The sequence below is a fragment of the Haloarcula sp. K1 genome (assembly GCF_001647155.1).
In the GTDB taxonomy this organism is placed as follows: domain Archaea; phylum Halobacteriota; class Halobacteria; order Halobacteriales; family Haloarculaceae; genus Haloarcula; species Haloarcula hispanica.
Map to the genome: position 1 here is coordinate 279,845 of NZ_LRHL01000043.1, position 109,485 is coordinate 389,329.

The following is a 109,485-nucleotide window of genomic DNA, read 5'->3' on the forward strand; positions in this document are numbered from 1 at the left end:
CGAAACTACTCGACCCGGACCAGTAAGTTAGCTCAGAACGGCCCGAACAGCGAACAGCGCGTTCTCTTTGCGTTCACGGACGCGCCGGTAGAAGTAGGAGAACCACTTGTCGCCGTAGGGGATATACTGCCACATCGGGACGCCCTCCGCGGCGAGGTCGCGCTGGGCGTCGTCGCGGACGCCCATTAGCATCTGCACTTCGTAGTCAGTGCCGTACTCGTCGTGGAGGTCCTTCGCGTAGTCTATCATCGCCGGATCGTGGCTACCGACGCCGATACCGCCATCGAACTCCTCGAACATCAGTTCGAGACAGTCGCGGTAGGCTTCGTTGACGCGCTCTTTTTTCTTGTAGGAGACACTCTCCGGCTCGGAGTAGGCCCCCTTGACCAGCCGGACCTTCCCGGGAAGAGGAGCGAGCCGTTCGAGGTCCTCGGGCGTCCGCTTGAGGTTTGCCTGTGTACAGACGCCGACGCCGCCCTCGTGGTCCGTGACGAGTCGTTCGTACGCGTCGAGGGTCACATCGGTCGTCGTGTAATCCTCCATGTCGACCCAGACGAAGACGCCGTGGTCGTCGCCCGCCGCAACGATCCGTTCGAGGTTCTCGACGAACACGTCGTCCCCAACGTCGAGGCCGATCTGCGAGGGCTTGACCGAGATAGCGCAGTCGAGGCCGCTCCTGTCGATTTCTTTGACTAACTCGGTGTACTGGTCTGCGTCCTCGTCGGCGGGCTGGCGCTCATCGTAGTGTTCGCCTAACAGATTTAGGATGCCCTTGACGCCGTCGTCGTTGAGCGAAGCGACGTGGTCGAGCGCCCCCGGGGCTGTCTCCCCGGCGACGAAGTTATTCGCTATCGGCGGAATCATTATCGAAACTACGCCACTATATGAGCCTAAACGCACCCCCTACCAAAAAAGTCCTCTTCCATGGCCTGAAATTAAGTGAGTGTGAAACTGCCGAGCGTATCGTCGTCGTCCCGGTAAAACGTGTGATCGCCCGTGATATGCGCTGTACCCGAAACGACCGGGCTGGTCACGGTGACACCGTCGTCGACGTTTGTCTCGCTGATATACCCCTCGAACGCCGACCCCACCGGGCCGGTCACTTCGATACGCTCGCCAACAGCGAGGTCACCGTCGACGTGGTGAAGCGTCAACCGCGCACACGTCCCCGTCCCACAGGGAGAGCGGTCGATAGATCCGTCGGCGAACACCACACAGCTCCGGTCGCTGTCGCTGCCGGCGGTGAGTTCAATTGCGGAAACGGTCACCGGCGCACCGGTGATTGGGTCGTCGGGTGCGACGTCGTTGACTGCTCGGCGGAGTGCCAGTGCGGGCTCGATACACTGCGTGGCTTCCTCGCCGTCGAGCGTGACGCCCAGGCTCTCAGCGTCGACGACGGCGAAGTAGTTCCCGGAATAGACGATACGAGCCTCGACCGGGACACCGTCCTGTTCGACGGAGACCGTCTCACAGACGTAACTGTCGACGTTCTCGAACGCGACGCGGCGGACGACGCCGTCAGCTATCTCGACCGTCACGTCGACCAGCCCGGCCGGGGTTTCGACGGTCAGTTCCCGCGTTTCGGGGAGTTCGCCCCGTTCGACGAGTGCGGTCACGACCCCGATGAGGCCGTGGCCACACATGTCCAGATAGCCGTCAGTGTCCATGAAAAAGACTCCGAGGTCGGCCCGGTCGGTGGGCACCGGGACCGCCCCGAACATATCCGCGTGTCCGCGGGGCTCCTGCATGAGGAGTTTTCGGACGCCGTCTGCTGTGGCTGCGAACCGGTCGCGTCTCTCCCGGACGGTCTCTCCGGCGAGTGTGTCGGCCTCGATGCCGTCGAGTACGATGCGCGTCGGCTCTCCGCCCGTATGCGTGTCTACCGTGATAAACTCCGTTCGTTCCATAGCCGTAGCGATACTCTATGCGGGAAAGGCGTTCCAGAAGTATTAATTGACGGCTTTCCGTACGCCGTCCAGAACATGGTGCCTACCATGGACGGTGACAGGGTTATACAGGGACTTACGAAAAAGGATATCAGTATACCATGAACGACCATGACAAGTCTTCGATCGACAGGCGAAGCGTAATCAAAGCCGCTGCCAGTGCCGGACTCGTCGGCCTCGCCGGCTGTTCCGGTGGTGCTCCCGACGAAGGTGACGGTGGCGACGGTGGTGACGGCGGCGACGGTGAATCGACGGACACCTCGACGGATTCGGGCTCTGAAACCTACACCATCGGGATGGTGGACAGCCTCTCCGGCTCGCTGTCCGCGTTCGGGCAGCGGAACCAGCGCGGCAAGGAAATCGCGCTTGACGATATCAACTCCGTCGGTGTTAGTGGCGGCGAACTGGCGATCTCACAGCAGGACGACCAGAGTACGAGCCAGGGTGGAGTCAGTGCAGCCCAGACACTCGTCAATCAGGAAGAAGTTCCGCTGCTCATCGGTACTGTCGGGAGCGGCGTCAGCACGGCCATCCACGAGAGCGTTGTCCAGAACACTGATGTCGTCCAGATCAGCCAGAACAGCACCAGCCCGAACCTGACGAACTTCCCGGACCTGCTCCGGATGCCGCCGGCCGGCAAGGCACAGGCGGAGGCGATCTCAACGCTCCTCGATGAAGACGGTAACGAGTCCGCTGCCCTGGCCTGGATCAACAACGATTACGGGCAGTCCGTCGGCGAGGCCTTTATCGAGGCCTACGACGGAGAAATCGTCTACAACGAACCCCACGACCAGGGCCAGTCCTCCTACAGTAGCACCATCTCCTCGATGGCTAACACCGACGCCGACGCGTGGGTGTTCATCACCTACCAGCCGGAGTTCGCAACGATGTCCCAGGAGGCGTTCGACCTGGGCGTCACCGATCAGGCCGCCTGGTACGGTGGGGACAGCGTCAAAGGCCCGAAAGTCCTCGAATCAGCTCCCGAGGGCAGCCTCGACGGAATGAAGGCCGTGGTGCCGAGCGTCCCACAGGACGCCGAGAACTACCAGGCGTTCGTCTCGGAGTTCGAGGAGCGCTTCGGCGAGGAACCAACGTCGTGGTCGGCGTACGCCTACGACGCGGTGGTCGTCAGCGCACTCGCTATCGAAGCCGCCGACGAGTTCACCGGCTCGGCGCTCATGGAGGTCGTCCGTGACGTGACTCGTCCCGAAGGCGAGGAGGCGACCACCTATGAGGATGCACACGAGATTCTGGCCAACGGTGGCTCGCCATCGGACGTGGACTACACCGGCGTGAGCGGCCCGATCGACCTCGACGAGAACGGTGATCCCGTCGGGTTGCTGCAGGTGTTCGAAGTCGTGGACCACGCGTACGAATCCAGCGGCTTCATCGAGGGCTAAGGCGGCCACGACCCTTTTCCATTTTCACCAATGGCGCAGATATTACAGTACCTGGCAAACGGGCTCGTTTTCAGTAGTATCATCATCCTCGGGAGCATCGGACTCTCGCTGGTCTACAGCATCGCCGACTTCGCGAACTTCGCACACGGCGATACGATGACGCTGGGCGCCTACGGGGCGTTCGTCGCGTTCGGCGTGTTCGGCGGTCTCGGCGGCACCGTTCTCGGTCTCCCGATCGGGTTCTTCATCGCCCTGGCAGTCGGAATGGCGCTAGCGGCCGTCGTCGCCGTCCTGACTCACATTCTCGTGTACAAGCCCCTCGATACGGACTCGATCGGGCTCCTCATCACGAGCATCGGCGTGGCGTTCGTCTACCGCGCGGTGCTACAGGCGTCCTTCGGGACGGACTTCCTGCAGTACGATATCCGTCGCAGCGGGCCGATTCAGGTGTTGCTGGACACGCTCGGCGTCGCGGTGACACAGCGAGACGTCGCGATCATCGTCAGCGCGGCGGTACTCGTCGTCGCTCTACACCTCTTGCTCCAGCGGACGACGCTGGGCCGGAAGATGCGTGCGACGGCTGACAACCCCGACCTCGCACGCGTGAGCGGCATCCGAACCGACCGCGTCATCCTCGTCATGTGGGTCGTCGGCAGCGCCCTGGCCGCCGCCGGTGGCGTCTTCCTCGCGCTGTACAGCCAGCTCGACCCGCGCATCGGCTTCAACATCCTGCTGGTCGTGTTCGCCGCGGTCATCCTCGGCGGTATCGGTTCGGTGTACGGGGCGATGCTCGGTGGGCTGCTCATCGGGATGCTCCACGAACTGACGCCGTTGCTCGGCGACATCGGGCTCCCCATCAGCAACGCCTACGCGCCGGCCGTCGCATTCGTCATCATGGTCGCAGTCCTGCTTGTCAGGCCTCGCGGCATCGCGGGTGATATGACATGAGCGCGCTCGATGTCGGTGGGTACTCGCCCCGGGAGAAAGGCGTCGCGGGGGTGCTGGGCGCGCTCGCCGCGCTCTTGCTCCTCGCGGTCATCACCGGCTTCCTCGCCCCAGCGTACCTGCTGTATCTCGTCGGGCTGTCGGCGATGTACATGCTCCTCTCGATGGGGCTGAACGTCCAGTGGGGGTACGGCGGCATGATCAACTTCAGCGTCGCGGCCTTCTTCGGCCTCGGCGCGTACGGGACCGCCCTGCTGACGGCATCCGGCTCGCCGATATCCGGTGGTGTCAGCCCCATCGTCGCGCTGTTCGGCGGTCTCGGTCTCGCCGCGGTGCTCGCGGTAATCATCGGCTATCCGACGCTGAAACTCCGCGACGACTACCTCGCAATCGCGTCGCTAGGGCTCGCAGAGGTCGTCCGTATCTTCATCCTCAACGAATCCCAGTGGACGGCGGGCAGCGCCGGGCTGACCGGCATCCCGCTGTTCTTCTCCGACTGGCCCGTGCTCGGTGACCTGACGTACCCCTACATCTTCTACGTAGGCGGGACGCCGGTGTTCAACATGAGTCAGTCGGTGGTCACCAGCGCGCTGAACGTCGTCCTCGTCACGGTGATTGTCGCGGCCGTCTACCTGTTCCTCCGGCGCATCCACCAGTCGCCGTGGGGCCGCGTCCTGCGAACCATCCGGACCGACGAGGACCTCGCGGAGACGCTGGGCAAGAACACGTTCGCGTTCAAGATGCAGGCCTTCGTCATCGGGAGCCTCATCATGGCGCTCGCGGGCGTGTTCTACTCCCACCTCGTCCTGTTCGTCAGTCCCTCGGACCTCCAGCCGATCACGACGTTCTACGTCTGGGTCGCTGTCATCCTCGGCGGCACCGGCAGCGACCGCGGTGCGATGCTGGGCGGGTTCACTATCGTCGCCATCCAGCAGGGGACGCGCTTCCTGACCGACACTGGCGCACTGCCCATCGGCGCGGCACCGCTCCGACTCATGCTGGTCGGCCTGCTCATCATCTTTATCGTCAGGCTCCGCCCGGAGGGGATTCTCCCGCCGGAGCGCGAGCTTATCTGGCCCGACTCGCTGGGCGGTGGTCGCGATGAGTGAGCAGTCGCTCGTCTCCGACGGCCCCGTTCTCGGCAAGGAGGACCCCGTCCTCCGTGCTGAGGGGCTGGAGAAACGCTTCGGCGGCCTCGTGGCGACGGACGACGCGTCAATCGAGGTCGAACGCGGCACCATAACGGGCCTCATCGGCCCGAACGGTGCCGGCAAGTCCACGCTGTTCAATCTCGTCTCGGGCTTCTACGAACCCGACGCCGGCTCCGTCGCAGTCAACGGCGTCGACGTGACTGGCCAGAAGCCCCACCAGATCGCCGATCAGGGGATGATCCGGACGTTCCAGACGCCGCGCAAACCGGAGGGGATGACCGTCCGGGAGGCGCTGCTCGTGGGGCCGCACAACCAGACCGGGGAGTCGATCATCCCGCTGTTCACCTCGCCTGACACCGTCGAACAGGAGGAACGGCGCTCGCTGGAACAGGCCCAGCAGATGCTCGAACGGTTCGAGATCGGCGATCTGGCCACCCAGCCCGCGACGGACCTCTCGGGCGGACAGATGAAACTGGTCGAACTGGCCCGCGGGATGATGGCCGAACCCGACCTGCTCCTGCTCGACGAGCCCGTCGCTGGCGTCAACCCCGTGCTGGCCGACAAGCTGGCCGGGTTCATCGAGGAACTCAACGAGGAGGGGATCACCTTCCTCATCATCGAACACGACATGAACTTCATCATGCGGCTGGCCGACCCGATTATCGTCCTCAATCAGGGGAGTGTCCTCGTCGAGGGGCCGCCCGAGGCGGTCCGGAGCGACGAGCGCGTCATCGACGCCTACCTGGGAGGGCCGTCGGAATGACCGACCCCATCCTCACCGTCGACGGCGTCGACAGCGGCTACGGCGAGGTGCAGGTGCTCGACGACCTCTCGCTGACGCTCGGCGAGGGGGAGATCGCCTGCCTCGTCGGCCCGAACGGGGCTGGCAAATCCACCGTCCTCAAGACGGTGTTCGGGATGCTGGAGCCCTGGACTGGCTCGGTCCGTCTCGGGGACCGCGAAATCGGCGGGATGGCTCCGGAGGATATCGTCCGAATCGGCGTCGGCTACGTCCCACAGACCGAGAACGTGTTCGGCTCGCTGACCATCGACGAGAACCTCCGGATGGGCGGGGTCGCCCGCGACGGCGGCCTCGACGAGGTCGTGGCCGAGCTGTACGACCGGTTCCCCATCCTCGACGACAAGCGTACCGCGAACGCGAAGACGCTCTCGGGCGGCCAGCGGCAGGTGCTGGCCTTCGCCCGCGCGCTCGTGATGGAGCCCGACGTGCTCCTCATCGACGAGCCGAGCGCCGGGCTGGCACCGAACACTGCGAAAGAGGTGTTCGACGACGTGGAGACGGTCAACGACCTCGGCACGTCGATCCTCATGGTCGAGCAGAACGCCCGCGAGGGGCTGGGCATCTCCGACCGCGGGTTCGTCCTTGACCAGGGGACAGTCAAGTTCGAGGGCGAGGCGGACTCGCTGCTCGACGACCCCGAGGTGTCCCGGCTGTATCTCGGCGGCGAATCCCGCCGCTGAGGTCTCACATCGCTGTTTTATTCGCGCTCGCCGCGGAGCCGCGACGACGACCCTGCTGGCGTCGCATTCGAACGGACAAGGCAACACAGAAAAGCCCCCCTTGCATACCGCCTGCCAATGACTGTGACGCTGCCGACCGAGGCCGACGACTGGGCCGCCGCGTGGCGCGACCGGATAAACGACCGGTCCGAGTTCGCCGACAGCGCCGACGGCTTCACCGCCGTATTCTGTTTCGAAATCCGTGCTGACGACGCCTATACCGGCGAACCGATACAGTTCGTCGTTGTAATCAAGGACGGTGTCTGTACCGCCGCTGGGACGGTCGCAGACCCCGAGTACGACTTCGCGTTCCGTGGTCCCTACAGTCAGTGGGTCACGATGCTGCAGGGCGACCTCGATATCTCCGCCGCGGCGATGGACGGGACGTTCGACGTCGAGGGCGATACGATGCGGCTGCTGCGCCGCCAGGACACCATCGCCGAGATGGTCGCGGCGGCACAGAACGTCGACACCGAGTTCGAGCACTGACCGACGGGCTTTTGTCCGCCCGCTTGGCCTACACGGGTATGCTCGACAAACTCGGTGCGGTTGGTATCGGCGGCATCGTCGTTTTGCTCGCCGGCATCGGTCTGGTCGCGTGGAAGGCACCCATCGTCGCCGTCGGCATCGCTCTCGTTGTCGGGGGCCTCGGACTGGTCGTCTACGGCCTCGTCACGAGCCTGCTCGGCGCGTTCGGACTCGGCGGCGGCATGGGCGGTATGGGTGGCGGCGGCATGGGCGGTGGCGGTATGGGCGGCGACGGCATGCCCTGAGGCGGAGACGACTAACAGGCGGTGTCCGCATCAATATCGAACTCGAACCGTGCACCGCCGTGTTCTCCTGCTGTGGCACGTACTGTCCAGCCGTGGGCTTCGGCGATTGCCCTGACGATATAGAGACCGAAGCCGGTCCCATCAGCCGCCCGTGACGCGCCCGGTTCGAACACCCGCTCCCGTTCGTCGGGAGCGATTCCCCGGCCGTCGTCCTCGACCGCGAAGCCGTCGGGCGTCGGCACGACACGAACTGTTATGCCGGTCGCGTCACCGTCGCGTTCCTCGTCAGAGCCCCGTTCGTCGCGTTCAGGACCGTGTGTGACGGCGTTGGCGAAGACGTTCTCGAACAGTCGGAGCAATCGCTTTGCGTCGGCTTCGACCAGTATCGACGGCGGCGGTTCCAGCACTGCACTGCCGGTTTCGACGTGGTTCCACGCTGTCGTCGCCACGTCGGCGATATTGATGGTCTGCTTGTCGGCCGCCAGCGCTCCCTCTCTGGTCGCCGTCCGCAGATCGTTGATAATCGATTCTAACCGCTGTAACCCGTCTCTGGCGGCGTCGATACGCTCGGGCGACAGCTCCTCGGCAGCGAGTTCGAGGTGGCCGCTGGTGACGGCAAGCGGCGTCCGGAGGTCGTGTGCTAGCAGGTCAGCGAACTCCGTGAGCCGCTCGTTCTGCCGCTGGAGGTGCCACTCCCGTTCGCGCCGGTCCGTGATGTCGCGACCGACACCGCTGAATCCCTGGACTGTGCCGTCGTCCGCCGTGAGAAGCCGGCCGCTGAGTTCGAACGTCACGACTCCCTCCGTCGTCTCGGCCCGCGCTTCGACGGTCGTCTGACCCGACTCGAACACCTCCGCGATGGCTGCTTCAACGGCTGCCCGGTCGTCCGCGACGAAAAACTCGGTTGGGTCCATGCCCGACAGTTCGCTGTCCGTCAGGCCGAACAGTTCGTTCAGTCGGGCGTTCCAGTAGGCAAGCCGGCCGTCCGTGTCGTAGACGTAGAAGACATCGTCGAGCGTTTCGAGTGCGGCCGCCAGAACACGACACTGGTCATCCATGCGAGAGAGAGGCACCCAATGAATATAACCACGCAGTACAGACGGCCCGCGGTTCGGCAAGTGACACTGAACGGGGTTCCATACAGCTACTGTCCGCCGACAGCCCGGACAGCGCCTAGTTCTCGCTTGTCGGCCGGTCGGCCCGGTGTTCGCTGATGATCTGGTCCACCATCTCCGCGTTCTGTTCCTTCCGGCGGTCGGCGGCGCGTTCCTCCCAGTCCTCGATTGCGGCCTCGATTTCGCCCTCGCGGGCGACGGCCAGTTCGTCCACTTCCTGCACGGTGACCAGTTCAGCCGGTGCGACGGGGACCTCGTTGTCGAACAGCACTTGATCAGCGATATCGGAGAGATTGCCGTTCCGGAGGACGAGTTTGGGGTCGATATCGGCCAGCTGCTGGGCCGTCGACCGGCCCGCGCCCGAGGCGTCCCGGAACATGACGATGTCGTCCTCGACGAGGCCGAACCGCTCGTCGGCGTCGGTGATGGCGTCCTTGGTGAACTGCTCGACCACCTTGACCGGGGTGAGCCCCTCCTGTTTCTCCGACACGTCGGCGAAGTTCGAGTGGTCGAGCTTCCACAGCGCCTTCAGCCGGTCGAGTTTGTCGGCCAGCGCCTCGCGTTTCTCCTCCTCTTCCTCGACCTTCCGCTCTAAGGCCTCGTTGCGCCGCTGTAGCCGCGTCACCTCGCGGTCTTTTCTGACTTCGCGCCGGCCCTCGCTGCGGGCCTTCTCCAGCTGTTTGTCCTTCTCGGCGAGCTGGTCGTCCTTGCGCTTGATCGTCTCCTTGAGGTCGTCGACGTGTGATTCGAGCCGTTCGATGCGGGCGTTCAGCCGCTTGATCTCCTTCTCGTCGTCGGTGAGCTCCCGGGGCTCGTGAGCCGTGTCCTCTTCGGCCTCGCCGTCGTCGTCTTCGAGGTCACGCAGCACCGTCTCGACGCTCTCTTCGCCGGCGACGACGCGGTCGATGACCGGCCCCACGTCGTGCTGTGGCGGCACCTTGCTCGCGACGCGCTCGAACTGGTCGGCGTGGTGATCGAAGGCGTAGAGGGCGGCGGCCATCGCGTCGCGCTCGTGGTCGTTGTCGTAGGCTTCCTCGCGTGTCCGGTGTTTCTTCTCGTCGACGGGCAGGTCCGTATCGGGCTCCCAGCCGGCAGCGCTGAACGAGCGCCGGAGTTTCTCGACGGTCTCGGGCATCGGCGTCACGTCGGCGGCGACGACGACGGGCCGCCCGCGCTCGATAATCCACTCCGTCGTCGCGGCGGTGCCGTCGGTTCGCGAGGAGTATACATCCAGTACAGTGCCGTCGAGGGAGACGATGGCGACAGCCGTCGTTGTCCCGGGGTCGACGCCGACGACGACGTGGTCGCGCCGTTTCGCCAGCGGCTTGAACTCGATGCCGTCCCGCCGCTGGCGCTCGATTTCGACGCGTGTGTCGCCCGAACGCGCTCTCGATACAGGGATGTCCTGCGGTCGTGCCGACACCAGAAAGACGGCGTTCGAGAAGCCGCCGTACTTCTCGGTCACGTCCCGCTCGTACTCCAGACCGGCCGCGTCGAGTTCGGACTCGATTTCACGGGCGCGCTTCCGGACCGCGCCGTGGATGCGTCGCGTGTAGCGGTCTTCTGACCACCCACCTTTCCCGGTCGAGCGGCCCCGCGAGACCTTCACCTCCGTCGTGTCGGTGAATGCGGACACCTCCTGGCCGACGTTGGCGGCGGCCAGCCGGGCCGCGGCCTCGGCCTCCTCCATCGGGTCCTTGCCGTAGGGGACGCCGTGGCGCTTGGCGACCCGTGAGAGCGGTTCCGGCCGCTCGTCGCCGGTCACCTGCACCAGTTTCGTCTCGTCGGGGAGCGACCCGAGAACGTGGATCAGGGCGTCCTTGTCCTCGGCGAGTTCGTACATGTTGTCCGTCGCGACGATGGCCGGCTCCTCGTCGTCGATACGCCGGCGGAGCTTCCGCCGCGAGACCACGTCTCGCTCGACTGATTCCCCGTCGAAGACCACCAGCGCGTACGACGGCGCGTCGCCGCGCACGTCGCCGCTCTGGATGTCGACACCGAAGACGACTGCGTCGAGCGCTGCCGTGCGGTTCACGAACCATGGTAGGCGACGGTCGACTATAAATCCGTTCCGGGCTAGCAGTATGGGCACTGTTTCGGTACGTGAGTGAGACTTCGAACAGCCAGAAAGCCCCACCCAGCGTGGATTGTTCAACTGGCTTGCGGAGGGGGTTATTGTTCGGGATCGTTGACCCCAACACCTCTTATCAGGGCGCTCCGACGGCCCACTATGACCATCCCTCGCTACGCCGCGAGAGAGACTTCGGAGGTAGGTCGGCATGGTATCTGAACGGGAGAAGATGCTCGCGGGCGAGCACTACGACGCGAGCGACCCAGAACTCGTCGCGGCTCGCGAGCGCGCGAACGAACTCACCCGGGAGTACAACCGGACCGATCCATCGGACACCGACACCAGACAGGCACTCATCGAGGACCTGTTCGGCTCCGTCGGTGCGGACTGTCACGTCGAACCGCCCTTCCGGTGTGACTACGGCGACAACATCCACGTCGGCGAGGGCTTTTACGCGAACTTCGACTGCGTCGTACTGGATGTCTGTCGGGTCGATATCGGCGACGACTGCCTGCTCGGGCCGGGCGTCCACATCTACACCGCGACGCATCCGCTTGACCCGGAGGAACGACGTAGCGGCGTCGAGTACGGAAAGCCAGTGTCTATCGGCCACAACGTCTGGATCGGCGGCCAGGCGGTCATCAATCCGGGCGTCACCATCGGCGACGACGCCGTCGTTGGGTCCGGCGCTGTCGTGACCGACGACGTTCCCGCCGGCGTCGTCGTTCAGGGGAACCCCGCGTCGGTCGTACGAGAAATTGAGGACTGACGGCCCGCGCAGCAAGCGTGGCTGAGCGGCTGTGACCCGTCGCGGGGTTCTTCGCGCTGTGGCACGTACTGACTGTATGGACACCACGACCGAAGATATGGACACGACAACGGAACACGGCGTTCGGACGGTCGAAACGCGGGACGAACTCGACGACGTGCTGGCGACGGCCGACCGCGTACTGGCGATGGTCCGGACAAGCGGCTGTACAATCTGCAAGTCGATGGAGCCGATACTCGACATCGCCGCGAAAGCCACCGACGCGACAGTCGTCGTATTCAATCCCAAACGCGACCTCGATGCCGTCGACGCGTTCGACGTGCGGAGCGTCCCGACGTTCCTGCTGTTTGCCGACGGGGAGCTTATCGACCGCCGTGCCGACGGGTTCGTCCCGGCCGAGGAGCTAATCGAGTTCGTCGAAAGCGGGTCGGAATCGGACGCGTGAACCGAGTGGCCTTCTCACACTGAGACAACACTTATGTCCCCGCTTGTCGAAGCGCTCCCTTGATGGCCCTCCAAATCGGCTCCGTCCTCGAAGAGGCGGGGTATCGGCTGTTCAGTCGTACCGGCGCGATACTACTCGTAGCGTTTTTCGCCCTGATGGCTAGCTTTCAAGCACTGTTCAACACGATCGTGGCGACGACCTACACCAGGATGGGATACGGCGAGATCGCCGCAGCCCTGCCGCTGACCCTCGACATCTCGCTCAATGTCGCTGGTGCCGGTATCGCCATTGGCTCTGTGGTCTCACTGTATCTCACCATCGTGTCTTTCCGGACGTTCGCTGCCGGAGCGCGTGACAGTTTCCCCACGGGAGCGCTCACTCGGAACGTACCGCTGGCGATGGTGAACGTGTTCGTCGGCGGAATCGTCTACAGTCTACTGGTGTTCATTGGGTCGGTCCTGCTCCTCATCCCTGGCATCTTCGCCTACGTCGCGTTCATCTTCATGATGCCGTACGTCATCGTCGAAGACCGGAACTTCGTCGCGGCGCTCAAAGAGAGCTATCGGCTCACCGAGGGCAACCGGCTGGCGCTGTTCGGACTGCTGTTAATTGTCGGTACCGCCGCGGCGCTCGTCGGCGGTGTCATCGGATTCGTCGGCGCGCTGGCGCTTTCGGGGCCGACTTCGCAGCTTCCGACCATCGTCATCCAACCACTGGCGTCGCTGTACGGCACGGCGATTATCGCGGTCGCGTTCGAGCAACTCCGTGAGCGTGACGGGAGGCCGCCGTCGGCCCCGAGCGAGGACGATACGTCGATGGCCGCTCTCTGACTGGAGCCGCTGGCCGCTGTTGTCCCCACTCGGGACTACAGCGCGCTCTGTCGGACCGTGACTGTCTTATCCGTCCAGTTTCCTACCGGGAGCAATGCGACGGCATCGGGTCGGGACAAGCCTGTACGCTGGTGTGCTGTTCGTTGTTCTCGGGACGCTCGCGTGGGCGAGCGGCCAGCCGTTCATTTTCCCGAGTCTGGGCCCCTCGGCGTTCATCCTGTCCTTCCAGCGGAACGGCGACCGGACGGACCTGATAAGCGTCGTCGCGAGCCATCTCATCGGCGGCGTTGCGGGGCTGTTCGCGTACAGCCTGCTCGCTGGCGGCGTTTCACTCGTCGCGGACCCGACCGCGTTCTCGATGGCCGGGCTCCGCCTCGTCGCGAGCGCGACCCTCTCGCTCGTCGTGACGAGCTGGGGGATGATTGCAACAGATACGGTCCACGCACCGGCCTGCGCGACGACGCTCATCGTCTCCTTAGGGCTGCTCTCGACGCCGCTGCAGGTCGCAGTCATCGTCGTCGGTGTCGGCGTTCTCGTCGCGTTCCACGCGCTCGTGCTGTCAGCGTACCACCGAGCTACTGATCCGTCCCGGACAGCCCTGGTCGATGGCTGATGCGTCACACTGGCCCCTGTACCGTGCTCACTCGTCCGACAGCTGGACGGTCAGCACCGGCACCGGCGATTCGCGGACGACCGTCTCTGCAACGCTGCCGATGAGATAGTGGTCCAGTCCGGTCCGGCCGTGGGTCCCCATCACGACGAGGTCCGCCGGAATCTCCGTGACGGCGTCGACGATTTCCGTCTTCGGGACGCCCTCTCGCTGTGTGGTCTCGACCGAAACGTCGTCGGGTAGCTCGGCGACGGTCGCATCGATGGCCGTCCCTGCGCGCTCCCGCTCCGCCTCGATCCATGCGTCGGTCGAGAGACCGCTCGACGGGCTCTCGAACCGGTTGCGGGTGTCGACGACCGAGAGGACGTGGACTGTCGCGTCGAACCGACCTGCAATCGTTCCGGCATGCCTCGCGGCCGCACCGATACCGTCGCTGCCGTCGGTCGGGAGGAGGATCGTGTCGTACATCGTCTTAGACACCACCCGTCGCCATCAGGAACAGCGCTACGGCGATGACTGCGAACAGCCCGCCGACGAACTTCTTGATGGTCCCGGTATCCAGTGCGGTCGAGACGTACGGTGCGATCTGGCCGCCGGTGACGGTCGCGGGCACGGTCCAGACGACCATGTTCCACGGCGTCGACGCGAGGTCGATCGAGTGCGCGCCCGGAACGAGGCCGCCGCCGAAGACGTGAACCAGCGACGCCAGCACGGCCGTCGTCGCGACGACGATGTGGTTCGTGCCGATGGCGACCCGGACAGGGACCTCTGTCCGGAGCATCGAGATGATGCCCAGTTCGCCGACGCCGAAGCCGGCCAGTCCCTGGAAGACGCCGCCGATGCTGTAGTTCGCGAAGCGTTCGAGATAGCCGCCGCGCGTGTAGCCGTAGTCGTTGCCGTCGCGGTCGACGCGCGTCACTGCTCCGTCGTCGGCCGTTTCGACGCCGGCCGGGCCGAGCTTGTTGTCGTCGTCGGGGAGTGTCGCGTCGCCCCCATCAGCCGATACCTCCGGGTCACTGTCGCCTGCCGCGCCCGGCTCCTCGTGGCCGAGGTCAGCCTTGAAAAGCAAGTACGACGCCGCCAGCAGAGCGATGCCGAGCAACGCGTGAAACAGCGGCTCCGGGATGACAAACGACAGTAGCGCGCCGGCGATGACAAAGGGCACGCTCCCGAGGACGAGGCTCAGCGCGAGCCGTCGGTCGACGAGCCCGTACTGGATAAACGCGAGTGCGGAACTGGAGAGGCCGAACGATTCGCTGATGAGTCCGACCTTCACCAGTGTCTCCGGTGTCAGCGTCTCTCCGGCTAGTAGCGGGAAGATGAATATGAGAAACGGAACGAACAGGGCCGACCCGCTGATACCGACCGTGTTGACGATGGTTGCACCAGTGACGAAGGCGATACAGAGCCACCAGTACTCGAACCAGTAGCCGGTGCCCGCGTCCGCGGGCGTCGGTGCGGCGGTGTACACACCGACGACGAACAGCAGTGGTGCCAGAAACACGAAGACGTGCTGGTACTTGAGAAACCCCTTCTGGAGTCGACTGGACGGTGACGACGTGGTCATTGACGCGTGAAGCCAGCATTGTTAATTATCGCTTAAATCCCTTGTTGTCTGTACTTGTTTCAAAAATGATGGCATAAATACGCGAAGACGGCAAAAACACACGAGGTCTCCGGTGGCCTAATATCCCTAATATTTATTTCACAGCCCGTGGTAACACATATCGTTATGAGTTTTCCAGAGGGACCGATGGAGTCGGGCGGCCGGTCGAGTTACGATGAAGACGTTTCTGCCGACGCCGCGGACACAGACGGGCTCTTTGGACCCCTGCGTCGGTTCTCGAAGCGGTGGTCCCGCCGCTACATCGAGATGCGTGTCGACGCGCTCGAAAGCCGCTGGGACTGATCGGTTCGACATTTCGCCGCGTTCCGGAAAAGGACTATACTGTCCCCGCCGCAGGGACGGACATGGATATCGCTAGAATCGCTGTTCACGAGTCAGTTGCGAAGGCCTGTCCGCTGGAGGCGATGGTCGCCGCGCTACAGGGGCTCGGCGTCCCTGTCGAAGTTGTCGGCGACGACGCAACCTTCGATACCAGTGACTGCGTCGTCACGTTCTCTCCGCGGGAGGCGTTTCTGGACGCCGCCTGGGTCCACGGCATCCGTGCGGGCTACGACGAGTTCGACGTGGACGCCTACGAGGCGGTCGGGACGGTACTGACGAACAGCACTGGTATCCACGGCGACACCGTCCCGGAAACCGCCGTCGGCTATCTGACGGCGTTTGCTCGCCGTCTCCACGTCTACCGGGACCGACAGGGCGACAACGACTGGACGCAGGAACCGTACGACGCGCCGTTCACGCTGACTGGCGAGCAGGTATGCGTGGTCGGTCTGGGCACCATTGGCCAGGGAATCGCTGACCGGGCCGACGCGCTGGGGATGGAGGTCGTCGGCGTTCGCCGCTCCGGTGACCCCGCCGAGAACGTCGAGCGCGTGTACACACCCGACGAACTGGACGCCGCCGTCGCCGACGCACGCTTCGTCGTGCTGTGTTGTCCGCTCACCGCAGAAACCGAAGGCATGGTCGACGCCGCTTTGCTCGCGCAGATGCGGGCCGACAGCTACCTCGTCAACGTCGCCCGTGGGCCTGTCGTCGTCGAGGACGCGTTGCTGAACGCGCTCGACGACGGGACGATTGCCGGGGCAGCCCTCGACGCCCACTGGGCGGAACCGCTGCCAGCGAACCATCCGCTCTGGGACCACGAGTCGGTCATCGTAACGCCACACGTCGCCGCGTTCACGAACCGGTATCACGAGGATATCGCGGCCCTCGTTCAGGAGAACATCGAACGGATCGACCGCGGCAAGTCACTGCGGAATCGCGTCGCGTGAGGGCCGTCCAAGGATATCTGACCGCGCCGCTCAGGTACCTTCGACCAGCCGTTCTAGCTGCTCGGGCGGCACCGCGCCGCGGGCGGCGTGGCCGTCGTAGGCGAACGTCGGGACGCCGGTGATCCCCTGGCGCTTGGCCGCTGTGAACTTCTCGCGGACCGCAGACCGGAGGCTGTCGTCCGCGAGCGCCGACCGGATTTCCTCGCCGTCGACGCCTGCGTCCTTGGCGAGGTCGACCAGCAGGTCTTCGTCGCCGATATCTGCTCCGTCCTGCCACAGCGCCTCGAAGATGGACACGTCGAAGGCCAGCCACGTCTCGTAGTCGTAGTGCTCTTTGACGTAGTAAGAGGCGATCTGGGCGGGCAGCGAGTCGATGTCGGTGGCGATGTCCAGGTCCATCTCCACGTCGTATTTCTCCTGCAGCCGGCGGACGCCCTGCTTGGCCTGCTCGTAGTAGTCCTCGTCCTTGCCGTCGTCGACGGAGTGGTCGATGGAGCCGTCGGGGTTGCGCTTCCCGCTCCGGAGGTCGAAGGGGTGCCAGTCGACCTCCAGTTCGTCCTCGCGCGTCGACTGGTACTGCCTGAGCGATTCGCGTCCGAGATAACAGAACGGGCAGACGTAGTCCGAGAAGACCGTGATCCGCTCGCTCGACTGTGTCTCACTCATACGTCCGGGTATGCGTTGCTCGCGGTTAAACGCGGCCACCGTCTGTGTCGACACAGCGCACGACCGACCGGTCCGCTACGCGCCGTCCCCGACGGTCTCGTGGATGGTCTCCACCCGTGAGACGAGGCCGTCGGCGTCCGCCGCGAGCAGCGTCACGCGCCCGCCGGTACCAACGCCCTCGCGGCCGATGACGGCGACCGGCGTGCCCTCGCTGGTTTTGAAGGCCCGTCTGACGCCCCATTGTGCGGTGGCGTCGCCGGAAACCCCGTCCGGTCGCTCGGCGGGGTCGTACGTCGCGACGGGGCCGTCCAGCGACGCTACCGCGTCCTCGACGGCGTCGGTCAGCCGGCAGTCGACAGCGAACCGAAGTGAGGGGGCGTGTTCACGCGCGGCCAGCAGGGCGCGAGCCACCGTCGTCGACGCGCCGAAGCGGACGCCGCGGTTCGGCCGGACGCCGTCCATCGTGCGGGCGATGCGGCCCTCGACGGCGGCGACCGCGTCTGGCGTCTCTGCGTACGGTGTCGCGCCGGCGACGGTCATCCCCCGCTCGGGGACCAGCGGTGACACGTCCGCCTCGACGAGCGCCGACACAACCCGCTCGACGGCCTCGCCCGTCGGATGGCGTGCGGCGTCGTTGCGCGTCTGGACGAGGTGGTGGACCGCACCGGGGCCTTCACCGACGTCGACGTTGTACCGGACCGCGTTCGCAAGCAGGTCGATACTGCTTCCGACTGCCGTCGGCAGGTCGTCGCCGTGGGCCAACTGTGTCGCGATAGCCGAGGAGAGCGTACAGCCAGAGCCGTGAGTGGCTTCGGTGTCGATGCGGTCGTGGCGGAACGTCGTTACCCCGTCCTCGGTCACGAGGGTGTCGACGACGTCGTCACCCGGGACGTGGCCCCCTTTCACGAGCGCGCTGTCGGCCCCCATCTCGACGAGGTCGCGGCCCGCTCGTTCCGCGGCCGCGGGGTCGTCGACATCGCGCCCGGTCAGGACGGCGGCCTCGTCGGCGTTCGGTGTGACAAGCGTCGCTTCGGCGATGAGGGTCTCGTAGGCGTCTTCGGCTTCGGCGGCCAGCAGTCGGTCGCCCGACGCTGCCACCATCACCGGGTCGACGACGAGGTTCGGCAGGTCGGCAGCGTGTTCCACGACCAGGTCGATGACGTCGCTCGTCGCGAGCATCCCCGTCTTGACCGCGGCCACGTCGAAATCTCCCGTGACCGCCTCGATCTGGGCCTCGATCTGTTCAATCGGGAGCAGATGCTGACCCTGTACGCCCGTGGTGTTCTGTGCCGTGATGCTGGTGATCGCGCTGGTCCCGAAGCCGCCACAGGCCTCGATGGTCTTGACGTCGGCCTGGATACCGGCCCCGCCACCGGAGTCGCTGCCGGCGACGGTCAGCACGACTGGCGGTGTCACTGGGGCGTCCGCTCGTGTCATACCTGATGACTTCACCGGCGGCCACATATCGGTGCTGGTCTCTCAGTCGGACGAAACTACGCGGCCAAATCCTAGTATGCTAATATTACTCCATACTACATTTGAGAAACATTTATGTGTTACTGTGTCGGATGTGCCCTTGTACCACAATGGAACCAGCGTCGCGCGATACTACCGACTCCGACGAGCAGTACGGCAGCTTCACAACTGGCGGCGGCGACGTCGTCGTCTACGACACCGAGAACCCGACCGCGTGGCTTCAATCCAGCTATGCGGTACAGGTCGGCTGCTCCTCGGAGCGAAAGTCGGCCTGACCTTTCTATCCGACCGATATCATCGCGATACCGACGATAGCCAGCCCCGCAGCGGCCAGGCGTGCTCGGAACTGCGCTTCGTCGAGAACAATCGCGCCCAGAATAACGGCGACGATGGCTTGCCCGTTGACGATGGGTGAGACGATACTCGCCGGGAGCAACTGGAAGGACAGCAACACGATGTGGTTCGCGTAGGCGACGAACATCGCCGCGACGACGAACTTCGGGAGGTCCCCCCGCCATCCCGGCGGGACCTGATACCGGAACGCGAGCGGCGTCATCAAGACGGCGATGCCGACGGCCATCACCGGGATGTAGGTCGTCGGTTCGACGGCCAGTTCCTGCATCAGCACCCGCTTGCTTACATCGACGAGCGCGAACGCCGCAGCCGACAGTAAGGCTAGCTGTGCGGGCCGGGACTTCCGGGCCCGCTTGAGCGGGGCCAGCAACGCTGTGCCCTGCCAGTTCGCGACGTAGACGGCGGCGGTCGCGACGACGACACCGCCGACCTGCAGCGCCGAGAGATGCTGGCCCAGCAGTCCGACTTCCAGCGGTAACACGAACACGGGAACGATTTTGCTGATCGGCGACACGTAGGAGACTTCGCCGACGCGGATCGCTCGAAAGAGGGTGAGCAGTCCAACCGCCGTCACCGCCGTCACGGCGAGAACCGACGAGAGGACGTTGACACGGTTGCCCGCCGGGAGGAAGGGCTCGTTGCTGACGAAGACGATGGGGAGGTAGACGATGGGGACCAGGCTGTACGTAAGCAACAGGAACACCGGCGACGGATACTCGGTGAACCACCGCTTCATCACGAACAGGTACACCCCGAACACCAGCGCCGACAGAACGGCGTACGCGATTCCGACGTTCACGGTTGACAACGGCTAGCCGACCGCAATAACTGTTCCCTTCGGCCTCGTGTCAGGAACCGCGCTGACGGGCGATCAGGGCCGCAAGCAACACCGCGAGACCGGCCACGAGCGCGGTGAAGCCGTTGCCCTCGCCGGCTGTCGTCTGTGTGTCTGTGAGCCGCTCCGTCGGCGTCGACGTTGGTTCGGCTGTTTCGGTCGAGACGACCACCTCGACCGCCGTCGCGGTCCGTCCGTCACCCGCCGACAGCGAGACTGTTCCGGGTTCGCCGAGGGTGACCGTCCGCACGACTGTCGTCGTCGCCTGTGGCGGTAGATACAGCCGTTGCTCCGCGAACACGGTGCCGTTGCGGCGGAACTCGACCGCGATTGTCCCCGGAATCTCGTTGTCGTTGGCGACAGTGGCGGTCACGTCCACACTGTCCCCCTGCCTGACTTCTTGCGGACTCGCGGTGACGTCAGTGACGCTGGCCGCTGCCGGTTCCGTCACCACGACAGTGACGGTGTCGCCGTCGACACTGATCACGTATCGGCCGGGGTCGGCAAACGTGTGTGTCACTTCGACCTCGGTCCGCTCCCCCGGTTCGATCTGGCCCTGTTTCGCGGCGACGACGGTCTCGTTGACCGCGAGCGTCACGTTGTACGCTCCCGCATCACCGCCGGCGTTCTCGACGACCGCGTCGACCGTGAGCGTCTCGTTGGTCGCCAGCCGGATCGGTTCGCTCCCGCCGACGGGTGCGTCCGACCGGTAGAGACTGTCTGCACGGTAGGCGTCCGCGCGGTCGACCGGTGGGAGGCTGTAGCCGATACGGGCGGGGATCGCACCGAACAACCGCCGGTGCGTCGTCTCGTTCCACATCGCCACCGTTGTTGTCGTTTCGGTCTCCGTCGCGGTCGTGTTCCGAACGCTTGCCCCGCCAGTGGCCTCGACCTCGCTGAGGAACTGCGATTGCGTGACCGGGTCGCGGTAGCCGTTTAGCGACTGGAACACAGTCTGGAGTGTCTTGTTGCGGTCAGTAGCCGAGCGGATATGGACGTCTGCCCGCCCGGCTACCAGCGCGCCCTTCCTGTAGTTCGCGTCGTTCGTCCAACTCGACCGGTCCGTCAGCGCCACGTCGCTGTAGACGGGGCGTCCGCCCGCTGCGAGCTGTGCCCGGAACTCGTCGAACCCGATCCGGTCCTGTTCCAGCGTCAGGACGGCGGCGTAGTACGTCGCCCAGCCCTCGACCGTCCACCGCGTCTCCCGCGTCGTCTCGTAGGCCTGCCGGCTGTGGACGTACTCGTGGAGCCAGACGTTGTTGGCGGTATCCAGCGATTGGCGGGACTGGACCCACATATCTGCGTCACCGATCTGATACCCCTCGACGCCCCACTCGACGGCCTCGGACGGCGCGGCGACGACGAACACCTGCTCGTCACGGTCACCGACCCGGAGGGCGTTCGACGCGTTCGCCATCGAGTCGAGGACCGAAATCGGCGAGGCCGTCATCGTCGCCCGCTCCGGTATAGCCAGCGTGAACGTCTGGTTGTGCGCCGTCTCCTCGAAGGTCGCTACCTCGCCGAGGTACACGATCTCCTCGCCCGCCGCACCCGGGCCTGCCGTCCGGAGTGTCCGGTTGTACCTGACGGGGTCCTGGCCAGTGTAGCGCCAGCGCGTCGGCGTCCGTGACCGCGTGAGCAGCGCCCAGTCGCCCGTATCGACGCTGAGATAGCGGCCCTCGGCCCCCTCCGGACCGCTCTTCTCGATGGTCCGGTTCGGGTTGATGCGGTAGCTGACCGTCGCCGTATCCGTCGTTTCTTCCCACTCGTAGACGGACTCGTTGACGCGCTCGAACCCGTCGGTGTCAGTCACCGTCGCTTCCGCTGGGACGTGTGTTTCGAGGTCGACGACCCGGTCCGGAACCTCGTAGGTCAGGGTCACCGCGACTTCGCCCGGCTCCTCCGGTATGCGCGCGTAGGTCTGTGTCTGCTGAATCACGTCGCCGTCGTCGGTCTGTGTCGCACCCGACGTGGCTGTCCCTGTCTCAATGCTGGCCGCCATCGCGACGGCCCCTCCGGCAGTGTTCCCACCCTGTCGCCGCGGCCGTCGACGGTGTGTATCGGCACTTCCGACCCGGGCTAGCGAACCGCTCGCCTCGGCAGTGGCCGCTGTCTCGCCTGTCCCACCACTATCTTGCTCTGACGTCCTATCAGCCTGATACGTACTGTTCTCGCTGGCTCCGCCGACTGCTGTGTCGACGCTGGCCCCGGTCACCGCCCCGTGGTCAGCGCTCGCCGCCACCGGGAGCGACGCGAATCCCCCACCGAGGAGAAGGACCACGAGTCCGACGGCCACCACCCGTCGGGGTACAACGAACATTGCAAACAGTTACCTCCCCGTGGTTGAAATAGTTGACCGCCGATTATGGGTGCTGGTATCATGCAACAAAATCTGTCTCGACCGGTCGCTACCAGAAGCGCCCACGACGGTAAAAAACAGCCAGACCTGAACCACTCGTGGCCGGCCGCAGCGAACACTCGCGAGCAGACCAGACTGAAAAGCTGGCGAGCAGGTCACAGCAGTGGCTTGCCACGGCGCTCTCACGAGAACCGTTGGCAGTCAGGAGTTCAGGCGACGTTGAAACCTTTGTCGCGGAGGAAATCCTCGACGCGGCCCGTGTGATTGCCCTGGAGCTCTATCTGCCCGTCCTCGACAGTGCCACCGCAGGCGAACTTCGATTTGAGGTCTGAGGACAGCGAGTCCATGTCGACGTCTTTCGGGTCGAATCCCTCGATAATCGTTACCTCCTTCCCGTAACGGCGCTCGTCGATGCGGATGTTAATCTCCTGGGACTCCTTAGCGACGTCCTCACAGACGCAGAGCTCCTCAGGCAGCCCGCACGTCGAGCAGACTTCCGACATTACAATCGCGCCTACGAACACGACCTATTAAACACTGTCGGGGACTACCGGGCGGAGACGATTCTATCAGCGATTTCGACGGCCTCGTCGGCAACCGCTTCGTCGACCTCGCCGCCGTACCGGAGCCGTTCCCGTAGCGCCGCCAGCCGCCGAACCCGGTCGTTAGCCCCTATCGCATCGAGATACGCCCGTACTGTCTCGCCGTTCCCGCGGGCCCGGTGTTCCCTTGCAAGGACGTACATGGCCCGCTGGAACGCCTGCTCGACATCGGTCTCGGGGTCCACGCGGCGCTGGTAGCGCAACCATACCGCCCGGTAGGCCCGCTCGCTGAGTCCGGACCGACGTGCGCCCGCAGCGATGCCGAGCAGTGCGACGACGCCGAGCGTCATCTCCTCGCGCGACGGGAGGTCCGGCAGGCTCGGCCCCGCATCGTCGCCCGTGCCCGGCTCCCTTGCAGTGCCGGTTGGCGTGTCGGTTTCTGTGGCCGTTGGTGTCTCAGTCGGCTCGGCCTCGGTTTCGTCGGTCTCGGTCAGCGGGGCGGGTGTCGACGTGTCGGATGGCGTGTACTGTTCGACCGGGTTGTCGTCGCCGACAGTGGGTGACGATTCGTCCGAACTCGCCTCCTCGATACGCTGCTGCCTGACCGCCTCGCGCGGCCCGGACGGCGTCGGGTCGAACTGCACCCAGCCCTGGTCGGGGAAGTACACCTCGACCCAGGCGTGGGAGTTGAGCCCGCGCACAACCCACTGGTTCTCGTCGATTCGCTGGCCGGACGTGTAGCCGACGGTCATGCGCGCTGGAATGCCTTGTGTCCGGAGCATCGTCACCATCGTCGTCGCGAAGTAGACGCAGTACCCCTCGTCCATCTCGAAGAGGAAGGCGTCGGCGACGTTGAACTCGGGTCGGTCGACCTCCAGCGAGTAGCCCTTGCTCTCCTGGAGCCACCGCTCGACGACCAGTGCCGTCTCGTAGGGGTTTTCGGCGTTCGCGGTGAGGATGGACGTCCGTTCGGCGACCCGATCCGGCGTGCTGTCGGGGAGTTGAGTGTACAGCTCCGCGGTCGCGTCGTCGTAGTCAGTGCCGGCCCCGCGCAGCCCGTCGGGCGTCGCCACGAGCAGTTCGCTCCTGACCTCGTAGCTGTCGCCCGTCGACAGCGTACCGTTAGGCTGGAACCCGCCCTCGCTGGAGACCAGTACCGACGGCTCCCCTGAGTAACGGACGGGCTTCCAGGCGGCCGGCACGGTCCCGATGGTCGACTCCGCTCGGAACTCCTGTCGAAGTGTCCGGGTCTCTCCCTCAGGCGAGTCGAGGCGCTGGTCGTCGTACGGGATGGGGTTCCCCGTCCGCACCCACCCGTTGCCGGTGTAGCGGTCGTAGGAGGCGACCCGCCAGTAGCGCGGTTCCTCGCTTTCGACCGTGTACCGTATCTCCGGCGTCAACGAGATGCTCCCGAGCACCGAGAGGGACTCCCCGGCGTCGAAGAGGCTCCCTTCGACGGTCTGGCCGTCCGACCCATCATCGTACGACAGCAAACTATCCCGGGTGATCGGGACCTGCGAGAGCGCCGCCGGGACGACGATTATCGCCGCCAGTTGTTCGAGGACGGCTCGCCGCCCGGCGTCGATGCCCTCGCTGTCGTCGTCCGTCTGTCCCGTCTCGCTGCTGCCGGACATCGCATCGGGTCGCTTCGTCAGGTCCGCCGGCTCGTCCGCCGACAGCGTATCGAGCGTCCCGAAGCCGATGGTCGCCGCGATGCCGACCACGCCCAGCAGCGTCGTCACCACGCCGGCGTCGGTCGTCAGGGCGAAGAACGCCAGCGCCGTGCCGGCCGCCACCGTCGCCGTCACGTACCAGCGCCGCAAGGCGAAGTACCAGGTCAGAAACACCGGTGCCGGCGCGAACGACAGCACCCACAGCCTGACCTTGGCAATCTGGAGCAGTGACCGTCCGGTCAGCAGAGCGGCGGTGTCGCCCAGAAGTTCTGTCACTGCCGGGTTCGTCGAGAGGTTCAGGATGTACGCACCGAGACCGCCGGCGAACAGCACTGCGCCGACAGCGACCGCGAGGGGTGGCCTGAGTACGCGGGCCAGCAGCGTCGCACCGACGAGCGAGAGCGCGGTGAGCGCCAGAAACAGAGTCGGGTCGCCGACTACGTCGCTGAGATAGTACATCGTCCGCAGCGGCGCGCCGATAGCCAGCGCCGCCGCAAGCAGCGCCAACGTTCGTGACCCGCTCCACGGGACTCGGCGGCGGATTCGTTCCACGACGACGGCGCTCATCCGTTCACCTCGCCCGCGATGGGGTTGTCTCGGCTGGCGGTCACGTCGGCGAAGGACTGCCGGCGGCCGTTGACCGACACAGTGACGCCGTCGCCGTTGGCCGTGACCACCACGTCGGCGTCGTCCGCCCGGTCGGTCCGGCCCGCGTCAGCCCGGGCCAACAGTTCGAGCAGTCGCGTCCGGTGGGTGTCGCCGTACCCCTGCTCGACCGCGCCGTTCGGGACGGCGAGTTCGACCGCGAGACCGCTCTCCAGCGCGGCCATCGCGATGGTTGCCGCCGCCGCGGCCATCTCGTCGGCGTGCCCCTCGCGGGCTTCAGCAGCGACGAGCAGGGTCCGGTCGCTTCGGCTGTCAGTGAACTCCTTGACAAGCAGGTCCTCGCGTTTGGCGCTTGACTTCCAGTGGACGTCCCGCAGCGAGTCGCCGCTGACGTACTCCCGAAGCCGGTCGAACGACTGCCGATCCTCGTTCTCCGGCGTGAACGTTCGCGCGAACGCGTCCGTCCCGCCCAGCCGGTAGACAGGCGGATACACCAGCACGTTGGTCCTGCTCTCGATGGTGTACCGTTCCGCGACGAGCCCCAGCGCGTCCGTCACCGTCGCCTCGACGGGGCCGGCCTGTTGCTCGCCACGGTCCGTGTAGGTGACACGGTAGGTCACCGTCGCCGGCAGGGACCTGGTGACCGTCGTCTCTCCGCTCAGCCCCTCGGAGAGCCGGTCGGTGACCGTCGCAATGCCGCTGCCGTCGACGTGGAACTCCACGGGCTTCGTCTCGCCGGGGAAGCCACGGCGGAGCCGGCCACGTTCGACAGTCGGCGCGCCGCTCCAGCGAACCTGCACGGCGGCGGCGAACACGCCGACGAACAGCGGGCCGGCGACGGCAGTGAGCCCGGGCTGACCGAATCTGGCACTGACCAGCAGGGCGGCAACGGCGACGGCGAGGACGGCGAAACCGCGGCGCGTCGGTCTCATTCGACGTAGACGGTATCGAGTGCCTCCGCGACGAGTTCCCGGGCGTTCTGCTCGCTACTTTCAGTGCGGATCCGGTGCGGGAGGACAACCGGCGCTTCCGTCTGGATGTCGTCGGGGATGACGTAGCTGCGGCCGTCGAGGACGGCCCGGGCCTGTGCCGCCCGCAGCAGCGAGATGCTCCCTCGCGGGCTGACGCCAAGTTGTGCGTTCTCCCGCGTGTACCGCGCCAGCCGGGTCGCGTACGAGCGAATGGGCTCTTCGACGGTCACGTCGGCCACCGTCTCCCGAGCGGCGGACAGCGCTTCGAGGGTGGCGACCGACGTGAGTTCCTCGATGGGGTGCTGCCCCACGACGTCACCCAGCATCTCCGTCTCTGCCGCTTCGTTCGGATAGCCCAGATGGAGCTTCGTCATGAACCGGTCGAGTTCAGCCATCGGGAGGTCGTAGGCCCGGTTCTGCTCGACCGTGTTCTGCGTGGCGATGACGGTAAACGGCTGTGGCACGGGATGTGTGGTCCCGTCGACGGACACCTGCTGTTCCTCCATCGCCTCAAGCAGCGCCGACTGCGTCTTCGGCGGTGCACGGTTGATTTCGTCGCCGAGGACGACGTTGGCGAAGATGGGGCCGGGCCGGAACTCGAACTCCTGTGTCTTCTGGTTGTAGATGTTGACACCGGTCACGTCGGTCGGCAGGAGGTCGGGCGTAAACTGGACGCGCTTGAACTCGCCGTCGAAGGAGGCCGCGACGGAGCGGGCCAGCATCGTCTTGCCGACGCCGGGGACGTCCTCAAGTAGAATGTGTCCGCGGCCGAGCACCGCCGTCACGATGTGCTCGATTGCGTCGTGTTGCCCGACGATGACCTGCTCGACGTTTTCGATCACCTGATTGGCGACGCGTGTGGCGTCGCGGAGGGGACTGTCCGACTGTTGACTGCGTGAGGTGTCAGTATCTGTCATAGTCGCGATCTCGTGGGACGACGCCTTGGCACGGGGACTGGTGGGATAGTCTGCCCTGTCGACCAGTAAGTGTCTTGTGTGGGTGCCACATCCTCCGGGCCGTTCAGTTGTAGCCGCGTCTACGGCGTGATGGCATGTAACTCTGTGGATGCGTGAGGTCCACACACATCCGCTCTGTGGCCGGTAGCGGGGCTCACCAGCACTTGCAGGCCCCACAGACGAGGAGCCCGTCCTGTGTCCACCGGCGCTCGACGACCTCGCCACACTCGTCACATGCCGCTCCCTCGGGCGACCACGCGTACGTCGTCACGGCCGGGTCGACCGCCTCGGACGAGGCTGCGGAGTCGGTGGTTTCGCCTTCTGTCTCTGCAGTATCGTCTCTCGCCGACATGCCGTCCGCTCCCTCGTCCTCGCTCTCGCTGCTATCGTCGAGAAAGTCCTCCAGCGAGGCGTCTTCGGCCATACACCCTGGTTTTGGTTGCGGTCACAAAATACCCTGTCGGTCGTTCCGACGCCGTGCTCTGATGCCTACCTCGTTATTCGGTGGCGACGCCGACGGTCAGCAACGTCCCCAGTTCGCGGTAGCGCTCGACCATCGCCTCGCGGGTCTCGAACTCGTCCGTGGGGAACGCATCTGCCGGCGGAATCTCCACCTCGCGGTCGGGGATCGTGTCCTGCGACGCAACGGCTAGGCCGGCCTCGCGGAAGGCCTCGCGGTACTCCGGGCCGCTCCAGCGGGTCATCTCGATGTCGATGAACTCCTGCCACTCGTGGGAGTGGACGTTCTCCTCGTAGTAGTTCACCGCGATGTGGGCGGTCCCGCCCGGTCGCAGCACTCGCGCGATTTCTTCGAGGGTGTGTGGCGGATCACTGGCGTAGTAGAACGCCTCCATCGAGAACACATGGTCGATGCTGTCGGTCGCAAACGGCAACGCGTCGAAGTCGCCACGCAGGAACCCGATACCGTTGTCGTCCGTGTACTCGCGGGCGTTCCGGAGCATCTCCGGTGACCCGTCGAGCCCGTAGCAGGGACCGGCGTCGTTGGTGTCACGGAGCGCACGGAGCGCGTAGCCCGAGCCAGTACCGAGGTCGAGTACCGTGTCGCCCGGTTCGACCGGCATCCGGGCGAGGACGTGCTTGGCGGTGTGCCAGTGCCGGTCTTCCATCCCTCTGTCTTTGCCTTCGGCCGCCCACGCGTCGAATTCCTCGCGAACGCTCATACGTCCCTCCAGCAGTTCTGGCCTCAAAATGCCCGCTATTTTGGCCTGCCAGAAAGACGTGTCCACCGATAGCCGTACCCGTCTGGTGATGGACATCTCAGCCCACCTCTGTACACAAAATATCAGATGGGGAATAAGTCAATCGGCGTACTGCGACACAGCATGCGCTCGTACAAGGCTAAATCGGTAACGTCGATACAGCTTCCGCCCCGTGAGCGACGTGAGACCGCGCTCAGCGAAGCCGGACACAACGTCTTCAACCTCGCTGCGGATGATGTCTTTATCGACCTGTTGACTGATTCGGGGACTGGCGCGATGAGCGACGACCAGTGGGCGGACGTGGTCCGCGGGGACGAGGCCTACGCCGGTTCGCGCTCGTTCGAACGCTTCCGTGAGGCGGTCGCTGACGTGATGGGATTCGACCGCGTGGTGCCGACACATCAGGGCCGCGGCGCGGAGAACGTCCTGTTCGGGGCGCTACTGGACGAGGGTGACGTCGTGCTCAACAACACACATTTTGACACCACCCGCGCACACGTAACGAATCAAGGCGCTACTGCAGTCGACTGCCCGGCAGAGACGGACCTGACCACTGATAGCGTCGGGACGTTTGCCGGCAACTTCGCCACAGAGCGAGGGTGGGACGCTGTCGAGGAGTACGGGCAGGACGCCGTCTCGGCTGTCGTCCTGACGATCACGAACAACTCCGCCGCCGGCCAGCCAGTGTCGATGGCGAACATCCGCGAGACGGCCGCCTTCGCCACGGAAATCGACGCAACGTTCGTCATTGACGCCTGTCGGTTCGCCGAAAACGCACAGTTCATCAAGCAACGGGACCCCGAATACGCCGACACGCCCCTCAGTGAGATCGCTCGCGAGCAGTTACGCCCCGCGGACGCAATCACGATGAGCGGGAAAAAGGATGCCCTCGCAAACATCGGCGGGTTCACGGCCGTCCGCGACACTTCCCTGTTCGAACAGTGCAAACAGCGCGCGATCCTCTACGAAGGGTTCCCGACATACGGCGGTCTCGCAGGTCGTGACCTCGAAGCGATGGCCACCGGTCTGCGGGAAGCGGTCCAACCGCCGTACGTCGCCGAGCGGATCGAACAAGTCGCGACCCTCGGCGACCTCCTGCGTGAGCGCGATATCCCGATCGTCACGCCGACCGGCGGCCACGCCGTCTACATCGATGCGGCCGCCCTGCTCCCGGACATCCCCGCCGACCAGTTCCCCGGGCAGCGGCTCGTCTGCGAACTCTACCGCGAAGGCGGCGTCCGGACAGTCGAACTCGGTTCGTTTGCCTTCCCCGGCACCGACCGCCCAGAACTCGTTCGGCTTGCCCTTCCTCGCCGGACGTACTGGCGAGAACACCTCGAACACATCGCGGAGACCGCTGCTCGCGTTCGCGACTGTCGCGACGAGTACACTGGCCTGAAAATCGTCTGGGAGCCACCGATGGAAGAACTCAGACACTTCTCAGCGGAACTCGAGCCCGTTGCGTAGGGTCGTTCGCCCGTGGCCCCGGACGACAGCGACCCACGAGCAACCACGTTGTGGCCGGGAACGCAAACACAAAGTAGGGCCACGCTAACGTTCAGGTAATGCAAGGACTGCTGTCGGAACTGCTCCAGAGCATCATCGACATGCCCGGCTGGTTCATCGACGTGGCACTGAACGACCCGCTGGCGGCACTCATGCTCGCCGTCGGTGCCGTCATCACGACCGTCTCGGTCGTCTTCTTCGGGTACCTGTCGCTGGGGGCCGTGCTGTCGCTGTTCAGTGGCTCCGGCGGTCGAGGACCGCCCCAAGCAAATCGATAGCCGTCTCGACGTCCGGCCCGAGCGGCGACGCGAACACGATACTGTCGGCATATTCTTCTAATTCTGCCGTGCGCTCGGCCACCGTCTCCGGCGTTCCGGCGATACAGAACGCGTCCAGCATCGCCTCCGTCACACCCTCGAACGCGGCCGGGAACTCGCCGGCCGAAATCGCCGCCCCGATGTCGGCGGCGGCGTCGTGGTCGATGCCGTGGCGGTCGAGCACCGGCGGCGGCGACCCCGCGGCGACGAACGCGACCGGTGGCCGGGCGGCTTCCCGCGCCTCGGCCTCGTCCTCGGCGACCGAGACGCTGGCGTAGGCCGCGAGGTCGAACTCGCCGTACTCCTCGGGCCGTTCGTCGGCCATCTCTTCTACTTGCTCGCGTGCCCACGCGAGGTCTTTCGGGTGCGCGCCGTTGTACAGCGCGCCGTCGGCGTGTTTCGCCGCCATCCGGGTCATGTGTGGCCCCTGTGCACCGACGAACACCGGAATATCGCCGACCTCGTAGTTCAGCCCGGCGTCGACGGCCTCGAACGTCCCGTCGTGGTCGACCCGCTCGCCGTCCCAGAGCTTCCGGGCCGTCGTGAACGTCTCAAGCACGCGACGCAGGGCGTCGTTGTGGTCGAAGCCGAGGTTGCTGAGCGTCGATTTGTCTCCCGGCCCGATACCGAAGACGGCCCGGCCATCGCTCAGTTCCTCCAGCGTCGCCACCCGCGAGGCCAGCGTCACTGGATGCGTCTCGTAGGGGTTGGCGATGCCGGGACCGAGCAGTATCTCTTCGGTCCGTTCGGCCATCGCGGTCAGCGACATGAACTGGTCGCGGTTGTTGTAGTGATGGCTGACGTACACGGCGTCGAGCGCGTTCGATTCGGCCTGTTCGGCAAGCGAGGCGAGCTGTGCGACCGGGTGTTCCGGGGTGAGTTCAATCGCGTACATGAGACCAGTCTCTGAGTGCTTGTCTGACTACGTCCTTCTCCGGGTCGCGGAACAGTTGCTCGCTGCCCGCGTGGTCGCCGAAGTCGAAATCGCGGACGACTGCGACGGGCGTTCCGCCGTCGCCTTCGCCGGTGACGAGGTTGGCCGCGGCGGCGAGTTCGTCGACAACGGCCTGGACGGTGGCTTCGAGTTCGCGGCCGTCGCGGTCGTGTTCGCCCCGCCAGTCCCGAGAGGCAGGGAGCCCGGCCCAGCCCAGTGCGACGCCGCGCTGGCCGAGTCGGAACGGCCGCCCCGACGTGTCGGTGACGATAACGCTGGGTTCGACGCCCGCTTGTTCGCGGATGCCAGCACGGATGGCTTCGGCCTCGGCCGTCGGATTCTCGGGGAGCAAGAGGAGGTCCGCGCCGGGCACGTTCGAGCGGTCGATGCCCGCGTTGACGGTGATATGCCCGAACTCCGTCACGCCGAGGATGAAGGGGGCTTCGACCAGCACCTCAGTACACTCATCGAGAATCGCCTGTGCCATTCGCGGGTCTTTCTCCTCACCGGCGATGTCCTCGATGGTCGCCGCGATGCGCTCAGCACGCGCGCTCGGCTCGTACGACGATAGCGACCGGCCGCGTCCGTTGGCCTTGGAAACGATAGTGCTGGCGACACAGATCACGTCGTCGTCCCGGAGGTCGGCCTGCTCGACGAGCAGCCCTGCCACGTCGTCCCCGGGGCGGACCTCGGGCAACCCTTCGACCGCGAAGACTTCCATACCGTTCCTGCGGTCCCTGCGGGAAAAAGACCCGCGTTCGCTGCAAAGCCGGCCAACAGTGGCAACAGCTGCCGGTACGCGGGAGCGAACCGCGACAGCCGAGGCCTTACAGCTCGTATTGGTGCACGTCGAGCGTGCCGTCCTCGACCGTCGCCGTCAGCATCGTCGGTCGGCTGGCCGGCGATGCGCCCGTGACGCTGCCAGGGTTCAGGAGCCGCACACCCTCGTAGACAGTGTCCGTCAGTTCGTGGGTGTGGCCGGCGACGCCGACGGCACTGCTGTCGGCCTCGTCGCGGACCGCAGCGGCGACACGGTCCGCCCAGCCCCGCGGCGACCCGGTGCCGTGTGTCACGACGAACGTGACGCCGCCGAGTTCGACTGTCGCCCGCTCCGGCAATCCGATCTGTGGGTCGATGTTGCCCGAGACGGCGGTCAGCCCCGTCGCCATGTGGCGGATGTCAGCGAGCGCCCCCTTGCTGTCGAAGTCACCGGCGTGGATGACGTGGTCCGCGACTTCGATGCGCTCCCGGAACGACGGCGGGATTTCGTGTTCCCGGGAGGGAATGTGCGAATCGCTGATGAGAGCGACATCCATACAAATCCATCGCGTCGGCGTTCAAAAAGGGTTTCTGCCACGGAAACGGGTGCCGACCGATCGCTGTGGCGGCGCTACTCTGTGGACGAAAACACGTCCCGCAGTCCGTCCAACTGCTCGACCAGTCGATCAATGCCGCCATTGATCGTTGCGACCCGCTCGTCGATGTTGTCTACCGGAATCGCTCCCTGCGGCGTCGGCTCGATGAGTTCGTCGTCTTCCAGCATCCGCAGCGAGTACCGCACCTTGTGTTTCGGGACCCCTGTCTCCTCGGCGAGCCGAACGATACCGATCGGCCCGTTCTCGATGACGGCTTCGAGGATCGACAGGTCCCGCCCCTCCTTCTCGACCTGATCTTCCAGTCGGTCCATTCCCATAGCAAATCGTATCTGTGCTTTTACGGCCACGACACATAAACGCCTCAGTTGCGGCACTGCGACGCGGGTTGTCCTTCTGTACCGCTCTCTGCCTATGTGAACCATCAGTCGCTACTCGTCCGAGACGGGCGTCCGGCGAAGCTCGTCGAGCTGGTCCCGGAGCTTGCTCAGCTCCGTCTCCAGTTCTTCACGGCGGTCGATGAGCGCGCTCAGCTCCTCCGTGTTGACCGAGTAGTCGTTATCCATCGCCACGTCCAGCGCGTCGGTCGTCGCGCTCGTGAGGTCAGACGCCACCCGCAACACCTCGCTTGGCGTTCCGCGGGACTCGTACAGCTCCTGTTCGCCCGACAGCGGGCTGTATGTCACCATCGGCGACTCGACCCCGCGGTGGTAGCTCACGGCGTAGCTCGTGTCCGTCACCGGATTGAGGCGGTCGTCCGCCCGCTCCGTTCGGACGATGTTGAACGGCTCGGCCAGCGCGGGAAACGTGTCGGCGAGGTCCCGAAGCCGGTCCGCGGCGGTCACGTCCAGTTGTGCCTCCACGTCGCCGAAGAACTGCCGGGAGTTGGTGAGGCTAAACGCTACGGTGTAAAACACTGACTCGTCGCTGTCGGCCAGATTGCGAACGCGGTCGCGGACCTCCTCGTGACGGCCCTCGATAGTGAGCTTCTCCAGTTCCTCAAGCAGCGCCCGGACGCCCTCCTCGCGTTCGAGGAACGCCTCGACGATCGCGCCGGGCATTTCCTCGCCATCCACGTCCTCCATGGCCCCTCTTTTGCGGGGCCTCGTAAACAGTTTGTCGCTGGCAGCCGCTAATCCGCACGGCTTATACTGTCGGCTGTACGTCTGTGAAGAATTTCGCCACCCTGAGGTGGCGAATATCTTGAAATAGTTACAGCCGACAGTATTACAACCAACACAAAACATATGCCATCCCGCGTGAAGTGATAGCACGTCCGACCCCGGTGGACGGACACTATGACAGGCCAAGGGGGCACTTCCCCGGACGTCTGCTATTGTGCCGGGCGTGTAATATCAGTATATGCCGTTTTATCGACCAGTAAGCGGTGTTTACTGCTTGCTGGACAGCCACTGAAACGGGGGCCCGGAACGGAGTGAGCGATCACGACGCGATGAAACGCGTCGCTCACCGAGTCAAATTCAGAGAAACGCCCGGAGCGGGATTTGAACCGACGGAAGACGGTCGCCTCACTCCGTTCGGCGCTGCGACTTCCAGGGTTCAAATCCCTGTTGTGCGTTTCATCGCTCACGATGGCGAGCACACGCTAAGCGGTGCTCGTCGGAATCGTTCGAAATAGAAACGCCCGGAGCGGGATTTGAACCCGCGTCACGACCGTGACAGGGTCGTATGATGGGCCACTACACCATCCGGGCAGCCTACGAGCACACACTGCACGGTGCTCGTCAGTTGGGTCGCAATAGGAACGCCCGGAGCGGGATTTGAACCCGCGTCACGACCGTGACAGGGTCGTATGATGGGCCACTACACCATCCGGGCCTTCGTTGCATTTCTTCGTACCTTGGTGTCGGTATTAAGACTTTCCAAAGAAATCCGCCCCGTGATGAGTGCACATGACGGGACCCAAAGTTCTATGTCCGGTCTGCTTCATGTGATTGGTAGGAGCAACCACGCCCGCAGTCCGCGAGGGTGGGCGGGTCCGATAGCCACGGCAGAGCGACTTGGTAAGTGTTATATGCACCCCGACAGTACGGCCCTGTAGTATCTCGTGACAGCCACCTTCTCCAGCAGCAGGCCAAACGCACACGCACACACATGGTAGATGTAAGTCAACACGACCTCGTCCCAGACCACAGTGTCGTCGACGAGGACGACCTCGAAGCAGTACTCACGGAGTATGAAATCAAGAAGACGGACCTTCCGAAGATCAAGCGCACCGACAAGGCGCTGCCCGATGACGCCGAAGTCGGTGACGTGGTTCGGATCGTCCGCGACTCTCGAACGACGGACGAAGCCGTCGTGTACCGACTGGTGGTAGAATAATGGACACACAAGACCGCCGCGCTATATCGCGTGAATATTTCGCCAAGGAACGGCTCGCCGAACACCACTTCCGCTCGTTCAACGCCTTCCTCGACCGGGGGATGCAGCAGGTCGTCGACGAGAAAGAGACCATCGAGACCGATATCGGTGACAAGGAAGGGCAGGAACCGGTGTGGGTCGAACTGGGCGACGTTCGCGTCGTCACCCCGCGGGTCCGCGAGGCCGACGGTAGCGAGGAACTGCTGTACCCGCAGGAAGCCCGCCTCCGCAACATCACCTACTCCGCGCCGGTGTTCATGGAGATGGCCATCGTCCGCGGCGGTGAGGAGGAGCCGGAGGAAGTCGTCGACCGGACGGAGACCAAGATCGGGCGAATGCCCATCATGGTCGGGTCGAACAAGTGTAACATCGCGGGCTTCACCGACGAGGAACTCATCGACATCGGCGAGGACCCTGCAGACCCCGGTGGCTACTTCTGTGTCAACGGCTCCGAGCGGGTGCTGATGACCAGTGAGGACCTCGCCCCGAACAAGATTCTGGCCGAGTACGACACCAAGTACGGCGACGAGGTGCAGGTCGCCAAGACGTTCTCCCAGCGCCGTGGCTACCGCGCGCTGGTGCTGTGTGAACGGACCCGGGACGGGCTGCTGGAAGTCTCGTTCCCGTCCGTTTCGGGCAGTATCGACTTCGTCACGCTGGTCCGCGCGCTGGGGCTGGAGTCGGACGAGGAGATTGTCCACCGCGTCAGCGAGGACCCGGAAATCGTGAAGTTCATGCTGGAGAACTTGGAGGAGGCCGAGGTCCAGACGACCGAGGAAGCCATCGAGACGCTGGGCAAGCGTGTCGCCTCCGGGCAGGGCAAGAACTACCAGCTCAAGCGGGCCAACTACGTCATCGACCGCTATCTCCTCCCGCACCTGCACGAGGAAGGCGTCGAGGAAGAGGAAGTCCGTATCAACAAGGCCTTCTACCTCTGCCGGATGGCCGAGGCGTGTTTCGAACTGGCACTGGGCCGTCGCGAATCCGACGACAAGGACCACTACGCCAACAAGCGGCTGAAGGTCAGCGGCGACCTGATGACCGACCTGTTCCGGACGGCGCTGAACAAGCTCGCCCGGGACGTGAAGTACCAGCTCGAACGGGCCAACATGCGGAACCGCCAGCTCTCCGTTTCGACAGTCGTTCGCTCGGACGTGCTGACCGAGCGGCTGGAGCACCCGATCGCGACGGGGAACTGGGTCGGCGGCCGCTCCGGCGTGAGCCAGCTGGTCGACCGGACCGACTTCATGGGGGTGCTGTCACACCTCCGGCGACTGCGCTCGCCGCTCAGTCGCTCCCAGCCCCACTTCGAGGCACGGGACCTGCACGCGACCCAGTGGGGTCGTATCTGTCCCTCGGAGACGCCTGAAGGCCCCAACTGTGGGCTGGTGAAGAACTTCGCCCAGGCGATGGAGCTGTCACAGGACGTATCGGACCCACAGGGTCTCAAACAGGAACTCGCAGAGATGGGGGTCCAGGGCATCCCCGGTATCGAGTCGATCGAACAGCAGCCCGCGGACGATTAATATGAGTCAGGGACGCGAAGCCAAGGTATACGTAAACGGTAGTCTGGTCGGGACACATCCCGACCCGGAACAGCTCGCAGAACAGGTACGACAGGCGCGACGACGGGGGGACGTCTCCCAGATGGTCAACGTCTCGGTCAAGAACCGGACCGGGGAAGTCATCATCAACGCCGACGCTGGCCGTGCCCGACGCCCGCTGCTGGTCGTCGAGGACGGCGAACCGCTGATGACCGACGAGGAGGTCGAGCAGGTCAAAGAGGGCGAGCTCGAATTCGAGGAACTCGTCGAGCGTGGCCTCGTCGAGTTCATCGACGCCGAGGAAGAGGAGGACATCCTCGTCGGCGTCGACGAGGACGAACTCACGGAGAAGCACACGCACCTGGAAGTCGACCCGCAGCTGATGTTCGGTATCGGTGCCGGGATGATTCCGTACCCCGAACACAACGCCTCGCCCCGGATTACGATGGGGTCGGGGATGATCAAGCAGTCGCTCGGCCTGCCGTCGGCGAACTACCGCATTCGCCCGGACACGCGCCAGCACTTGCTGCACTACCCGCAGCTCTCGATGGTCAAGACCCAGACCACCGAGCAGATTGGCTACGACGACCGCCCCGCGGCGCAGAACTTCGTCGTCGCCGTCATGAGTTATGAAGGCTTCAACATCGAGGACGCACTCGTGATGAACCAGGGGTCGGTCGACCGCGCGCTCGCCCGCTCGCACTTCTTCCGCACGTACGAGGGTGAGGAACGGCGCTACCCCGGTGGTCAGGAGGACCGCTTCGAGATTCCTGACGACGAGGTTCGTGGCGCACGCGGCGAGGAAGCGTACACGCACCTCGACGACGATGGCCTCGTCAACCCCGAGACGAAGGTCGGCGAGAACGCCGTCCTGCTCGGCAAGACGAGCCCGCCCCGGTTCCTCGAAGAGCCGGACGACATGGGCGGCCTCTCGCCCCAGAAGCGCCGGGAGACGAGCGTGACGATGCGCTCGGGCGAATCCGGCGTCGTGGATACGGTCACGCTGATGGAAGGCGAGGACGGCTCGAAGCTCTCGAAGGTCTCGGTGCGTGACGAGCGCATCCCTGAACTCGGGGACAAGTTCGCGTCACGGCACGGCCAGAAGGGTGTCGTCGGCCACATCGCCCCGCAGGAGGACATGCCCTTCACCGAGGAGGGCGTTGTCCCGGACCTCATCATCAATCCGCACGCACTGCCGTCGCGGATGACCGTCGGCCACATTCTGGAGATGATCGGCGGGAAGGTCGGCGCACTCGAAGGTCGGCGCGTCGACGGCACCGCCTTCACCGGCGAGGATGAGGAGGAACTCCGCGGCTCGCTCGAAGAGCACGGCTTCGACTCCAGCGGCAAGGAGACGATGTACTCCGGCGTCACCGGCGAGAAGATCGACGCCGAGATCTTCGTTGGCGACATTTTCTACCAGAAGCTGTACCACATGGTCTCGAACAAGCTGCACGCCCGCTCACGCGGGCCGGTGCAGGTGCTCACCCGCCAGCCCACTGAGGGACGCGCCCGCGAAGGTGGCCTGCGCGTGGGTGAGATGGAGCGGGACGTGCTCATCGGGCACGGCGCGGCAATGGCGCTCAAGGAGCGCCTGCTCGACGAGTCCGACCGCGAGTGGATCAACGTCTGCGGGCAGTGCGGGATGACCGCCGTCGAGAACGTCGAGCAACGGCGCATCTACTGTCCGAACTGCGAGGAGGAGACGGACATCCACGAGGTCGAGATGTCCTACGCGTTCAAGCTCCTGCTCGACGAGATGAAGGCGCTCGGAATCGCCCCGCGGATCGAACTGGAGGACGCAGTATGAGCTCACAACAGACACCCCAGGAAATCGGGCAGCTCAGCTTCGGGCTGATGGACCCAGAGGAGTACCGCGAGATGTCGGCCACGAAAGTGATTACGGCCGACACGTACGACGACGACGGCTTCCCCATCGACATGGGGCTGATGGACCCGCGGCTCGGGGTCATCGACCCCGGACTGGAGTGCAAGACCTGCGGGAAACACAGCGGCTCCTGTAACGGCCACTTCGGCCACATCGAACTCGCTGCGCCCGTCATCCACGTCGGGTTCGCGAAGCTCATCCGCCGACTCCTGCGCGGGACCTGCCGGGAGTGCTCCCGGCTCTGTCTCGACGAGCACGAGCGCGACGAGTTCGCTGACCGACTGACACGGACCCAGGACCTCGGTCGCGACCTCAACGACGTGACCAAGGCCGCCATCCGGCAGGCCCGCAAGAAGGACCGTTGTCCGTTCTGTGGCGAGAAGCAGTACGACATCAAACACGAGAAGCCGACCACGTACTACGAGGTGCAGGACGTGCTGGCCTCGGACTACCCCGAGCGGATCGCCGCCGCGATGGAGGAGTCCGAGGACCCGATCTCGCCGATCGACCTCTCCGAAGAAACCGGAATCGACAGCAGCCGTGTGCAGGAGATTCTCAGCGGCGAGTTCCGACCGCGCCAGGAGGACCGCCGCGCCCTCGAAAAGGCGTTGTCGGTTGACCTGACCGAGGAGGACATGAACAAGCTGATGCCCAGCGACATCCGGGACTGGTTCGAGGACATCCCGGACGAGGACATCGAAGTGCTGGGGATGAAACCGGCCCGCTCCCGACCGGAGTGGATGATTCTGACGGTGCTGCCGGTGCCGCCGGTGACGGCGCGGCCCTCGATTACGCTGGACAACGGCCAGCGCTCCGAGGACGACCTCACCCACAAGCTTGTGGACATCATCCGCATCAACCAGCGGTTCATGGAGAACCGCGAGGCGGGTGCGCCACAGCTGATTATCGAGGACCTCTGGGAACTGCTGCAGTACCACGTCACCACCTTCATGGACAACGAGATTTCGGGCACGCCGCCGGCGCGACACCGCTCCGGCCGGCCGCTGAAGACCCTCTCCCAGCGCCTGAAAGGCAAGGAGGGTCGCTTCCGCGGCTCGCTGTCCGGGAAGCGCGTGAACTTCTCCGCCCGGACCGTCATCTCGCCGGACCCGACGCTCTCGCTGAACGAGGTCGGCGTGCCGGACCGGGTCGCCAAGGAGATGACCCAGACGATGAACGTCACCGAGCGAAACCTGGAGAAAGCGCGGCGCTACGTCTCCAACGGGCCTGAAGCCCACCCCGGCGCGAACTACGTCAAGCGGCCGGACGGCCGCCGGCTGAAGGTGACCGAGAAAAACTGCGAGGAACTCGCGGAGAAGGTCGAAGCGGAGTGGGAAGTGTCCCGCCACCTGGTCGACGGCGACATCATCATCTTCAACCGCCAGCCGTCGCTGCACCGGATGTCTATCATGGCCCACGAGGTCGTCGTGATGCCGTACAAGACGTTCCGGCTGAACACGACGGTCTGTCCGCCGTACAACGCTGACTTCGACGGGGACGAGATGAACATGCACGCCCTGCAAAACGAGGAGGCCCGGGCCGAAGCCCGCGTCCTCATGCGCGTGCAGGAACAGATGCTCTCCCCGCGCTTCGGCGAGAACATCATCGGCGCGATTCAGGACCACATCAGCGGGACCTACCTGCTGACCCACACCAATCCGAAGTTCAACGAGACGCAGGCGCTTGACCTGCTCCGGGCGACGCGTATCGACGAACTGCCTGAAGCGGACGGCGTCGACGAGGACGGCGAGGAGTACTGGACCGGCCGCTCCCTGTTCTCCGAACTGCTGCCGGACGACCTGAACCTGGAGTTCACGTCCTCTGCTGGCGACACTGTCGTCGTCGAGGACGGCCAGATGACTGGCGGCACCATCGACGAGGACGCCGTCGGGGCCTTCGGGGGCGAAATCGTCGACACCATCGCCAAGGACTACTCGCGGACCCGCGCCCGGATTCTCGTCAACGAGGTCTCGGCGCTGGCGATGCGGTCGATCATGCACTTCGGGTTCTCCATCAGCATCGACGACGAGTCTATCCCACGAGAAGCGGAAGAGCAGATCAACGACGCCATCGACAGCGCCTACGACCGCGTCGAGGAACTCATCGAGACCTACGACCGCGGCGAACTCGAATCGCTGCCCGGTCGGACCGTCGACGAGACGCTGGAGATGAAGATCATGCAGACGCTGGGCAAGGCGCGTGACTCCGCCGGTGACATCGCCGAGGACCACTTCGGCGAGGACAACCCGGCCGTCATCATGGCCGAGTCCGGCGCGCGTGGGTCGATGCTGAACCTGACCCAGATGGCCGGCTGTGTCGGCCAGCAGGCAGTCCGTGGCGAGCGGATCAACCGCGGCTACGAGAACCGCACGCTTAGCCACTTTGAGGAGAACGACCTCTCGGCGGACGCCCACGGTTTCGTGGAGGCGTCCTACCGCTCCGGGCTCGGCCCGAAGGAGTTCTTCTTCCACGCGATGGGTGGCCGCGAGGGACTGGTCGATACGGCTGTCCGGACATCGAAGTCCGGGTACCTGCAGCGCCGGCTCATCAACGCCCTGTCAGAACTCGAAACGCAGTACGACGGGACCGTCCGGGACACCTCGGACACCATCGTCCAGTTCGAGTTCGGCGAGGACGGCACGTCGCCGGTCGACGTGTCCTCGAACCAGGAGGGCGACATCGTCGACGTCGAGCAGATCGCCGACAGCGTCCTCGACGAGGAGTTCGAGAGCGAGAAACAGAAAGAGAGCTTCCTCGGCACGCGGACCGAGCGGACCAACCTCTCGGAGCATGCGGACGACTGGTGGATGGCCGAGGGTGACGACTAACAATGACAGCACACGACGTATCAGCAGACATCGAAGCCGTCGTCGAGGACACTGAGCTGCCGCGACGGCTGAAAGACGAAGTGTACAGCACCATCGATGAACGGGGCGTCGGCGTCGACGACGCCGACCGCATCGCCAAGGCCGTCGAGTCCCGCTACCTCGACACGCGTGTCGACCCGCTGGACCCGGTCGGGACCGTCTCGGCCCAGTCCATCGGCGAACCGGGAACGCAGATGACGATGAACACGTTCCACTACGCGGGGGTCGCCGAGATCGACGTGACCCAGGGCCTGCCACGGCTCATCGAGCTGGTGGACGCCCGGAAGACGCCGGACACGCCGATGATGACGGTTCACCTCGACGAGGAGTACGCGGATGACCGCGAACGCGCACACGAGGTCGTCTGGAAGATCGAGGCGACGCGCATCCTCGCGCTGGGTGACATCTCGACGAACGTCGCGGACATGCTCGTTGAGATCGACCTCAACGAGGACACGCTGCTGGAGCGGTGGCCGACGGTCAACGACACGGACGCCATCGCCGAGGAGATCGCCGAGACCATCGAATCGAATCTCGGCGTCTCGACCCGGCAGGCCGGCACGGTCATCGAGTTCGGCCCGGAGGAACCCAGCTACCGCGACCTCCTACAACTGGTCGAGGAGTTGCGGGAGATCGTCTTCAAGGGGATCGAGGAGATCACCCGCGTCGTCATCCGCAAGGAGGAGACTGACAACGGCGAGGAGTTCGTCCTCTACACCGAGGGGTCGGACTTCGGCGAAGTGCTCGACATCGAGGGCGTCGACGCCTCCCGGACGACGTGTAACAACATCCACGAGATCTACCGGGAACTCGGCGTCGAAGCGGCCCGCGAGACGCTCATCAACGAGACGATGAACACGCTCGAAGAGCAGGGGCTCGACGACGTGAACGTCCGGCACCTGATGCTCGTGGCCGACATCATGACCAACGAGGGGACCATCGAGTCCATCGGCCGCCACGGCATCTCGGGGTCGAAAGACTCTGTGCTTGCCCGTGCAGCGTTCGAGGTGACGGTCAATCACTTGCTCGACGCCGCCATCCACGGCGAGGTCGACGAACTCGACGGCGTCACGGAGAACGTCATCGTCGGGAAGCCGATCAAGCTCGGCACCGGCGACGTCAACCTCCGGATGGGCACGACCCAGGACTGATGCGGGTCGAACTCTCGGACGAAGCGCGTCGACTGGTCGCCCTCTTCGAGGACGAGGCAGCCGTCACCGTCCGGGATTGCGTCGTCGACGAGGACCACGACCAGGTGGTGTATCTGGTCAAGCGCGGGGAGATGGCCGACGCTATCGGCCCGGGCGGTCAGACGGTCGAGCGCGTCGAGGAGCGCCTCGGCCGCGAGGTCAAACTCGTCGAAGCCGCCGAGACGGCCGAGGACTTCGTGGCCAACGCGCTCGCGCCGGCCGCGGTGTACAACGTCACCGTCTCGGAGAACGACGACACCGTCGCGTACGTCGAAGTGGCACAGGAAGACCGCGGGGCTGCTATCGGCCGCGAAGGCCGAAACATCGACGCCGCCCGGCAACTGGCGAAGCGACACTTCGAAATCGACGGCATCGAACTGACCTGAGCGAGGCGATTCGAGCGGGTCCACGGACCCGCCTGCTCGGGCAGTCGATGTGGAGACTGACAGAAACCGCTTTTTTGATTGGTCGTGAACCGACTGCTATGCCTGCACTCCGGCGTCCAGACGGCGGCGACCTGCTGGCTCCGCTGACTATCGTCGGCATTTACCTGTATCACGCACACGTTCTGGGGAACCCCCCGTCCGGACTCGAAGGCGCGTTTATGCTCGCGCTGTTCGTGTTGGTGGGTGCCACGAGTCTCGTCGAGGGACTGCTCGCGTCACCGGCGTACCCGCTCGTCGGTGGCGGACTAACCGCGGTCTTTTATCTCGTCCGGTTCAGCCAGCGACAGGATATCGGCTCCGCGCTCGGCGTTTGTGCCGGGGTTCTTTTCGGTAGCTATGGCCTCTACCAATTGGTCACGTCGAGCGCCGAACCGAAACTGTAAGTGGCAGATGAAACAGGAGGCGACGCTCAGTCGTCGCCAGTGGCCGGGTCGTCCGCGCCGTGTTCGTACACGTCGGTATCGCTGTGCGTGGTGCCGCTGTCGACATCGAACGTCTGCAGGAGTTCGCTGAGGTCGCCGGCCTGATCCGAGAGGGACTCGATGCCGCCGGTGACTTCGTTGATCGTCGCGGTCTGTTCCTCCGCGGCGGCGGCGACGTTCTCGGCGCGGGAAGCGGTTTCCTCGCTGATTGTCCCGACCTCGTCGGTCATCGCCACTGCTTCCTCCGTCGTCGCGGCCTGCTCGTCGGTGGCGTCGCTGATGGACTGGATACCGTCGTTGACCTCTTCGACGCGGTCGACGATCTGTTCGAGGGACTTGATCGCGTCGTCGACGGTATCGATACCGTCCGTGACAGAGTCGCCCATCTGCCTGATGTCGGTCACGGCGTCACCGGTGGTGTCCTGCACTTCCTCGATAACCGTCGAGACCTCCTCGGTGGCTTCGGTCGTTTCCTGTGCGAGGCCTTTGATCTCGTCGGCGACGACGGCGAACCCTTCGCCAGCTTCGCCGGCTCGTGCGGCCTCGATGGAGGCGTTCAGGGCGAGCATGTTGGTCTGCTCGGCGATGTCGTCGATGAGGTCGACGATGTCGCCGATCTGTTCCATCTCCTCGTCGAGTGACTCGACGCGGTCGATAGTCTCGTCGGCTCGCGTCTCGATGTCGTTCATGACCTCGATAGCCTCCGATGCGCGCTCGCTGCCGGTTTCACCGATCTCTGCGGCCTCGTTCGACGTGGTCGCGACTTCGTCGGCCTGTGCCGCGACCTCTTCGACCGTCGCGGAGAGGCCGGACATCTCGTCGACCGTCTCCTCGATGTTCTCGTACTGCGTCTCCGCGCCGTCGGCGATCTCCTGTACGGATTCGCTGACCTCCTCGCTGGCGTCACGGACCTCCGTGGCGCTCGCGGTGATCTGGTCGGCGGAGCCGTCAACGTCGTCGGCAAACTCCCGGATACGCATGACCGTCTGGCCGAGTTGGGCGAGCATATCGTTGAACGCGGCGGCGATGTCGGCCATCGCGTCGTTGTCCGTGTCGGTGTCGAGTCGCTGGGTGAGGTCGCCGTCGGCCGCTTTCCGCATCACGGCCGAGAACTCCTCGGCCTGCCGTTCGAGCGTTCCGGCCAACTCCTCAGCCTCCTCTTTGGACTCTTCGGCCTCTTGCTGGGCCTGTTCGAGATCGCTGATGAACGATTCGAGGTTGCCGTGCATGCTCGATAGCGACGCTCCGAGCTGGCCGGGGATGTCCTCGTCGAGCACCGGGTCGTCGAACGCCTGTCTGGAGAGTGCGTCGGCCTGTGCGGCGACGGTGTCGAGATAGGTCTTCATCTCGTAGAAGGCGTTCTGGACGTCGCCGATCTCGTCGAGGCGGTCAGACTGTTCGATGTCGGTGTCGAAGTTCCCCACCGCAAGGGCTTCCGCCTGTGTCGAGAGCCGTCTGAGCGACTGCATGATGCCGCGACCGACGAGGACGCCGATGAGGGCGAACCCGGCCAGTGAAACGCCGATGATGGCGACGAAGCTCCCCTGAATACTGTCACGTAACGCGAAGGCGGTCGATTTCGGGGCCTGCTTGACGACGATCCACGGCGTGTCATCGACGGACTCCGCGGCGAGCAGGTACGGCCCGCTCCGGGCCACGTCGCTCTCTCCCGCTGTGAGTGCGGTCAGGTTGGCGGAGACGTTGTACTGTGTCCCGATAGTCGAGGCGTCCTCGGCGAACTGGACCGTGCCGTCCTGTCGGATAATCCGCGTTTCACCGCCGTCGATGGAGTTGCGGAACTGGGCCGTCCGCGCGGTCACGTTGTGGACCACGACGACCAGCTTGTCGCTCCGGGCGACCGGGCTCGCGAAGGCGATGTACTTGCCCCCGTTATAAGTGTACACTGTCGACATATCGACCGAGTTCGACCCGGTGACCGAGAGGCCCCCACCTTCCCACTCGAAGTCGTCAGTCCGGAGCGACGTGTCGCGTCGGTCGCTCAGCGACGACTCCTCGATTTCCAGGGTCTCCTCGTTGACGTAGTGGATGGCATACACGGACTCCGGCTGGTAGAACGCTTGCCGCTGTAACGCACCACGGATCATCGTTGGACTCCCCTCCTGAACGTCGGACAGCGTTGAGAGAGTTCGTGCGGCGTTTCGCTGGCTACGGACCCAGTCCGCTGTTGTCGTGGCCGTCTGGATGGTGCCCGTCTGCAGTTCGTTCTCGCGCTGTTCAGTCAGTTCGTTTGCGACCGTCCGCTCCGCAGTGACGCTGACACCCGCAACGAGCAGGGCAATACAGAGAATGATGAGCGTCAACTTCCGGATGTACGTTCGCCGGACGATGTCTGGGAGACGTTGTTCGAGTTTCATAGATACTACCCGCAGGTCTGTCTGAATAACTCAAGCGCCGGTACTAGAAACCATCTGCCCAGTTATCACACCTGATTCCATGTGGCCGGGCTATCTCCCGGCCTGGCGGACTGGGACCGGTGTCTGTGACTCCTGATACGTACACTGTCGGCTGTGACGAATTCCGCAGACCGATGCTAGTGGGGTCTCCCGAAATAGTGTCAGAAAACTCTGTGAAAGCTGAAATCATCGAATATGGGTTCCCGAAGGACCGCCGGGAACTGTTTTGCGCGTCATACGCCGACCGAAACACCTTGTTACCCGTTTCTTTCCCGCTGTCGTGGCCTCTCTTCGCGTTATCTAACCCAGTTCTGCACCTGATTTCCCCGTCTATGGCACAGAACGCCACACACGGAAGCGCTACCGGCTGAGTCCGAAAGAGGAGTCTTAAGTACCTCCGAAAGGTACCAGTGCCTACTATGGCGAACGGCAAGTACGCCGCGCGCAAGCTCAAGAAGGACCGCCAGAAACACCGGTGGTCCGACACTGACTACGCGCGTCGCGAACGCGGCCTGGGCAAGAAGTCCGACCCGCTCGAGGGTGCGCCCCAGGGACGAGGTATCGTACTGGAGAAAGTCGGCATCGAGGCCAAGCAGCCCAACTCCGCTATCCGGAAGTGTGTCCGCGTCCAGCTCATCAAGAACGGTAAGCAGGTCACCGCGTTCTGTCCCGGTGACGGCGCTATCTCTTTCATCGACGAGCACGACGAGGTCACGATTGCGGGTATCGGCGGGGCGAAGGGCCGCGCGATGGGCGACCTCTCCGGTGTCAACTACAAGGTCGAGAAGGTCAACGGCGTCTCTCTCATCGAACTTGTTCGCGGGAACGCGGAGAAACCGGTCCGATAACCATGAGTGCCGAAGACACACCCGAGGCTGACGCTGACGAGGCTGCGGAAAGCGAGCCGGAGACGGCCCGTGCGAAGCTGTTCGGCGAGTGGGAGATCACGGACATCGAGTACTCCGACCCCTCGACCGAGCGCTACATCACTGTCACGCCGATCGCCCACACGATGGGGCGACACGCGGACAAGCAGTTCAAGAAAAGCGAGATCAGCATCGTCGAGCGGCTCATCAACCGCCTGATGCAGACCGACGAGAACACGGGCAAGAAGCAGCTCGCGACCTCCATCGTCACTGAGGCGTTCGAAATCGTTCACGAGCGCACCGACGAGAACCCGATTCAGGTGCTCGTCAGTGCTGTCGAGAACAGCGCCCCGCGAGAGGAGACCGTCCGCCTGAAATACGGTGGTATCTCGGTCCCGAAGGCCGTCGACGTCGCGCCACAGCGCCGCGTCGACCAGGCCCTGAAGTTCATCGCAGAGGGCGTGTACGGTGGCTCGTTCAAGACCACCACCAGCGCCGCCGAGGCGCTCGCACAGCAGCTCATCGGCGCTGCTAACGACGACGTCCAGGCCTACGCGGTCAACCAGAAAGAAGAGAAAGAACGCGTCGCGGCCGCCGCTCGCTAACACGGCTGTCTCCGACATCTTTATTCTTCTTTGTTCTGCAGTGAAATCTATGCGAAAACCGTGCCGGGACGGCGGGTCTCGCCGCCAGTATCTCGCCGCACTCGCCGCCGCCGGAGCGACCGCGCTGGCCGGCTGTCGCGGTGAGCCCGGAACACAGGCCGAGTCCTCAGGCCCGGCACCGACAACCACAACGACGGCAGACCCGGCTCGGGCGCTGGACCGCTACGACGTATCCCTCAGCCACGAGCGCAGCCAGTCACCCGACACCGACTGGGCGGCTCCGACCGCGTCGCCAACAGACACACCGCTCGCCACCGAACCACTCATCGAGGATCTGGAGATCCCGTGGGACCTCTCGTTTGCCGCGGACGGAACGCTGTTTCTCACCGAGCGGGTCGGCCGCGTCCTCTCGTTTGTGGACGGCAGCGTCCGAACAGTCACCGAACCGGCGGCAGTCATCGACGCGGAATCGAGCGACGATGGCTGGTGGGTAACGGGCGGTGAGGGCGGCACGCTCGGCGTCGCCGCGCACCCGACTTACCCCGAGCCGCCGGTAGTGTACGTCTACTACACGACGACAACCGACGACGAGCGGGTCAACCGGGTCGTCGCCATGGATGTCTCGGCCGAGGACCCGGCCGCCACGGAGTCCGTCCTCGTCGACGCCATTCCCGGAAGCAAGATACACAACGGCGGTCGGCTCACGTTCGGCCCCGAGGACTACCTCTGGATTACGACCGGGGACGCCGGGTCCGGCGAACTGGCCGCCGACACCGACTCGCTCGGCGGGAAGGTCCTTCGCGTGACGCCCGCGGGCGACCCCGCTCCGGGGAACCCGGACCTCGGTGGTGACCCGCGGGTGTTCACCTACGGCCACCGGAATCCACAGGGGATCGCGTGGCTTCCGGACGGCACTGTCGTTGCTTCCGAACACGGCCCGACCGGGCGGGACGAACTCAACCGCCTCGTGGCTGGTGGGTACTACGGCTGGCCAGACACCCGCAAGCACGAGGAGTACGCCGACGCCGGCCCCGAGGTCCGCCGCCCGCTCGTAAACACGGGCAACGCCGGCGGCTGGGCTCCCTCCGGGTCGCTGTTCTACACCGGCGACGCCGTGCCGTCGCTGCGGAACAGACTGCTCACTGGCGGCCTGAAGGGCCAGAAACTCCTCACAACGACGCTGACGCCGGCCGGTGGGGACCTGCCACCGGGTGACGACGCCGAGGTGTACGACGCTGACTGGACCGACGACGCCTACACCGCGACGACCCACTCCCTGCTGGCCGACGAAGTCGGCCGGATTCGACACGTCGAGCAGGGGCCGGACGGCGGCCTCTACCTCGTTACGTCGAACCGCGACGGACGGGCCGGCGACGGCTTCCCGCGGGAGCGCGACGACGTGCTCGCCCGCATCACGCCGGCCGAGTGACCAGCGCGGGCGGGCACCCGTTCTGTGAACCACTGGCTATATTTCGGTTGACGAGAGAGGGAGACCCATGGCAACAGAGCAATCCGTCGACCTCGTCGACGACGAGACTGTGGGCTTGTTCACGAAGGCGGTGCTGCTCGCGGCGCTGACCGCGGCGCTCGCACAGATATCTATCCCGCTTCCGGGACTGCCGGTGGTATTCTCATTGCAGCCGTTCGGGATGTTCTTCGCCGGACTGCTACTGGGACCGCTGTGGGGCGGCGTCGCGCTCCTGTTGTACCTGCTGGTCGGTATCGCCGGTGCGCCGGTGTTCTCGAACGCGAACGCGGGTATCGGGTATGTCATCGCCGGCCAGTCCGGCGGTTTCCTCGTCGGGTTCCTCGTCGGCGCGGTCGTCGCCGGCGCTATCGCACACCGAAGCATAGCGCCCAAACCGGTCGCTGATCTCTCTGTCCCGGTGCAGGTCGTCGCGCTCACCGCGGCGATCGCCGTCGTGTACGCTATCGGCATCCCGTGGATGTCGTTCGTTGCCGGCCTTCCGCTCACTCGTGCCACCGCTCTGATGGCTCCGTACATACCACTTGACCTCCTGAAGCTCGGTATCGCAGTCGCCGTTGTGCAGGGCGGATATCTCGACGGTCGATGATAGCGGTCAGCGACCTGCGCTATCGGTACGGCGACGTCGACGTCCTCGACGGGCTCACGCTGTCGATACCCGACGGTCAGTACTGCCTGCTCGTCGGACCGAACGGGAGCGGCAAGACGACGCTCGTCCGGCATTTCAACGCCCTGCTGACGCCCGACGCCGGAACGATCACCGTCGACGGGACCGACGTGACGGACGACCCGGTCGTCGCCCGGACACGCATCGGGATGGTGTTCCAGCACCCCCGCGACCAGTTCGTCGCCGCGACCGTGGCGGCTGACGTGGCCTTCGGCCCGGAGAACCTCGGCCTCGACAGGGACGAGATCGACCGCCGGGTCGAAACGGCGCTTGACGCCGTCGACCTCGGCGATGCAGCGGATAGCCGCATCGACGCTCTCTCGGGCGGCGAGCAGGCCCGCGTCGCCATCGCCGGGGCGCTCGCCATGGAACCGGACTACCTCGTGCTCGACGAACCGCTCGTCGGCCTCGACTGGCCGGCCAGGGAGTCGGTGCTCGACCACCTCGACGCGCTGGCCGCCGATGGAACGGGCATCATCGTCGTCACGCACGACCTCCGGGACCTCCACGAGCGGGCCGACCGCCTCGTCGCGCTGCAGGATGGGCAGGTCGTGCTCGATGCGTCGCCATCCGAAGCGCTCGATACCCTCACGGACCTCGGTATCCGCGACCCACGATGTTGAGCTACCGGCCCGGCTCGACGTTCGCGCATCGGCTGGACCCGCGGTCGAAGCTCCTGGTCCAGTTCGGGCTCGCCATCGCCGCGGTCGCACACCCCACGCTCCCGTGGCTCGTCGGGACGACCGCGTTCGCACTGGGGACGCTCGCGGCGGCACGGCTCTCGCCGCTGGCCGTCCTGCGCTCCTACCGGGTCGTCCTCGCCGTGCTGGCGCTGGCACCGGTCGTCGCCGGTGTGGCGCTCGGCCCGCCGTGGTTTCGGGTCGACCCGGCGCTCCGTTCGGCCCTGCACGTCGGGCGCATCCTCCCGGTGTTGCTCGTCAGCGCCGCCTACCTCACCTCGACGCCAGTCCGGGATACCCGGGCGGCGGTCCAGCGCCTGATCCCCGGCAAGCCCGGCCAGATTCTCGGTATCGGGATGGCGCTCGTCGTCCGACTGTTCCCGCTGGTACTCGCGGACGTTCGGGAGGTGCGCGATGCGATCCACGCTCGCGGCGGTGAGGCCCGCCCGCTACGGGACCGCGTTCGGCTGCTCGCCGTTCGGTCGCTGGAACGGACCCTCGACCGCTCGGACCGGCTCTCCGTCGCCCTGCGGGCCCGCTGTTTCGCGTGGAACCCGACGCTGCCGCCGCTTGCCTTCGAGCGTCGTGACTACCCGGTGCTCGCCGTCGGCATCGCGCTGTCGGTGTCGCCGCTCGTTCCGGTTTAGCCGGTCGCCTGTGTGCGCCCGAGTGCAACGGTGGATGGTGGTTTCGCTATTCTGTCACTCCACGATATCGACACCGGTAATCTCGAACCGTGCGCCGCCCTCGTTCCCCTCGTCGATAGTTACCGTCCAGCCGTGGGCGTCGGCGATCTCCGCGACGATCCAGAGCCCGAACCCCGTTCCGGCGTCTGACGTCGAGTAGCCGGTCTCGAACACGCGTGACCGCTCCGATTCGTCGATGCCATCGCCGTCGTCTTCGACGTAGAAGCCGTCGTCAAGTTCTCCAACGGTAACCGTCACGTCGTCGCTGCCGTGTTCCACGCTGTCGCCGGCCCCCGGCCGACTGCTTGTGGAGCCATGCTCCACACTGTTACTGAACAGGTTCTCGAGCAGTTGTTCCAATCGGCTCCTGTCAGCACGAACGACGGCGTCTGTCTCGACAGTGAGTTCGGCGTCGTTGGTTTCGACGTTGTGCCAGCACTGTTCGGCCGTGTCCGTGAGCGCCACTACGCCGGCGTCAACCGCTGACTGCTCGTCGCGAGCGGCCGCGAGCAGGTCGTCGATGAGCGTCCGCATCCGCGCGAGCGCGTCGCTGGCGCTGTCGAGGTGTTCGCTGTCGTACTCCTGTTGGGCCAGTTCGATGCGTCCCTCGGCGACGGATAGTGGGTTCCTGAGGTCGTGGCTGACGATGCTCGTGAACTCTTCGAGACGTTCGTTCGTGTCCTCCAGTTCCTGCTCGCGGCGCTTGCGCTCGGTGATGTCACGGTCGATACCGATTGCCCGGACTGGCGTCCCGTCGCTGTCGGATTCGACGCGGCCCTTTGCCTCCATCCAGCGGACCTCGCCGTCACGGACGATTCGGAACTCGGCTTCGTACGTGCCGGTCTCGGTCGCTGATTCGATTCGGGCCGCGACTTCCGACTGGTCCTCGGGATGGACCAGCGGTAAAAACTCGTCCAGCGACTCGATGTCGGTGCCGTACAGCGTCTCGGACCCGGGGTAGTACGACAGGCCGCCGGACTCGAACTCGCGGTCCCAGACGACCGTATTAGTGGTCTCTAGCGCGATTTCCATCCGCTCGCGAGTCCCTTCCAGTTCGCGCTCCCGGAGCTTTCGGTCCGTGATATCCTGGACAGAGCCCCGGAGTTTGACAACATCGCCGTTCTCGGTGACTGGTTCACACAGTGCGCGGACCCATCGGTCGTGGTCGTCGTCGCCGATACGCACCTCCATGTCGTATCCCTCTGCTGTTTCTATCGCCCGCTCGAACTCGGTCATGACGGTCTCCCTGTCGTCGGGGTGGTACAGGTCGACGATAGACTCGACGGTCAGTTCGTCGTCCGGAGTCAGCCCGTGTATCCGGTAGAACTCGCTTGTCACCGTCATCTCCGGCGGCTCGCTCGTCACGTCTATCTCCCAGCCACCGACGCTCGCGATCCGCTGGGCCTGGTCGAGGAGTTCCTTCGTTCGCGTAAGCTCCTGCTCGCGTGCCTTCCGTTCGGTGATGTCCCGGCCGATGCCGGCCAGCATCGGGTTCCCGTCGGGGTCTTCGACGCGGGTCGCCGTGAACTCGTGGGGGATCTGATCCCCCGATTTCGTAATAAACGGCACTTCCACCCGGGTCGTGTCGCCCTCGAACACTGATTCGATAGCGGCCCCAACGAGGTCCCGATACTCCGCCGGGAAGAACTCGGCTCCGTAGGTCCCGGCGACTTCGGCGGCCGAGTAGCCGGTTACGTTCAGCAGACTCTCGTTCCAGCGCCGGAAGCGGCCGTCGCTGTCGAGGACGTAGAACACGTCGTCGATGGCGTCCAGCATGTCGTCGGTGTACTCCTTGTACCGTTCGAGGCGTTGTTCGCGCTGCTGGCGTTCGAGTTCGTAGCTCACCCACTGCGTCGCGAGATGGACGAACGTCTTCTCGTCCTCGGTGAAGGGGGTCTTGCGGGCCTCCCGGTCGACGAAACAGAGGCTCCCTGAATGTGCGTCACGGACACGGACCTCGGCGCTGATGTACGTCTCGTATTCCCAGCGGTCGTATGCCGGGTCCGAGGCCCACCCCTCATCGGACGCTTCGGCGATTGCCATGACGCTCCCTGTGTCGATCATCTTCCGGCAGTACGCCTCCGACAGCGGTGTGACGGTTCCTGGCTTGAGCCGTTCGTCGCTCCCGCTCGCATAGCGGACGGTGAACTCGTCGCGGTCAGTATCGTTCGCGGACAGGAACGCGCCAGCGGTCCCAAGGCGCTCCCGACCAAGGTCCAAAACCGCCTGTATCTTCTCTTCAAACGAGGCGTCGGGGTCGGCGCTGATCTCGTAGAGCTTCCGGAGCGTCTGGTTGTGCTCTGTGAGCTGGTTCTTGGTGGCTTCGAGTTCGCGCTCGCGGTTCCGCCGCTCGGTGATGTCACGGGCGAACCCGGCCACGCGAACGACCTCGCCGTCGTCGTTCGTGATTGGCTCGCCCTGTATCCAGACCCAGCGCTGATACTCCTCCGTTGCGTTGACACGGCATTCGACGTCGGCCGACTCGCCGTGCATGAGACGCCGCATCGCGTCTTTCATCAGCTCGCGGTCCTCGGGATGGATACCGTCCAGGAAATCGTAGGGGTTGTCACGGAGCTTGGCCACTGACCGCCCCCAGATATCCTCGTAGGCGGAGTTGATCACGAGGACTTCGCTCAGGTCGGCTGTGAACTCCCAGAGGATATCGTTGGTTGCCTCAGTGAGCTCCCGGACACGGCGCTCTGACTCGGCGGCCTGTCGCTTCGCGCGGTACTCGGAGACCGCGTTTTCGATGCGGTTGGCCAGTAGCTCGTACACCTCGACTCCGAACGACTTCTGTAGATAGTCGGTGACGCCCATCGAGATAGCTTCGCTGGCCACCTCTTCGCTGCCCTTGCCGGTGAACAGAATGAACGGTAGGTCCGGGTTCGTCTCCCGAATCGCATCGAGCAGATCGATGCCGTTCATCTTCGGCATATCGTAGTCGGAGACGACGGCGTCGAATCCGTTTTCGGCGAGCTGGTCGAGCCCGTCTCGTGCGCTGGTCGCGGTTTCGACGGAGATCCGGTCGTCCGCAGCCTCCAGGGAATCCGCTGCGACAGCCACGAAATCAGGGTCGTCGTCGATGTGTAACACCTGAATCCGTTCGCCGACGACATCGGTTTCCCCGTCGAGATGCCGGCCGCGAAGCGCCTCGGTCATAGTCAACTAGTTCACAAGTCCACGCAAAAACAGTTCTGCCAGTTAATTTGTGTTCGCGCGCAAGCGAAGCCGGCAGTCGGTGGCGACGAGGCTATCGCCTGCGTGTGACAACACCCGGCCGTCAGTGAGCCGGTCTTCCCGGGACATTCGGTTTCAGTCTGCCGCTCGGCCGCCGCCGCCGGCGTACGCGCGAGTCACGTCGACGAGCGCCTTCCGGAACTCGGACTCGTTCGGCTCGGGCGACAGCGAGGCGAAGTGGCGCTTGAACTCCGTGAGGTCGACCGATTCGGCGTCCTGGGCCGCGGCGTGGGCGAGGTCGTACAGCCGGTGGTCCGGTTCGACCAGGTCGTGGCGCTCACACAGCGCAAGGGCGAACGCCGCATTGACGGCCGTGATATCCGGGTCTGCAGCCGGCGTCAGTCGTGCGGCCGGTTCGCTGGGGTGGCGCACTCGGGTCGGTGACGTCGAGCGGTCCCAGGTCGGCGGGTCGCCGGGCCGGTCCGCGACGGCAGCCGCGAGGCTGGCTTCCAGAAACGGCACCAGTTTGTCGCCGGGTACCACCGGCATCCAGATGTCGTCGGCGTAGACGTCTTTCATGTGGTTGGCGATCTGGTAACAGTGCGTGAGCTTTCGCTGCTCGACCGAACGCCCCGCCAGCGCGAGGTAGATGGCCTCCCGCGTCGACTGGGTGTGTGACGGATGCTCCCGTTCGTGATGGTGCATGTGCGCGTATTCGTGTAACGCCAGTTCGCGGGCCATCGCGCTCGTCGCGGCCTGGCGGGAGATTGTCAGCCGGTGGGCGTCGTCGCTGTGACTGACGCGGGTGCGCTCGTCGGGGTCCTCCCGGATCCGGACAGTCACTGGTCGGTTCAGGTCGTGTTCCGTCGAGAAGAGGTCCCGCGCCCCGAGAAACGGTTCGGCCGGCCCACCCTGCACGTGCACGTCCATGTGTCACCTTCTCATGGGTCGCAGAGCTATTAATCCACGGGTGGGGGCAGCGTTCGCACAGAGCGGGTGCTCAGGACTCAATCGCCGCGAAACCGCGCTCCAGGTCGGCCCGGAGGTCCTCGACGGCTTCGATACCCACCGAAAGGCGGATAAGCGTGTCAGAGATGCCGAGTTCGTCCCGCGCAGCCGGTGAGAGGGGTTCGTGTGTCATCGCCGCCGGGAGCTCCGCCAGGCTCTCGACGCCGCCGAGGCTGACTGCCAGCGTCACCGTCTCTAACGCTTCGAGGAAGCGCTTGGCGTCGGCCATGTCTCCGGCCAGTTCGAACGAGAGCACGCCGCCAAAGCCCTGCATCTGCTCGCGAGCCAGGTCGTGCTGTGGGTGACTCTCTAACCCTGGGTAGTGGACCGTTTCGACGCGCTCGTGGTCGTCGAGGTACTGCGCGAGGGCCATAGCGTTGTTCTCGTGGCGAGTCATCCGGACACCCAGCGTCTTGATGCCCCGCGAGATGAGATAGCTGTCGAACGGGGCGAGCATGTTCCCGAGCGCGATCTGCTGGCGGAACTCCACCCGCTCGGCCACCTCGGGGTCGTTAGTAATCAGTGCGCCGCCGACGGCATCGCTGTGGCCGTTGAGGTACTTCGTCGTGCTGTGGACCACGAGGTCCGCGCCGAGGGACAGCGGCTGCTGGAAGTACGGACTCGCGAAGGTGTTGTCGACCCCGAGCGTCGCGTCGTAGTCGGCGGCGACGGCCGCAATCGCGTCGATGTCACAGAGTTTTATCAGTGGATTTGTCGGGGTCTCGACCCAGACTAACTCCGTTGCCGGCGTCATCGCGGCCGCGACAGCGTCGGCGTCAGTCGCGTCGACGAACTCCACGTCGACGCCAAGCTGGTCCCGGAACAGCGTTTCGAACATCCGTCGCGTGCCCGCGTACAGGTCGTCGAACGCAACGACGTGGTCGCCCGGTTCGACCAGTGAGAGCACCGCTGTTGCAACGGCCGCTGTCCCCGAACTGAAGGCATAGGCTCGCTCTCCGTCCTCTAGCGCGGCTAACTCCTGTTCGAGGCCGTGTCGTGTCGGGTTCGACAGCCGCGAGTAGAGGAACTCGCCTTCACCGGGGTCGACGTCCTCCAGAGAGAGGTCCGTGTCGAGCCCGGCTAGTTCGTAGGTCGACGAGAGGTGTATCGGGAGCGTGACATCCCCTGCTGCTGTCGCCGCCTCGGTATCGACTGCAATCGTGTCGAGGTGTGGACGCCGAGTCATACGCTTCCGTCCGCTGGCTGGCGCTAATACCTTTGCAATCATTACTCATCCAACTGCAAATAATTATAATCGCCGGGTATACTCCCCTGGCTGCGAGCGAGTGCTAATGCGAGACTATCCCACGCGAACGGCCGAATTTCAAGCGGTCACGGCCGTAGTGAAACACTATCCTTTTGACCCTGCTGTTGATAGGAAGCTGTATAATGGGCCGACGTAAGAAAATCGTCCAAGAATGTGAGACACTGATGGACGACCCGGAGCACATCCGGAACATCGCCATCGCTGCTCACGTCGATCACGGAAAAACGACACTGACAGACAATCTGCTGGCCGGTGCCGGCATGATTTCCGACGACACCGCCGGCGAACAGCTGGCGATGGACACTGAGGAAGACGAACAGGAACGTGGGATCACCATCGACGCGGCTAACGTTTCGATGACCCACGAATACGAGGACCAGAACCACCTCATCAACCTTATCGACACCCCTGGCCACGTCGACTTCGGTGGCGACGTGACCCGTGCGATGCGTGCCGTCGACGGCGCGCTGGTGGTCGTCGACGCCGTCGAGGGCGCGATGCCCCAGACCGAGACGGTGCTCCGGCAGGCGCTCCGCGAGGGCGTCAAGCCGACGCTGTTCATCAACAAGGTCGACCGCCTCATCTCCGAGCTTCAGGAAGGACCCGAGGAGATGCAGGAGCGCCTGCTCGCGGTCATTCAGGACGTCAACGACCTCATCCGCGGCATGACCGAGGAGATGGACGACATCGAGGACTGGACGGTTTCCGTCGAGGAAGGAACCGTCGGCTTCGGCTCCGCGCTGTACAAGTGGGGCGTCTCGATGCCGTCGATGCAGCGGACCGGCATGGACTTCGGCGAAATCATGGAGCTCGAGCGCAACGACAACCGCCAAGAACTCCACGAGCGCACGCCGCTGTCCGACGTGGTGCTCGACATGGTGTGTGAGCACTTCCCGAACCCTGTCGACGCCCAGCCGATGCGAGTTCCGCGTATCTGGCGTGGCGACGCCGAATCCCAGCTCGCCGAGGACATGGCGATGGTCAACGAGGACGGCGAAGTCGTCCTGATGGTCACCGACATCGGTGTCGACCCCCACGCTGGCGAAATCGCCGCCGGTCGTGTCTTCTCCGGCACGCTGGAGAAGGGGCAGGAGCTGTACGTCTCCGGAACTGCGGGCAAGAACCGCATCCAGAGCGTCGGTATCTACATGGGTGGCGAGCGCGAGGAAGTCGAGCACGTTCCCGCCGGGAACATCGCCGCCGTCACGGGCCTCAAGGACGCCATCGCTGGCTCCACCGTCTCCAGCGAGGAGATGACGCCATTCGAGTCCATCGAGCACATCTCGGAGCCGGTCATCACGAAGTCCGTCGAGGCACAGAACATGGACGACCTGCCGAAGCTCATCGAGACGCTCCAGCAGGTCGCCAAGGAAGACCCGACCATCCAGGTCGAAATTAACGAGGACACCGGCGAGCACCTCATCTCCGGGCAGGGTGAACTCCACCTGGAAGTCATCGGCCAGCGTATCGAGCGCAACCAGGGCATCCCGATCAACACCGGTGAGCCGATTGTTGTCTACCGCGAGGCCCCGCAGAACGAGAGCCGCGAAGTCGAAGGTCGGTCGCCGAACAACCACAACCGCTTCTACATCAGCATCGAGCCGCTCGGCGAGGACATCGTCGAGACCATCAAGATGGGCGAGGCGTCGATGGACATGCCAGAACTGGAGCGCCGTGAAGCGCTGCAGGAAGCCGGCATGGACAAGGACGACTCCCAGAACATCGAGCACATCCACGGGACCAACATCCTGCTCGACGAGACGAAGGGTATCCAGCACCTCAACGAGACGATGGAACTCGTCATCGAAGGCCTCGAAGAAGCCCTCGACGACGGCCCGCTCGCGTCCGAGCCGGTCCAGGGGTCGCTCATCCGTCTCCACGACGCCCGCCTCCACGAGGACGCCATCCACCGCGGCCCGGCCCAGGTCATCCCGGCCGTCCGCGAGGCTGTCCACAACGCGCTCATCGACGCCAGCATCAAGCTGCTGGAGCCGATTCAGCAGGTCCGCATCGACGTGCCCAACGACCACATGGGCGCTGCGAGCGGCGAGATTCAGGGCCGCCGTGGCCGCGTCGACGATATGTACCAGGAAGGCGACCTGATGGTCGTCGAAGGCGTCGCCCCGGTCGACGAGATGATCGGCTTCTCCTCAGACATCCGCTCGGCCACTGAGGGCCGTGCCTCCTGGAACACCGAGAACGCCGGCTTCCAGGTCCTTGCCGACAACCTCCAGCCCGACAAGATCAGCGAGATCCGCGAGCGCAAGGGCATGAAGCAGGAACTGAACCCGGCTATCGACTACTTCTAAGTACCTTTTTACTTCGTCGGGTTTCCTCGCGCCGCCGATGGCGGCGCTGCGGGAACCACTCCTCGTAAAAATCTACGCTAAAAACGACCTCCAAGTCGCGCTCTGTGAGCGCGCTCGGAGTGAAACCGCGCGCCGCCGGCGCGCGGTATGCTGTCTGCCCGCTTTCTCTTGTCTCTGCCCCGCTACAGGACTGCTCTCATTCTCCCGCTTGTTCCCGCAACCGGTCGATTCGGTTCCCCAGCGGTGGCGATTTCGAGAACGGGTTTGCGAGTCGTCGTCTCGACGGCTCCATTTCGTGGACGGTAGCGTACCGTTCGAGGGCGTCGGCAACGGCATCGGGGCCGACGCGGTCGGCCGCGTAGTCGTCGGCTGCCCGGACACCGCGGCGGGTGACCCACAGGCTGGCGACGATGAGTCCGAGACTTGCGCCGGCAAGCGGCCACAGCGGGCCGACGTCGGCCAGTGCCACGAACAGCGGAACTACTGCGACAAGCAGGCCGCCGACGACCCGGGCAAGGACTCGGGCGTTCTGGCGGCCGGCCTGGATTGCGAGCAGGGCCGTCGCCGTCTCGTCGTCGAACACGTCGAGGAACGTGCTCGTCAGGAACAGGCGGCGATACCCGGGGAAGCCGCGCACGGTCACGTTCGCGGTTCTCTCCTGTTCGGTGTCGAACACCCGGACGTCTCGGACAGTCAGTCCCGCACGCTCTTTGAGTCGCTCCAGCGTCTCCGCTGTCGGTTCGTCCGGTCTATCGACCGACCGGATTAGCGGGATGAACCACGGGGAGACAGCCTGTACGGTGACAGCGAAAACGGTAACGAGAGCCAGCAGTCCGGGGGGCGACAGCCCGGTTTCGAGCGGTACCACGACGACAGTCACCAACGCAGTGATTCCGAGGACGTACCGTCCCATCCGGACCACCGCCCGACCGGTCGAGAGTTCGATGTCACGAACGCTGCGGATACCCGGGACAGTCGGCGCGTAGGCGGCCAGTCCGACGGTGCCGGCGGCGAGCAGCTCGGCGAACGTCGCTACCACTGCTCCGACCACTCCGGTCTGCCCGCCGGCGATCAAGTGGCCGAGTCCGAGCAACAGAAAGACGACGTACGACAGCAGCGTGAATGGGAGTATGATGCCGAGGAACAACTGCCGGTATCTGGCGACGGGGTTCGAGAGTCGTCGTACGACCGCGCTTCCGAGCGCGCCGATGCCCGCTCCGACGACGGCGAGGACACCGACGAGGAACGCCGCCGTACCTATCGCTATCGGGGCTGACTGGAGGGCGTGCACATACGACACGCTTCACCGGTAGGAAAAAAACGTAGCGTTCCCTGCCCGCGACTGTCACGACGGCGGAGCCCCACGCTTAGGTCACCCGGAACCGAACGGCAGGGTATGAGTGACCGCCTTCACCAGATTGTGGACCTTCTCGTCGCTGCTGTCATCGCCGGCACGTCGACGTTCATCTGGAATCTCGTCCTGCCGACGGGGCTGGCGCTGACGCTTGCGGGGATGTTCGCGGCGATGTACTACTTTTCACGCAATCCCTGGGGGTCGCCTCGCGGCGAGGCGTACAACGAGTGGATCGACGACCTGTACGACCGCTTTCTGCCCTGAGACCAAACGAACGGTTTCTTATACGTGCCCCTGCTGAGTCATCCACAATGAGCCGAGATACCCAGGAGGTGAGCGGGCGATGAGCGACTCGACCGACGAGGTACGGTCCTACACAGTTCGGCTGGAGCTGGTCGACGAACCGGGCGAACTGCTGCGGGCGCTCGAGCCCATCGCCACGAACGGCGGGAACCTCCTCTCTATCTTCCACGAGCGGGGGAACGTGACCCCGCGGGGCCACATCCCCGTGGAGGTCGACCTGGAGGCGACCCCCGAGCGGTTCGACGGAATCGTCGACGCACTTCGGGACGCGGGCATCAACGTCATCCAGGCCGGGGCCGAGCAGTACAGCGAGGCGTTGACGATCATCCTCACCGGCCATCTCGTCAACACAGACCTCTCTGACACGCTCTCGCGGATTCACGAGTCCACGGACGCGACCGTGACCGACCTCTCGCTGTCGGCACCGGAGGGGACCGACGACGCCTCCAGCGCGCGCATCCGACTGGCGACCGAGGAAGGGGCAGTCGACGAGACGATGACTTCGATTCGTGCTGTCGCCGACGAGAAGGGGCTCCACGTCATCGAACCGCTCGCTGCGGGAGGTGAGGCATGAGGCTCGCCGTCATCGGAGCCGGTGCAGTCGGCTCCAGCGTCGTCGAATTAGCGAGCGACTACGGCCATTCGGTCACCGCGTTCGCTGACTCCAGTAGTGCCGTCATCGACAGCGCCGGCATCGACACTGCCGAGGTGCTCGACCGGAAGCGAACCGACGGCGTTGTCGGCAGTGCCGCACCCGAAGACGCGCTTTCGGCCGAGTACGACGTACTCGTCGAGGCGACGCCGACGACGCTCGGCGACGCCGAACCGGGGTTCAGCCACGTTCAGGCCGCACTCGAACGGGACCGCCACGCCGTGCTGGCGAACAAAGGCCCGGTCGCAGAGCGGTACGCCGACGTTCGCGCGCTGGAACGCGAAAGCGAGGGGAGCGTGCTGTTCGAGGCAACCGTCGGCGGCGCGATGCCGGTCCTCTCGACCATCGACGACTTCGACCCGAGCCACATTACCGCCGTCCGCGGGGTGCTCAACGGGACGGCGAACTTCATCCTCTCCCGGATGGCGACCGAGGGTCTCGATTACGAGCACGTCCTCGCGGAGGCGCAGGACCTCGGCGTTGCCGAGGCTGACCCGACCTTCGACGTCGACGGCACCGACGCGGCGCTGAAAGGCGTCATCGTCGCGAACGTCCTGGCCGATGACGAGACAGAATACACGCTCGATGACGCCGAAGTCGAGGGCATTCAGGATATCTCCGGCAGTGCGCTCGAACTCGCACGGGCTGACGGGCGGACCGTTCGGCTCATCGCCGAGGTCGTCGAGGGCTCCGTCCGCGTCGGCCCGCGGCTCGTTCCGGACAACGCGCCGCTTGCCGTCTCCGGGACCCGGAACATCGCGCAGCTAGAGACCGAACACGCCGGCCAGCTCAACATCTCCGGGCGCGGTGCCGGCGGCCCGGAAACCGCGAGCGCGGTGCTTGCCGATATCGGCCGACTGTAACGAGATAGCGGGATTTCCGACGCGCCTGTATCGTTCTCTTATTCACTGTGCTTCCCTCAGTTGGCAGTCCCGTTTGTCACTCCGAAGGACACAAACCCGGCCGTGACTGCCGGTATCGGTCGTTCTCCCTGACCAAGCTATTGGGTGCCACACTACCATGCCATGTCGTGCCGAATCGCAAGAAAGCGACGGGCTGACGCTTACACGCTTTCGAAATCGTTTTATGAACCACCAGCTAATAAACCCGATACAGCGCCTCTGCGCGTGAGAGATAACAATGAGCGACGAACAACACCAGAACCTGGCCATTATCGGCCACGTCGACCACGGGAAGAGCACGCTCGTCGGCCGACTCCTGTACGAGACAGGATCGGTACCGGAGCACGTCATCGAACAGCACAAAGAAGAAGCCGAGGAGAAGGGCAAGGGCGGCTTCGAGTTCGCCTACGTCATGGACAACCTCGCCGAAGAGCGTGAGCGCGGTGTCACCATCGACATCGCCCACCAGGAGTTCAGCACCGACGCCTACGATTTCACCATCGTGGACTGTCCTGGTCACCGCGACTTCGTGAAGAACATGATTACCGGCGCGTCCCAGGCCGACAACGCCGTCCTGGTCGTCGCCGCGGACGACGGCGTTCAGCCGCAGACTCAGGAGCACGTGTTCCTGGCCCGCACCCTGGGCATCGGCGAGCTCGTCGTCGGTGTCAACAAGATGGACCTCGTCGACTACGGCGAGTCCGAGTACAAGCAGGTCGTCGAAGAGGTCAAGGACCTCCTCACACAGGTCCGCTTCGACCCTGACAACGCCAAGTTCATCCCGCTCTCGGCGTTCGAAGGCGACAATGTCGCCGAGGAGTCCGAGAACACGGACTGGTACGACGGCGAAATCCTGCTGGAAGCACTCAACAACCTGCCGGCTCCGGAGCCGCCGACGGACGCGCCGCTCCGACTGCCGATTCAGGACGTCTACACCATCTCCGGTATCGGTACGGTCCCGGTCGGCCGTGTCGAGACGGGTATCCTGAACACGGGCGACAACGTCAGCTTCCAGCCGTCTGACGTCTCCGGTGAAGTGAAGACCGTCGAGATGCACCACGAGGAAGTCCCGAAGGCCGAGCCCGGTGACAACGTCGGCTTCAACGTCCGCGGCGTCGGCAAGGACGACATCCGACGCGGTGACGTCTGCGGTCCGGCCGACGACCCGCCGTCGGTCGCCGAGACCTTCCAGGCCCAGATCGTCGTGATGCAGCACCCGTCCGTCATCACGGAAGGGTACACGCCGGTCTTCCACGCCCACACGGCACAGGTCGCCTGTACTGTCGAGTCCATCGACAAGAAGATCGACCCGTCCTCCGGTGAGGTCGCCGAGGAGAACCCCGACTTCATCCAGAACGGGGACGCCGCCGTCGTGACGGTCCGCCCACAGAAGCCGCTCAGCATCGAGCCGTCCTCCGAGATTCCGGAGCTCGGTTCGTTCGCTATCCGCGACATGGGTCAGACCATCGCCGCCGGCAAAGTCCTCAGCGTCAACGAGCGATAACGTATGTCCCAGCAGGCACGCGTTCGGCTCGCGGGCACAAGCCCCGAGGACCTCGACGACATCTGCGCCGACGTGCGGGAGATCGCGAACAAGACCGGCGTCGAACTCTCCGGTCCGGTTCCGCTCCCCACCAAGACGCTGGAGGTTCCCACCCGCAAGTCCCCCGACGGTGAGGGGACCGCGACGTGGGAACACTGGGAGATGCGCGTCCACAAGCGGCTCATCGATATCGACGCCGACGAACGGGCACTGCGCCAGCTGATGCGCATCCAGGTTCCCAACGACGTCTCCATCGAGATCGTCCTCGAGGACTGAGCCTCGGGACCTGTCGCTTCGCGACAGCGTCGTTGTGTAGCCCGACCGAACCGCTGGCCGGGACAGTGTGAATCGCTATCGAAGGCCGCTCTCACGCGCAGGGTTTTTATAACTCCGCGTTCGAGTGGCAGACCACGCGGGCTCGTAGATCAGTGGCAGATCGCTTCCTTCGCAAGGAAGAGGCCCCGGGTTCAAATCCCGGCGAGTCCATGGCGTTACATCGTTCTGGCGAACTATCCCGAAAAGCGTCGCCTACGCCCTTCTATCTGAATCTTACTCGCAGATCAATCTGCGTATAAACTCGAAGTCAAATCGAACCACGAACGGTTACGAATCATCTGGGGTGCGGTCTTGCGATTTTGCGAAGGATTTGGCCGCTTCCCGAGCGGGGGTGGTTTCTCTTGAGTAACCGACTTGTCGAGAACGCAACTATCGAGAAGTCGAACTGCCAGCACTGCGGGGCACACGTTTCGCGTGACTTCCGGCGGACGTTCGGCGACGACGATGATATCGCCCACCGCTGTCCAGCCTGTGACTGTATGCCCCGTATCTCGCGGGGTACTGCAGCTGGGAAAGAACTCGACTACCCCGATCCGGAAGACCAGCCACAGCGGAATCAGGGCGGTCGAGTGGAAGCCCGGACTGACGGGGGTGAGAGTCTGTGAGTCCACAGTCGTCGCTTTTCGATTACGAACCAGACCTGTCGTCACTGACTGACGCCGAGCGAGAGGTGTACGAGGCTGTGGGCATGGGCCAGTATGGGCCACGGGAGTACGCCCGCAAGACTGGCCGTTCACCCGGTACTGTTGGCAACCTCCTTGGTCGTGCTCGCGAGAAACTGGAGGTGGCTCCGGCGTGACTGGATTCGTCCGCGCCTCAGAATTGTACGACATCGAAGCGGGTGAACCCCTTCAGTTCGACTGGACGAATCTCCAACCGCTTGCAGAGAGTCAATCCGAGGTCGAGCGGGCGGTGGCTGCCGTCAAGACTGACGGGGGGCGATGCGAACGATAGGGCTGGCCCCTCACGAACTCCACGCCAATCTCCTGTTCAATAGCGACGGCCTTGCGCCGTTTTTCGCACTGGACAGTGAGGTCAAGGCTGGTGAGGGGTCAAAGAGCGGCGAGTTCCTGCAGGACGGCGAGCGGTGGGTCGTTCGCCTCTCCTACCAGGACAGCAATATCGTTCACCCCGGCGAGCGGACACCACAGGGAACGGACTGGCAGCTGCAGAACATGCGTGAGTACCGGCTGAAGGTCGCTCGTCATCCCGAAGAGGATTCGGTCGGTCAGCAGGATTTCGTAGCCCATGTTGCCCCACGCTGGCCCGGAATGCAGGGCGAGCGTGACGACGGCAGCCGTATCGAGATTCCCGTTCCGGACGGCTTCGGCGAAGGTGTGAACGTCCGCGTGAAAGGGTCGAATATCGAGTTTCACCGATACCCCGAGCTACTGCAGCGGGCGGCCATCGAGATCGGCGTCACCGGTCGGTACTTCGAGGAGCCACATTCCTACAGCAACGTTCAGGACGCCGAGAAGTATGCCCGGGTTCATCGCGACGCCAGTGGGCCGGTCCATGCTCGCGATGGGCCGATTGCGGCGATGGGTCACCTCCTGGAGTCAGATCGTCGTGGCTATCGGAAGATCGTCCAGAACGATGACGACGAGCGCGGGCGGAACCTGCCAGGATACTACCACACGGCCACACTCGGCCCGAAGCGGATTCGAGAGGCGTTCCCCGACCACCACCTCCCCAAGGAGGTGAAGCACTACTACGCCCGCGAGGCGCTGTCTGTGCCCGACGACCATCCGCTATCCCACCCGAAAGTCGGCTCGTCTCTGCAGGCCTCGCTGCTGGATGATGACGAAACTGTCCGGTGGCGCGACTTGGAGACGCTGGAACGGGAGTTAGACCAGACTGTGCTGTCGGTACTGGCCGATGCGGGTATCGACATCGCACCATCTGGTTCCGGCCCATTTGTCGAAGATTCGTACTTCGAGCCGGAGGTAGACCACTCCGGCCCCGAACCGGTGGGCTTGGATCTGACGCGAGTCGAGCAGAAGCAGGAGAGTGTCGTCGTGCGCCACCTCTCAGATGGGCTCTCACCGGTGCAGTGGGAAGCACTGGAGATGTTGGTGGCAGACGGCGGGCAGGTTGCTCCGGCGGATATAGCCGACGAGTACAGCCGTCATGTCGAGAGTGTCCGTCGAGCGCTTCGAGAGATGGAAGACTTGGTGATATCGGACTATGCCGACGTGTCGCTCCGGTCGGAGTACGTCGCAGAGATGGTTCACGCCGCCGTCGACGAGGCGCGTGAAGCCACTCGCCGTGCTGTCGATACCGCGGCGAAGGCCGCGGAAGCAGCCGAACGTGGGCTGGAGAATACGATGAGCGCGTTCATCGCATGGGCAGCCCGCCATGGTATCGATGTAAAGGACGCCCGAGAGGCACAGATGACCCTGCGGTTCGGAGAGATCGAGAAGCACGGGAAAGCGATTCGTGAAGGCTTCCGGGTGTGGAAAGACGCGGGAATGCCCGAAGAGCGCTACCGGCAGGCCCAGGTCCAGCTCGCGGACGGCTCGCGAGGGACGGCCTGGCGCTGGCTCGCCACCGGGTAGCGGCCCGCCTGCTGAGAGGCATCACTGTCCAGCACCCCGAAAACACCGCTTGTTTTGCCGATTTTCTCCCTGACCGGCATGGCCGCCGGCGTGATCGAGGCTTGACCGAGCCCATAGCTCGGCCGTCGCCCGAACGGAATCAAACCCGGGGGGTTGTGATTCCGTTTAGAGGTGTGGCTAAGGCCACTTCATCAAAATACACCGCACTTCTATGCTGATAGAGCTACGCTTTCCTGAGCCGAAACTCAGTAACTACCGAGAGGATCATAACAAATATTACACTACCGACAACTCTCAAGGCTCCAAGCTGAGATATTGCTGTTAAACCGATAACGAACGAAATGAGCGCCAAACCTACTAGATTCCATAGGGTAACCCCCATATCAATATATGAGTCAGAATCCATACACTTCACACTATAAGTACCAAATGCAACAAGAAATGAAAAACCAGACACATACCCCTCGACCGGCCCATTTGAATAAATCACAATACTGGTTACAATGATTACCCCGACGGTACCCGTTAATGTACGGAACTTCTTCGGAACCTCTTGAATATGTTTTTGTTTAATAATACCAACAATAGCGAAGGTTATGAAAGATTCAATGAGGAAACCGGACATCACGGACACTGCTGCAGTTATAATACTTTCCAGAAAATCGAAGTCAACCAGATCCTGAGTAATCCCTGCTACAATTACAACTGAGATACCTATCGAAATTTTAACCTCTGTCTCATCTGCATTCTTATACTGGTCTTTAATATATTCAATCATAGGCGTATTTTATATTATAGAATATATTTTTATTAGTATCTATTGGATTTTGGTGTATATTATGACAGAAACAATTCTATTTTGATTTTGGCTTGTTGAGAATCACGATGCTCTCCTCCACCATGCCAATTGAGATGTGGTAACCGTGACGAGTGACGCATCTCCCAGTTTAACACTTTAACACCACGTCCACACACCCGATACACACCGAACACGTACCATCCGTTCGCTGCCCGTAATCGTTCGTGGTACTGGTCGTATAGCTTGAACGTACCGGGCTGGCCGTCGGCATGACGATGCATTGCCGACTTAATTTCGACCGGTGCCCCATCGGGCCGCTTCGCATCGTGCCAGCTGCATCGATCTAGTTCGAGGTCGTACCGCTTGGCGGCTTTGCGCTCGACGAGCGTGCCGTAGTGATTGGCTTTGTGGCTGCGACTCATTCGCGCACCTCGCGTGCGTCATATATAGATACTCCTCTGGGCTGTTCGCGGCCGCTGCCCATGGCTCGCGCGTGCTCGCACCGCGAGCGCACGCCATGGGCCAATACCAAGGCTGCGCCGGGGGGTTGATTGTTGTTGGGTTGCTCGAATTCCGTCGCTGTCATGCGGTTAGCTCCGTCACTTCACCAACCACGTTGCGGTGCTTGCCGTCGTCCTGATACTCGTTCCAGCGCTGTCGGACCCATTCGGCGCTGTACGGTACAAAATCGGCGATTTCGTGGTTTGGTCTGTCCGGTTCTGATTCCTTTGCCGTGATGACCGTGTAGATCGCGAGCTTTCGAGAGAGGTCTTCCGGGTCCACCTCGTCGCTGTCATCCTCACCGCTCGACCAGGACCACGTGGTCGGTTCCTTGTCGTCATAGCGCCAGTCCGTCTCGGGGATACCGGATACGGAGAAGATCGGGTTGACGCCCTTCCGGTTCCGCACGTCTTCGTAGAAGGTCGCTTCTTTCAGCCCTTCCTTGTGGACGCACACGCCGAGTTCCCGAACGAGCGGATGCACGTCACGGCCGTCGTGGCCGATGATGATGAGCGACCCGCCGTACTTCCGGATCTTGTAGGTGAGTGGCCCGAGCTTGGTTTTCGTCTCGTAGCCGTCCGACCCACTCCCGCCGGCGTTACTGCTGGCCTCGTCGAAGATGAACAGTTTTGGGACCTGCTCGTTGTGCATGGGATCACCGTCCTGTTTCAGCCACTCGTTCAGCTCGCCGTAGTTCGCCAGCCAGCCGTCACGACGGTCGCCGTCCGAGTCGGTCCACTCGTCCGTCTCTTCGAGCGTCCGGATGTTCGATGCGACCAGGGCGTCTGAGGGCTGTTGTTCCTTCCAGAGCTGTCCGAGCAGACAGGCGAAGTTCGACTTGCCAGTACCGGGCTCGGCCCATTCGTAGAACATCGGAGCGGGGCCGGTCATCTGTGCCCGGAGCTGGTCGATAGCTTTGATTCCGGAGATATCGGCCCGCTGGCCGGCGTCTCCAGTGAAGTGCTTCAACGATTGCATATCACCGTTCGCCATGGCCCGCCGTGCTGTTTCAGTGCCTTCGATGCGGATGATTTCCCGAACGTGCGAGAGATCCTTAGCCTGTCCCGGCATCTTTCCGGGCCGGTCGCAGTGGCGTGGATCGTAATGCGTTTCGAGTATCGAGAGATAGCGCGATAGTTTCTCATCACGGACGATTCCGGCGTGTTGGTGTACCTCGTCGGGATCGCGCTGGCCGTAGCCGTCCTGATACTCGCGGAACTGTGCAGGCGTGTAGAGGTCGTTTCCGTCGTCAGTCATCGTTTAGTCGTGGGTCCTGCGGTTGCTCACTGGTCGGTTCGTCTTGCCCATAGCCCACAGCGGCGTCTGCTGTGGGATCGGGTGCGTCGGTGAGGTCGTGGATGGTGGGTGCGTCTTCGGGATTCTCGCCGTCTTCGATGAGGTCACCGAAGGTCTCCTTGGCCGCTGTCTTCTGAATCATCTGGCCGCGCTCGTTGGCTTCGGCGTCGGCGGTGACGAGCTTCTTTTGCAGCTCGACGGACCCACGGGACCACCGACCACGGATTGCGGCGAGTTCTTCGGCGCGGTCGATGAGCCAGCCGTGGATATCCTGCATCTGCTTCTTGCTGGTCATTAGCTGGGTGTCCTGACAGCCTTCGAGCCAGACGCCCTCAACGCGGAGCTGGCCGATGTCTTCGAGATACTCGTACTCGCGGACAGCCCACGCGCTGCCACCGTTGACAGGATATGGGTCTGGGCCGTCGATCTCTTTCTCGCGCCAGAGTTCCGGCGGGATATAGTACTTCTCGGTCGTGTCCTCGACGGCGTTGACGTGGTGAACTTCGACCCAGTTACGTCGACGGAGCCAGCGGGCGATCTTCGCACCGACAAGATAGCAGGGGATCGCCAGCACGAGCCAGCCGACTGCGATGGCGGGAATCCACGTCGGCAGGGTCGGCAGCTGCGGCTGGTAGTAGGCGAACAGCACGGCCGCACCGACGAGCATCCCGCCGATTAGTAGCTTGTACTCGGCAAGCAGGTAGACAAGCCGGTCGCGGTTGTTCTGGAAGGTCGGTGCGGGCTTCATGCTACCTCCGGACGGCCGTTCTCGCCGCGGATTACGTTGTAGCCAGCTACGATCATCCAGATGAACGCGACAGTTGCCCCGGCGAGCCACGCCTGCAACGACGAGAGCGCGCGGAGGATGTCGAGCCCACCACCGGAGGGCTGTTGTACGATTTCGGCGTAGAGCGGCGTGTTCGCCGTGGAAATGGCGACACCGACGTAGCCGTCTTTCTCGGTGACGGGAATCTCGATGGTGGCGGTGTCGTCCGAGCGCATGGCAACCGTGCGGACGGGGATTTTCCCGCCTTCCTGGAAGCGGCCGGCGTCGGAGATCGTCACGGTCTGGACTGCGCTTGACCGGAGGGTGATTCGGGCGATTCCTTCGTCTGGCAGGTACTCTGAGCCGACGATCTCGGTCTGTCCGTCGATGCGCGTGGTATCAGTAGCGTTGGCTGTGGGCTGTGGGCCGGGTGTTTCAGCGGGGAGGTTGCCCGCGGACTGTGCGGCGGTCGGAGCGCTGACGCAGCCGAGGCTGACCACGAGCAGCGCGACGAAGAAAATGGAACGCATGGGTGGGTTAGTTCTGGAGAACGACGATAGTCAGTAGCGTGCCGATGACGGCTAATGCCACGACGGGCGGAACGCTGCCGCCACCGAGCAAGCCACCGCCAGCAGACTGTTTCAAGGCCTTCTCACGCGCTTCGATCTGTGCGCGCTTGTAGGCGAGATCCTCGTACTGCTGTTTGAGTTCGGTGACGTTGGTCGTCTCGTATGTCGTCTTCTGGATAGTGACGTTCTGGACAGTCTGACCGTCCTGCGTCGAGATACTGTCGATGGTGAACTCTCCATCCAGCTCGACAATGCGATCCGAGGTAACGACGTACTGCGTGCCACCGATATTGGACGTGTTGTAGGTCGTTCCGTTCTCGAACTGACCGCTGGCCGGATTTTCTTGAGAGAACAGTACGCCCTCGTACTGCGTACCGGATTCAGTGGTGACGTTGAAGCTCCCGATCTGGTCGAAGTTCTCCGGAGAGTTGGTGCCAAGCAGAGTGAGCTGTGCGGCGGCCCAGCCTTGGAAGTCGTCGCCCGGCGACTGCTGGGACGCCAGCACGTACGGGTCCATGAGGTCGCTATTGTTGATTTCGCCAGCCTGGTAGGCGCTATACGTGTTCTCTGCCAGCGTATCCATTTCATTCCGAACAGTCTGGTCTTGATTCTCGATAGTCGTCCACGTAGACTGATACCGCTCGAAGGGTACGACAGCAACATATGACGTATCGGAACTGTATCCATGGACTCCGAGCGACTTCGCCGATATACCGAGGGTTGCACCAGATTTCGCAGTGTTTGTGATGTAGTGGTCGTACGTTTCGGTGTCGCCACCCGGACCGTAGGTCTTGGATATTTGGACGTATGTGTAGTCCTCAGTCGTGCCATCAGTGAGAGTTACGGAGTCTGTCGGTTGATTCCAGTCGTAAGTGTAGTCTCCGGTGCTTGATAGCGACTGGTCGTCAGTATCCACGTAGCTACTGTCTATGCTCTCGTTGAGGGCAGTACTACGCAGGTACTTGAAGTGGGAGACGGTCAGTGTGTACTCAGCCAGCAGATTCCGCTGGTGGGTCGCGTAGAAATCACTTACAGCCTCTTTAGCCGCATTCTTAGCGGCTGACTTACTGCTTCCGTTGTTTAGTGCGCGGATATAGGCGTTTTTGCCCTCAATGCGAGCTTGCGTCTTAGCATCCTTCAGGTCGTTGTTCAGGACGGTTAGCGTGTTGTCAGTGCTAGCATTGCTGTTGAGGGCAGACTGATAGATGTCCGTTTTGACCTGTGCAGTGTCGGTATTCGTCGTGTTGACGGTCGTCGTGCCCGGTTGAGGCGTACAGTCCAGATTCTCGACGCCGGAGAGTGCATTACCGATTTTGTCGGACGTGTCGCAGGTCAAATCAGAGTCGCCGCCGGTGGTCCCGACGACGGTCCGAACGAGGTTCACACCGCCGAGAAGCCCGCTCTTGGAGTCGAACGTCGGTTCGCCGCCGGAGTAGTCCGACACCGTGACGTTCACGGTTTCATACGCGCCGTCGTTGAAGAACAGGAGTTGGTCTTCTTTGAGGTTCGCGGTGTTGTACGTTTCGCGGGCTAAGACGGTCGTTCCAGTGGACGGGCCGCCCTGCGTGGTGTACTCGACGGTGAACTCCGAGCCACCGTCGAGATTGCTGGTATCAACAATCAGCGTCGTTGGGGAGCCGGTGTACTCGTAGGTGACTGGCCCGCTGTCCGTGGCTGTCTGTGCCAGTGCGGGACCGACGGCCCCCACGACGGCGGAACAGACGATGAGCGCGGCCAGCAGGACCGAGCGAGCACGGGTCACTGTTCTTGCCCCCCGTCGGTTTCGACCTGCTCGACGCTGGTGCGAACCTCTTGGTCGTCAGCGCCGGCGGCGGTGTCCTTCTGCTGTGCGTGGTGCGCGGCGATAACGCCGCCGGCGACGACGGCGGGACTGACGACGGGAAGCGGGGAGCCGATGACAGCCGCGGCAATTGTGGACCCAGAGATGCCGATGACGCCCATAAGCCCATAGCTGAGTATGCGGTCCATCGGATTCACCCCAGGTAGCTGATGACGTAGTAGCCGGCAGCCTCAACGCCAACGACGACAAGACCGATAGCGGCCGAACCGACCACGATATCCTGCGCGCCGAGGATGTTTAGCCCGGTGAACAGGACGATGACGAGTGTCCCGAGCGCGAGGTAGGTTTCGACAGTGGCCGAGCCCTTGGCGATCTCGACGAGGTCGGTGTCGAGCTGGTAGTTCTTGTTCCGACTCTCGTTGACGCGGTTGGTGGCGTAAGCCATCGCCAGGGCGGTGAGCGACAGCAGAAACGCGAGGTCGATACTCGTGCCCTGAATGGAGAATACAGAGGCAGCGAGGTCGTAACCGAGCAGACTGATCGATGCGATACCGTTGGTGACGAACGCACTGGCGGTGAAAATCACACCGGCCAGGGCGTCTTCGATGTCTATCTTTCCGAACATGGGTTGCACCGGCCGTGAGTACGACCGTATTCCGGCCGTGCAGTCTGCTGGCTAGAAAGCACCGAATCGCGGTATTCCCGGGACTCAGTAAATTTTAGTATCGGGACTGCACCGCCGGTGGCATGGAGATGCGAAAACTCTCTCCGGCAGGCGGGTGCGTGACCGTCTCGATACCGATAGACGATCTCCGCGAGCGCGGTGTCGTCGACGAGGATGGCGAGCTGGTGGGAAACCACTGGGCGAAGGTCGAGAGTCTTGACCAGGACGACGAAGGCGACTACCGATTAGAGTTGGTCAGCCCATGATGCGAGCCCGACCCCATGGAGTCAGATACAGATGTAACGCCAATCCTCGATGTATGCACCTGTGGGCTGTGGGCCGTGGGCTACGGTGCATAGAATGAGCCAGTCTGGCTGGGAGGTTTCCCCGATCACGCCGACGGCCCGGTCCCAGTTTATAAACAACCACCCTATCGCTCACTCCAGAACGACGCGAACCAACCCCCGGTACATACACTCGTTTAAACAATGACCCGACGCACCAGTCTCAAGATCACTGACGAACGGCAACGACTACTGGATAAGGCCAGTGCAATTGTCGCCAGTGATCAGTACGACGATCCGCCGATGTCCGACGTACTGGATGCAGCGTTGACCCACCTTGTCGAGAGCGAGGAGAACATTGACGACGCGCGTGGGGATCTGGACCCAGAGACGATCCAGCAGTTCAACACCAGTGTGATCGGGCTACGGTATCGGACGAGTGTCGAGAGTAAGTGGCGATAGTCAACTTCTCAGAGGTTACTTAGTGAAAATGAGAACCTGTCGTTATGATTCATTTCAAAGGCCACCTGCGCGATGTCGATATTTTCTGTACCATCTGGAATACCTCGCGAAACAGTAGAATCAACCTCTTTCTCCAGGCCATATTTTGGCACAATCTCTTTGACGTGCTCAGTGAACTTGCTGTACATCGTTTTGTCTGGATTATTTCCGGGTACAGAATAGCCCAGGTCTCGTAATCCCTCACATGACTTAGAATTGAGTGTAGCGTACTGTGATGGATCAATCACCTCTAGTAGTTCGCTTAGTGTTGCAACCCCCATTCCAGGAATATCTTCGTTAATCGCTTCTGGACCTTTTGAAGCAGCACGTTCGAGTAGATCTCGCATCTCGGTAGCTGTATAGCCTTTATTCAGGGTACGCTTCCGAACGAAATGAGCTGGATCTCCAAAATGGCGATATGCCCACCATGTTTCTCCAAACTCAAGGAGCGATTGGGAAGTGGGGTTGGTACGGAACGTTTCCCAGTATTTCCGCTTATTTTCGATACTGAACTGCTCACCACGTACTGGTTGATCCCAATACTCACTCGTCATTCTCCATTAGGATTGTCTCTTCAAATATAAAAAACTCAACTACTTTTCAAACGAGTGACCTCCTCTAATATGACTTCAATCATTGGAAGTGAGGTCAATAACCCCATCAAAGCCTTCGGAGAATAGTAGGTGAGGCTGCAACAGCGTTTTCTGTGAGTACGATAGATGTACGCACGTATGTCAGAAGCCGATGCGAACGACGGCGATCCCGAGATTGACAGGATCAACCTCCGCATCGCTCGGTCATTTCTCGATGTCGTCGACGAGACATGGCGCGAGCGTGGGTTCAACAGCCGAAGCGAGTTCATCCGGTTCGCACTTCGTGACACGGTGAATCACCCGGAAGGGGCCGGCGTGTGGAAGGACCTCGCAATCAGTGAAGCGCAGTTCGACGAGGGTGACGGCATTTCGAGCGACGAGATCAGAGCACAGTATGGGACAGACAGCGAGTGACGACGAGTGGGACTGGGAGTTTTCGCCCCGAGCTGAAAACCAGTTCTCGCAGTTGGATGCCGATATCCAGCAACGGATAATCGACAAACTGGATGAAGTTGTATCGTCAGAGTGGCGTAACCCCGATGAGTTTCTTGAACCACTGACGAACTCCCCGTTCCAGAAGCTACGTGTTGGTGGCTATCGTCTTGGATGTCGGTTAGTACGTGAGTCGAAGATGCTCCGAGTAGAGAGTATCCGGAAGCGTGAAGGTGCGTACAAAGGCGACGATTGAATCTTTCTCTGGTCAGCAACACGATCTCGTCTAAGTCAGACCGATTGTGGTAAATGACTAACTTACGAACAGCCCCTGTCCAACTTGTTGGCTAGAACACTGACACACTATTAGGGCGGGGAATGCCCAATACACCAGTGCATCTGGAATCCAAGACCATACGACACCCATTACGGCGTTCGGAGACTACGGTCTTGAACGGGAACTGGGAATTTTAACGCCAGAAAATGACAAAAATAATAGGGTTCCCGCAGTTTAAACTGAAAGATTAGAATAATTTTCTGCTTTACATACAAGATTTAAGTATTACCTTATCTATATCTGACTTGATGAACGCGGGACTAGTCGGAAGAGTTCACGGAGAATTTGAAGATATCGACACCGCTCAATTTCCACAAACACGTCAAGAGCGTGGGGAAAATCTACGGTCAACATTACAAATCACAGACAAAGTTGAAAATATCAGTGGAACATCAATCATAGTCGGAAACGCTGCAGAACAGACTCAGTCCGAAGTTGAATCTGTACAAATTGACGAGGACGGTAATATAATTGAAAAAGAACCATCTACACAGATTGAAACGCTTTCCACAGTGTTTGCAGGTGTTCCTGGCCAGTTTATCTTAGTTGAAAGTTCGAAATGTACGTTTGCTTTCGACTTGATTGGAAAGGCAACTGGCACTATGATTGAGCCTATCCAATTTAATTTAAATGCATTAGCTGCCGATTTTCAGGAGGATGCAGAGTTCTGGATGGGAGGATTTTACGATCATAATGGGATGACTTCAAACGGTGTCGCTTACGGGGATGATGTATTTTCAGATACCGAGCTAGGAGATTCTCTGTGGGACAGTAGTAAGAATCAGCTCGGTATGGATTTCGAATATAATACTGAGCAAATCCGTCTCCGCATAACTGAAGGTGGATATGTTGAAGCCCACGGCTCCGACGACTTCGAAACACTATCCTTAGTTCGGTTAGTCAATGATTTGTTACTTAACTATGAGTCAGAACCAACGGAGGAATAAAAAATGCCAATGATTTCCGGAAAAATCGCCACGATTGAATCGAAAACAGACGATATAACAGGATTCAACCAGGTGTCTCCTTCTGGTGCAGATCTACACAAGTATGTGAATATTGAACAGGAACTAACTTTAGATTCTGGCCGAAATGTTAAGCAAGGACTGGCAGTTGAAGAGTACCCCCATGAGCGTGAGAAAGTCGACATCAATGGAGATATTGATATTGGACAAACGGAAGAAACACGTCGAAAATGGACCCGCTACTGGATTGTTGGTGATGACTATGTAGTTGTTAAGAATTCTGATGGCATGTTCGCATTCAATCTTATTGAACAGGCTTTAAATGGTGATCTATCTGAGGCAGAATTTGAATTAGCTCGGATCGTCTCAGATCACCCCGGACAATGGATGGGAGGATTTGAAGAGCGCTCAGATAACGTTCGGAATGGAATTCTCTATGGAGATGATATTGAATATGATGGGGATATCGGAACGGCATTCAGAAACTCAGATAAGAATATGATTGGTCCTGATATTGACTATGGGGGCCAAACTCTACGTCTTCGTATGGGAAGTAATTGGTTTCAGGTGCTTAAGCCCGGAGACTTCACTAGGAAGGAATACCTAAACTTCTTAGACCAATACCTTAGAAAATATCTTTAATTCGGCGAAACAAACTTTTTAATGCCATCTACTAAATAATCTGGATTATTTAGAGTCATCCTGAGAACAGACCCATCAAGGTGTGCGGAGATTTCTAAGTCATCGTCTCTAACTTCACCGGATAACTCTGGGACACCCTGCTTGATTGCCACATCAACATTAGATTCGTCAGGTTGGTCCCCATGGAAATATTTTGCTTGAACGGCTGCAGAAGCTGCGGATGCAAACTTCTCAAATTGTTTTAAAGATTCATCAGATCTGTACCCAAATCTCAGGTCGCCTCTTGGCGAAATCTCAATCCGGTACCCCTTCACTTCTTCTGACATGCTTGCACCAGAGATTCCTCGCTCTTCATCAATTTTCACAGCGATTTCGTTCGGAATCTTCTCAACATCTACTACCACCTCGCTTTTATTGTACCGAGGACTTACAACCTCTCCATCATACCTCTCACAGATTTCATCGTATATTTCTGTGGAAAAAGATGAAATGTCTATGTTAGCATTTGGATCGTTATAAATATCTCTGCGTTTAATAGATGCTTGTACTTCTGAATTGAAGGTCCACGCCAAACCATTTTTTAAGAAGGGTTTGATCTTACCACTAGTAAGCAGTCCCAATAGATAAAATATAGTTGCTACTATTAGATTAGCAAGCAGACCGGTAGCAATTTTATCTAATAGCATGTCTGTGATCAATTTAATCTACTCTAGTCTCGTCTACTGATATCAATCTATGTCAGACAGGGATAAGTCAGTTCCGTATACGAAATGTGGATTTATAAACTAGGATATTTCGGTTGAATGGAATAATTATTTGTGTCCTTCAAGATTGTCTCTGCTCGATAAAAAACACATACACCTCATTATGTTGGCCCGTTCGGATACGGTTTGTTGTAAATCAAATATCGTTTGCGGTATCGGATCTCTCGGAAGTGTCGCACCAGTTTATATCCCTGTCTGTTCTCACCCTCTCCCAAGATGATCGCCGACCCTGCTGTCTTCGATGACGAGCACCTCCCGCGTCGCCTCCTCCATCGAGAAGCTGCCGTTGACCACCTATCCCGTGCATGGGAATCAGCACTTGGTGGCGATCAAGCCCACGACGTACTGATTCACGGCCCACCAGGGGTAGGGAAGACAGCGCTAACTAAACACTCCTTACAGAAGCTCACTGGACATGCCGACGTTCAGACGGCCCATGTTCGCTGTCTCGGAAAAACGACTGCCGGTGTTGTCCGATCAGTTCTTCACGATCTCCCCGGCAGTGACCCATCGGTTAACGTCCCCCGTGAAGATCTCTGTATCCAACTCCAAGACCGCGTCACCAATCCGGTGATAGTTGTTCTCGACGAGGCTGACGGTCTCCCATCGACGGATGCACTGGACCGGCTGGTAGATGTCGAGAACCTATCTGTCGTCGTTATCTGCCACGACCCAGATGAGTGGTTATCCAGGCTTGATGGAAGACTCCGGCGGCGGCTGTCGTTCACGGATTTCGGTTTGGATCGCTATAGTGTCGACGAGCTGGCGGACATTCTCGAAGCACGGGCGAACCTTGGGCTTCCGTCGGAGTCAGTTACCCGCGAGCAGTTAGAGACAATCGCTGATGAGGTGGCTGGTGTTGCACGGAACGGAATACAGTCACTCCGACAGGCTGCACTTCGGGCGGAAGAACTGCAACATGATCGAATCACCGACGAGGATGTGAGCGAGTCGTTCGAGCGGGCTCGACGGCATATCCGTGAACTGAATCTGGAGTCACTGCCGTTCCATCATCAACTACTGTACGAACTGATCCGAATGGGCGATGGGCTGGAGGCAGGGGAGCTACATGAGCGGTATGATGCTGTTGCTGACCGAGCATATCGTGGACGTGAGCAGACACCGATTTCGGAACGGGCCCGGCGGACGAAGCTCTCGAAACTGGAAGAGTACGATTTGATTGTAGTTGAAGGTGAGAACAGACATAGGAAATATCGAGTCTCTGATCAAAAAATAGAGGCCCCCGACTTGTTCAATATTGTTGTAAAATAGGACCGAAAACAATCACCGCAGTTAGGAATCTCTACTTATCATTCTATACCAAGAGATTCAGCAATATCTGGTTCAAGATCGCTGCTTTCAGATTCTGTTTCTATCCTACGATCTCCATCTAGGGACATAGAATAGAGCTTCCTCCCAGTCTGCTTGTCAATAAATCGAATATTGTAGGTTGCATCGCCTATCTCTTGTGGATCGCCACCAAACCGAAGCGTGAAAGGGACTTTCTGTAAATCGCCATCACAATGTATGACTTCATTATTGAATGAAACCGGTCCGGGGAGATCCCATGCACCAATCTTAAAAGGTCCCTCGTGTGCGATTTCTACAGAAAAAGAATTTAGCCATCTTGGAATACTAAAATACACATCAAACTCCGCATATCCATCAGGGATTGGATATACTCGACGATAATGGTTCTCAGCGGATGATATAGAGTTTGTTTGTAAGCAGACGACCCCGATGCCGCTCAAATAAAAATTAGCAAATAGTATAAGAAGAAAAATCAGACAACCTACTAGAAATGCAGAAATTTGTATAATTCCTTCAATTGAAGAGAACACTGACCCGCCAATTACAGCAAAAGACAATATCGCCCCGATTATTCCCCACTCAGGATTCCTTAGCCAAACCAGAAGTGATGTTAGTGAAAAGCCTGTCATAGTTTACGCTATTATTTCCCGCCCTTTGTACGACTGATTTCAATGAGTCGTCTCAGAAATGCAAGAATGACGAATAGGCGACTGTCTTCAGAGATGGGATTTTCCTCACCTTCGTCAGTCTCTTTTTTATTATATTTTCTGATATGAATTAGATCCTCCGATATATCTGTTAATATTTGATAATCGTGAAACTGGAATTCCCCCATCAGGTATGATATCTTCCCGTGTTTTGGTAGATACCGATCATATTCATCTGATGAATCGCGGCCGTATATTCGCATCTGCGAGATATCATCTGCACCTTCGATTGACATACTAAGGGTTTCATTTAATTGTAAACCTTCCACATATTTTAGCGGAAAATCTTCTAAGCGGCGGTAAATACTAGGATCTAACTTTATATTCTGGATTCGGAGTACATTAAAAAGGTGTCTCTGTATATCATTTTGTACCGTAGATACCGAACTCTTAGACCCTTCAAATACAACGATATTTCCTATCCAGTATGCGTTGACATATTCGAAATCAATTGTGTGGACTTCACTGATTTCCCCATGAATATACGCTTTGCTCGTTCCATACGACTCTTTTTTGTGTGTTATTTTTACTACATTGTTGACTTCCTGACCAATGACGTGCCTGATTTCTTGGGGACAATCCATTAGATCAAAGTCTGTGTACCCCCTGCTGGGGTCTTCCGGAGAACCAGTTTGATACCTTGGAAGGTTCGTCTCCAATAAATCCAGAATATTTTCCGGAGATTTCTCAAACCCATCTCCGGAAAACTCTGATATTGCTGGAATGAAAGACTCTCCTTTTGATTCTTTGTTTTCGTTACTACTCATTAGTATATCTTTGCACACACAGGAGACATATTTGTTGGGTACTTTCCCCCAATTGTCACTGCCCTATCATCATTCTCCCGGAAGTATAGCACCTTTTTAACCCGTTTCTTCCCCTCAGCCCACAGTGTATGGAAGGAACAATCGAAGTCTACACTGGTGAGGAGGTGAACGTTGAGCACATCAAAGCTCTCGGGAACGGCGGTGCTCGGTTCGATATCACCGCTGAAGACGGCCGGAAGTGGCGCGTCGACGTGGCCCGCGACGGCGATACAGAGATCGTGACGAGCTGGCACGACGGCAAGTTAGCCGATCTCGAATTACCGGAGTGGGCCGGTGACGTGACGGCACGACTCGCGAGGGTCTAAGAGAATGTCAGTCGGCGTCTTCGACGGGATCGAGTTCGCTGGCGTCGAGTTCCTCGTTGAGGAATGCACGCCCGTCATCGGTCAGTCGGTAGAGACCGCGCCCGATCTTCTCGACCAGCCCGTACTGGGTAAGTTCAGAGAGTCGATCACGGGCGTAGTTGGCAGCGGCTATGTCGAAAGTATCATCGAGAGCTTGGGGTGTCATGTTCCCTTCATCTCGAATCGTTTCCAGAATGGCTTCGTCAGTCTGAGTCATCCAATCAGCACGCTGCCTGGGCACATCAAGCGGTGTGGCTGTGGAACTCATAGGTGTATCGGTGCATTAGACATCTATTTGCAATCACTTGTATCTCAGCGTAGTAGCACAGATTAATCTGTGCAATTCACAGAAAAGTATTTCAGTAGAGGCGTTATACAGGTGAAGTGACCCGCCCATCGGACCAGAAAGGTCCGGCGTGCTGGCACACGCCGGGTGGGTCGTTTCCCGTTTGAGGCTTAGACGACCCATGAAGTACGAGAGCAAGCGGGCTATTGAAAGTAGCCCAACGACCAGCGGTATAGCTATTCGACAGACGATGCCATGCGGGGGTGCGTCCGCGTGAGTCGTACAAGACGATTCGAGCAGGCTCGCGATGCGATCCGTGTACTCGACAAGGTGGATGAGGCCACCATTCGGCGCGACGCCAGCGACGTGCCGGCGTTTATCAGAGTTCAATTGAAAACCGAGGTGGCGCAGACAACCATCGGAATGACGGAGACGCTGAAGGAGTACGACTTAAAGCTCTGTCTTGCCGACGCAATTCGAGAACACATGGTTATCGGCGTTGCACCGATGGACGAAGAGGTGTTTGCAGAATGACGGCCGAGCTACCGCATCGCGTCGTCGATGAGTGCGTTGAGGTCGAGAGAATCAAGAAAGTCCTCGCTATCGGCCTGGATCTTTTTTCTGGTATCGTCGTCCCCCATCACCAGGCTGTTGACGCTCTCTTTCAGGTGATCCGCGTCGAAATAGCAATCCGGACAGAGCGGAATCCAGACCGCACCAATGGGTGGGCCGAAGTCCCGTTCCTCTCTAAGATAGTCGGTCCAGTCAAAAGGAGGATTCAGTTCTCGGGGTGCAGGGCTATCGCCGCACTTCGCACACGTTTCGCTCATCTGTCGAGTAGCACCAGTTTGGGCAAGTCAGTCTCACGTAATGAAAGTGCGGGAGGTGTGTCCGCGTGAGCGACCGCGTCATCGAAGACGTGGACAAGTGCGAGACGGATGGCTGTGAGAACTTCTGCTATCCCGGTGAGTCCCGCTGTCTGGGCTGTTACCGGAAGCGAAAACGGGGGCAAGCATGAGCGAGGATCTGATGGATCTCTCGCCGGAGGAAGGTATCGAGCGGTTCCTCCGACACCGCGAACCGTCCGTTCGCGAGAGTACGATGCGGAACGCGAAGACGCGGCTCCGGTTCTTCAACGAGTGGTGTGAGGAGCGCGACATCGAGAACCTGAACAACCTCACTGGCCGCGATTTAGCTGACTTCGTAGCTTGGCGACGGGGAGACATCGCGGCGCTGACCCTCCAGAAGCAACTATCGACGATTCGCGAAGCCCTCCGATACTGGGCCGACATCGAGGGCGTCGACGATGGGCTGGCCGAGAAGGTCCATGCTCCCGAGCTGCCCGATGGAGCCGAAAGCCGCGAAGTCCACCTGAGCGCAGATCGGGCACACCGGATACTCGACTACCTCCACGAGTACCGCTACGCGAGCCGGGATCACGTTGTCTTTCTGATTCTGTGGAAGACGGCAATGCGCCGGTCGGCTCTTCGGTCACTGGACGTTGACGACCTTCGTCCCGACGACTACGCGCTGGTACTGGAGCACCGAATCGACGAGGGAACGAAACTCAAGAACGGTGAAGACGGCGAACGGTGGGTCTACCTGGGACCGAGTGATTACCAGGTCGTCGACGATTATCTCGACAACCCCGACCGCTACGAGCGGACTGACGATTACGGCCGCAAGCCACTCATTACCTCGCAGCACGGACGGCCTGCGGGTGATACCATCTACAAGTGGGTGAACAAGCTCACCCAGCCGTGCGTTCTCGGTGGGTGTCCCCACGACGCAGACCCTTCGGACCCGTCGACCTGCGAGGCACTGGGTTCACGCGCGGCCCACAGCAAATGTCCGTCTTCCCGGTCACCCCACGGACTCCGGCGTGGCAGTATCACGTATCACCTGAACAGCGACGTGTCTCCGGAGATCGTCAGCGAGCGATGCGACGTATCGCTAGAAGTGCTCTACGAGCACTACGACGTGCGGACGAATCAGGAGAAAATGGCGGTTCGAAAGAAGCAACTGGAGCGTATCTAACATGACCATTACCAAACACAACCCCCCGTTGTCGTGTAAATTTCAAACTACTACCCGGCGAGTCCATGCGAATTTCGCTTGTTCGGTAATCGCAACACGCCGCCGCTTCTTTATAATCGACATACCGTCGAATTGTGTCTCCGTTCTGGCTGCAGCAGCTTTGCCGGTAGTGATTCGAGACGCTGTCAGGAGGGGAAAACCCGTCCCAGGAGGATAGACGAAACCACCGGTGTGTCGGTATCGGCCTTGGTTTCGGATGAGCAGCGGGTCGACCCGCTGAGTCGTTCAGAAGAACTGGAACAGATCGTCTCGCTGGGCCTCGTGAAGGTGGTGCCGGACGGCCTCGTTCAGCGGCTCGACGGAGCCGCGCTTCGCGCTGATCGGCGCGATAGTCTCCTGCCACTGTTGCCATGGCGGGTGCAGTCCGAGTCGGTCACAGAGTTCGTTCAAGCGGTCGTCCTTGTCGTCGACCTTGTCCATCTTGTTGACGGCGACGACCGGCTCGACACCGACCTCCCGGAGGAAATGAAACATCTCCACGTCGTGTGGGATCTCGTCGGGGCCGGAGTGGCGGTCGATGATGTCGATGACCGACTTGCCGTCCACGACGAGGATACCGACGAGAATATGCTCGGCGTTCCGCTCGACGTACTGGACCACGTCGGTCTTGATTTCCTCGCGGACGTCTTCGGGGACGCCTTTCATGTACCCGAAGCCGGGGAGGTCACTGATGACGAAATCGGCGCTGGCCCAGTCGAAGTGGTTGGGCGAACGCGTGACACCGGGTCGCTGGCCCGTGTCGAACGTGTGGCCCGTTATCTCGCGCATCAACGTCGATTTCCCGACGTTTGACCGACCGACGAGCACCACCTCGGCGTCCCGGTCCGGTCGTGATTCGAACATACCCCGTGTACTCCGCCGGCGGGGAAAAGCGCGTTCGTTTCCCGAGGACCGACTGTTTCGTGATTCACGGCGGCGTTTCGCTCCAGTTCTGCACCCGGGACTCGCTAACTAGCCGCTTTTTTACCCTCGCGGGTCCCACCCGGAGCCGTGCGGCTGGTACAGATACTGATTCCGACCGGAAAGCGAGACGCCGTCCTGGGCGTGTTGGCCGAGGAGGGCATCGACTACGTGCTCACCGACGAGACGAGCGGGCGGGAGTTCACCGCTGTCGTCACCTTTCCAGTCCCGACCAACGCACTCGAACCAGTCCTCGAAGAGCTGCGGAACGTCGGTATCAACGACGACGGCTATACGGTCGTCGTGGACGCGAACACCGTCATCTCCAGCCAGTTCGACGAACTAGAGGAGAAGTACGCTGAGGAGGAAGACGAAGACCGCATCGCGCGAGAGGAACTCACCTCGAAGGCAAACGACCTCGCTCCCTCGATGTCGAACTACGCGCTCATGACCATCATCAGCGCGATTATCGCGACCGCCGGGCTCCTGCTCGATTCCCCGGCCGTCGTCGTCGGCTCGATGGTCATCGCGCCGCTCATCGGCCCGGCGATGACCGCCAACGTCGGCACCGTCGTCGACGACCACGAGATGTTCATTCAGGGCGTCAAACTCCAGGCCGTCGGGCTCGGACTCGCCGTGGCAAGCGCGACTGTCTTTGCCCTGCTGGTCCGGTACGCCAACGTCATCCCGCCGCTCGCCGATGTGACCACAGTCGGCCAGATACGCGAGCGGGTCGCCCCCGACTTCCTCTCGCTGATCGTCGCGCTCGGCGCTGGCGCGGCCGGCGTCGTCAGCCTCACCAGCGGCGTCTCGACGGCACTGGTCGGCGTCATGATCGCCGTCGCGCTCATCCCGCCGGCGGCCACGGTCGGCATCGGTATCGCGTGGGGCCAACCGCTCGTCAGCCTCGGGTCCGCCGTGTTGCTGCTTGTGAACGTCCTCTCGATCAACCTCGCAGTGCTCGTCGGGCTCTGGTATCAGGGCTACCGCCCGGAACACTGGTTTCAGGAGAGCAACGCACGGTCGGCGACTGTCAAACGGATCGGCGTCCTCGTCCTGTCGATACTCGTCCTGTCGGCGTTCCTGGGCGGCGTCACCTTCGACTCCTACCAGCAGGCGACGACGGAGTCGGACATCCGCGACGCCATCCAGGGCAGCGTCGACTCGCCGGCTCGCGTGCTGACGGTCGAAATCGAGTACACCAACACTGCGATCTTCCAACAGCCGCGCCGCGTCATCGTCACTGTCGGTCTGCCGCCGGACGCGGAGCAGCCACTGCTTGTCGACCAACTGGATGCTCTGGCTGATGACGCGGCCGGCCGAGACGTTGCGACGGAAGTTCGCTACGTCACTGTCGAGCGGAACGGCTGACGCTCAAAACCGACTTTGACCGTTCGGTGACATAAATACCGTTGGGCGTGTCGGGGACGATATGGTATCACGACCACTCGCAATCGCTGGCGTCCTGGCACTGCTCGTCGCCGGTGGCGTCGGGTTCGCACTCGCGGACACCGGAGCCGTCGCGCCGTCGACGAATTCGACCGTGAGCGTCAACGCTGACGCAACCGTCGAACGCGCGCCCGACCGTGCAACCGTCACCGTCGCCGCCGTGGGCCGCGGTGAGACCGCCGAAGCGGCGCGCAACAATCTCAGCGGTGACGCCGACGCCATTACGTCGGCGCTGGAAGACGAGGGCGCGAACGTGACCTCCTCGCGGTTCCAGATCCGCCCCGAGTACGAGGAGAGTCGAGAGGGCCGCGAACAGGTCGGCTACGTAGCGATCCACACCGTCGAAGCCGAGACGAGCAACGTTTCGACTGCCGGGACACTCATCGATGCCGCAGTCGACGCCGGCGCTGACCGCGTCGAGGGCGTGCGCTACTCCCTGAGCGAGGAGACGCGACAGGCCGCACGCGAAGAAGCCCTGACGACCGCGATGGACAACGCCCGAACGGACGCCGAAGTCGTCGCCGCTGCGGAGGATCGGTCCGTCGGTGACGCCGTCACGGTCCAGACCAGCGACCACGGCCGCCCCGTCGTGTACGCGGAAGCGATGGCCGCCAGTGACGCCGGCGGACGGACAAGCATCCAGCCCGGCGATGTCACCGTCGACGCCTCTGTCAGTGTCTCGTACGAACTAGAATAAGCCGTTCTGACTCGCTACTGCGGTTCCTTGTTCGGCGTTTTCAAAGACACTGCCCGTTGGTAACCGCGTTCTTCGCGGGTCACTGCGTTCCCCGCTCGGGTTCATCGAGACGCCTCCCGTTGGTGACCGCAATCCTCGCGATGGCGACAGCAGTCCTCGCGGGTCACTACGTTCCCCGCTCGGAGTGTTCGAGACGCCTCCCGTTGGTCGGCGTCTCGCTATTCGTCAAACGGCAGTTCGATCTCGTACCCCACCGCGTCGATAGCGGCCTGCAGGACACCGTCGACGTTGTCGTCTTCGGTGACGCTCATGTAGTGGTCGGCCTCCACATCCGTCGAGAGGTCGCTCTTGTTTGCGATGGTCAGAACGGGCACGTCGAAGCGCGCTTCGATGGCGTTTCGAAGTTCCAGCTGGTCCGCGAGCGGGTAGCCACACTCGCCACTTGGATCGACGAACACGAGGACGGCGTCGGCGAGGTGTTCGAGCGCGCTCACGGCCTGTGATTCGATCTCGTTTCTGTCCTCCGGCGGTCGGTCGAGCAGGCCGGGCGTGTCGACGAGCTGGTAGCGGATGCGCTGGTCCTCGAAGTGCCCGACCCGGATCTGCGTCGTCGTGAACGGATACGAGGCGATCTCGTTGTCGGCCCGCGTGACGCGGTTGACAAAGGACGACTTGCCGACGTTGGGGTAGCCGGCGACGACGATGGCCGGCTCGTCCGGGCGGATGTCGGGGATGTCTTTGAGGGCGTTGTGCGCCGTCGAGATGGCGGCGAGGTTGTCTTCGACCTCCTCGACCACGTCGGCGATACGGGCGAACGCCTGCTTGCGGAGCTTCCGGGCGGTGTCGATATCGCCGCGGGCGACGCGGCTCTCGTACTCCTGACGGATCTCGACGACCTTGTCGGCGGCCCACGAAACTTCTGCGAGGTGCTGTTTCAGCGCGTCGATACCGGGGTCGTTGTCTGCGGGGTAGGCTTCGCCGATGACCGCGTCGGCGAGTTCGATATAGAAGGGGTCCAGATCGTCGATCGTCGGCCACGCCGTCACCACGTTCTCCATGTTGTCGGAGGCGATGTTCGACGCCGTCATCAGCATCGACTGCTGGGCTTCGTTCCCGTCCTTGGCCCCGCCGGCGCGCGACGCCCGCGAGAAGGCTTTGTCCACGAGCTCCTCGGCGGTAGGCGTCGTCGGCAGACCCTCGAAGGGATGGCTCATAGGTCACGTTGACGGCCGGAGCGTAAAAGCGCGTTCAATCGCGCCCCAAACTGTTGCGAGTCACGCTTTTGAGCGTCCCGACCGCAGTTCCGGTATGGCACAGATTGACGCCGGCGAGATTCTGCCCAACGACCACGTCCAGCAGATGGCCGCCGAGGGACGGGTCACCCAGATGCACCGCGGCCACCAGTACGCCGACGAAGGCGACACCTTCGAGATCGACGGCACCGAGTTCGAGGTGACAGACGTAACACACCGGACACTGGGCGACATGACCGACGAGGACGCACAGCGCGAGGGGTCGGAGGACCTCGACGCGTACAAGGAACGAATGAAGAAAGTCCACGGCAGTTTCGAGTGGGACGACGACAGCGAGGTCGTCCGCCATCGGTTCGCACCTGCCGACGAGTAGCGCCCCGACGACTGAGCGCCCTATTCCGCCGATGCCACGTCGACGCCCGTAAACTCGAAGCGTGCGCCGCCGCTCTCACTTTCGGTGAGCGTGACTGTCCAGCCATGCGCAGCGGCGATCTGTGAGATAATCGAGAGCCCGAACCCGGTGCCGTCAGTTGTCGTCGAGTAGCCGCTTTCGAACACCGCCTCCCGGTCGGCTTCGGGGATACCCGGACCGTCATCCGAGACTGCGAACCCGCCCGGAATCTCGCTAATCGTTACTGTCACGCCTGGTATGTCGTGTTTATCGGTACCACCGGACTGAATCCGACTGTCCGTAGCGCTGTGCTCTACGGCGTTTCGGATCAGGTTCTCCAGCAACTGTTTGAGCCGCGTCATGTCCGCCTGTATCTTGCGGTCGGTGTCGACCACCAACGTCGCGTCGCCGGTATCGACGACCTCCCAGCAGTCCTCGACTGCTGTCGCCAGTGCCACCGTTTCCATCTCTGTAATGTCGTCGCCGGTCCGGGCCAGTAACAGGAGGTCGTCAATCAGCGCCTGCATCCGCTCGAGAGCCTGTTCTATCGCGGCCATATTGCTGTCGTCGTCACACTCCTCTTTCAGCGCGCCCAGCCGGCCGATAGCGACGTTGAGAGGGTTGCGAAGGTCGTGGCTGACGACTGTCGCGAACTGTTCCAGACGGTCGTTTTGCGTCGATAGTTCCTGCTCACGGTCACGGAGCTGTCTGTCGCGCTCGACGGCGGCGAGAGCCGCCTCCATGTTCGCCGCGAGGACCCGCCCAGCGACGATGTCTGCCTCGTCGAATGCATCGACGGTCGTCGATGCGGCGATGAGAATGCCGTGTTCCCCCAGCGGCAGATACAGTTCGCTGCGTATCGGTGTCTCGGGGTTCTGCACGTCCTCTTCCAGCCGCACGTCGGGGACTGCGGTCGCTTCGCCACGCTCGTACACCCGCCAGGCGATGCTGTCGCCCGGCCCGAACGTCGGGATATCACCGACCAACTCTCGAGCCGATGCGGTCGCGGCGACGGGTTCTAACTCCCCGTCGTCGTTGAGGAGGTGGACAGCATTCGCGTCGAGCCCGATAATCTCCGCGGCCGCGTTGACGCCGATCCCGGCAACTTCGTTGTGGACTTCGGCGGCCATCAACTGCCGGGTGGCCTCGTGCAGCGCTTCGAGCCGCTGTTCGCGCTCGTCCGTATCGCCCCGGTCGCTGATGACCGACACTGTGCCGTCTTCGCCGTCCCAGGTCACGTCACACGCCGTGACGCTGGCCTGCACGCTGTTGCCAGCGAGGGTCCGTATCGTCCGGCTGACTTGGCCGGCCGTCTGGCCGTTCTCGACGACGCGTTCAACGGTCTCGGTCCCGCCGTCCGTTGTCGGTTCGACGAGGTCGGTCAGTGGCCGGCCACAGAGGTCGCCGCTGTCTGCTGCGCCGAAAAACTCCATCGCCGCCGGGTTCGCGTACACGACGGTGTCGGCGACGCTGATGAGGGCCGCATCGCTCGTTGCGTCGAGAATCCGTTTCGTCCGTTCCTGTGCGGTATCGGCCGTTGCTTTCGCTCTGACTCGCTCGACTGTGTTTCGGATCCGCTGCGCGAGCACGGCGTACTGCTGGGACCCCTGCACTTTTTGAATGTAATCGGTGACGCCGGCCGTGACTGCCTCGCTTGCGAGCGACTCGCTCCCCTGACTGGTAAATAACAGGAACGGCATATCCGGGTCTCTGGCACGGACCGCCTCCAGAAACTCCAGCCCGTCGATGCCGGGCATATCGTAGTCGCTGACGATGCAGTCCACGTCGTGCGCATCCAGATACGATAGTCCGTCCGTAGCGCTCGTGACTCCGGTGGCGTCGATCGCCTCGTCGTTGCGTTCGAGATGTGTCGCGATCAGGTCTGCGTACGACGGTTCGTCATCGACACAGAGGACTGTAATGCCCGACGCCACATGGCCCATGCCTCCTGATATGAACTGTGTCAGTGTCAATCTATCGCGCCCCTCACCTGGTGACGGGTCGCCTTACCGCCGCTTGGCCAGTTCTGCACGCAAATCGTCGACGTCCATGTCTTTCATCGACAGCAGAACGAGCAGGTGATAGACGATATCGGCCGATTCGTGGGCGAGCTCTTCGGTATCGTCGTCTTTGGCCGCCAGAATCAGCTCCGTCGTCTCCTCGCCCAACTTCTCTAGCACGGCATTTTCGCCCTTCTCGTGGGTGAACAGCGACGCCGTGTAGGAGTCCTCGGGAAGGTTCGCCTTGCGGTCCTCGATGACAGCGAACAGTTCGTCGATAACGTCGCCGGTGTCGTCGCTCATAGCCGCCGTTCGGTCAGCGGGGCCTTCAGGCCGTCGCTACGACTCCACCGAGTCGAAAAAGGCCAGGTCGTGGATACGCGGGTCCTCGGTCAGTTCGGGGTGGAACGACGTGCCGACGACCGGTCCCTCACGGACCGCGACTGGGTGGTCGTCCCACGTCGCCAGCACTTCGACGTCCGTGCCGACGTAGTCGATGACCGGTGCGCGGATGAACACCGCCGGGAACGGGTCGTCAAGACCCTCGACCGCCAGTGGGGCTTCGAAGCTGTCCTTCTGTCGCCCGAACGCGTTGCGCTCGACGGAGACGTCGATGACGTTCAGCGTGTCGACGCGGTCGTCCTGTGCGTCGCTCGCGCTGACGATGAGCCCGGCACACGTCGCCAGCACCGGCTTGCCGGCTTCGACGTGGGACTGGATTTCGTCGGCGATGCCCTCCCGGTGGATGAGCCGCGATATCGTGGTCGATTCCCCGCCCGGTAGCAACAGCACATCGCAGTCGGGGACGACCCCGGACTCGCGTATCTCGACGACCTCCGCCGTCTGGTCGTGGGCCGCTGCCGCCCGCCTGATCGCGTCTCCGTGTTCAGAGACATCGCCCTGAACCGCGAGTACACCCGCGCGTAGCGTCATACGTCCCCGTTAGTGTGCCTGTGCGAAAAGCCTCTCGTCTCCTGCAAAGATCCGGTAGCAGGGCCGTCTTTGACTCCTCCGGCGTCGTCTACGACGCCGCTCAGTGTCCGTTCGGATATAGTCGAACCAAACGGTTAGGTGAGGCGGCCTGTAGACGTGGCACATGGGAAAACGACGGCAGGACCCGGTCGAGGTAAACGCGGACGGGTCGGCAGACCTCTATGAGATATCGACTTGGGAGCCCCGGTCGAGGCTGGACCGGTTCGCCCACTGGCTCTACCACATCGGAATACGGACGTTGCGGTATCTGGTCATCCTTGCAGCCATTCTGATCCTCCTCCTGCAGGTCGCGTTCGGGAGCCTCGGCGCGCTCAGCGACCAGCCGCTGTTTGCCGGGATGGCCATCCTCTCTGCCGTGCCGGCGCTCGGACTCGCAGCCTACATCTACTACGCTGATGTGACTACGGAGGAACCACTGACGCTGCTCGTGGGAACGTTCTTGCTCGGAGTGTTGTTTGCCGGCTTTGCCGGTATTCTCAACGGGTTCCTCGGCGAGCCGGTTCAGGCAATCGGCTCCGGGTTCGGGCTCGTGCCGTTCCTCGGTCAGGTGTTCGTCTTCTTCCTCATCGTCGGTCCCGTCGAGGAGACCGTGAAACTGCTGGCGGTACGCCTGTACGCCTTCCGCGACAACCGCTTCGACGCCGTCGTCGACGGTGCGGTGTACGGCGCTGTCGCCGGTCTCGGCTTTGCGACTATCGAAAACGCGCTGTACATCACACAGAACGCCGAGATGGCTACCGGGACGGTCGAGTTACTCGCCGCGAGCAGCGACATCACCGCGATCAGAGCGCTCGCGGGGCCGGGCCACGTCATCTACTCGGCCTTCGCCGGCTACTACCTCGGTCTGGCGAAGTTCAACCCCGACGACGCCGGCCCAATCGTGCTGAAGGGACTGCTCATCGCTTCGCTCATCCACGCCGTCTACAACACGCTGGCCGGCCCGGTGACAGCTATCCTGGCGGGCATCTACAACGTCAACTTCCTCGTCGCGTTCTTCGGCTTCGTCATCGTGTACGACTCGTTTTTCGGCCTGCTGTTGCTGAAGAAGGTTCACGCCTACCGGCGGGCCTACAGGCGCGCTCACGAGGACCCGGACGAGACTGCGCTTCGCCCGGAACAGACCGAGTTCGACCCTTAGACCAACTGCTCGACGTATTTCGCGACCACGTCGACCTCTAAGTGGACTGGATCGCCGACCGACTTCTCCGACAGCGTCGTCTCGGCGTACGTCGTCGGAATGATCGCCACGTCGAACTCCTCGGAGCGACGGTCGGCGACGGTCAGGCTGATGCCGTCGACCGTTATCGACCCTTTCTGAACCAGATAGTCCTGATGGGCCTCGGGCAGGGAGAACGTGAACGTCCAGTCCTCGCCCTCCTGTTCGATACCGACGATCTCGGCCGTCGTGTCGACGTGGCCCTGCACGATGTGGCCGTCGAACCGGCCGTCGGCCGGCATCGCCCGCTCAAGGTTCACCCGGTCACCGCCGTCGAGGTCATCGAAGAACGTCCGGGCGAGGGTCTCCTGGGCGAGAAACACCTCGAACCACTCACCGTCGGCCGCCTTCTCGACGGTGAGACAGACGCCGCTGACGCTGATCGACTGGCCGTGGTCGAGTCCCTCGAACGGCGCGCCGATCCGCATCCGACGCCCGCCCTCGTCGTCAATAACCGCCTGCACCTCGCCGGTCGTCTCGACGATTCCGGTGAACATACCCCAGATACAGCACGGCTGGCGGAAAGCACTTGGCTTCCCGGAGACGTAATATAGACTCGGAACCGAGTAATTACTTACAATATCTTGGCGGAAGGAATTTATCCTCGCCGCTGGTAGCGCGGTGTATGGCAGCTACGCCCGACGCTGACCACGACTGGACTGGCCGTCACGCACGGACGGAGCCGACCGAAACCGGGCGAATCGTCGAGGTGCCCGACGAACTAATCGAGGACTGGGACCTGCGACACGCGGAGACGAAAGGCCGCAGTTAACGCTGTAGCGCTTCGACGCCGACCAGTTCCGCGCCGGTCAGCGCCCGGATGTAGGCCCCGCCCGCGATAGAGACGTGGCCGAACTCGTCTTCTTCCATCCCGTACATCTCGATAGCTCGTGAGGTGTCGCCGCCGCCGACGACGGAGAAGCAGTCGGTGTCGGCGATGGCTTCGAGGACGCCGGCGGTGCCGACCGAGAACCGCTCGTCCTCGAACATCCCCAGTGCGCCCTTCACGAAAACGGCCTCGGAGTCCCGGATGATCGGCGAGTACTCCATGACGGTCTCGCTCCCGACGTCGAGGTAGGAGACGCTCTTTTCCTCGATGTCGTCGACGGCCTGCTCGGCGCGGTCGCCGTTCTCGTCCTCGTAGGCCAGGTCGACCGCGAGCGTGATCTGGTCGCGGTGGTCTTCGAGCATGGACTCGATCTTCTCGCTGTTTTGCTCCCACTGCTCGTCGTAGAGGTTCGCGTCATCGATGTCGTAGCCGACCGGGTAGCCAGCGGCTCGGAGGAACAGTTCTCCGGCGATGCCGCCCAGCAGGAAGTCGTCGACCTTCTCGTCGAGGTGGGTCATGACGTCGATGACGTCCGTGGCCTTCGTCCCGCCGACGACCATCGTCACCTGCCCGTCAAACTCCTTTTCGGCGATAGCGGTGTTGGCCTCGTACTCGGTTTCCATGACACGGCCGGCGTAGGCGTCCATGACCAGCGGGAAGCCCACCAGTGAGGCGTGCGAGCGGTGGGCCGCCGAGTACGCGTCGTTGATGTAGGCGTCGAATTCGTCTTTGAGCGTCTGGACGAACTCCGTCTGTGACTTGATTTCGGGGTCCTCCTCGGGCAGTTCGTCGTCACACATCCGGGTGTTCTCTAGAACGAGTACGTCGCCGCCGTCGAGGGCCGCGATGTCGTGAATGGCCTGTGGGCCATAGGTCTCGTCGACGAAGTCCACGTCGTGGTCGATGTGATCCGCGAGGATGTCGGCGTGTTGTTCGAGCGAAACAAAGTCGTCACGGCCCGGACGGCCCTGGTGGGCCAGCACCGCGACCTCGAACCCGCGGTCGACGAGTTCGCTGATCGTCTCCGCGTGGCGGTCGAACCGTCGGTTGTCCTGTACCGTGCCGTCCTCCACCGGTGAATTGAGGTCGAGGCGAACGAGGACGCGCTGTCCGTCGTCGAGGTCGTCGAGCGTCTGGAAGGTCATCACTCGGGAGGAAACCTGCCGACCGCTTAACGGTTTCCGAGTCCGAACAGTGGGCGGCTTGTCGGGAGCTACCGTCGTTGTTTGCACTGGCTACCAGCGTAGAAATGGGGAGAGGGGTGGGAGTGAGGGTGGGGTGGGAGTCGGGATGGGGACACCGTTGTCGCACACAGCCGGCACCGGGTCACAGGATGCCGACTGGGGGCACAACTGTCTGTGCTGACACACAGAGTCGACCAGTGGGCAAACACCGGTTCGGACTCTATGTGTGCAACATCTTTAGTGAACAATAATTATAAACCTTCCTGACGCCGCAAATCGTTTCTGCGTTTAATCAGTGATGTACTCGGCCACGTCGAGCATCCGGTTCGAGAAGCCGTACTCGTTGTCGTACCAGGTGAGAATCTTCGTCATCCCGGAGACGACGTTCGTCGACTGCAGGTCGACCTGCGTGGAGTACGGGTCCCCGAGGATGTCCGAGGAGACGACGTCGTCGCTCGTGACGCCCAGCACGCCTTCGAGTTCGCCGGCAGCGGCCTCCTCGAAGGCGGCGTTGACATCGCTCTCCGTCACGTCGTCGTCGAGGTCGACAACGAACTCGGTGATGGAGCCGTTCGGCACCGGGACGCGGATAGCCATCCCGTCGAGTTTGCCTTCAAGCTCGGGCAGGACCTCGGTGGTCGCCTGCGCGGCACCGGTCGAGGTCGGGATGATGTTCTCGGCAGCCGCGCGGCGACGGCGGGGCTTGCCGTTCGGGCCGTCCATCAGGTTCTGCGAGCCGGTGTAGGCGTGGACCGTCGTCAGCTGGCCGGCGTTGATGCCGAACTCCTCGTCGAGGACCTTCGCGACCGGCGTGATGGAGTTGGTCGTACAGGAGGCGTTCGAGACGACGTCTTCGCCGTCGTACTCGTCGTGGTTGACGCCGTAGACGAGCTGCTTGACCGGCTCGTCGCCCTTCGGCGGCGCGGAGATGAGGACCTTGTCGGCCCCGGCGTCGAGGTGCTGGCTCGCGTCCTCCTTGGTGCGGAAGATGCCGGTCGCCTCGAAGGCCACGTCGACATCGAGGTCGTCCCACGGGAGCTGTGTGGGATCTGTTTCGTGGAAGATGCCTGCTTCGAAGTCGGTCCCCTCGACCGTGAGGACGCCGTCGTCGACGCTGGCCCCTTCGAGTTCACCCATGACGGTGTCGTACTGGGCGAAGTAGTCGATTTCCGAGTCGTCCATCACATCGTTGATACCGACGACTTCGACGTTGTCGTTGTGTAACGATGCGCGGAATACGTTGCGGCCGATACGGCCGAAGCCGTTGAGGCCGACGCGGACTGGCTCACTCATTGGTGTCTAGAGAGGCAGTCGGTCAGTGTAAAGTGTTTTCGGATTTGTTGTAAATTTGTGTTTGTTTATGCGCGTTCGAGCGCGAATGATTAATAGTGAAGGTGGCCGTTCGTGTGAGAGTACCCCTCGACGGCGTCTGGTAACAGGTACTATATTCGTCCGAAGGCTTTTGAAACGGACGGACGTACTGATTGGTAGGAATGAGACGCGATGACAGTGACGACCCGTTCGACGAGTTCTTCCGGGAAATAGAGCGGATGATGGACGAGATGATGGGGGCCGAAGGCGACGTCCACATCGACCGGGACACCGGTGGCGGTGGGGCCGACCTCCACGTCGACGTTCACGAAACCGACGAGGAGATCCGGGTCGTCGCCGACGTTCCGGGCGTCGACAAGGACGCAATCGACCTCAAGTGCGACGGCACTGTCCTCACGATCAACGCCGAAAGTCCGGAGCGCGAGTACCACGAACGACTGACCCTGCCGACCCGCGTCGACGAACACTCAGCCGCCGCGACGTACAACAACGGCATCCTCGAAGTCACCTTCGACCCCGAAGAGGACTCCGCGGACATCGAACTGTAGCACGCCCGGCACACGGTTCTGATTTTCCGCGCGCCACTCCAGTGCGCTTGCTTCGCTACTGCTCAGCCGTTTGCCGTATCAACGCCGCCAGGTCGTCCCAGAAGCCGTCCTCGTACTTCGTCGCCGAGTCGATTGTCGGGCGGGCGTTCGTCTCGTTGACGACTGTGCGGTCCTCGGTCACCAGCAGGTCGACGCCGAGGTACGGAATCTCCAGTTCGTCGGCCGCGTCTTCGGCCAGTTCCCGTAGCGCCGCTGGCAGTTCCTGCCCTTCGGCTTCGGCCCCGCGGTGGACGTTGTGTTTCCACCGGCCCTGCGCGCGGCTCGCGTCGGGGAGGCGGCGCTCCACCGCGCCGACGTACTCGCCGTCGACGACCATCACGCGGTAGTCGGCGGCGTCGGCGACGTACTCCTGAACGAGAAACGACTGATCGCCGACCGCGCGGTAGTCGTGGACCAGATCGAGGTAGTCGACGATGCCGAGAAACGAATCCAGATCGTGAGCCTTGGCCACGCCGACGCCGCGGGTCGTCGAGTTCGGCTTCACGACCACGGGTGGGTCGAATCGCTCAAAGGCCGCCGTCAGTTCGGCCTCGCTCGCCGGGTTCGACACGACGACGGTCTCGGGAACGGGGACGTCCGCACGGCCGAGACGCGCCAGCACGTCGGCCTTGTTCCGCGAGCGGAGGATAGCCTCGCGGTCGTTGACCCATGGCACGTCCAGCATGGCGTCGGCGACCGCTCCCTCCATGATTCGGGAGGGGTAGACGAAGCCCACGTCGTACTCGTCGAAGGGACTCTCGTCGAGCGCCAGTGTCCGCTCGGCCGTCTCGACGTGGCCCACCTCGATGTCACGGACCGCCAGCGGCCCCTGCATCCGCTCGAAGGTCTCGGCGTTCGTGGCGACGGCCAGCCTGTACATAGCTTGCAGTTGTCGTGGAGAGATAAAATACGCTCGCAGCCACACAGTCGAGGCCCTGTCGCGCGCCTCGTTCCGACCGCCACAATCCACAGAATAGCGGGTAGGGTGGATGAATACGCAACTATCTTCAAAATTGTCAGACAAATATTAAGTATGTTGGGGAGAATAGGCCACGCGTGTACGATGATATCCTCTTTCCGACAGATGGGAGTGACGGCGCAGACGAGGCGCTCGCACACGCGCTCGAACTGGCAGCGACGCACGACGCGACGATTCACGTGCTCTCTGTCGTCGATTCGACGTATCTCGGGAGCGCCGCGGCAGAAGCAACGACCATCGAATCGCTGCAGGAACAGACCGAGCAGGTCATCGACGAGACTATCGACGATATCGCCGCCCACGGCGCGGCCGTTGTTGCCGAGCACCGAATGGGCGACCCCTATGAGGAGATTATCGACTACGCCGAGACGGCGGGTGTCGATATGATCGTTATGGGAACCCACGGGCGGAGCGGTCTGGATCGGTTTCTGCTGGGGAGCGTCACCGAGAAAGTTGTTCGGACGGCGGACGCGCCGGTGTTGACGGTCCGACTGTCCGGCGATACGTAGCGGGCACCCGCTAGCAGCGCCGGTCACCCGTGTGGTGTGGCGGGCCGTTCTGCTGAGTCACCCGCCGCTACGACTTCGTCGGAGTACCCACAGTATGAGGAGGACACCCTCGACGCGGGCGGCGCTGTACACCCATGGGCGCATGTCTATCTCGTCACCGTTCGTCGCCGCCAGCCCCATCCAGAAGTCAACGACCTTCCGGGGGCGGAGCAGTTCGATGACGCCAAGGGCCAGGAGTATGACTCTGAGTACCATACTGGTGGTACGTGGAACGGGTGCAAGAACATTATGGGTGCTGGTACCATAGAGCAAGAAGCACGCTCCGAGTGTATGGGTTCGCGATTGAGATACGACTCAGTATTCTACGGAGCGGCACGGAGAACGAGGCAAAGGGCGACGAGTTGCGGACGTCTCGCCCTGCGAACGGCGAGCGAACACTGTTTGACTTACGCGACCAGCAGGTCTTCGCCGTGTTCTGCGAACGGTCAAAAGACGTTGTTGACCGATTTACGCGATCAGCTTCTCTTCGCCGCGTTCGACCTTGATGCGGCAAGAGGGCGTGATCTTGTTGTATGCGCGGCGGAACGCTTCCTTGACGTGCTCTGCGTCCTCGACGTTGACGTAAGCGGTGAACAGCTGTTCGCCGGCTTGGACGCGGGCGGCGGTGCCGACGATCTTCCCGAAGGCGGCGCGCATCCCGTCAGAGACACGGTCGGCCCCAGCACCGGTCGCCTGCTTGTTCTCGCGCAGGACCTGGTGGGGGAACTTCCGGAGGGTCATCTTGTAGTCACCCTCTTCGCCGAGCTCCTTGATCATGTGGCGGTTGGCCGACAGGCGGGAGGCCTCCAGCGAACCGTGACGGAGCTGGACGGTCTCCTCGACGATGAGGCTGATCTGGACGGGGTAGTCGTCGGCGTCCTTCTGCTTGCGGCCCATCTTGTGCTGTGCGATCTTCGACCCGGGAATGCCTGTGATGTATTCGCGTCGGGTGTACGCGGGCTTGTCGATGTCCCGGTACATTGAGGCGGGTTTGTCCGACATAGGTACTCTTGGAGAATACGTCGCCGAGCGGCCCAATAAGGGCTTCGAACCCGCCCGGCGGCGTGCCGTGGTGTCCCATACACCGGCGCGCGACCGCCAGCGGCCCCGGACTGACCGTTGCTGGAGTCCCTGCTCTCGGTACCATCGGGAACATCGGTGTTGGTCCGGTAACACCGCTGTCACCGCGCTCTTTTACCACTCGCGCGCGTACGATTGTTACCATGAATATGCTCGTCGACGGCGAGTGGCGGACTGACGCGTACGAAACGACAGACGAGGACGGGGCTTTCGACCGGCAGGACACCACCTTCCGAGACCGGGTCGAGGACGACCCCGACGCGCGGTTCCAGCCCGAGGCGGGCCGGTATCACCTGTACGCCTGCCGCGCCTGTCCGTGGGCCCACCGGATTCTGGTCGCTCGGAAACTGCTAGGACTCGAAGACGCCATCACCGTCGACTACGTCGACCCGTTCCGCGGCGAGGACGGCTGGCAGTTCACGCCCGACAAGGACGGCTGCACGCCGGATACGGTCAACGGATCGGACTACCTCCGCGAGGTCTACGTCGCGGCCGACAACGACGCGACCTGCCGCGTGACGGTGCCGGTGCTGTGGGACAAACAGGAAGAGACCATCGTCAACAACGAGTCCGAGGAGATCCTTCGGATGCTCGACACTGAGTTCGACGACGTGGCCGACAACGACGTCGACCTCTACCCCGAAGGCTATCAGGACGAGGTCGACCGGATCATCGACGACATCTACGAGCCCATCAACAACGGCGTCTACCGCTGTGGCTTCGCGAACAGCCAGTCGGCCTACGACGAGGCCGTCGAGGAACTGTTCGACGCGCTGGACCACTGGGACAGCGTCCTCGAAGACCAGCGCTTCCTCGCCGGCGACCGCCTGACCGAGGCGGACATCTGTCTGTTCACGACGCTCGTGCGCTTCGACGAAGTGTACCACACCCACTTCATGTGCAACCACAAGCTCATCCGCGAGTACGACAACCTCTGGCCGTACCTCCGGGACCTCTACCAGCTCCCCGGCGTCGCCGAGACGGTGAACATGGACCACATCACGGAGCACTACTACACCACTCACCCCGACGTGAGCCCGAAGCGAATCGTCCCGATGGGACCCGACCCCGACTTCGAGGCCGACCACGACCGCGACGAACTCCCCGGTGACCTGCCCGAGACGCTGTTCCCGACGGCGTAACCGGGCAGTTTCGCGGCCGGATATCGAACGCTGAGTCGACGCTGTTCCTTTTATATACCCAGTTCTCACCTGTGTTCAATGAGTCGGGTAGACGGGCGACGTCGGGCCGTGAGCCCAGTCATCGGTGTCGTTATCCTCGTCGGAATTGCTGCAATTCTCGCTGCTACCATCGGTGTGTTCGCGCTCGGCTTCAGCGAGCAGCGACCCACGCAGGCACCGCAGGTCGCTATCGTGGCCGACTACAGCGAGCGGACCACCGGCAACGGGGAGTATCTGAACCTCAGCTTCAGCAGCGGTGAAACCGTCTACCGGGACAACCTCACTGTCGTCGTCTCCGATGCCAGGAGTTCTGACGGCAGCGACGTGACGCTTGACACCGATCCGATACAGGCACAGGCCTCGACGCGGATTACGTCGGGGACAGAAATTACGATACATCAGGGACAGTTCGCCGGCATCACGAGCGGGGAGCATCTGGACCTGAGCGACGCGACGCTTCGACTCGTCTGGAACCCAGCGGACGAACCGGAATCGGAAACATACGTCATCTACCGGTGGCCGGACCCGAGCCAGCGTAACTGAGCGGGCGTTTCGGCCCCGCTGTCGGACCGGCTCTCCTCACTCGGCCAGCGAGAGCGTGACCGCGTCGGTTTCGTAATCTTCGATGAACGACCCGGAGCCGCCCAGCGAGACAGTCCGGTCGCCGACGTCGACGACTAGCGTGTGTTCGATGGGGTAGGAGTTGGTCTGTGGCTCGGCGACGCCCTGTTTCGTCTCGACGACGGTCCCTTCGATGGTCGTTGTGTCGTCGTCCGCCTGTACTGCCCGTACTTCGGCGGAGACGTGGATGTCGTGGCCGGCGCGCAGGTGGAGCGTCGCCTGGAGGACGGCGTGGCGGAAGTCGTGGTAGGTGGCTGGGAGCGGGGCCGGGTCGGTGACGGTCTCCTCGGTGGCCATCAGCCAGTAGTTCCCGAGGAACGACCCTGACAGCACGGGGACGAGCTGTTGCTGGACGAAGGCGATAGCGCGCTGGTCGGAGTTGGTGCGTGTCACCATCTCCGCTGGGGAGACGAGGCCGAACTGGGCGTCGACGGTGAGCATAATCGGCATCGGCTGGTTCCAGGACCGGACCACGGAGGCCAGCCCGCGCACGTCGTCCGGTTCCAGGCCGTCGGCGCTGCTGACGACCAGCATCACGAGGACGCCGCGGTCGACAGCTGCGACCAGTTCCTCCGAGATCTCCGGGAGGTACTGCTGGGGAACCGACAGCATGATCTCCCGTTCCGCGTTTCTGATGTACTCCGTGAGTCGCTTGATGACTGTCACCCGGGACTTGATGACGTCGAACTGCTGTGGTTCCCGCGCACTCGCCGAGTATCTGGAATCGAGCGCACCGCTCATCTCTTCGAGTCGGTCGGTCAGGGCGTCGATGACTTCCTCGGGCGGCCGAGCGCGTATCGTCGTGGGCACGACGTGGTCGTTGACCTCGATGAACCCACGGTCTTCGAGCGATTCGCTGATGCTGTAGACGTACCGTTTGGAGACCCCGGTGTCGTCGGCGATTTCACTGGCCGTGGCCTCGCCGCTGCCGAGAATCGACAGGTACGTGTCGACTTCCTTCTCCGACAGGCCCAGTTGCCCCAGCCTGTCCCTGAGAGTCGAATCGTCCATCTGTTCACATCTGGTAACGGCGGCGGATAACTGTGTTTCGGTGCTATGTGGCCCGCCAACGCCTCCGAAGCCGCCCCAATGGGCCGTATCGTCGACTGGCCCACACCGAGCTCACAAGAATGAAAAACTATTACACCATATTTTATATCCCCCGCAGTGGTGTCTCTCACCAATGACGCTCCGGACGGCACTTAACGACTTCAAGCGGACCCGGGACCGCCGCCACCAGTTCCCGGGCGAGTTCCGCTCTACGACGGGCACTTTCTCCGGACTCGACAGCCGGTTGGTGCACGTCGACAGCGATGGCTCACTGCGGGACTACTCCTATCCGCTGTGTGGGCTCACGGGGATCGACCGCTCGCGGTTCGGTATCGACACGGGTTCGACGACGTGGTTCGACGCCGACGCCGACCAGCGGTATCGTGGTGACGCTGGCGTCGTCGAGACTATCCACGACTGCGGCGACTGGGCCGTCGTCCAGACGGACTGCACTATCGAGCAGGCCCACGTCACCCGGTTCGAACTTCGCGGCGATGTCCCCGCCGACGTATCGCTTCGGGCGTTTGTCGATTTCGCACCCGACGGACGGGACGGCCAACAGAGCCTGCTGATGCACGGCAACACCGTCGAGGCCTACCATCGCTCCGAACACGACTTCGTCGGCGTCTCTACCGAACTCGACGCCGTTCAGGGCCAGATTCCCGAGCGGTTCCCCGAACTTGTCGACGACGACCCAGTCTCGTTCCCACGGGCGACCGGGGAGCGACGGTACGAGGACACGACGCTAACTGGCGGCGTCCTGCTGTCCGCGCCGTTCGTCGACGGTGGCGTCACGCTGACGACGCTGCTGACGGACGCGGACGACACCGACCGCGATACGGCGCTGTCGACCATCGACCGTCTGGTGAGCGACCACTACACTTCGGAGACACTGCTCGAAGCAGGGCAGGCACAGCGCCGCTGGAGCGTGCCCGCAGAGACGCCGAACCGGGAGAGTGTCGTCGCCGACCTCCGGGTCCTCTCGCTGCTTTCGGCTGCGAACGGGGCCAGAATCGCCGCGCCGGACTTCGACCCGTACTACGTCACCTCCGGCGGGTACGGCTATACGTGGTTCCGCGACGACGCCGAAATTTCGGCGTTCCTGCTCGAAGCTGACGGGACGTTCGACCTCGGATTATCGCCGTGGCACCAGCGTTCCGCCGCGTTCTACTGTCGCACGCAGCGACCGGACGGCAGCTGGCCCCACCGGGTCTGGCCCGGCGACGAGACGCTCGCGCCGGGCTGGGCGAACGCCCGGCTCGAAAGCGGTTCGGACGCCGATTACCAGGCCGACCAGACCGCAAGCGTCACCACCTTCCTCGCGACGTATCTCCGGACCGGCGAGCCGGCCGACCCGGAGTGCATCGAAGCCACGCTCGGACGTGCCGTCGAGAGCATCGACGACACGCTGGCCGACGACGGCCTCCCCATCGCCTGCCAGAACGCCTGGGAGAACATGCAGGGTCGGTTCACGCACACCGCTGCAACCTTCTTGCACGCCTACGCGGCCGTCGCCCGCGCACCCGTCTCCGCCGCGCTCCGGGATCACGCCCGTTCACAGGCCGAGACGGTGTTGTCTTCGCTGGACGCGCTGTGGACCGGTGACCGCTACGCCCTTCGCGAACACGACGGGACCATCGACGACCGACTGGACTCCGCGACGCTGGCCCTCCCCGCCGCCTGTCGCGTCGCCGCCGAGGCCATCGACCTGCCGGCGGCGACCCGTGACCGGCTCTACACCCACGTCGAGACGACACTCGACGGGCTGGAACGGGACACCGGCGACATCCGTGGTCTCATCCGCTTCGAGGGCGACGACTGGCGGCGCGGCTCGCAGGACCGCGAGAAAGTCTGGACCGTCTCGACGGCGTGGGGCGCAAACAGTGCCGCCCAGCTGGGTGCGCTCCTGCGTGACGCCGACGACAGCCGAGCGACGGCGGCCTACGCCCGGTCCCGGGACCTGCTGGACGAGATCCTTCCCGGTGGCTCGCTCGTCCAGTCCAGCGGCTACCTCCCCGAGCAACTGTTCGACGACGGGACGCCGGACTGTGGTACGCCGCTCGGCTGGCCCCACGCGCTCCGGCTGGCAACCGTCGCCCACCTCGCTGACGCCGAGGCGCTCACTGCCGAGCCGCTGAGCGCCCGCGAGTGAACTGCCGAGCCGCTGAGTGCCCGCGAGTGGTTTTTGTACGGACCGTGCTGCTCGCGCACTCGCAAACGTAGTAGATGGCCGTAGGGACTCTATAACTGATCGAAAACAGTGACTACGCCCGGACGCGGATCACTGACTATCGTCCTACTGCGGTGCTGCGACGGGCGCGTCCTCGCCGGCCGTAACCGTCTCGCCGGTCTCCGGGTCGAACAGGTGGACGGCGGATTCGTCGAACGACACCTGCACGCGGTCGCCGATGGCCGGCTCCACGTCAGTACTTACCCTGGCGATGAAATCCGGTGCGCCGTCGCCCTCGAACCCGGTTTTCGATTCGCCCAGATCGAGGTAGAGGTAGTTGTCGCTACCGATGGGTTCGAGCACGTCGACCGTCGCCGGAACAGCGTTCTGGTCGCCGCCGTCGCTGACGGAGACGTGTTCCGGTCGGATACCCAGCACGTACGAACCGCCTTCGATGTCGCCGAAGGCACTGGCACGGCCGCCCGTGAGGTCGTAGGAGAAGTCGTCGTGAGCGCCGGTAAGCCGGATGCCGCTGCCGAGTGGCTCCGCGGTCACGTCGAGGAAATTCATCGAGGGCGAACCGACGAAGCCGCCGACGAACTGGTTGGTCGGGTTCTCGTACACCGTCTTCGGCCGGCCGGCCTGCTGGAGCTTCCCGTCGTTGAGGATGACGATGCGGTCGCCCATCGTCATTGCTTCTTCCTGGTCGTGGGTGACGTAGACAGCCGTAATTCCGAGCTCCTCTTGCAGGCGCTGGATTTCCGTCCGCATCGTCGTCCGGAGCTTCGCGTCAAGGTTGCTGAGTGGCTCGTCGAAGAGGAACACGTCGGGCTCGCGGACAATGGCGCGCCCGAGCGCGACCCGCTGCTTCTGGCCGCCGGAGAGCTGGTCCGGAGTGTCATCGAGCAGGTCCCCGATGCCCATCATCTCCGCCGTCTCAGTGACTCGCTCCTGCCGTTCTTCCTTCGAGAGGTCCGTGCTCATCCGGAGGCCGAAGGCCATGTTCTGCCGGATGGACTTGTGTGGGTACAGCGCGTAGTTCTGGAACACCATCGCCACGTCGCGCTTGCGGGCGTGAACGTCCGTCACGTCCTCGTCGCCGATGCGGATACGACCGCTCGTCGGCCGCTCAAGCCCGGCAATCATCCGTAGCGTCGTCGATTTCCCACACCCCGACGGGCCGACCACCGTTACGAACTCCCCGTCGTCGATGGACAGGTCGACATCGTCGACCGCCACGATGGAGCCACCGTCGAACTCCTTCCGGAGACCGTCTAGTTCGAGACTCGCCATTACACGGAGTCTCACACCCATCGCTAATAAGTTTGATGGGATTTTTCATAGAAGTTCTAGCGTCGCCGCAGATGAACTGGGACCTCCGCGAGGCCAGTCGGCTTAGCTGTCGATCCCCGCTGGTACCACGACGATGTCTCCGACTTCGACCGTCCCGGCGTTTCCGACCTGATCGCCACTGAGAAGGTCGGTGCCCCCAATCGGGGTTTCGGGCGAGACTGTCGCGGTCCCCTCGCCGAAGTGCAGAACGACCACGAGCGTTTCATCGCCGTCGGTGCGCTCGTACGCGACGACGCTGTTCGCATCGCCCGATTCGACGGTGTGAGGAACCGGACGTACCCCGGACGCGCGCAGTGCCCCGTGGTCCGCTCGCAGCGCCACCAGTCGCCGGTGGAAGTCGGTCAGTGCGTTGTCGCCGTCGTGCCAGCGCATCGTCCCGCGCTGTTGTTCGACGCCCCGTTCCTGGCCGGCGTAAACCATCGGCGTTCCGGGGAGCGTGAACGTGGCCCCGACGGCCGCCCGCAGTGACGCGGCTCCGCACTCGTCGAGATAGCGGTCCTCGTCGTGGTTGTCGACGTACCGCATGTGGGCGGTACGGTCGGGGTAGCCGTGCTCGGCCGTCGCGTCGAGCGCCTCGAACAGCGCCGACGCTGGTTCCTCGCCGGTCCCGATGTCGCGGAGCGTGTCGAACAGGTCCGTGTCGTAGTGAACGTCGAACTCGTTTTCGGCGAAGGCGGCGTCGCGTGGGACCGTCTCGTCGAGCAGCAGGAACTCGGGGTCGTCGGCTTTCACCCGCTCCCGGACTTCCTTCCAGAACCCGTGTGGCACGCCCCAGGCAACGTCACAGCGGAACCCGTCGACCACGTCGCGCCACTCGTCTACCACGTCGAGCATCCAGCGCCGCACCGCGAGCGAGTCGTAGTTGAGGTTCGGGATTCGCGTCCAGTTGAAGTAGTAGCCCGGCGCGTCCTCGCCCGCCCAGTCGATATCGGAGACGTCCTGTGACGCCGGGATTCGCTCGTAGTAGTCGGCGTACTCGGGGACACCGGCCCGGTGGAGCTGGAAGGCCGGATGGTCCCGCGAGCTGTGGTTTATTACCAGGTCGAAGACGACCCGAATCCCGGCGTCGTGGAGCCGGTCGACCAGCGATTCGAATTCGTCGCGCGTTCCCAGGTCTGTGGCGGTGTCGAAGAAGTCCGTGATATGGTAACCGTGCCGGGTCGGACTCGCCTGAATAGGGGTGAGCCACACCACATCGACGCCCAGCGACTCGATGTAGGGGACCCGCCGCTCGATGGCTTCGAAGGTCGTGTCGACGGTCTCGCCGGCAAACGACCGGACGAATATCTCGTAGATGGTGGCGTCGCCGGCCCAGGCCGGCGGGTCGGCCGGCCGTGTGACGGGCACTGTGCCGCCTGCGGTCGCGTTTCCGGTTCCACTGTCGCGTTCCACGACTAGCGTGTCCGCGACGCTGTGGCGCTCGGCGACGGCAACCGCGTGAACGCGGGCCATCTCCGGCAGGGCTTCGTGTGGCACCCGGAGTTCGTCGCCGTCGATGGTCACGGCCGACTCTTCCAGCGCGTCGCGGCCGTCGAGATAGAACTCGACTTCCGGTTCGCTCCCCGACGGGGCCGCGCGGGCGTCCGCCGAGACGACGAAGTCTCCGTTCACCGTCTCACCGGTGAGTTCGACCCGGGGGCGACCCGGTCCCTCGACGGTGACCTCGTCTGTCGCGGTCGACTCGAAGGAGCCGTCGAAACTGAAGATCGCGTGGTGGGTCCCCGGTGGGAGGTCGGTTTCGATGACCCATTCGTCGCCGTCGCGCTCGGCCCAGTGTGTCCCCATCGTGAAATCGTTGAACGTCCCGATGACGATGGCGCGGTCGGCGACGGTGAGGTCGTCGGTACCGCCGTCGCAGTCGAAGTCCTCCGCCGTGACGCTGAACCGGGCCGTCTCGGTGATGCTCGGGAACGCCCGGACGACTTGCTCGTGTGTGCCGTCCGGTGCGGTTACCGCCGCTCGGTAGACGCCCGGCACGTCGGGTTCGAGGTGACAGACCGGGCCGTCGCCGAGCGCTGCCGTACTCGCCGCTGGCCGCTCGACTAACCGCCACTCGGCAGCCATGCCGGGGTCGGGCTGACGCGGGGCCAGTTCGACCGATTCGCCGACGGTGGCGAACCGTGGCGGGCCTGGATGGTGCATACGCCTACGGTACAGGGTCGGTACTGTGAGTGTTACGCTTCTGGTTGAAATTTAGAAAAGATATTACTTCGTTTATCCTCCTCTATCCGATCTGTTGAAACCGACACACGGCGAGGCGAATTCGCGCCGTTTCTCGAAATCTATCATTATTGTCTCCTTCTATTTCCGAATGATTTAAGTTATGAAGGACTATTTCATCCCATATCTATCCATGACAATGGAACGACGGACGGTGCTCAAACGGATCGGCGGTGTCGGGGCGGCTACGGCCTTGGCTGGCTGTAGTGTGCAAGAGCAGGGCAGTGGCGGCTCAGAGGGGGAAACGGCTTCCGGTGATGGTTCGGGCGATGGGTCAGGCGGCGGGAGTCAACAGTCCGGCGGGACCGCGACGGCGTGGTACCAGCTTCAGGACTCGGAGATACCCGCACGCGAGGACGCGATGGAGACGTTCGCGAGCGAGACGGAGTTCGGCGTCGACGGGTCGGACATCTCCAATATGGAAAAGAAGACCACGAGCGCGATTCCGGCCGGGCAGGGGCCGGAAATCTTCGAGTGGGCACACGACTGGGTGGGCGACTACTACCAGCGGGAGTTCGTCGTCGACCAGTCCGAGGAACTCTCCGTGAGCCTCGACCAGTTCACGGACGCCGCCGCCTCGGCCGTCCAGTTCGACGACGCCGTCGTCGGCCTCCCGCACTCGGCGGAGACGGTGACGCTCATCTACAACGCGGACATCGTCGACGAAGCGCCCGAGACCATCGACGACATGGTGTCGGCGATGGAGGAGTACTACGACCCGAGCAGCAGCCAGTACGGCCTCGCCGCGCCGTTTGACCCGTACTTCACGAGCGGGTGGATACAGGCCTTCGGTGGCTACTACTTCGACCCGGAGCAGGACCCGGCGCTCGGGCTGGATGCCGACGAAGCTATCGAGGGGCTCCAGTTCGCCCTCGACACCCTCCGTCCGTACATGCCCGACGACCCGAACTACGAACCGCAGGCCGCGACGTTCTCGGAGGGGAACGCCGCATTCGCCGTCAACGGGCCATGGTATCTGGCGACGCTGAACCAGAGCGACGTGAACTATGAGGTGGCGACGTTCCCTGCCATCGACGGCGGCGAGGTGACGCCGTACACCGGCATCTCGATGTGGTACTTCGCGGACGCGATGAGCGAGGGCGGAGCCGACGCCACGGCCGCCCGGAACTTCGTCGAGTGGTTCGCCACCAACGAAGACCACGCCACGCGACTCGCTAAGGAGCAGGGCGCGATTCCGGTGCTCGACAGCCTCGTCGGCAGCGACGAACTCCCCGACCACGTCCAGACGTACTCCCAGACCGTCAGCCAGGGGGTCCCGATGCCGACCGACCCGCGCATGAACAAGGTGTGGTCGCCACTGGAGAACGCGCTCATCGAGGCGTTCAACGGCGACGCGAGCGCCGAAGACGCACTGACGACCGCCGCCGAAGAAATCCGAAGCAACTGGGAGTGAGAAACGCCCATGAGTACGGTTTCACGGGCGGCGGACCGCATCGAGTCGGTCCCGTTTCTGACGCGGGACGACGCGTCGTTACTGCTAGTGCTCCCGGGGCTGTTCGTCTTCTCGGCGTTCATGCTGTTCCCGGTCCTCTACCTGCTGGGAATCTCCTTTACGAACGCAGAGCCGGCCAACCTGTTCGCCGGCGAGGGCGTCGTCGCCGTGCTCACGTTCGGCGACGCGCTGTTCGTCGGCCTGGAGAACTACGCCGACGTGCTGACCGACGGCCAGTTCTGGAACTCCTTCGGCGTCACCTGGCTGTTCGTCGCTACGAGCGTCACGCTCAAAATCGGGGCGAGCCTGGCCATCGCGCTTATCGTGACCAGTGAACTCGTCCGCGGCAAGCGCGTCCTGCGCTCGCTCATCATCTTCCCGATGGGCCTGCCGCCGATTTTCACCATCACGGTGTGGCGCGGCATCTTCAGCTCCGCCGAGTTCGGGCTGATGAACCAGCTACTGACCGCGTTCGGCGCGAGTTCGGTCGCGTGGCTGTCGGGCCGCTGGACCGCCTTCGTCGCGTACAACGTCACGGAGGCGTGGCTGGCGTACCCGTTCATGGTCATCATCACCGTCAGCGCACTCCAGGACGTGCCCGAAGAACTCCACGAGGCGGCCGTCGTCGACGGCGCGGGGTTCCTCGCACGCTTCGCTCATATCACGCTGCCGTCGATCAAACGGCCCGTGCTGTTCGCGTCTATTCTGACCTCCGCGGCCTCGTTCCAGCAGTTCCTCATCCCGTTCGTGTTCAACCAGGGCGGCCCGGCACGGGCGAACGAACTCATCGTCGTCTACGGCTATCGTGAGGCGCTGTCGTTCCAGCAGTACGGTCGCGGTGCGGCCATCAGCATCATCGCGCTCGCCTTCATCGGCGCGTTCATGTGGCTCAACGTCAAGAAAGGCAAACTCGCCGACGGGGTGAACGACTAATGCTCCTCGGTGCAATCGCCAGAAAGCTCGGCAACGATATCAAGACGTTCGCGACGATGCCCGGCCGGACGGTCCGCAAGTGGTCCTACACTGTGCAGGCCGTCCGTCGGGGCGAACTGCCCGCGTCCGAAGTCCTGAAGGTCATTCTCTCGACCATCGGCGCGACGCTGGTCGTGCTGGCACTGCTCTTCCCGATCTACTGGATTCTGATGGCGGCCCTCTCCGGCTCCGGAAGCTCGCTGTACACGTCCGAGAGCTTCTCGCTGTTTCCCACTAATCCGACGGTCAAACCGTTCATCTGGGTCATCGGTGACCTCATCGTGCCGTCGTACTCGATATCCGCCGCCATTCCGTTCACCGATCTCGCTTTCGTGTTCCAGACGCCGGGGATCGAGATTCTCGACGCCTCCGACTACGGCGTCGACCGCCCCTCGGAGTTCAAGCACTTCCTCTGGAACAGCCTCATGGTGGCGATTCCCACCGTGCTGATCGCGATGTCGCTCATCATTCCGGCGGCCTATGCCCTCTCGCGGCGGGAGTTCCTCTTCCGCCGGAAGATCCTGTTCCTCTACGTCCTGATGACACAGGTCGGGGGCGGTCTCGGCGTTGCCCTGCTCATCGGGATGTACGCACTGTACGTCCAGTTCGGCATCAACGACAGCAAACTGGCGCTTGCGGTGTACTACGCGGCGACCGCCGTGCCGTTCAACACCTGGCTGCTGAAGACCTACATGGACGGCATCCCGGTCTCCTACGAGGAGGCGGC

Annotated in this window: 118 protein-coding genes and 3 tRNA genes (2 of these 121 only partly in view); 65 read left to right on the forward strand and 56 right to left on the reverse strand. The window is 62.7% G+C overall.

The genetic code is table 11. The annotated features are described in order from the left end of the window. Nucleotides 1-26, forward strand: the 3' portion of a protein-coding gene (locus AV929_RS14880; protein ID WP_014041526.1) for a helix-turn-helix domain-containing protein. The gene continues 691 nt to the left of window position 1, outside the view; only the last 26 of its 717 coding nucleotides appear in the window; its start codon lies beyond the left edge, outside the window; its stop codon occupies nt 24-26. 1 nt (nt 27) lies between these two features. On the opposite strand, the gene AV929_RS14885 is transcribed toward AV929_RS14880, so the two are convergent. Both AV929_RS14885 and AV929_RS14890 read right to left on the reverse strand, forming a co-directional pair. Continuing rightward, nucleotides 28-864, reverse strand: coding sequence for a proline dehydrogenase family protein (locus AV929_RS14885; RefSeq protein WP_064288618.1), 837 nt, complete (start codon nt 862-864; stop codon nt 28-30). 71 nt (nt 865-935) lie between these two features. Beyond that, nucleotides 936-1,907, reverse strand: coding sequence for a proline racemase family protein (locus AV929_RS14890; RefSeq protein WP_064288619.1), 972 nt, complete (start codon nt 1,905-1,907; stop codon nt 936-938). A 140-nt stretch (nt 1,908-2,047) separates the two neighbouring features. Between AV929_RS14890 and AV929_RS14895 the strand changes: the two genes are divergently transcribed. The 7 genes from AV929_RS14895 to AV929_RS14925 all read left to right on the forward strand — a co-directional run bounded on the left by AV929_RS14895 (nt 2,048) and on the right by AV929_RS14925 (nt 7,736). Continuing rightward, complete coding sequence (locus AV929_RS14895; RefSeq protein ID WP_014041523.1) at nt 2,048-3,346, forward strand: ABC transporter substrate-binding protein; 1,299 nt, start codon at nt 2,048-2,050, stop codon at nt 3,344-3,346. A 30-nt stretch (nt 3,347-3,376) separates the two neighbouring features. Beyond that, the gene (locus AV929_RS14900) at nt 3,377-4,294 is read left to right on the forward strand and encodes a branched-chain amino acid ABC transporter permease (protein ID WP_014041522.1); all 918 of its coding nucleotides are present in this window, start codon (nt 3,377-3,379) and stop codon (nt 4,292-4,294) included. Then, the gene (locus tag AV929_RS14905; RefSeq protein WP_050007487.1) at nt 4,291-5,400 is read left to right on the forward strand and encodes a branched-chain amino acid ABC transporter permease; all 1,110 of its coding nucleotides are present in this window, start codon (nt 4,291-4,293) and stop codon (nt 5,398-5,400) included. The genes AV929_RS14900 and AV929_RS14905 overlap by 4 nt, the downstream gene beginning before the upstream one ends. After that, nucleotides 5,393-6,205 carry an ABC transporter ATP-binding protein gene (locus AV929_RS14910; protein WP_023843442.1) on the forward strand — a complete coding sequence of 271 codons (813 nt, stop codon included), beginning with the start codon at nt 5,393-5,395 and terminating at the stop codon, nt 6,203-6,205. Before AV929_RS14905 ends, AV929_RS14910 begins: the two co-directional genes overlap by 8 nt. After that, nucleotides 6,202-6,924 (forward strand): ABC transporter ATP-binding protein, encoded by a 723-nt coding sequence (locus AV929_RS14915; RefSeq protein ID WP_011224244.1) that lies wholly within the window; start codon nt 6,202-6,204, stop codon nt 6,922-6,924. The genes AV929_RS14910 and AV929_RS14915 overlap by 4 nt, the downstream gene beginning before the upstream one ends. Before the next feature lie 117 nt (nt 6,925-7,041). Beyond that, complete coding sequence (locus AV929_RS14920; protein ID WP_014041519.1) at nt 7,042-7,452, forward strand: SCP2 sterol-binding domain-containing protein; 411 nt, start codon at nt 7,042-7,044, stop codon at nt 7,450-7,452. A gap of 38 nt (nt 7,453-7,490) precedes the next feature. Continuing rightward, nucleotides 7,491-7,736, forward strand: coding sequence for a hypothetical protein (locus AV929_RS14925; RefSeq protein WP_004590621.1), 246 nt, complete (start codon nt 7,491-7,493; stop codon nt 7,734-7,736). Nucleotides 7,737-7,747: 11 nt separating this feature from the next. Here AV929_RS14925 and AV929_RS14930 read toward each other — a convergent pair whose 3' ends face one another. Further along, nucleotides 7,748-8,794 carry a PAS domain-containing sensor histidine kinase gene (locus tag AV929_RS14930; protein ID WP_064288620.1) on the reverse strand — a complete coding sequence of 349 codons (1,047 nt, stop codon included), beginning with the start codon at nt 8,792-8,794 and terminating at the stop codon, nt 7,748-7,750. A gap of 115 nt (nt 8,795-8,909) precedes the next feature. Further along, nucleotides 8,910-10,886 (reverse strand): DUF460 domain-containing protein, encoded by a 1,977-nt coding sequence (locus tag AV929_RS14935; protein ID WP_064288621.1) that lies wholly within the window; start codon nt 10,884-10,886, stop codon nt 8,910-8,912. 244 nt (nt 10,887-11,130) lie between these two features. On the opposite strand from AV929_RS14935, the gene AV929_RS14940 reads away from it, so the two are divergent. The 4 genes from AV929_RS14940 (at nt 11,131) to AV929_RS14955 (ending at nt 13,579) form a co-directional block, all read left to right on the forward strand. Continuing rightward, entirely contained in the window at nt 11,131-11,691 is a 561-nt protein-coding gene (locus AV929_RS14940; RefSeq protein WP_050007489.1) for a sugar O-acetyltransferase, read from the forward strand. A gap of 97 nt (nt 11,692-11,788) precedes the next feature. After that, nucleotides 11,789-12,136 carry a thioredoxin family protein gene (locus AV929_RS14945; RefSeq protein ID WP_044952312.1) on the forward strand — a complete coding sequence of 116 codons (348 nt, stop codon included), beginning with the start codon at nt 11,789-11,791 and terminating at the stop codon, nt 12,134-12,136. Nucleotides 12,137-12,198: 62 nt separating this feature from the next. Then, a complete protein-coding gene (locus AV929_RS14950; protein WP_050037174.1) occupies nt 12,199-12,966 on the forward strand; it encodes a glycerophosphoryl diester phosphodiesterase membrane domain-containing protein in 768 nt (255 codons plus the stop codon). 94 nt (nt 12,967-13,060) lie between these two features. Continuing rightward, nucleotides 13,061-13,579: an HPP family protein gene (locus AV929_RS14955; protein WP_064288622.1), complete on the forward strand. Its 519-nt coding sequence runs from the start codon at nt 13,061-13,063 to the stop codon at nt 13,577-13,579. A 27-nt stretch (nt 13,580-13,606) separates the two neighbouring features. Here the strand turns inward: AV929_RS14955 and AV929_RS14960 are convergent, their stop codons facing one another. After that, nucleotides 13,607-14,044, reverse strand: coding sequence for a universal stress protein (locus AV929_RS14960; RefSeq protein ID WP_050007490.1), 438 nt, complete (start codon nt 14,042-14,044; stop codon nt 13,607-13,609). Nucleotides 14,045-14,048: 4 nt separating this feature from the next. Continuing rightward, nucleotides 14,049-15,143 carry a sulfite exporter TauE/SafE family protein gene (locus AV929_RS14965; protein ID WP_014041511.1) on the reverse strand — a complete coding sequence of 365 codons (1,095 nt, stop codon included), beginning with the start codon at nt 15,141-15,143 and terminating at the stop codon, nt 14,049-14,051. Between the two features lie 165 nt (nt 15,144-15,308). On the opposite strand from AV929_RS14965, the gene AV929_RS21930 reads away from it, so the two are divergent. Together AV929_RS21930 and ddh are read left to right on the forward strand one after the other, a co-directional pair. Continuing rightward, nucleotides 15,309-15,485, forward strand: coding sequence for a hypothetical protein (locus AV929_RS21930; RefSeq protein ID WP_155120751.1), 177 nt, complete (start codon nt 15,309-15,311; stop codon nt 15,483-15,485). A 62-nt stretch (nt 15,486-15,547) separates the two neighbouring features. Then, entirely contained in the window at nt 15,548-16,474 is a 927-nt protein-coding gene (ddh, locus tag AV929_RS14970) for a D-2-hydroxyacid dehydrogenase (RefSeq protein ID WP_064288623.1), read from the forward strand. A 30-nt stretch (nt 16,475-16,504) separates the two neighbouring features. On the opposite strand, the gene AV929_RS14975 is transcribed toward ddh, so the two are convergent. Then, entirely contained in the window at nt 16,505-17,140 is a 636-nt protein-coding gene (locus tag AV929_RS14975) for a DsbA family protein (protein WP_064288624.1), read from the reverse strand. A gap of 75 nt (nt 17,141-17,215) precedes the next feature. Beyond that, the gene (gene thiD / locus AV929_RS14980) at nt 17,216-18,604 is read right to left on the reverse strand and encodes a bifunctional hydroxymethylpyrimidine kinase/phosphomethylpyrimidine kinase (RefSeq protein ID WP_080510091.1); all 1,389 of its coding nucleotides are present in this window, start codon (nt 18,602-18,604) and stop codon (nt 17,216-17,218) included. A gap of 122 nt (nt 18,605-18,726) precedes the next feature. Between thiD and AV929_RS22430 the strand changes: the two genes are divergently transcribed. After that, complete coding sequence (locus AV929_RS22430; RefSeq protein WP_004590650.1) at nt 18,727-18,891, forward strand: hypothetical protein; 165 nt, start codon at nt 18,727-18,729, stop codon at nt 18,889-18,891. A gap of 5 nt (nt 18,892-18,896) precedes the next feature. Here AV929_RS22430 and AV929_RS14985 read toward each other — a convergent pair whose 3' ends face one another. The 8 genes from AV929_RS14985 to AV929_RS15020 all read right to left on the reverse strand — a co-directional run bounded on the left by AV929_RS14985 (nt 18,897) and on the right by AV929_RS15020 (nt 28,093). After that, nucleotides 18,897-19,778 carry a DMT family transporter gene (locus AV929_RS14985; RefSeq protein WP_044952050.1) on the reverse strand — a complete coding sequence of 294 codons (882 nt, stop codon included), beginning with the start codon at nt 19,776-19,778 and terminating at the stop codon, nt 18,897-18,899. A 40-nt stretch (nt 19,779-19,818) separates the two neighbouring features. After that, a complete protein-coding gene (locus tag AV929_RS14990) occupies nt 19,819-22,125 on the reverse strand; it encodes a CARDB domain-containing protein (RefSeq protein ID WP_064288626.1) in 2,307 nt (768 codons plus the stop codon). A gap of 248 nt (nt 22,126-22,373) precedes the next feature. Then, nucleotides 22,374-22,667, reverse strand: a complete 294-nt coding sequence (gene yciH / locus AV929_RS14995) for a stress response translation initiation inhibitor YciH (RefSeq protein ID WP_004516073.1) — start codon at nt 22,665-22,667, stop codon at nt 22,374-22,376. Nucleotides 22,668-22,711: 44 nt separating this feature from the next. Then, a complete protein-coding gene (locus tag AV929_RS15000) occupies nt 22,712-24,946 on the reverse strand; it encodes a DUF3488 and DUF4129 domain-containing transglutaminase family protein (RefSeq protein ID WP_064288627.1) in 2,235 nt (744 codons plus the stop codon). Then, entirely contained in the window at nt 24,943-25,917 is a 975-nt protein-coding gene (locus AV929_RS15005; RefSeq protein ID WP_064288628.1) for a DUF58 domain-containing protein, read from the reverse strand. Before AV929_RS15005 ends, AV929_RS15000 begins: the two co-directional genes overlap by 4 nt. Further along, complete coding sequence (locus AV929_RS15010) at nt 25,914-26,873, reverse strand: MoxR family ATPase (protein WP_014041502.1); 960 nt, start codon at nt 26,871-26,873, stop codon at nt 25,914-25,916. The genes AV929_RS15005 and AV929_RS15010 overlap by 4 nt, the downstream gene beginning before the upstream one ends. 193 nt (nt 26,874-27,066) lie before the next feature. Continuing rightward, on the reverse strand, nt 27,067-27,336 hold the full coding sequence (locus AV929_RS15015; RefSeq protein WP_014041501.1) for a hypothetical protein: 270 nt from the start codon (nt 27,334-27,336) through the stop codon (nt 27,067-27,069). A gap of 73 nt (nt 27,337-27,409) precedes the next feature. After that, nucleotides 27,410-28,093 (reverse strand): class I SAM-dependent methyltransferase, encoded by a 684-nt coding sequence (locus tag AV929_RS15020; RefSeq protein ID WP_014041500.1) that lies wholly within the window; start codon nt 28,091-28,093, stop codon nt 27,410-27,412. 162 nt (nt 28,094-28,255) lie between these two features. Here AV929_RS15020 and AV929_RS15025 point away from each other — a divergent pair, with 162 nt between their 5' ends. Both AV929_RS15025 and AV929_RS15030 read left to right on the forward strand, forming a co-directional pair. Next, nucleotides 28,256-29,599: a tryptophanase gene (locus AV929_RS15025; RefSeq protein WP_050037164.1), complete on the forward strand. Its 1,344-nt coding sequence runs from the start codon at nt 28,256-28,258 to the stop codon at nt 29,597-29,599. Nucleotides 29,600-29,697: 98 nt separating this feature from the next. After that, nucleotides 29,698-29,916: a hypothetical protein gene (locus AV929_RS15030; RefSeq protein ID WP_014041498.1), complete on the forward strand. Its 219-nt coding sequence runs from the start codon at nt 29,698-29,700 to the stop codon at nt 29,914-29,916. On the opposite strand, the gene AV929_RS15035 is transcribed toward AV929_RS15030, so the two are convergent. From AV929_RS15035 to AV929_RS15065, 7 genes are all read right to left on the reverse strand, one after another. After that, nucleotides 29,873-30,850: a 5,10-methylenetetrahydromethanopterin reductase gene (locus AV929_RS15035; RefSeq protein WP_064288629.1), complete on the reverse strand. Its 978-nt coding sequence runs from the start codon at nt 30,848-30,850 to the stop codon at nt 29,873-29,875. The two genes, AV929_RS15030 and AV929_RS15035, sit on opposite strands and share 44 nt — an antisense overlap. Next, a complete protein-coding gene (locus AV929_RS15040; RefSeq protein ID WP_014041496.1) occupies nt 30,837-31,610 on the reverse strand; it encodes a coenzyme F420-0:L-glutamate ligase in 774 nt (257 codons plus the stop codon). The genes AV929_RS15035 and AV929_RS15040 overlap by 14 nt, the downstream gene beginning before the upstream one ends. A gap of 106 nt (nt 31,611-31,716) precedes the next feature. Next, nucleotides 31,717-32,205 carry a metallophosphoesterase family protein gene (locus AV929_RS15045; RefSeq protein WP_014041495.1) on the reverse strand — a complete coding sequence of 163 codons (489 nt, stop codon included), beginning with the start codon at nt 32,203-32,205 and terminating at the stop codon, nt 31,717-31,719. A gap of 74 nt (nt 32,206-32,279) precedes the next feature. Continuing rightward, nucleotides 32,280-32,576: a winged helix-turn-helix transcriptional regulator gene (locus AV929_RS15050; RefSeq protein ID WP_170832126.1), complete on the reverse strand. Its 297-nt coding sequence runs from the start codon at nt 32,574-32,576 to the stop codon at nt 32,280-32,282. Between the two features lie 117 nt (nt 32,577-32,693). Next, nucleotides 32,694-33,347, reverse strand: a complete 654-nt coding sequence (locus tag AV929_RS15055; protein ID WP_005537126.1) for a hypothetical protein — start codon at nt 33,345-33,347, stop codon at nt 32,694-32,696. Between the two features lie 557 nt (nt 33,348-33,904). Further along, a tRNA-Asp gene (locus AV929_RS15060) sits at nt 33,905-33,977 on the reverse strand. Between the two features lie 51 nt (nt 33,978-34,028). Continuing rightward, nucleotides 34,029-34,101 (reverse strand) — tRNA-Asp (locus AV929_RS15065). Between the two features lie 276 nt (nt 34,102-34,377). Here AV929_RS15065 and AV929_RS15070 point away from each other — a divergent pair. The 7 genes from AV929_RS15070 to AV929_RS15100 all read left to right on the forward strand — a co-directional run bounded on the left by AV929_RS15070 (nt 34,378) and on the right by AV929_RS15100 (nt 42,962). Further along, nucleotides 34,378-34,605: a DNA-directed RNA polymerase subunit H gene (locus tag AV929_RS15070; protein ID WP_004959115.1), complete on the forward strand. Its 228-nt coding sequence runs from the start codon at nt 34,378-34,380 to the stop codon at nt 34,603-34,605. After that, a complete protein-coding gene (locus tag AV929_RS15075) occupies nt 34,605-36,170 on the forward strand; it encodes a DNA-directed RNA polymerase subunit B'' (protein WP_004959113.1) in 1,566 nt (521 codons plus the stop codon). The genes AV929_RS15070 and AV929_RS15075 overlap by 1 nt, the downstream gene beginning before the upstream one ends. 1 nt (nt 36,171) lies before the next feature. Continuing rightward, nucleotides 36,172-37,998: a DNA-directed RNA polymerase subunit B gene (rpoB, locus tag AV929_RS15080; RefSeq protein WP_008307505.1), complete on the forward strand. Its 1,827-nt coding sequence runs from the start codon at nt 36,172-36,174 to the stop codon at nt 37,996-37,998. Further along, a complete protein-coding gene (locus AV929_RS15085) occupies nt 37,995-40,904 on the forward strand; it encodes a DNA-directed RNA polymerase subunit A' (RefSeq protein WP_014041493.1) in 2,910 nt (969 codons plus the stop codon). Before rpoB ends, AV929_RS15085 begins: the two co-directional genes overlap by 4 nt. Before the next feature lie 2 nt (nt 40,905-40,906). Continuing rightward, the gene (gene rpoA2 / locus AV929_RS15090) at nt 40,907-42,094 is read left to right on the forward strand and encodes a DNA-directed RNA polymerase subunit A'' (protein ID WP_014041492.1); all 1,188 of its coding nucleotides are present in this window, start codon (nt 40,907-40,909) and stop codon (nt 42,092-42,094) included. After that, the gene (locus AV929_RS15095; protein WP_004515442.1) at nt 42,094-42,519 is read left to right on the forward strand and encodes a NusA-like transcription termination signal-binding factor; all 426 of its coding nucleotides are present in this window, start codon (nt 42,094-42,096) and stop codon (nt 42,517-42,519) included. The genes rpoA2 and AV929_RS15095 overlap by 1 nt, the downstream gene beginning before the upstream one ends. A 98-nt stretch (nt 42,520-42,617) precedes the next feature. Then, complete coding sequence (locus tag AV929_RS15100; RefSeq protein ID WP_008307511.1) at nt 42,618-42,962, forward strand: hypothetical protein; 345 nt, start codon at nt 42,618-42,620, stop codon at nt 42,960-42,962. A 26-nt stretch (nt 42,963-42,988) separates the two neighbouring features. On the opposite strand, the gene AV929_RS15105 is transcribed toward AV929_RS15100, so the two are convergent. Continuing rightward, nucleotides 42,989-45,376, reverse strand: a complete 2,388-nt coding sequence (locus tag AV929_RS15105) for a methyl-accepting chemotaxis protein (protein WP_064288630.1) — start codon at nt 45,374-45,376, stop codon at nt 42,989-42,991. A 458-nt stretch (nt 45,377-45,834) separates the two neighbouring features. Here AV929_RS15105 and AV929_RS15110 point away from each other — a divergent pair, with 458 nt between their 5' ends. From AV929_RS15110 to AV929_RS15135, 6 genes are all read left to right on the forward strand, one after another. After that, nucleotides 45,835-46,263: a 30S ribosomal protein S12 gene (locus AV929_RS15110; RefSeq protein ID WP_004515440.1), complete on the forward strand. Its 429-nt coding sequence runs from the start codon at nt 45,835-45,837 to the stop codon at nt 46,261-46,263. Nucleotides 46,264-46,265: 2 nt separating this feature from the next. After that, nucleotides 46,266-46,886 carry a 30S ribosomal protein S7 gene (locus AV929_RS15115; protein WP_008307521.1) on the forward strand — a complete coding sequence of 207 codons (621 nt, stop codon included), beginning with the start codon at nt 46,266-46,268 and terminating at the stop codon, nt 46,884-46,886. Nucleotides 46,887-46,935: 49 nt separating this feature from the next. Next, entirely contained in the window at nt 46,936-48,315 is a 1,380-nt protein-coding gene (locus tag AV929_RS15120) for a PQQ-dependent sugar dehydrogenase (protein ID WP_064288631.1), read from the forward strand. 67 nt (nt 48,316-48,382) lie between these two features. Beyond that, a complete protein-coding gene (locus AV929_RS15125; RefSeq protein WP_050037159.1) occupies nt 48,383-48,961 on the forward strand; it encodes a biotin transporter BioY in 579 nt (192 codons plus the stop codon). Then, nucleotides 48,958-49,662 carry an energy-coupling factor ABC transporter ATP-binding protein gene (locus tag AV929_RS15130; RefSeq protein WP_050037158.1) on the forward strand — a complete coding sequence of 235 codons (705 nt, stop codon included), beginning with the start codon at nt 48,958-48,960 and terminating at the stop codon, nt 49,660-49,662. Before AV929_RS15125 ends, AV929_RS15130 begins: the two co-directional genes overlap by 4 nt. Then, complete coding sequence (locus tag AV929_RS15135; RefSeq protein ID WP_050037157.1) at nt 49,656-50,366, forward strand: energy-coupling factor transporter transmembrane protein EcfT; 711 nt, start codon at nt 49,656-49,658, stop codon at nt 50,364-50,366. Before AV929_RS15130 ends, AV929_RS15135 begins: the two co-directional genes overlap by 7 nt. A 54-nt stretch (nt 50,367-50,420) precedes the next feature. Here the strand turns inward: AV929_RS15135 and AV929_RS15140 are convergent, their stop codons facing one another. From AV929_RS15140 to AV929_RS15150, 3 genes are all read right to left on the reverse strand, one after another. Then, nucleotides 50,421-53,564 carry a PAS domain S-box protein gene (locus AV929_RS15140; protein ID WP_064288632.1) on the reverse strand — a complete coding sequence of 1,048 codons (3,144 nt, stop codon included), beginning with the start codon at nt 53,562-53,564 and terminating at the stop codon, nt 50,421-50,423. A gap of 153 nt (nt 53,565-53,717) precedes the next feature. Further along, nucleotides 53,718-54,512, reverse strand: coding sequence for a DUF5781 family protein (locus AV929_RS15145; RefSeq protein WP_064288633.1), 795 nt, complete (start codon nt 54,510-54,512; stop codon nt 53,718-53,720). 70 nt (nt 54,513-54,582) lie between these two features. Next, the gene (locus AV929_RS15150) at nt 54,583-55,776 is read right to left on the reverse strand and encodes a PLP-dependent aspartate aminotransferase family protein (protein WP_064288634.1); all 1,194 of its coding nucleotides are present in this window, start codon (nt 55,774-55,776) and stop codon (nt 54,583-54,585) included. Nucleotides 55,777-55,979: 203 nt separating this feature from the next. On the opposite strand from AV929_RS15150, the gene AV929_RS15155 reads away from it, so the two are divergent. Then, nucleotides 55,980-58,166, forward strand: coding sequence for an elongation factor EF-2 (locus AV929_RS15155; protein WP_014041481.1), 2,187 nt, complete (start codon nt 55,980-55,982; stop codon nt 58,164-58,166). Between the two features lie 196 nt (nt 58,167-58,362). Here the strand turns inward: AV929_RS15155 and AV929_RS15160 are convergent, their stop codons facing one another. Next, nucleotides 58,363-59,457 carry a peptidase gene (locus AV929_RS15160; RefSeq protein WP_014041480.1) on the reverse strand — a complete coding sequence of 365 codons (1,095 nt, stop codon included), beginning with the start codon at nt 59,455-59,457 and terminating at the stop codon, nt 58,363-58,365. A gap of 105 nt (nt 59,458-59,562) precedes the next feature. Here AV929_RS15160 and AV929_RS15165 point away from each other — a divergent pair, with 105 nt between their 5' ends. From AV929_RS15165 to AV929_RS15200, 10 genes are all read left to right on the forward strand, one after another. Beyond that, the gene (locus AV929_RS15165) at nt 59,563-59,784 is read left to right on the forward strand and encodes a hypothetical protein (RefSeq protein ID WP_014041479.1); all 222 of its coding nucleotides are present in this window, start codon (nt 59,563-59,565) and stop codon (nt 59,782-59,784) included. A 79-nt stretch (nt 59,785-59,863) separates the two neighbouring features. Beyond that, entirely contained in the window at nt 59,864-60,397 is a 534-nt protein-coding gene (locus AV929_RS15170) for an amino acid-binding protein (RefSeq protein WP_008307542.1), read from the forward strand. Then, nucleotides 60,394-61,338 carry a homoserine dehydrogenase gene (locus AV929_RS15175; protein ID WP_064288635.1) on the forward strand — a complete coding sequence of 315 codons (945 nt, stop codon included), beginning with the start codon at nt 60,394-60,396 and terminating at the stop codon, nt 61,336-61,338. Before AV929_RS15170 ends, AV929_RS15175 begins: the two co-directional genes overlap by 4 nt. A 277-nt stretch (nt 61,339-61,615) precedes the next feature. Next, nucleotides 61,616-62,881, forward strand: a complete 1,266-nt coding sequence (gene tuf / locus AV929_RS15180; RefSeq protein ID WP_005537153.1) for a translation elongation factor EF-1 subunit alpha — start codon at nt 61,616-61,618, stop codon at nt 62,879-62,881. A gap of 3 nt (nt 62,882-62,884) precedes the next feature. Next, on the forward strand, nt 62,885-63,196 hold the full coding sequence (rpsJ, locus tag AV929_RS15185; RefSeq protein WP_004515425.1) for a 30S ribosomal protein S10: 312 nt from the start codon (nt 62,885-62,887) through the stop codon (nt 63,194-63,196). A gap of 138 nt (nt 63,197-63,334) precedes the next feature. Then, a tRNA-Ala gene (locus tag AV929_RS15190) sits at nt 63,335-63,406 on the forward strand. A 191-nt stretch (nt 63,407-63,597) separates the two neighbouring features. Next, nucleotides 63,598-63,861: a hypothetical protein gene (locus AV929_RS15195; protein WP_064288636.1), complete on the forward strand. Its 264-nt coding sequence runs from the start codon at nt 63,598-63,600 to the stop codon at nt 63,859-63,861. Then, the gene (locus AV929_RS21490; RefSeq protein WP_080510092.1) at nt 63,858-64,055 is read left to right on the forward strand and encodes an RNA polymerase sigma factor; all 198 of its coding nucleotides are present in this window, start codon (nt 63,858-63,860) and stop codon (nt 64,053-64,055) included. Before AV929_RS15195 ends, AV929_RS21490 begins: the two co-directional genes overlap by 4 nt. Further along, the gene (locus AV929_RS22435) at nt 64,052-64,210 is read left to right on the forward strand and encodes a hypothetical protein (RefSeq protein ID WP_191449565.1); all 159 of its coding nucleotides are present in this window, start codon (nt 64,052-64,054) and stop codon (nt 64,208-64,210) included. Before AV929_RS21490 ends, AV929_RS22435 begins: the two co-directional genes overlap by 4 nt. Further along, nucleotides 64,198-65,814: a MarR family transcriptional regulator gene (locus tag AV929_RS15200; protein ID WP_064288637.1), complete on the forward strand. Its 1,617-nt coding sequence runs from the start codon at nt 64,198-64,200 to the stop codon at nt 65,812-65,814. Before AV929_RS22435 ends, AV929_RS15200 begins: the two co-directional genes overlap by 13 nt. 223 nt (nt 65,815-66,037) lie before the next feature. Here the strand turns inward: AV929_RS15200 and AV929_RS15205 are convergent, their stop codons facing one another. The 8 genes from AV929_RS15205 to AV929_RS15235 form a co-directional block, all read right to left on the reverse strand. Then, nucleotides 66,038-66,592 carry a hypothetical protein gene (locus AV929_RS15205; RefSeq protein WP_064288638.1) on the reverse strand — a complete coding sequence of 185 codons (555 nt, stop codon included), beginning with the start codon at nt 66,590-66,592 and terminating at the stop codon, nt 66,038-66,040. A 59-nt stretch (nt 66,593-66,651) separates the two neighbouring features. Next, nucleotides 66,652-67,035, reverse strand: a complete 384-nt coding sequence (locus AV929_RS21495; protein ID WP_080510093.1) for a hypothetical protein — start codon at nt 67,033-67,035, stop codon at nt 66,652-66,654. 160 nt (nt 67,036-67,195) lie between these two features. After that, on the reverse strand, nt 67,196-68,371 hold the full coding sequence (locus AV929_RS15210; RefSeq protein ID WP_064288639.1) for a hypothetical protein: 1,176 nt from the start codon (nt 68,369-68,371) through the stop codon (nt 67,196-67,198). Further along, nucleotides 68,364-69,158 carry a hypothetical protein gene (locus AV929_RS15215; protein ID WP_064288640.1) on the reverse strand — a complete coding sequence of 265 codons (795 nt, stop codon included), beginning with the start codon at nt 69,156-69,158 and terminating at the stop codon, nt 68,364-68,366. The genes AV929_RS15210 and AV929_RS15215 overlap by 8 nt, the downstream gene beginning before the upstream one ends. Continuing rightward, nucleotides 69,155-69,706, reverse strand: coding sequence for a hypothetical protein (locus AV929_RS15220; protein WP_064288641.1), 552 nt, complete (start codon nt 69,704-69,706; stop codon nt 69,155-69,157). The genes AV929_RS15215 and AV929_RS15220 overlap by 4 nt, the downstream gene beginning before the upstream one ends. Nucleotides 69,707-69,713: 7 nt before the next feature. Then, nucleotides 69,714-71,507 carry a hypothetical protein gene (locus AV929_RS15225; protein ID WP_064288642.1) on the reverse strand — a complete coding sequence of 598 codons (1,794 nt, stop codon included), beginning with the start codon at nt 71,505-71,507 and terminating at the stop codon, nt 69,714-69,716. Beyond that, nucleotides 71,504-71,734 carry a hypothetical protein gene (locus AV929_RS15230; protein WP_064288643.1) on the reverse strand — a complete coding sequence of 77 codons (231 nt, stop codon included), beginning with the start codon at nt 71,732-71,734 and terminating at the stop codon, nt 71,504-71,506. The genes AV929_RS15225 and AV929_RS15230 overlap by 4 nt, the downstream gene beginning before the upstream one ends. Nucleotides 71,735-71,739: 5 nt before the next feature. After that, nucleotides 71,740-72,171: a hypothetical protein gene (locus tag AV929_RS15235; protein ID WP_064288644.1), complete on the reverse strand. Its 432-nt coding sequence runs from the start codon at nt 72,169-72,171 to the stop codon at nt 71,740-71,742. A 122-nt stretch (nt 72,172-72,293) separates the two neighbouring features. Between AV929_RS15235 and AV929_RS15240 the strand changes: the two genes are divergently transcribed. Beyond that, nucleotides 72,294-72,476: a hypothetical protein gene (locus AV929_RS15240; protein WP_005537171.1), complete on the forward strand. Its 183-nt coding sequence runs from the start codon at nt 72,294-72,296 to the stop codon at nt 72,474-72,476. Nucleotides 72,477-72,698: 222 nt separating this feature from the next. Further along, the gene (locus AV929_RS15245) at nt 72,699-72,956 is read left to right on the forward strand and encodes a hypothetical protein (protein WP_064288645.1); all 258 of its coding nucleotides are present in this window, start codon (nt 72,699-72,701) and stop codon (nt 72,954-72,956) included. A gap of 8 nt (nt 72,957-72,964) precedes the next feature. On the opposite strand, the gene AV929_RS21935 is transcribed toward AV929_RS15245, so the two are convergent. Continuing rightward, nucleotides 72,965-73,549 (reverse strand): hypothetical protein, encoded by a 585-nt coding sequence (locus AV929_RS21935; protein WP_155120752.1) that lies wholly within the window; start codon nt 73,547-73,549, stop codon nt 72,965-72,967. 177 nt (nt 73,550-73,726) lie between these two features. Here AV929_RS21935 and AV929_RS15255 point away from each other — a divergent pair, with 177 nt between their 5' ends. The 4 genes from AV929_RS15255 (at nt 73,727) to AV929_RS21945 (ending at nt 75,964) form a co-directional block, all read left to right on the forward strand. Next, on the forward strand, nt 73,727-74,002 hold the full coding sequence (locus AV929_RS15255; RefSeq protein ID WP_014041466.1) for a ribbon-helix-helix domain-containing protein: 276 nt from the start codon (nt 73,727-73,729) through the stop codon (nt 74,000-74,002). Continuing rightward, nucleotides 73,983-74,276: a type II toxin-antitoxin system RelE/ParE family toxin gene (locus tag AV929_RS15260; RefSeq protein WP_064288647.1), complete on the forward strand. Its 294-nt coding sequence runs from the start codon at nt 73,983-73,985 to the stop codon at nt 74,274-74,276. Before AV929_RS15255 ends, AV929_RS15260 begins: the two co-directional genes overlap by 20 nt. Nucleotides 74,277-74,605: 329 nt before the next feature. Beyond that, nucleotides 74,606-75,304 carry a hypothetical protein gene (locus AV929_RS21940; RefSeq protein WP_155120753.1) on the forward strand — a complete coding sequence of 233 codons (699 nt, stop codon included), beginning with the start codon at nt 74,606-74,608 and terminating at the stop codon, nt 75,302-75,304. 9 nt (nt 75,305-75,313) lie between these two features. Beyond that, a complete protein-coding gene (locus tag AV929_RS21945) occupies nt 75,314-75,964 on the forward strand; it encodes a hypothetical protein (RefSeq protein ID WP_155120754.1) in 651 nt (216 codons plus the stop codon). Here AV929_RS21945 and AV929_RS21950 read toward each other — a convergent pair. After that, nucleotides 75,961-76,650 (reverse strand): hypothetical protein, encoded by a 690-nt coding sequence (locus tag AV929_RS21950; protein WP_155120755.1) that lies wholly within the window; start codon nt 76,648-76,650, stop codon nt 75,961-75,963. The two genes, AV929_RS21945 and AV929_RS21950, sit on opposite strands and share 4 nt — an antisense overlap. 294 nt (nt 76,651-76,944) lie before the next feature. On the opposite strand from AV929_RS21950, the gene AV929_RS15275 reads away from it, so the two are divergent. Next, nucleotides 76,945-78,000 (forward strand): Cdc6/Cdc18 family protein, encoded by a 1,056-nt coding sequence (locus AV929_RS15275; RefSeq protein ID WP_064288650.1) that lies wholly within the window; start codon nt 76,945-76,947, stop codon nt 77,998-78,000. A gap of 38 nt (nt 78,001-78,038) precedes the next feature. Here the strand turns inward: AV929_RS15275 and AV929_RS21955 are convergent, their stop codons facing one another. Together AV929_RS21955 and AV929_RS21960 are read right to left on the reverse strand one after the other, a co-directional pair. Next, entirely contained in the window at nt 78,039-78,668 is a 630-nt protein-coding gene (locus AV929_RS21955) for a hypothetical protein (RefSeq protein WP_155120756.1), read from the reverse strand. An 11-nt stretch (nt 78,669-78,679) separates the two neighbouring features. Beyond that, on the reverse strand, nt 78,680-79,513 hold the full coding sequence (locus tag AV929_RS21960) for a hypothetical protein (protein ID WP_155120757.1): 834 nt from the start codon (nt 79,511-79,513) through the stop codon (nt 78,680-78,682). 128 nt (nt 79,514-79,641) lie between these two features. Here AV929_RS21960 and AV929_RS15285 point away from each other — a divergent pair, with 128 nt between their 5' ends. Then, entirely contained in the window at nt 79,642-79,878 is a 237-nt protein-coding gene (locus AV929_RS15285) for a hypothetical protein (RefSeq protein ID WP_008307574.1), read from the forward strand. 7 nt (nt 79,879-79,885) lie between these two features. Here the strand turns inward: AV929_RS15285 and AV929_RS15290 are convergent, their stop codons facing one another. After that, the gene (locus AV929_RS15290) at nt 79,886-80,134 is read right to left on the reverse strand and encodes a winged helix DNA-binding protein (RefSeq protein WP_008307575.1); all 249 of its coding nucleotides are present in this window, start codon (nt 80,132-80,134) and stop codon (nt 79,886-79,888) included. 342 nt (nt 80,135-80,476) lie between these two features. Between AV929_RS15290 and AV929_RS15295 the strand changes: the two genes are divergently transcribed. After that, complete coding sequence (locus tag AV929_RS15295; protein WP_155120758.1) at nt 80,477-80,737, forward strand: hypothetical protein; 261 nt, start codon at nt 80,477-80,479, stop codon at nt 80,735-80,737. Nucleotides 80,738-80,745: 8 nt separating this feature from the next. Here AV929_RS15295 and AV929_RS15300 read toward each other — a convergent pair whose 3' ends face one another. Beyond that, a complete protein-coding gene (locus AV929_RS15300; protein ID WP_064288653.1) occupies nt 80,746-81,033 on the reverse strand; it encodes a hypothetical protein in 288 nt (95 codons plus the stop codon). Between the two features lie 65 nt (nt 81,034-81,098). Here AV929_RS15300 and AV929_RS22825 point away from each other — a divergent pair, with 65 nt between their 5' ends. Together AV929_RS22825 and AV929_RS15305 are read left to right on the forward strand one after the other, a co-directional pair. Then, nucleotides 81,099-81,221: a hypothetical protein gene (locus tag AV929_RS22825; protein ID WP_255359480.1), complete on the forward strand. Its 123-nt coding sequence runs from the start codon at nt 81,099-81,101 to the stop codon at nt 81,219-81,221. Beyond that, nucleotides 81,218-82,240: a site-specific integrase gene (locus AV929_RS15305; RefSeq protein ID WP_064288654.1), complete on the forward strand. Its 1,023-nt coding sequence runs from the start codon at nt 81,218-81,220 to the stop codon at nt 82,238-82,240. The genes AV929_RS22825 and AV929_RS15305 overlap by 4 nt, the downstream gene beginning before the upstream one ends. A 285-nt stretch (nt 82,241-82,525) precedes the next feature. On the opposite strand, the gene engB is transcribed toward AV929_RS15305, so the two are convergent. Continuing rightward, complete coding sequence (engB, locus tag AV929_RS15310) at nt 82,526-83,143, reverse strand: GTP-binding protein EngB (protein ID WP_014041457.1); 618 nt, start codon at nt 83,141-83,143, stop codon at nt 82,526-82,528. A gap of 147 nt (nt 83,144-83,290) precedes the next feature. On the opposite strand from engB, the gene AV929_RS15315 reads away from it, so the two are divergent. Further along, nucleotides 83,291-84,571 (forward strand): TIGR00341 family protein, encoded by a 1,281-nt coding sequence (locus AV929_RS15315; RefSeq protein WP_014041456.1) that lies wholly within the window; start codon nt 83,291-83,293, stop codon nt 84,569-84,571. 61 nt (nt 84,572-84,632) lie between these two features. Next, a complete protein-coding gene (locus tag AV929_RS15320; RefSeq protein WP_064288655.1) occupies nt 84,633-85,346 on the forward strand; it encodes an SIMPL domain-containing protein in 714 nt (237 codons plus the stop codon). Nucleotides 85,347-85,564: 218 nt separating this feature from the next. On the opposite strand, the gene AV929_RS15325 is transcribed toward AV929_RS15320, so the two are convergent. After that, nucleotides 85,565-86,560 (reverse strand): GTPase, encoded by a 996-nt coding sequence (locus AV929_RS15325; protein ID WP_050037152.1) that lies wholly within the window; start codon nt 86,558-86,560, stop codon nt 85,565-85,567. 94 nt (nt 86,561-86,654) lie between these two features. Here AV929_RS15325 and AV929_RS15330 point away from each other — a divergent pair, with 94 nt between their 5' ends. Beyond that, entirely contained in the window at nt 86,655-86,972 is a 318-nt protein-coding gene (locus AV929_RS15330) for an ASCH domain-containing protein (protein ID WP_064288656.1), read from the forward strand. A gap of 20 nt (nt 86,973-86,992) precedes the next feature. Here the strand turns inward: AV929_RS15330 and AV929_RS15335 are convergent, their stop codons facing one another. From AV929_RS15335 to pdxT, 3 genes are all read right to left on the reverse strand, one after another. Beyond that, complete coding sequence (locus AV929_RS15335) at nt 86,993-88,933, reverse strand: response regulator (RefSeq protein ID WP_064288657.1); 1,941 nt, start codon at nt 88,931-88,933, stop codon at nt 86,993-86,995. A gap of 63 nt (nt 88,934-88,996) precedes the next feature. After that, nucleotides 88,997-89,293 (reverse strand): phosphoribosyl-ATP diphosphatase, encoded by a 297-nt coding sequence (gene hisE, locus AV929_RS15340; RefSeq protein WP_014041451.1) that lies wholly within the window; start codon nt 89,291-89,293, stop codon nt 88,997-88,999. 36 nt (nt 89,294-89,329) lie between these two features. Then, nucleotides 89,330-89,923 (reverse strand): pyridoxal 5'-phosphate synthase glutaminase subunit PdxT, encoded by a 594-nt coding sequence (pdxT, locus tag AV929_RS15345; protein WP_008307597.1) that lies wholly within the window; start codon nt 89,921-89,923, stop codon nt 89,330-89,332. Between the two features lie 163 nt (nt 89,924-90,086). On the opposite strand from pdxT, the gene AV929_RS15350 reads away from it, so the two are divergent. Continuing rightward, nucleotides 90,087-91,121 (forward strand): PrsW family glutamic-type intramembrane protease, encoded by a 1,035-nt coding sequence (locus AV929_RS15350; RefSeq protein WP_014041449.1) that lies wholly within the window; start codon nt 90,087-90,089, stop codon nt 91,119-91,121. Here AV929_RS15350 and AV929_RS15355 read toward each other — a convergent pair. Continuing rightward, entirely contained in the window at nt 91,118-91,696 is a 579-nt protein-coding gene (locus tag AV929_RS15355) for a riboflavin synthase (protein WP_014041448.1), read from the reverse strand. The two genes, AV929_RS15350 and AV929_RS15355, sit on opposite strands and share 4 nt — an antisense overlap. 128 nt (nt 91,697-91,824) lie before the next feature. On the opposite strand from AV929_RS15355, the gene AV929_RS22440 reads away from it, so the two are divergent. Further along, the gene (locus AV929_RS22440) at nt 91,825-91,971 is read left to right on the forward strand and encodes a hypothetical protein (protein ID WP_008307600.1); all 147 of its coding nucleotides are present in this window, start codon (nt 91,825-91,827) and stop codon (nt 91,969-91,971) included. Here the strand turns inward: AV929_RS22440 and AV929_RS15360 are convergent. Next, nucleotides 91,968-93,173: a phosphoglycerate kinase gene (locus AV929_RS15360; RefSeq protein ID WP_050037149.1), complete on the reverse strand. Its 1,206-nt coding sequence runs from the start codon at nt 93,171-93,173 to the stop codon at nt 91,968-91,970. The two genes, AV929_RS22440 and AV929_RS15360, sit on opposite strands and share 4 nt — an antisense overlap. 327 nt (nt 93,174-93,500) lie before the next feature. Then, on the reverse strand, nt 93,501-94,505 hold the full coding sequence (gene gap / locus AV929_RS15365; protein ID WP_064288658.1) for a type I glyceraldehyde-3-phosphate dehydrogenase: 1,005 nt from the start codon (nt 94,503-94,505) through the stop codon (nt 93,501-93,503). Nucleotides 94,506-94,705: 200 nt separating this feature from the next. Here gap and AV929_RS15370 point away from each other — a divergent pair, with 200 nt between their 5' ends. Continuing rightward, entirely contained in the window at nt 94,706-95,092 is a 387-nt protein-coding gene (locus tag AV929_RS15370) for an Hsp20/alpha crystallin family protein (protein WP_004590910.1), read from the forward strand. A 55-nt stretch (nt 95,093-95,147) separates the two neighbouring features. On the opposite strand, the gene AV929_RS15375 is transcribed toward AV929_RS15370, so the two are convergent. Continuing rightward, the gene (locus AV929_RS15375; protein ID WP_064288659.1) at nt 95,148-96,011 is read right to left on the reverse strand and encodes a RimK family alpha-L-glutamate ligase; all 864 of its coding nucleotides are present in this window, start codon (nt 96,009-96,011) and stop codon (nt 95,148-95,150) included. Between the two features lie 176 nt (nt 96,012-96,187). On the opposite strand from AV929_RS15375, the gene AV929_RS15380 reads away from it, so the two are divergent. Then, complete coding sequence (locus AV929_RS15380; RefSeq protein WP_049938994.1) at nt 96,188-96,619, forward strand: universal stress protein; 432 nt, start codon at nt 96,188-96,190, stop codon at nt 96,617-96,619. A 57-nt stretch (nt 96,620-96,676) separates the two neighbouring features. Here the strand turns inward: AV929_RS15380 and AV929_RS15385 are convergent, their stop codons facing one another. Together AV929_RS15385 and AV929_RS15390 are read right to left on the reverse strand one after the other, a co-directional pair. After that, complete coding sequence (locus AV929_RS15385; protein ID WP_050007327.1) at nt 96,677-96,874, reverse strand: hypothetical protein; 198 nt, start codon at nt 96,872-96,874, stop codon at nt 96,677-96,679. A gap of 252 nt (nt 96,875-97,126) precedes the next feature. Continuing rightward, nucleotides 97,127-97,660, reverse strand: a complete 534-nt coding sequence (locus tag AV929_RS15390; RefSeq protein ID WP_023843429.1) for a 50S ribosomal protein L16 — start codon at nt 97,658-97,660, stop codon at nt 97,127-97,129. Between the two features lie 221 nt (nt 97,661-97,881). Between AV929_RS15390 and AV929_RS15395 the strand changes: the two genes are divergently transcribed. Together AV929_RS15395 and AV929_RS15400 are read left to right on the forward strand one after the other, a co-directional pair. Then, a complete protein-coding gene (locus AV929_RS15395; RefSeq protein ID WP_014041441.1) occupies nt 97,882-98,880 on the forward strand; it encodes a glutathione S-transferase family protein in 999 nt (332 codons plus the stop codon). A 108-nt stretch (nt 98,881-98,988) separates the two neighbouring features. Next, nucleotides 98,989-99,462 (forward strand): type IV pilin, encoded by a 474-nt coding sequence (locus AV929_RS15400; RefSeq protein ID WP_014041440.1) that lies wholly within the window; start codon nt 98,989-98,991, stop codon nt 99,460-99,462. Nucleotides 99,463-99,498: 36 nt separating this feature from the next. On the opposite strand, the gene AV929_RS15405 is transcribed toward AV929_RS15400, so the two are convergent. After that, the gene (locus tag AV929_RS15405; protein WP_014041439.1) at nt 99,499-100,551 is read right to left on the reverse strand and encodes a TrmB family transcriptional regulator; all 1,053 of its coding nucleotides are present in this window, start codon (nt 100,549-100,551) and stop codon (nt 99,499-99,501) included. A 172-nt stretch (nt 100,552-100,723) separates the two neighbouring features. On the opposite strand from AV929_RS15405, the gene AV929_RS15410 reads away from it, so the two are divergent. Continuing rightward, nucleotides 100,724-102,742, forward strand: coding sequence for a glycoside hydrolase family 15 protein (locus AV929_RS15410; RefSeq protein WP_064288660.1), 2,019 nt, complete (start codon nt 100,724-100,726; stop codon nt 102,740-102,742). 144 nt (nt 102,743-102,886) lie between these two features. On the opposite strand, the gene AV929_RS15415 is transcribed toward AV929_RS15410, so the two are convergent. Beyond that, nucleotides 102,887-104,053, reverse strand: a complete 1,167-nt coding sequence (locus AV929_RS15415; protein WP_050037144.1) for an ABC transporter ATP-binding protein — start codon at nt 104,051-104,053, stop codon at nt 102,887-102,889. Between the two features lie 102 nt (nt 104,054-104,155). Next, entirely contained in the window at nt 104,156-106,255 is a 2,100-nt protein-coding gene (locus tag AV929_RS15420) for an alpha-amylase family glycosyl hydrolase (protein WP_064288661.1), read from the reverse strand. Nucleotides 106,256-106,466: 211 nt separating this feature from the next. Here AV929_RS15420 and AV929_RS15425 point away from each other — a divergent pair, with 211 nt between their 5' ends. The 3 genes in view from AV929_RS15425 to AV929_RS15435 are tightly spaced (at most 9 nt apart) and all read left to right on the forward strand, a layout consistent with a single transcriptional unit that may run on beyond the window. Beyond that, nucleotides 106,467-107,747, forward strand: coding sequence for an extracellular solute-binding protein (locus AV929_RS15425; RefSeq protein WP_196219999.1), 1,281 nt, complete (start codon nt 106,467-106,469; stop codon nt 107,745-107,747). Nucleotides 107,748-107,756: 9 nt separating this feature from the next. Then, nucleotides 107,757-108,719, forward strand: coding sequence for a carbohydrate ABC transporter permease (locus tag AV929_RS15430; RefSeq protein WP_014041434.1), 963 nt, complete (start codon nt 107,757-107,759; stop codon nt 108,717-108,719). Further along, nucleotides 108,719-109,485, forward strand: the 5' portion of a protein-coding gene (locus AV929_RS15435) for a sugar ABC transporter permease (RefSeq protein WP_064288662.1). 313 nt of this gene lie beyond the right edge of the window; 767 of the gene's 1,080 nt are visible here — the first part of the coding sequence; its start codon is at nt 108,719-108,721; the stop codon falls past the right edge of the window. The genes AV929_RS15430 and AV929_RS15435 overlap by 1 nt, the downstream gene beginning before the upstream one ends.

Bases quoted from the DNA above. Each gene is read 5' to 3' on its own strand.
- AV929_RS14885 (WP_064288618.1), bottom strand. From the start codon at position 864: ATGATTCCGCCGATAGCGAATAACTTCGTCGCCGGGGAGACAGCCCCG.
- AV929_RS14890 (WP_064288619.1), bottom strand. From the start codon at position 1,907: ATGGAACGAACGGAGTTTATCACGGTAGACACGCATACGGGCGGAGAG.
- AV929_RS14895 (WP_014041523.1), top strand. From the start codon at position 2,048: ATGAACGACCATGACAAGTCTTCGATCGACAGGCGAAGCGTAATCAAA.
- AV929_RS14900 (WP_014041522.1), top strand. From the start codon at position 3,377: ATGGCGCAGATATTACAGTACCTGGCAAACGGGCTCGTTTTCAGTAGT.
- AV929_RS14905 (WP_050007487.1), top strand. From the start codon at position 4,291: ATGAGCGCGCTCGATGTCGGTGGGTACTCGCCCCGGGAGAAAGGCGTC.
- AV929_RS14910 (WP_023843442.1), top strand. From the start codon at position 5,393: ATGAGTGAGCAGTCGCTCGTCTCCGACGGCCCCGTTCTCGGCAAGGAG.
- AV929_RS14915 (WP_011224244.1), top strand. From the start codon at position 6,202: ATGACCGACCCCATCCTCACCGTCGACGGCGTCGACAGCGGCTACGGC.
- AV929_RS14920 (WP_014041519.1), top strand. From the start codon at position 7,042: ATGACTGTGACGCTGCCGACCGAGGCCGACGACTGGGCCGCCGCGTGG.
- AV929_RS14925 (WP_004590621.1), top strand. From the start codon at position 7,491: ATGCTCGACAAACTCGGTGCGGTTGGTATCGGCGGCATCGTCGTTTTG.
- AV929_RS14930 (WP_064288620.1), bottom strand. From the start codon at position 8,794: ATGGATGACCAGTGTCGTGTTCTGGCGGCCGCACTCGAAACGCTCGAC.
- AV929_RS14940 (WP_050007489.1), top strand. From the start codon at position 11,131: ATGGTATCTGAACGGGAGAAGATGCTCGCGGGCGAGCACTACGACGCG.
- AV929_RS14945 (WP_044952312.1), top strand. From the start codon at position 11,789: ATGGACACGACAACGGAACACGGCGTTCGGACGGTCGAAACGCGGGAC.
- AV929_RS14950 (WP_050037174.1), top strand. From the start codon at position 12,199: ATGGCCCTCCAAATCGGCTCCGTCCTCGAAGAGGCGGGGTATCGGCTG.
- AV929_RS14955 (WP_064288622.1), top strand. From the start codon at position 13,061: ATGCGACGGCATCGGGTCGGGACAAGCCTGTACGCTGGTGTGCTGTTC.
- AV929_RS14960 (WP_050007490.1), bottom strand. From the start codon at position 14,044: ATGTACGACACGATCCTCCTCCCGACCGACGGCAGCGACGGTATCGGT.
- AV929_RS14965 (WP_014041511.1), bottom strand. From the start codon at position 15,143: ATGACCACGTCGTCACCGTCCAGTCGACTCCAGAAGGGGTTTCTCAAG.
- AV929_RS21930 (WP_155120751.1), top strand. From the start codon at position 15,309: ATGAGTTTTCCAGAGGGACCGATGGAGTCGGGCGGCCGGTCGAGTTAC.
- ddh (WP_064288623.1), top strand. From the start codon at position 15,548: ATGGATATCGCTAGAATCGCTGTTCACGAGTCAGTTGCGAAGGCCTGT.
- AV929_RS14975 (WP_064288624.1), bottom strand. From the start codon at position 17,140: ATGAGTGAGACACAGTCGAGCGAGCGGATCACGGTCTTCTCGGACTAC.
- thiD (WP_080510091.1), bottom strand. From the start codon at position 18,604: ATGTGGCCGCCGGTGAAGTCATCAGGTATGACACGAGCGGACGCCCCA.
- AV929_RS22430 (WP_004590650.1), top strand. From the start codon at position 18,727: ATGGAACCAGCGTCGCGCGATACTACCGACTCCGACGAGCAGTACGGC.
- AV929_RS14990 (WP_064288626.1), bottom strand. From the start codon at position 22,125: ATGTTCGTTGTACCCCGACGGGTGGTGGCCGTCGGACTCGTGGTCCTT.
- yciH (WP_004516073.1), bottom strand. From the start codon at position 22,667: ATGTCGGAAGTCTGCTCGACGTGCGGGCTGCCTGAGGAGCTCTGCGTC.
- AV929_RS15000 (WP_064288627.1), bottom strand. From the start codon at position 24,946: ATGAGCGCCGTCGTCGTGGAACGAATCCGCCGCCGAGTCCCGTGGAGC.
- AV929_RS15005 (WP_064288628.1), bottom strand. From the start codon at position 25,917: ATGAGACCGACGCGCCGCGGTTTCGCCGTCCTCGCCGTCGCCGTTGCC.
- AV929_RS15010 (WP_014041502.1), bottom strand. From the start codon at position 26,873: ATGACAGATACTGACACCTCACGCAGTCAACAGTCGGACAGTCCCCTC.
- AV929_RS15015 (WP_014041501.1), bottom strand. From the start codon at position 27,336: ATGGCCGAAGACGCCTCGCTGGAGGACTTTCTCGACGATAGCAGCGAG.
- AV929_RS15020 (WP_014041500.1), bottom strand. From the start codon at position 28,093: ATGAGCGTTCGCGAGGAATTCGACGCGTGGGCGGCCGAAGGCAAAGAC.
- AV929_RS15025 (WP_050037164.1), top strand. From the start codon at position 28,256: ATGCGCTCGTACAAGGCTAAATCGGTAACGTCGATACAGCTTCCGCCC.
- AV929_RS15030 (WP_014041498.1), top strand. From the start codon at position 29,698: ATGCAAGGACTGCTGTCGGAACTGCTCCAGAGCATCATCGACATGCCC.
- AV929_RS15035 (WP_064288629.1), bottom strand. From the start codon at position 30,850: ATGTACGCGATTGAACTCACCCCGGAACACCCGGTCGCACAGCTCGCC.
- AV929_RS15040 (WP_014041496.1), bottom strand. From the start codon at position 31,610: ATGGAAGTCTTCGCGGTCGAAGGGTTGCCCGAGGTCCGCCCCGGGGAC.
- AV929_RS15045 (WP_014041495.1), bottom strand. From the start codon at position 32,205: ATGGATGTCGCTCTCATCAGCGATTCGCACATTCCCTCCCGGGAACAC.
- AV929_RS15050 (WP_170832126.1), bottom strand. From the start codon at position 32,576: ATGGACCGACTGGAAGATCAGGTCGAGAAGGAGGGGCGGGACCTGTCG.
- AV929_RS15055 (WP_005537126.1), bottom strand. From the start codon at position 33,347: ATGGAGGACGTGGATGGCGAGGAAATGCCCGGCGCGATCGTCGAGGCG.
- AV929_RS15070 (WP_004959115.1), top strand. From the start codon at position 34,378: ATGGTAGATGTAAGTCAACACGACCTCGTCCCAGACCACAGTGTCGTC.
- AV929_RS15075 (WP_004959113.1), top strand. From the start codon at position 34,605: ATGGACACACAAGACCGCCGCGCTATATCGCGTGAATATTTCGCCAAG.
- rpoB (WP_008307505.1), top strand. From the start codon at position 36,172: ATGAGTCAGGGACGCGAAGCCAAGGTATACGTAAACGGTAGTCTGGTC.
- AV929_RS15085 (WP_014041493.1), top strand. From the start codon at position 37,995: ATGAGCTCACAACAGACACCCCAGGAAATCGGGCAGCTCAGCTTCGGG.
- rpoA2 (WP_014041492.1), top strand. From the start codon at position 40,907: ATGACAGCACACGACGTATCAGCAGACATCGAAGCCGTCGTCGAGGAC.
- AV929_RS15095 (WP_004515442.1), top strand. From the start codon at position 42,094: ATGCGGGTCGAACTCTCGGACGAAGCGCGTCGACTGGTCGCCCTCTTC.
- AV929_RS15100 (WP_008307511.1), top strand. From the start codon at position 42,618: ATGCCTGCACTCCGGCGTCCAGACGGCGGCGACCTGCTGGCTCCGCTG.
- AV929_RS15105 (WP_064288630.1), bottom strand. From the start codon at position 45,376: ATGAAACTCGAACAACGTCTCCCAGACATCGTCCGGCGAACGTACATC.
- AV929_RS15110 (WP_004515440.1), top strand. From the start codon at position 45,835: ATGGCGAACGGCAAGTACGCCGCGCGCAAGCTCAAGAAGGACCGCCAG.
- AV929_RS15115 (WP_008307521.1), top strand. From the start codon at position 46,266: ATGAGTGCCGAAGACACACCCGAGGCTGACGCTGACGAGGCTGCGGAA.
- AV929_RS15120 (WP_064288631.1), top strand. From the start codon at position 46,936: ATGCGAAAACCGTGCCGGGACGGCGGGTCTCGCCGCCAGTATCTCGCC.
- AV929_RS15125 (WP_050037159.1), top strand. From the start codon at position 48,383: ATGGCAACAGAGCAATCCGTCGACCTCGTCGACGACGAGACTGTGGGC.
- AV929_RS15130 (WP_050037158.1), top strand. From the start codon at position 48,958: ATGATAGCGGTCAGCGACCTGCGCTATCGGTACGGCGACGTCGACGTC.
- AV929_RS15135 (WP_050037157.1), top strand. From the start codon at position 49,656: ATGTTGAGCTACCGGCCCGGCTCGACGTTCGCGCATCGGCTGGACCCG.
- AV929_RS15140 (WP_064288632.1), bottom strand. From the start codon at position 53,564: ATGACCGAGGCGCTTCGCGGCCGGCATCTCGACGGGGAAACCGATGTC.
- AV929_RS15145 (WP_064288633.1), bottom strand. From the start codon at position 54,512: ATGGACGTGCACGTGCAGGGTGGGCCGGCCGAACCGTTTCTCGGGGCG.
- AV929_RS15150 (WP_064288634.1), bottom strand. From the start codon at position 55,776: ATGACTCGGCGTCCACACCTCGACACGATTGCAGTCGATACCGAGGCG.
- AV929_RS15155 (WP_014041481.1), top strand. From the start codon at position 55,980: ATGGGCCGACGTAAGAAAATCGTCCAAGAATGTGAGACACTGATGGAC.
- AV929_RS15165 (WP_014041479.1), top strand. From the start codon at position 59,563: ATGAGTGACCGCCTTCACCAGATTGTGGACCTTCTCGTCGCTGCTGTC.
- AV929_RS15170 (WP_008307542.1), top strand. From the start codon at position 59,864: ATGAGCGACTCGACCGACGAGGTACGGTCCTACACAGTTCGGCTGGAG.
- AV929_RS15175 (WP_064288635.1), top strand. From the start codon at position 60,394: ATGAGGCTCGCCGTCATCGGAGCCGGTGCAGTCGGCTCCAGCGTCGTC.
- tuf (WP_005537153.1), top strand. From the start codon at position 61,616: ATGAGCGACGAACAACACCAGAACCTGGCCATTATCGGCCACGTCGAC.
- rpsJ (WP_004515425.1), top strand. From the start codon at position 62,885: ATGTCCCAGCAGGCACGCGTTCGGCTCGCGGGCACAAGCCCCGAGGAC.
- AV929_RS15200 (WP_064288637.1), top strand. From the start codon at position 64,198: ATGCGAACGATAGGGCTGGCCCCTCACGAACTCCACGCCAATCTCCTG.
- AV929_RS15205 (WP_064288638.1), bottom strand. From the start codon at position 66,592: ATGATTGAATATATTAAAGACCAGTATAAGAATGCAGATGAGACAGAG.
- AV929_RS21495 (WP_080510093.1), bottom strand. From the start codon at position 67,035: ATGAGTCGCAGCCACAAAGCCAATCACTACGGCACGCTCGTCGAGCGC.
- AV929_RS15210 (WP_064288639.1), bottom strand. From the start codon at position 68,371: ATGACTGACGACGGAAACGACCTCTACACGCCTGCACAGTTCCGCGAG.
- AV929_RS15215 (WP_064288640.1), bottom strand. From the start codon at position 69,158: ATGAAGCCCGCACCGACCTTCCAGAACAACCGCGACCGGCTTGTCTAC.
- AV929_RS15220 (WP_064288641.1), bottom strand. From the start codon at position 69,706: ATGCGTTCCATTTTCTTCGTCGCGCTGCTCGTGGTCAGCCTCGGCTGC.
- AV929_RS15230 (WP_064288643.1), bottom strand. From the start codon at position 71,734: ATGGACCGCATACTCAGCTATGGGCTTATGGGCGTCATCGGCATCTCT.
- AV929_RS15235 (WP_064288644.1), bottom strand. From the start codon at position 72,171: ATGTTCGGAAAGATAGACATCGAAGACGCCCTGGCCGGTGTGATTTTC.
- AV929_RS15240 (WP_005537171.1), top strand. From the start codon at position 72,294: ATGGAGATGCGAAAACTCTCTCCGGCAGGCGGGTGCGTGACCGTCTCG.
- AV929_RS15245 (WP_064288645.1), top strand. From the start codon at position 72,699: ATGACCCGACGCACCAGTCTCAAGATCACTGACGAACGGCAACGACTA.
- AV929_RS21935 (WP_155120752.1), bottom strand. From the start codon at position 73,549: ATGACGAGTGAGTATTGGGATCAACCAGTACGTGGTGAGCAGTTCAGT.
- AV929_RS15255 (WP_014041466.1), top strand. From the start codon at position 73,727: ATGTCAGAAGCCGATGCGAACGACGGCGATCCCGAGATTGACAGGATC.
- AV929_RS15260 (WP_064288647.1), top strand. From the start codon at position 73,983: ATGGGACAGACAGCGAGTGACGACGAGTGGGACTGGGAGTTTTCGCCC.
- AV929_RS21940 (WP_155120753.1), top strand. From the start codon at position 74,606: ATGAACGCGGGACTAGTCGGAAGAGTTCACGGAGAATTTGAAGATATC.
- AV929_RS21945 (WP_155120754.1), top strand. From the start codon at position 75,314: ATGATTTCCGGAAAAATCGCCACGATTGAATCGAAAACAGACGATATA.
- AV929_RS21950 (WP_155120755.1), bottom strand. From the start codon at position 76,650: ATGCTATTAGATAAAATTGCTACCGGTCTGCTTGCTAATCTAATAGTA.
- AV929_RS15275 (WP_064288650.1), top strand. From the start codon at position 76,945: ATGATCGCCGACCCTGCTGTCTTCGATGACGAGCACCTCCCGCGTCGC.
- AV929_RS21955 (WP_155120756.1), bottom strand. From the start codon at position 78,668: ATGACAGGCTTTTCACTAACATCACTTCTGGTTTGGCTAAGGAATCCT.
- AV929_RS21960 (WP_155120757.1), bottom strand. From the start codon at position 79,513: ATGAGTAGTAACGAAAACAAAGAATCAAAAGGAGAGTCTTTCATTCCA.
- AV929_RS15285 (WP_008307574.1), top strand. From the start codon at position 79,642: ATGGAAGGAACAATCGAAGTCTACACTGGTGAGGAGGTGAACGTTGAG.
- AV929_RS15290 (WP_008307575.1), bottom strand. From the start codon at position 80,134: ATGACTCAGACTGACGAAGCCATTCTGGAAACGATTCGAGATGAAGGG.
- AV929_RS15300 (WP_064288653.1), bottom strand. From the start codon at position 81,033: ATGAGCGAAACGTGTGCGAAGTGCGGCGATAGCCCTGCACCCCGAGAA.
- AV929_RS15305 (WP_064288654.1), top strand. From the start codon at position 81,218: ATGAGCGAGGATCTGATGGATCTCTCGCCGGAGGAAGGTATCGAGCGG.
- engB (WP_014041457.1), bottom strand. From the start codon at position 83,143: ATGTTCGAATCACGACCGGACCGGGACGCCGAGGTGGTGCTCGTCGGT.
- AV929_RS15320 (WP_064288655.1), top strand. From the start codon at position 84,633: ATGGTATCACGACCACTCGCAATCGCTGGCGTCCTGGCACTGCTCGTC.
- AV929_RS15325 (WP_050037152.1), bottom strand. From the start codon at position 86,560: ATGAGCCATCCCTTCGAGGGTCTGCCGACGACGCCTACCGCCGAGGAG.
- AV929_RS15330 (WP_064288656.1), top strand. From the start codon at position 86,655: ATGGCACAGATTGACGCCGGCGAGATTCTGCCCAACGACCACGTCCAG.
- AV929_RS15335 (WP_064288657.1), bottom strand. From the start codon at position 88,933: ATGGGCCATGTGGCGTCGGGCATTACAGTCCTCTGTGTCGATGACGAA.
- hisE (WP_014041451.1), bottom strand. From the start codon at position 89,293: ATGAGCGACGACACCGGCGACGTTATCGACGAACTGTTCGCTGTCATC.
- pdxT (WP_008307597.1), bottom strand. From the start codon at position 89,923: ATGACGCTACGCGCGGGTGTACTCGCGGTTCAGGGCGATGTCTCTGAA.
- AV929_RS15350 (WP_014041449.1), top strand. From the start codon at position 90,087: ATGGGAAAACGACGGCAGGACCCGGTCGAGGTAAACGCGGACGGGTCG.
- AV929_RS15355 (WP_014041448.1), bottom strand. From the start codon at position 91,696: ATGTTCACCGGAATCGTCGAGACGACCGGCGAGGTGCAGGCGGTTATT.
- AV929_RS22440 (WP_008307600.1), top strand. From the start codon at position 91,825: ATGGCAGCTACGCCCGACGCTGACCACGACTGGACTGGCCGTCACGCA.
- AV929_RS15360 (WP_050037149.1), bottom strand. From the start codon at position 93,173: ATGACCTTCCAGACGCTCGACGACCTCGACGACGGACAGCGCGTCCTC.
- gap (WP_064288658.1), bottom strand. From the start codon at position 94,505: ATGAGTGAGCCAGTCCGCGTCGGCCTCAACGGCTTCGGCCGTATCGGC.
- AV929_RS15370 (WP_004590910.1), top strand. From the start codon at position 94,706: ATGAGACGCGATGACAGTGACGACCCGTTCGACGAGTTCTTCCGGGAA.
- AV929_RS15375 (WP_064288659.1), bottom strand. From the start codon at position 96,011: ATGTACAGGCTGGCCGTCGCCACGAACGCCGAGACCTTCGAGCGGATG.
- AV929_RS15385 (WP_050007327.1), bottom strand. From the start codon at position 96,874: ATGGTACTCAGAGTCATACTCCTGGCCCTTGGCGTCATCGAACTGCTC.
- AV929_RS15390 (WP_023843429.1), bottom strand. From the start codon at position 97,660: ATGTCGGACAAACCCGCCTCAATGTACCGGGACATCGACAAGCCCGCG.
- AV929_RS15395 (WP_014041441.1), top strand. From the start codon at position 97,882: ATGAATATGCTCGTCGACGGCGAGTGGCGGACTGACGCGTACGAAACG.
- AV929_RS15405 (WP_014041439.1), bottom strand. From the start codon at position 100,551: ATGGACGATTCGACTCTCAGGGACAGGCTGGGGCAACTGGGCCTGTCG.
- AV929_RS15410 (WP_064288660.1), top strand. From the start codon at position 100,724: ATGACGCTCCGGACGGCACTTAACGACTTCAAGCGGACCCGGGACCGC.
- AV929_RS15415 (WP_050037144.1), bottom strand. From the start codon at position 104,053: ATGGCGAGTCTCGAACTAGACGGTCTCCGGAAGGAGTTCGACGGTGGC.
- AV929_RS15420 (WP_064288661.1), bottom strand. From the start codon at position 106,255: ATGCACCATCCAGGCCCGCCACGGTTCGCCACCGTCGGCGAATCGGTC.
- AV929_RS15425 (WP_196219999.1), top strand. From the start codon at position 106,467: ATGACAATGGAACGACGGACGGTGCTCAAACGGATCGGCGGTGTCGGG.
- AV929_RS15430 (WP_014041434.1), top strand. From the start codon at position 107,757: ATGAGTACGGTTTCACGGGCGGCGGACCGCATCGAGTCGGTCCCGTTT.